Below are 115,343 nucleotides of genomic sequence, written 5' to 3'. Positions count from 1 at the left end.
TGTTCCATTTGTAGGTAATCATCCAAAAGTTTTTTTTCTTCAATTAAGCTGATGAGTTCTTTGCTATCCAAAACATTTCGGGTAAGGCGGGCAAATTTGCTTAGATAACGATTAGCGTTATCAATCTCGTTTTTGTTCATCAGGTTTTGGATTCCAGCCAAGGCATTGAATAAGAAATGTGGATTAAGTTGAGAGCGAACAGAGTTGAGCTGGAGTTGGGCGATTTCTTTTTGTTTGGCTTCTGCTGCAACTTTTTTCTTGATTTGCTGGTTTTTGAAGTAAACTGCTAAACCGCCTGTTATTGCACCGGCTATTAACGAAAATAATAAACCGGAAGTAATGAGTTGTTTGGTAGAGAAAAATTTCTCTTCTTCAAAAATTATAGAAATCTTATGTTTAGTTATAAATTTTTCTTTTTCCTTCATAGGAAGATTCCACTTAATAAGTGGCTGAATAATTATTTCATATTCTCCCGATTTTTTGAAAACGTCTTTATTTATTTTTACGTACGGAGAAAATTCACCTTCCCCTTCGATAAAGTGGTCATACTCCCAAGCGTTGGAACTAAAAACAATTTTGTTTGTTTGTTTATCGCTGATAGAGGTGTAATAAAGATAATCTTCATCTGATTTGTTTTTTATAACTGTTAATCCTAAATCTTTTTTGCCAAAAATAAAGTTTGTTCTTTCTTTAATATTGGTTTCATAGCCTGACCCGTGTTCAAATTCAACCCTTTTTGAAAAGAATTTCATTTCTGCCTTAGGTATTACTTTACCATAAAATACAGATTTATAGACATCCAAAGGTTTTTCGATACTATAGAGTAATGTTGTGATTACCTTTCCTTTCACAGAAAAAATGCCAAGTCGTGTAAAACTGAAAATTTCCTGATCCCCCGCATCGTAATCTTTTAATTGAGATTTGTCGAAAGATTGATTTACTAATATTGGCTTATTATCAGCTAAAATGGTATATCGATACTGGTCTATATTGTCTGTTTTTTTAAAATAAATCTGGATACTTACCTTATTTACTTCGGGTAAGTAGCTAAAGGATGTGTTGGGTTGATTGGGAAATTTATTATCGTAATAGATATTTCTGGCTGAACTGTCAACACAGATGAGTAATTTTCTGCCGGCACTATACTGGCGGGAAAAGTCAATGCCTTCTTGAGCATTAGCGGTACAAACACCAATTATTAAGTTGAATAGTATGAAGATTATCTTTTTCATAAAATAAATATTTTCATAAACCTCTGCTTAAAACTTGACTTACAAAATGCCAAAATAGTAAATGAAACTAGCAACTTAGTATTTGAATGGTTTGGAGCAGAATTTAGATTCTGTTGGCTAAAGCCGAACGGTAATAAATAGCGAGTGTTTTTAAAACAAATGATTAGTCTTACATAAATGAAAGTATGTGTAGCATTCCATTATTTTCCGTTCGTTTCAACCAAAAAAACACAAGATTTACATTTCAGGCTTTAGCCAAAACCTGCATCCTGGAAAGGCTGTTCATTGTAGTATCTCAACCAACTAAACCCGATGGCAGCGAAAATACTTTTTGTTTGCAGCAACCCTGAATATCATGTCATGCTGAGGCACGAAGCATCTGCAAGCGATGAAACACCTGCTTCGTGCCTCAGCATGACAGAATAGCAAAAAGATTGCAGCAAATCAGCGGGGCCGAACTTACCCCAAGAACCACTTCAGCACCTTTCCAAAATCTATTCAGTGAAATCTCCTCATCTGTAATTAACCCGAAGGAAATACCTCAGTAAATATCGAAGATAATACCTTGCTTTATAGGCAAAAAACTTAAATTTGCGACAACAAAAATCAAAATATAATGAGTTTCAGAATAGAACACGATACCATGGGCGAGGTGCAAGTGCCTGCCGACAAATACTGGGGTGCACAAACCGAACGCTCACGCAATAACTTTAAAATCGGGCCTGAAGGTTCAATGCCTAAAGAAATTATTCATGCTTTCGGCTATTTAAAAAAAGCTGCAGCTTTAGCAAATACAGAGCTTGGGGTACTTTCTGCCGAGAAAGCCGAACTCATTGCAAAGGCTTGTGATGAAATTATTGCCGGTGATTTAGACGATCAATTTCCATTGGTAATTTGGCAAACTGGTTCTGGTACGCAGAGTAACATGAACGGAAACGAAGTGATTGCAAACCGTGCTCACGTAATTAATGGTGGTGCATTGGCCGATGATAAGAAAGTGCTTCACCCGAATGATGATGTGAACAAATCGCAATCATCTAACGATACTTACCCAACTGCAATGCATATTGCGGCCTATAAATTAACGGTAGAAAATACCATTCCCGGTTTAGAGAAATTGCGCAATGCTTTGGCTACGAAAGTGGAAGAGTTTAGCAACATCGTTAAAACTGGCCGTACGCACTTTATGGATGCTACGCCTTTAACTTTAGGTCAAGAGTTTTCAGGTTATGTTCAGCAAATCGATAACAGCATCAGGGCAATTAAAAATGCTTTGGTTATGGTTGCTGAATTGGCTTTGGGTGGAACGGCTGTAGGTACAGGTTTAAATACGCCAAAAGGTTACGATGTTTTAGTCGCTCAAAAAATTGCTGAACTAACCGGTTTGCCTTTTGTTACGGCACCAAATAAATTCGAAGCTTTGGCGGCGCATGATGCAATGGTTGAACTTTCCGGTGCTTTAAAACGTACCGCTGTTGCTTTGATGAAAGTGGCTAATGATGTGCGTATGTTAAGTTCTGGTCCTCGTTGCGGCATCGGTGAAATTGTTATTCCTGATAACGAGCCGGGTTCTTCAATTATGCCAGGTAAAGTTAACCCAACCCAGCCAGAAGCGTTGACTATGGTTTGCGCTCAGGTGATTGGTAACGACGTGGCCGTTTCAGTTGGTGGCATGTCTGGTCATTTTGAATTGAATGTTTTCAAACCTTTAATCGCTGCAAACGTTTTACAATCTGCTCGTTTAATTGGCGATGCTTGCGTTTCGTTTACTGTTAAATGTGCAGAGGGAATTACAGCAAACCTACCAGAAATTGAGAAACATTTACAAAACTCATTGATGTTGGTTACTGCTTTAAACCCGCATGTAGGTTATGAGAACGCAGCTAAAATTGCAAAGAAAGCACATAAAGAAAATAAAACATTGAAAGCAGCAGCAGTTGAACTGGGATTGTTAACCAACGAACAATTTGATGAGTGGGTTCGTCCGGAAGATATGGTTGGAAGTTTGAAATAATAAGCCCCACCTAGTCTCCCCAGTGGGGAGAAACTTCTTTCTATAGTTCAGGTGACGGAAAGTAATGGCCCCTTTAGGGGTTTGGGGTTTTTAGAAAAGCAGGGCATTCATTCTTCGGATTCGATAGCCCCGCTTTTGCTACAAGTTTTCAAACCTATAAGGTCTTAAAGACCTTATGGTTTAATCAAAAGGTTTCCGCTTCAATCGCTTGCCTGCCGTAGGCAAGGGTTTATTTAATTAAATACAGCAATTAAAAACTCAGTTTGCATGGTGCAAATTGGAATTCAAAATATAAAAACATGGGGGAATCAATTTTGACATCATTATTCGGCTTTGTTTCCATTATCTCGCCATTAATAATCTTCATTGCTTGTTTTTATTATATTTCGAAACAAGTAAAGGCCGATTCTATATTATTGCTTATCGGTTCGGGGTTATCGTTAGTGTTAACTGGATTTTACAGCCTTTTGATGCCTTACCTTATGCGATCAGGAAGTTTTTCGATGACCCAAACCACAAGTTACTATACCATCGGTGGGGTAATCAGTTTTTTCTCCGGGATGTGTTTTGCTGTCGGTTTGTTTATCTTAATTAGCAACACGGTTAACGCGAAAAAAAGCTTTCCAAGTCAATTCCCTCCGAATGAGTTTAAATAGTATGCTTTCTAATATTATGTTTAATCCAATGGGAAAAATTAAAGGGTTTATTCAATTGAAGCATCTCTATTTTCTACCTTTTGCCTTCTACCTTTTGAGTATTTTAAGCTCCTGCTCTCGTTTGCCTAACATTCAAGGCAAAGGCGAAGATTTTATGCAGGGTGTTTGGAATCAGGATTCTGTTGCCTACAGCAATAAATTGAGTAACTACACCAAACATCATTTTAAATTTAGCTGTGATTCAGTTTACATCGACTTTGAAACCCATAGCAAAGTTAACTTTTACGAAGATTCCTGCTATAATAATGGCATTTGGAAAGAATACGCAAAGGGAATTTATGCTGTTAAAGGAGATACGCTGATTGTTGGAGCAACCTTCACACATGCCAATTACAAACAAAAAATTTCGGGCTGTTATCGCATCGGCAGGTACGAACGAAACTTCCTGATTAAAAGAAAATCTCCCGATAGCTTGATTCTGGAAAGTATGAGCGATCAGCGGGAAATCTTATTATCACTAAAAGAAAAAGTTACCTGCGTACAAAAAGAATTATAAAATGAAATTCAAATCAATTAAAAGAAAGTTAATTATTGCCGCAGCTGTTGGATTGTTGGCTTATTTACCAACTCAAGTTAATGCATGGGGAATGATTGGGCATAGAGTTGTAGGTGAAATTGCCGATAGTTATTTAAAGGCTAAAACCCGCAAAGCGATTCAAGCCATTTTAGGTTCAGAAACCTTGGCCATGTCTGCAAATTGGGGCGATTTTATTAAGTCGGATTCTACCTTTAATTATCTATACAACTGGCATTTCGTAAACTTGCCAGGCGGACAAAACAAAGAAGGGATTTTCAATTTCTTGGAAACGGAGAAATCTCCCAACCTGTACAACAAAATAATTGAATTAACTGCAGTTTTAAAAAAACCGGGCAGCACAGCTGATGAAAAAAAATTAGCATTGCGGATGTTGGTGCATATGGCAGGCGATTTATGTCAACCCATGCATGTTGCCCGAAAGGAAGATTTGGGAGGAAACCGCGTTTCTGTTTTGTGGTTTAACGAAAAATCGAACTTGCACCGCGTTTGGGATGAACAGTTAATTGAATACCAACAACTGAGCTATACAGAGTATGCAAAAGCAATTAACCATCCTTCTGCAGTTCAATTGTACAACTGGCAAAATACCAGTTTGAAAGAAAATGTTTATGAATCTTACCTGGTTTGTAATAAAATTTACGAAACCACTAAGCCAGATTCCAAACTAAGTTACCGCTACAATTTTGATTGGGTAGAAACCTTAAATCAGCAGCTGCTTAAAGGTGGTGTTCGCCTGGCAAAAATGCTGAATGATATTTACGGATAAGAATTCCAATAAACAAAAAATGCGCTGAAGTTATCAGCGCATTTTTTGTTTATAGTATTTTGTAATTGTAATGGATTACGTCTACAAATCAGTTTTGATTTTCAATTCTTTTAATTGTTTATCGTCTATAGTGCTCGGACTGTCAATCATCACATCTCTTCCTGAATTGTTTTTAGGGAAAGCAATCACATCACGAATCGAATCCAAACCAGCAAAAATCGAAGTCAAACGATCGAAACCAAAAGCGATACCACCGTGTGGAGGTGCGCCAAATTCAAATGCATCCATTAAGAAACCAAATTGTTTTTGAGCTTCCTCTGCACTGAAACCTAAATGTTTAAACATTAAAGCCTGCAATCCTCTATCATGAATACGGATAGAACCGCCGCCAATTTCAGTTCCGTTGATCACCATATCATAAGCATTCGCACGAACGTTTTTCGGATCGGTATCTAACAAAGCAATATCTTCCGGCTTCGGGGAAGTAAATGGATGGTGCATGGCGTGGTAACGTTCCGTTTCTTCATCCCACTCCAATAACGGGAAATCCAATACCCAAAGGGCAGAAAATGTGTTTTTGTCACGTAAGCCTAAACGATTACCCATTTCTAAACGAAGTTCGTTTAATTGTTTGCGTACTTTATCTGTCGAACCTGCTAAAATTAAAAGCAAATCGCCCTTTTCTGTCGCGAAAGCTTCGCTCCACTGTTTTAAATCTTCTTCGTTGAAGAATTTATCAACCGAAGATTTTATAGTTCCATCATCATTATGACGGGCATAAATCAATCCTGTGGCACCAATTTGAGGTTTTTTAATAAAATCAGTTAACTCGTCTAACTGTTTACGGGTATAACTTGCAGCACCTTTAGCATTGATACCAACTACCAATTCAGCGTTATCAAAAACAGGAAAACCTTTACCTTTAACTAAGTCGTTCATCTCTACAAACTGCATGTCGAAACGCGTATCTGGTTTGTCAGACCCATATAAACGCATCGCATCTGCATATTGCATACGTGGAACTTCAGGTAAATCGTAGTTGCGAACTTCTTTAAATAGCGTACGAATTAAGCCTTCAAAAGTGTTCAAGATATCTTCCTGTTCGATGAACGACATTTCACAGTCAATCTGGGTAAACTCTGGCTGGCGATCGGCTCTTAAATCTTCATCTCTGAAACATTTAACAATCTGGAAATACCTATCAAAACCAGAAACCATTAACAATTGTTTAAATGTTTGTGGCGATTGAGGCAGTGCATAAAACTCGCCCTCGTTCATGCGGCTTGGCACTACGAAATCTCTTGCTCCTTCTGGCGTAGATTTAATTAAAACAGGTGTTTCTACTTCAATAAAATCTAAACCATCTAAATAACGGCGAACAGATTGTGCCATTTTGTGGCGTAAAACCAGATTATTACGAACCGGGTTACGACGTAAATCCAAATAACGGTATTTCATGCGCAGTTCATCACCACCATCAGTTTCATCATCAATCATGAATGGTGGTAATTTTGCAGCGTTTAAAATTTCTAATGCAGAAACTTTAATCTCTACATCACCTGTTGACATTTTTGGATTTTTGTTGCTGCGTTCTACAACGGTACCGGTAGTTTTAATTACAAACTCACGACCTAGCGAACGTGCTGCTTCGCAGAGTTCACGGTTATCATCCATGTTAAAAACCAGTTGTGTAATACCATAACGGTCGCGGATATCGATAAAAGTCATGCCGCCCAAATCTCTCGATTTTTGTACCCAACCACACAGGGTAACACTTTCTCCTAAGTTATTGAGGGTAAGTGCACCACAAGTTACTGTTCTTAACATATATTGTAATCTAAATTAAGCGGCAAAAATACCGAATTTGTTTTAAAGTTTTTTAAAGAAGATTTAAGGATTTTTTTGCAACAAATACCATTATGCTGGCAGAAATATGTCTGCTGGCAAATGAAAATAGCGAACCAGTTTTTGAGCCATTTTTAAGGTTAATTCTCTTCTACCCGATAAAATAGAAGAAACATGTCCTTTTGAACCAATGATAGACTCAAGATCTTTAGATTTTAACCCTTGTTCTTCCATTTTAAGCTTTATAAGCTCGATAGGGTTAAGTTCTGGAAGTTTAACATTTCTATTCTCATAGTCACTAACCAAAAGTAAAAGCAATTCCAATTCATCAGCCTCTGGAGTGCCTTCTTCTGCATGAAAGATCTCAATGGTGCGGCTTAACGCTGTTGTGTAATCTAACTCTGTTTTTAAAACTTTTACTGTATTCATCCTATTTTTTCTTAAGGGCTAAATTAATGTCGAAGGCTATGATTGAAACATCTATTTTATCATATTGAGAATGCGTACCGAACCATATAATATAAGCAGCTTTTCTTTTAAAATTCATGGAAATAACTAATTGATAGTCGTTCCCCTTTATATTAAAAACTATCCTATTATTTGCAACTAAGCTAGCGTTTTTGTAAACCTCCTTTAATTGATTAAAATTATCAAAAGTATATTTTTCAAAATCATGTAGCCAAGCTAAAATTGAATGCTCCGCTAATGGATATTTTGCGATATAATGCAATAAAGTACCTTTAGCAATAACGTTCATTTACAAATATATGTTTTCTTTTTGAAAACCTTAGCTAAATCTATTAATACTTTTCTTCCAAAACTACCTCAACGGCAATCACCTTCCATTCGCCGCCTAAATTTCTCCATTGGTAAATTTCTTCCGTTTGTATGGTTTGCTTTTTCGAAAAAACCAATAAGTTAGGTTTAAAAATTACCGACTTCCGGGCAATTTTCTCCGTAAAAATTTCATTTTCTATAGATGATTTAATGCGGTAATGGCTCGTTTCTATGCTTTTTGCTCGCCTAAAAAAACCTTGGATCTCAGCCTTATAATCACGAAGATTTAAAGTTTTATAATCCGATCCGGTAAATTGAAAAGAAGGATCAAATACTTGGAAATAAGTATCGCCATCTTTTAACTGCATGGCCTGATCTGCTTTTTTATGTAAGGCATCAATTGCTGAAATAATTAAATCCGTTTCCATGGCATGAAGTTAAAGGTTTGCTTTTTGTTTTCAAACATTAGATGAAAACATAAAAGGCATTCCACAAAAAAAGCCACCAATATGTTGGTGGCTTAATCATCTCAAATTAATTTTTCATCCGGCCTTGTTCGGCTTCCAAACCTGTACTTCTATTACGGGCAGGTTTTATCTCGTTTTTACCAAATCGGTAGGTAAACGTTAAACTTACCGATTGTCTATCATTCAGTCCATAAAGAGTGTAATAAAGTCCAGGAAATGCACTTCTGATATTATTAATCTGCGTATTGAAAATATCGTTAGCAGCTAGCTTTAAACTTGCCTTTTTCGCTAAAAATGTTTTGCTTATCCCCGCATCAAAGCCGTAACGTGTTCTAATTTCCATCACCCCAAAAGTAACCGGACTATCGTAGCTGAAATTAAGTTCGGCTGCTAAGCCTGGCTGAATTTTAAAGCTATGTTGCGATTTAAACTGGAAAGAGGTACTCTTATTATCTAACGATTGCCCGGCAATGTCGGGCGTTTTAAACCTGATGTGAAACATGTTTAAATTATTATTGCTACTCCACCATTTAGTAAAATTTACAGGAGCATTTAATACCAATGAATATGCGTTTTGAGTGGCGATATTTTGATTGGTTTGGTACAGCGCCTGCTTTTCGTTATCCGGAAGAATTACCTCTGTAATCACATCGGTAGTTTTACTATAATTCAATGTGGCCGAATACTTTTTCTTAAGCAAATAAGTGAATTCAAAATTATTGGTGTACTGCGGATTCAAAAATGGGTTGCCCTGGCTGTAAGTATATTGGTCTAAAAAGTAAACAAAAGGATTCAAAGCATCGTAACTTGGTCGGTCGATTCTGCGACTGTAGGAAAGACTGATATCATTATTCTTGTTCAATGTTTGGTTAATAAAAACACTTGGAAAAAAATCAAGATATTCTCGTTCTATAATTTTATTGGTCGTAATTGAATTGCCTTTCGAGCTGGTTTGTTCTGCCCTCAACCCCAGCTGAATACTGGTTGTTTTAAACTGTTTATTAAAATTAACATAAGCTGCATTTACATTTTCATCATATACAAATTGGTTGCTAAGCAAAGCATTGTTTTGCCAATTGTTGTTCAAAAATTGCTCAGCAATTAAATTGTTATCGGTAGTTACCCAACTGCTTTTTAAACCCGCTTCTAACTTCATTTGTTTTTTCAAAGGCAATGCGTAATCAACCTTGAAAGCCTTGATATTAATAACCGATGGTGTGATGTTTCTGGTAACTACTGTTGGCCTGATCAGGCTACCGTTATTAAAAAAGTAGTCGCTTACATAATCTGCATCATCATTTCCTTTATATCTTCCATAATCCAAATCAATGGTAATTTCCTGCCCTGCGGTATCAAGAACAGATTTGTAATTTAAATTGTAAGATAGGTTGTTGTACTTATTTCTAATCACATTATTGGCCAAAACCGAAGAATCTTGTTGGGTAAACGAACCACCAATTCGGGTTGCATTAACCGAGTTTTCGATATTACTTCCTTCGTAACCTGTTACCAAAACACCAAGCGTATTATTTTTATTGATGAAATAATCTGCGCCAACTTTAAAATTCTGTCCATGATTTTTTTTGCTAAAATCACTGCGTTGAGAGAAGTAACGGTTGCTAGGCGAAACATTTGCAATCCTGTCTATCTCCATAAAAGTCTCTCGGTCTCTCTGGTAATAGTTATAGTTTCCAAACAGATTTAATGATTTCGTACGATGGTTTAAGCTGCCGCCTGCACTAGATCTAAATTTTTTCCCCCTGCCCAAAGCCCCGGTTAAACTTCCGTTTGTTCCACCCCCTTTATTTTTTTTGGTTTTAATGTTGATAATTCCAGAGTTGCCGGCGGCATCATATTTAGCTGATGGATTCGTAATCAATTCGATAGTTTCTATTTCCGAACTTTGCATTCCTCTCAACAAATTAGCTACGTCGCCGCTACTCATGTAAGTCTGTTTCCCATCTATTTGAATCAGTACGCCTTGTTTACCTTGCATCGAAATGTTGTCGTTCTGATCTACATTTACCCCAGGCGCTTTCTGTAATAACTCGAGTGCGGTAGAACCAGAAGCGATAGAACTGCTGGCCACATTCATTACCGTTCTATCCATTTTGCGTTCTACTAATGGAACGTTTGCGGCAACAGTTACTTCTTTTAAATTTTGAGTGGTAGATACCAGTTGAACGGTACCAAAATCAATTTGTTGATCATCGCCCAATGTTTCTACTTTACTTTTGTAAACTTTATAACCCATATTACTGGCTTTGTAAAAGTAATTTCCTTTGCCTGAAACTGAAAAACCGAAACTGCCATTTTGATCTGTCAGGGCAGTTTTTACAATGCTCGAATCAGTTGCTTTGTAAAGAACAACAGTTACGAAGTCAGCGGGCTTTTTTGTTTCATCAACAATTTTTCCTGTAATATTAAATTTCGTATCGGTTTGTGCATTAACAGATAACGCTGAAAACGCAGCGAAAATGAGGAATGATATTTTGTAAAAAAGTTTCATTTTTATGGTATTAGTTTTTAAAAAATCAGGACAAAGAAATTCCACGCGACTGGTTAGACGCCCTTTTATTTTGCCTTATTATTTAAAGTTTAGCTTGGGAAACGAACGGTTTCCATTGTTTAGTTATCAGTAAGACGATGGTTTTTAAAAAAGGTTACAGGAGGAAGAAAAAAAGTAAGAATGAAGTATTTCTGTTGACCATTTAATGTTAGAAAGTCAAAGGCAGAATTAGGTGGCAACAGTAGCCCTACCATCCACTACAATCTTTTAAATTGATTGTTTACTGTAAACGAAAGCATAATTAATTTAAAAGGATTTTCGTTTCTGTCAGGCTTAATGAACGAAGAGCGTTGCATAAAAAAACCGCAGATGAACAGAAAAATCTGCAAATCTGCGGCGTCAACTTTAAAAATGAATTTTTATTTTACACCCAACACATCTACACCCTGTTCAAAAACAACATCAACAGGAATGTTTTTTCTGGTTAAGCGATCTAAATCTTTTTGCAATTGTGAGGAAATTACAGCTTTTTCCTTTTGCGCTTTTTCAACAGCAACTTTATCTCCATTACCCTGCAAAGTGATGATGAATGCGCTCAATTCATTCATTGCGGTGGCAAACTTTTCGTAGTTAACTTTATAGGTTCCTTTATCGGTACGCTCAAAAGCACCTTTTTGTTGGAAGTAATTGAAACATTGCATATTGGCTTTTCCATGTGCTTCAGATACGCCAAACCTTACTGATCTTAAAATCCCAGCCATGAAGGTGGTGTAATAATCTTTAATATCGCCAGATAACTCACCTTTTTTTAGTAAACCTGTTACCATATATAAACCTAAAACATCGGCTTTGCCTTCTTCAAGCCAGCTGTATTGTTCTTTCAGCGCTTCACGAACAAAGCCTTTTCCAGTAACCGTTTTTTTAATGCCTAAACCATGAGCTACCTCGTGAAACATGACGTTGGCGAAAAAAGCATCAAACTTGATATATTTTTGCTGGTCAGCATCAATTAATTCTTTAGAGATAGGAACAAGGATCTTATCAAATTTAGCTTGCATCGCATTTTTCAATTGTGATCTGCGTGTGCCTTTTTCCTGCTGAATTTTTTCATCATTGGGCAGATTTACAGCAATGGTTTTCGAACCGGCATTACAATCTCCTGCGTAATAAACGACATCATATGCATTCAATTCTGACTCTGTTCCCGGCGTTTCTGTTTTATACTTGGCTGCAACTGGTAAGTTTTTTTGCAGTTCAGGAAGAATTTTTACATACTTAGCTAAGCGCTTACTCCATTCTTTGTCTTTAATTAAAACATAAGCTTCATAGCTGGTGCGGGCATTAAAAAGTTTATCCTCATAATTCTCAATCGGGCCAATAATGATGTCAAGTCCGTTGGTTTTCATATCCAACCAGGCATAATCGCTAGCGGTAAAATTATCAGTGACTAAAGCATCAGCCCTTAAATTCAAATACTTTTTTAAGCCTGCATCTTCGGCAATTAAAGCAGCTTGTTTTAAAAGCGAACTTGCTTTTTGCAATTCGGCAGCAAATAAAACATGATAAGGAACAGTGGTTAATTTACCTGCAGTATCTTTTTGAATCACCGAATATGCGCCATATTTATCTTTCAAGTCAGATTTTTCAATTTCTTCTTTCGTGATCCCGTAAGGATAAAAAGAAGCACCTTCTGGCTTGGTGCCAACACCAGCAACAAAAGGTTTTTCATTGTTCAGCCTATCCCACGGACCATAATTTATGTTTACAAATTCCCTGGTTTTTTCGTCCTTAATTGTGGCCATCAAACTGTCGCGTTGCGGATAGGCTTGTTTCCAGTACAAGTCGTCCATAATTTCTGCCGCCTGAATAAGCAAAGGCAAAATTTTTCGATCGTTAACGCTTAAATCGTTAATGTTACTTGTTAGCTTAACGCGTTCGTAAATTGGAAGTCTTTGCGCTACATATTCATTTAAGCTATCTCTTTCTACTACGATACCATTATCGGTATTACTTTTGGTGTTACCAGTGCAACCTGACAGGAACAATGTTCCAGTAATTGCGAGCGAAAAGTATATAGTAGATTTGTATAATTTGTTCATATTTAATAGATATGGGTGCTAAATTAGTAAAATTTAAAAGCATTGTATAAAGTTTGATGCATTGGAAATAGTTTCCCATAACTTTGTAACTTCAACAATCAACAAAATCAAAACATGTCATCATTTAACTTCCCTAAATATTCTCCAGTTTTAGTTACGGCACTTATAGTTTTCCTTTCTTCGTGTGGATCTAATAAATATACAGCAACTGAAAAAGTTTATAAAACGAAAGCCAAAGATTTCTCGAAAATTATCAGCAGCACTCCACCCGCAGGGCAGCTTTACGATTCTTTAAGTGCAGCAAATCAAACCTGGGTTGGTTCTGTAAACTTTGGCATACGCAAACCCAACTTTGTAGTTATCCATCACACGGCTCAAGATAGTTTAAACCAAACCATCAAAACCTTCCACTCTACCAGGGCAGGAACAAGCGCTCACTATGTAATCAGTAGAGATGGGAAAGTTGTACACATGGTTAATGATTATCTTCGTGCAAACCATGCAGGCGTAAGCAAATGGGGTAAGGATACGGATTTGAATTCTTCATCCATCGGTATTGAATTAGATAATAATGGTATTGGCGATGTTTGGCAAGATGCACAAATTAACAGCTTGCTTAAATTACTTGCGACCTTGAAGAAAACCTATAATATTCCAACAGCGAACTTCATTGGCCATGCCGATATTGCACCTGGTCGTAAAAATGATCCAAGAAATTTCCCCTGGAAAAAGCTAGCGGATAAAGGATTTGGCTTTTGGTATGATGATGTGCTGAAGAATCCACCGGCAGATTTCGATACAGAAAAAGCGCTAAAATACATTGGTTACAGTACTGCAAACTTACCTGCAGCAATCGAAGCCTTTAAAATCCATTTCATTCAAACTGATATTACTAAGACTTTAACACCAGTTGATATTTTGGTGCTGTACAATGTTTATACAAAGTATTAAGACATTCGCAAAAATACAAGTTGCTCGTGTCGGCAGCCTTATTTCATTTAAACTTTGCAAAGGAGTGGATACACTTTTATTCTGCGTTTCCTTTGAAATTTTCAATTGCAATAAGCATTAAAAAAACACGGATGAATCTGTGCTCATCCGTGTTGATTTGTGGTTAAAAAAGCGTTGATTAATTGGGCTTCTTAAAAGTATCCTTTAGTGTCACCGTTCTATTGAAAACCAATTGATCTGCGGTTGAATCTTTATCCAGACAAAAATATCCTTTACGAATAAACTGATAACGGCTCTCTAAATCTGCATCAGCAAGGGCTGGCTCGATATATGCAGTCGGTAAAACCGTTAAACTTTCCGGGTTTAAATAGTCCTTAAAATCACCTTCTTCAGCATCTGGGGTTTCGGATGTAAACAAACGGTCGTACAAACGAATTTCTGCTGTTTTTGCATGTTGTGCACTCACCCAATGGATGGTTCCTTTTACGTTTATCCCGCTGGTATCATTTCCACTTTTCGATTCAGGAATATAAGTACAATGGATTTCTGTAACGTTTCCCTTTTCATCTTTCACAAAATCTTCGCACTTCACAATGTAAGCGAACTTTAAACGAACCATTGCCCCAGGTGCCAAACGGAACCATTTCTTCGCTGGAACTTCCATAAAATCTTCACGCTCAATCCAAAGCTCATTGCTAAACGGAATCACACGAGTACCACCGTGATCTTCAGCTTCTGGATTGTTTTCGCCAATTAAATCTTCAGTACCTTTTTCATAATTGGTAATGATTAATTTAATGGGATCTAAAACCGCCATCACTCGGTTAGCAGTTTTATTTAAATCCTCACGGATACAAAACTCCAACAAGCTTAGTTCAATTAAATTCTCACGTTTCGCAATACCAATACGTTCGCAAAATTCACGTACACTTTTTGGCGTAAAGCCTCTTCTGCGTAAACCCGAAATAGTAGGCATGCGTGGGTCGTCCCATCCGCTAACCAAATTTTCATTAACCAGTTGCAGCAGCTTGCGTTTACTCATTACTGTGGAAGTAAGGTTTAAACGGGCAAATTCATATTGCTTAGATGGGAATATTTCTAACTGTTCTATAAACCAATCGTATAGTTCACGGTGCGAAACATACTCCAAGGTACAAATTGAATGGGTAATATTTTCTATACTATCACTCTGTCCATGCGCAAAATCATACATGGGGTAAATGCACCATTTGTTGCCCGTGCGGTGATGTTCTGCATGTTTAATGCGGTAAACAATTGGGTCACGCATTAACATATTCGGACTAGCCATATCGATCTTCGCCCGCAAGGTGTAAGCGCCATCCGGAAATTCGCCGCTTTTCATTCTTCCGAAGATATCAAGATTTTCCGCTATGCTTCTATTGCGATAAGGGCTATCTTGGCCAGGTTCTGTAGGTGTGCCTTTTAAAGCTGCAATCGCATCTGCCGTACTTTCATCAACGTAAGCTAAACCTTTTTCGATAAGCTTAACTGCAAATGCGTATAATTGATCAAAATAATCTGAAGCGTATAATTCATTTTTCCAATTAAAACCCAGCCATTTGATGTCTTCCTGCTGACTGTTTACGTATTCTGTTTTTTCCGTAACCGGATTGGTATCATCAAAACGAAGGTTGGTGTAACCGCCGTATTTTTGTGTTAGTCCGAAGTTTAAGCATATCGCTTTGGCATGGCCAATGTGTAAGTATCCATTCGGTTCTGGCGGAAAACGCGTAACCAATGTTTTATACTTGCCACTATTCAGATCGTTCTCAACAATTTCTTCAATAAAGTTCAATGACTTCTCTTCACTCATAAAAACCTGTAAATTAGGAATGCAAATGTAAAAAGATTGAGCGGAATTAGGTAATGATTAAAAAATAGATTAGGGGACTGGAGAATAGTGAATTGGAAATCGGTTGGGCGCTTGTTTCTATTTCTTATTTGATTCAATCGAGGTTGAAATTGGAAATAGGTGGCCTTGTGCCTCTCACCTACTTCCCGTTTCCAATTCCCATTTCCGCACCTCCATTTCCCTAAACCCTATTTCCATAAAAGAAAATTCGATACATTTACCTCAACTTAATATTCAGTATGAGCAAAGTATTAAACCGACCGATACGCGTTCTGGTTGCCAAAGTAGGCCTTGATGGTCATGACAGAGGGGCTAAAGTGATCGCCACTTCACTTCGTGATGCAGGAATGGAAGTGATTTATACCGGCCTGCGCCAGACACCAGAAATGGTGGTAAATACGGCTTTGCAGGAAGATGTTGATGCCATTGGAATTTCCATATTATCTGGAGCCCACATGACGGTTTTTCCAAAAATTATTCACTTTATGAAAGAAAAACAACTTGATGATGTATTATTAACTGGTGGAGGAATTATCCCGGAAGGTGATCGAAAAAAACTCTCTGAGTTGGGTGTTGGAGAATTATTTCCTCCTGGAACAACTATGGCAAGCATTGTAGAGTATATTAAAAATTGGGTTTTAGAAAATAGAAATTTTTAAGTTATGGCATATCAGAATGTAATATCAGAAATAAAAGAGAACATCTTATACGTTACCATCAACAGGGAAAAGGCTTTAAATGCATTGAATAAAGATACTTTGGATGAATTAGCCGAGGTGATAAAATTTGCGGGAGAAACTGATGAGGTAAAAGGGGTAATTTTAACTGGTTCTGGCGAAAAAGCTTTCGTTGCCGGAGCAGATATTAAAGAGTTTTCAGATTATAGCAGTAAACAAGGTGAGGAGTTAGCACGAACAGGTCAGCAAAATGTTTTTAATGCGATTGAAAATTCGTCGAAACCATTTATTGCAGCCATTAATGGTTTTGCTTTAGGCGGCGGATTGGAACTGGCAATGGCTTGCCATATGCGTGTTGCGGCGGATACGGCTAAACTAGGCTTGCCAGAAGTTACTTTAGGCCTGATTCCGGGTTACGGGGGGTCACAGCGTTTAACGCAATTGGTTGGTAAAGGCAAAGCTATTGAATTAATTACCACGGCCAACTTAATCAACGCTGTTGATGCGGAAAAAATTGGGCTTGTTAATTACGCTGTGCCGTTGTCTGATCTCATTAGCAAATCGACAGAAATTTTGAACCTGATAAAACAACGTGCGCCTCTGGCCATTGCTGCGGCAATTAAATCAGTAAATGCATCCCTTACCGGGAGTAATGGTTACAATGTTGAAATCGAAGAGTTTGGAAAATGTTTTGAGACTTCCGATTTCAAAGAAGGCGTTTCCGCTTTTCTAGAAAAGCGGAAAGCTAACTTCCTCGGGAACTAGTAAAATTGCATGATTAATTCGATAGTGCATTAAAATAAGTGTAGAAAATATTTCCCAAATCAATTTATTTTGAGTAATTGTGTAATACTATTCTACGCTCCTTAAATACATTCTTTCTCCCGATTATTATAGAGCTTTAGATAGTGTAAAAACAGATGATGCTAACGAAAAAAAGATTCTGATAGTTGATGATGAAGTAAACATTGGTTTATTATTATCTAAGTTTCTTACAAGGACTGGGGTTTAGGTTGGCAAACGCCATTAGCAGCGGTTCTGCGTTAGATATAATGACGAATGAAGAGTTTGAACTGGTTTTATGCGATTACCGCCTGGACGATACAGACGGAAGGGGATTTTAATAAAATAAAGGAGAATTACCCAATTCCGGCGTGATTATCATTATCGGATACTCAGATATCAAATTAACAGTCGAGCTCATTAAATTAGTGGCCTACGATTATATGACAAAACCGCTATATCCTGATGAGATTTTAAATACCAGCAATAAAGCTCTTGAGACAGAAAGAGCCCTCAACGAAAACAAAGGCAGACCCGGAAAAAAACATGAAACAAAATCTGATTATGTAAATTACACCGAATATATTAATGGTCAAAGCGAGGTTTCGGCCCACTTTCCTAAACAAATCCAGTTAATTGCGACAACATACTATGACATTATTTTAACAGGTAAAAGTGGTACTGGGAAAGAGTGTGTAGCCAAAACTATCCATTTAAATAGTTTGAGAATAAATAAGCCCTTTGTAGCGATGGACTGCGGTTCGTTAACTAGAGAATTTGCCGAGAGTGGGTTTTTTGGTCATGAGAAAGCCTCATTTACCGGTGCGCTCTACACTAAAATTGGGCACTTTGAGCAGGCAATGGAGGTACGTTATTCTTAGTTGAAATAGGTAACTTATCTTACGAAATTCAAGCCACCTTGCTCAAAACGGTACAAGAAAGAAAAGTTAAACGTATTGGCAGTACTAAAGAAATTGAATTAGATGTCCGAATTATTGTGTCTACAAACTAAAATTTGGCTGATAACCTTGGTAAGGGGACGTTCAGAGAGGAATTATACCATCGCTTTAATAAATTTTCTATCCATCTCCCTTCCTTAAAAAAACAAAGAAATGATATCCTAATCTTTGCCGATAAGTTTTTAGCAGTGGCAAATCAAGTACTTAATAAAAACATTATGGGTTTTAGTGAAGGCGTTAAAAATTGTTTTCTCAATTACAGCTGGCCAGGAAATGTAAGGGAACTTAAAATTGTAATCCGCGGGGTTTCATTGTTAACCGATGGAAATGAAATTCAGGTTGATGTATTGCTTTTGGAGCTTTCAAACTAGGCCGGGGATTTCGATCGCGAAAAGGTTTTCAAACAAATTAAATCAAAGCATAGCGATAAGCCCAAGGACTTGAAAAATGCTGCGCAAGAAGCAGAGTATGACACTATTCTTAGCGTTTTAAAAAGAAACAAATTTCAATAAAACAAAAGCAGCCCAAATCTTAAACATCGATAGAAAACGCTATACAATAAAATCAAGGCGATAAAGATTGAAGATCAGGAATAATCTTTTCATAGGCTAAAACAAAACCCAACTTTTTGCTATTAAGAGAATACCAAACATCACTTTATGTCGGTATTTTCATTTAAGCAACGCAATAACATCAACCTCGTTATTATTATAGCGCTTGGACTTTTAATTGCGTATTCCTTACAAGCAATTTTTAGTGCAATTCTGAGTACTTTAGTACTATACACCATCATGCGGCCAGCTTATATTCACCTCGCTGAAGTGAAAAGATGGAATAAAAGGTTAGTAGCTATTTTTCTAATCGTGATCAGTATTTTACTGATTGTGCTACCATTTTATGCGTTAAGCAGCATGGTAATTAGTAAAATATCAGAGCTTAGAAACAACGAAATATTTTTCAAAAATATATTAGTTAAACTTCAGCATTTAGTTCCCTTTAATATCAATCAAGATGTGATTCAAGATGGATTAAATCGGCTGGGAAATTGGGCAACAGAGTTATTTCCTTCCTTAATTTCAAGTGCTGTAAATATTATACTAAGCCTTTTAGTGATGTACTTTTTACTATACTTCATGCTCATCGAACGCCAAACTTTTGAGCGTTCTTTAATTAAATACGCACCTCTTAGAGAACAAAATGCACTGCGTTTTGGCGATGAAATGCGAAATACAACTTATGCAAACGTATTGGGGCAGGGTTTAATTTGTCTGGTACAGGGTTCGTTGGTAAGTTTATCTTTTTACATTTTGGGTTACAAAGATCCCATATTCTGGGGGGTAATTACCACTTTCATATCTTTCGTCCCCATTCTGGGGCCGCCTGTAGTTTTTGTGCCAGCGGCTATCCTGCAAATTGCAAACGGAAATAACTTCGCTGGGTGGGCAATGCTAATTTTCGGCTTTGTTGTTATCATTAACATCGATAATGTACTTCGATTCATCATTGCAAAAAAAGTTGGCAACATTCACCCCATAATCACAGTAATTGGCGTAATTATTGGTATCCCATTATTTGGAATTTTAGGACTCGTTTTTGGTCCGCTATTATTATCTTATTTTATTTTGCTTGTTAAGATTTACGAAACCAGTACACTCGCATCAGAAAGATTGGAAAGAATTAAAACAAATAATGAGCTTAATGAGTTATAATTTATAGCTTAACAATAATGTGATATAGTATTTCTTATATTGTGAATGTTAAACCCTTAAAATAATTAATTATGAATGATAACTCAAAAGTAGTAGTTGCTCTTTTAGCTGGATTAGCTGCTGGTGCCGCTTTAGGTATCTTATTTGCACCAGATAAAGGTGACGAAACCCGTGACAAATTAAGCCAATCGTTAAAAGATCTTGGAGATTCTATTAAAGATAAGGCTGCGGATGAGATTAATAACTTATCAAGTTTAAAGGATAAAGTTGTTAGTTCAATTAAAACAAAATTAAGAAGCGTTGAAGACGAGTACAGTGACGACGTTGAACACGCATAATAATAATAAATAATTGGGCGCTTCGGGCGCCCATTTAAATTCCATCTAAAACTATGCAAGAAAATAAAGAAAAAAGTATTGAAGACCTTGTTGAAGACGCCAAAGGCTTTTTGGAAGCAAGAGTTGAATATACAAGACTTTACCTTGTAGAAAAGGTATCAAAAATATTTGCCGATTTAGTTACAAATACTGCTGTAATTGTATGTTTTATATTAGCATTTTTATTTGGCAGTGTAACTCTGGCTCTTTTCTTATCAGATGTTTTGGGAAGTTATACACGAGGATTTGGTTGTGTATCGGGGATATATCTTTTGTTAGCGATTATCGTTTATTTAACTAAAGACAAATACATTGAAAAAGCTATTATTAATGTAGCCATTACAAAATATTTCGACAAACTTGCAGATAAGGAGGAAGAAGATGAGAAAGTATAACATCAGAACTTTAGAGGATTTGCAAGCAGCTAAGTTGGAGCTGAAAGTGGAATATACACTTAAACAAAACATGCTCAAAAACGATGGTAAGATCTTTTTAAAACAGTTTACACTCGGTGCACTCATCAAGAAGTTTGCAACACCAAGCAATTTGTTTAAGGCTGATGAGAAGTTGAACATCAGTGGCACAGCAATGTCGCTCCTGTTGCCAATGTTTATGAACAAAACAATTTTCCGAAGTGCTGGCTTTTTAACTAAAGCTGCTGTTGGTTTAGTGTCAGGAAAAGTAGGAAAATCATTAGATGCTGAGCATTTATCAGCGATCTTTAACTCTGTTAAAGGTTGGTTTGGAAAAAAGAAGGAACAGAAATCAAAGAAATTTATAGATTATGGCATACCGCCAGATAGTGAAACCTATTAATATTGAGCCTCATATTTGAAATATGAGGCTTTATTTTTTTAAAAAATTCATACTTTTAGGTGTAGCGTAATGATGCTATCAATCGTTACCAATGAAACAAAATTTATGAAAAAATTAATACTCTTGCTCGCCATCTGCTTAACACTTTCTTGCAAAAAGGATTTGTATAAGAAACTTTCCAGTAAAAATTGGCGTGTTGAATCGGTTACGGTAAGCCCGGCAATGACATCCGGAAACAAAACCAGTACAAACTATTTAGAGCTTATGGGGCCTCAAAGTTGTGCTGCGACCACTATACTAACATTTTCTGACAAAGGCATATTTACATCAGGTTCGAATGGTGCGTTATGCGATTTATTTTATGATCCGAATAGTAAACCAGTAACTTGGACCAGGGAAGGCGAGCAAATCATCATTTCCTCTTCACCACAATCGCCATTCACATTAAAGGGTAATAAATTAACCCGAACGACAACTACCACATCAGCCGGTGGCACCGTTTATACTTTTGAATATGTCTACAAAGCCCAATAATTTACAAATTTTGATGGTATGCCTGGGGAATATTTGCCGATCTCCTTTGGCTGAGGGCATTATGAAACACCTTGCAAAGCAAAAAGGTCTAAATTGGGAAATTGCATCGGCGGGAACTGGCGATTGGCATATAGGAAAAGCGCCAGATAATAGAAGCGTGGCTGCTGCTAAATTTTTGGGTTATGATATTAGCCGTCAAAGAGCGCAACAGTTTAACCACAATATGTTTATCCAATATGATTTGATCTTGGTTATGGATCGCAATAATTTAGCAGATGTAAAGCGTTTAGCTAGAACAGATGATGAGCGCCAAAAGGTTAAACTTTTCTTAGCAGAGGATGAGGTAACAGATCCGTATTGGGATAACGACCTTTTCGGGCCGGTTTGTAATCAAGTTGAAGAAAGATGTAAAGAAATTATCAAACAACTTTCTTAATTTTACAACTGAAACGACCCTAACCAAACCCATTGCTATGAAGAAGATTATTCCTTTTTGCGTATTAGTTACCTTAATATTTCTCACTCAAAGTTTCTCCATCGATAAAAAGACAGAAAGAGTTTTAGTTTTCTCGAAAACAAAAGGCTTTAGGCACAACTCCATAAGTGATGGGAAAACTGCAATTACAAAACTTGGCAATCAGCACCATTTTTTAGTTGACACCACCGAAAATGCAGCACAGTTTACTGAAAATAATCTTAAAAAATACGCGGCCGTAATTTTCTTAAATACCACTGGCGATGTTTTGGATGATCAGCAACAGGTTGCATTTGAGCATTATATTCAGGCTGGCGGCGGCTATGTAGGAATCCATGCCGCAACAGATACAGAATACGATTGGCCTTGGTATGGCAAGTTGGCTGGAGCTTACTTTATTAGTCACCCAGCGGTTCAGGAAGCTAGATTTATTGTTAAAGACCGTAAACATGCAGCAACCCGTTTTCTTCAGGATTCGGTTTGGATGCACAAGGACGAACTTTACAACTTTAAAGATATCAACCCGGATATCAACGTCTTGTTAACCATTGATGAAAATTCATATAATGGCGGTAAAAACGGAAAGTTTCATCCATTTAGTTGGTATCATGATTACGATGGGGGTAAATCTTTTTATACTTCAATGGGGCATACCAAAGAAACCTGGACAGATTATATGTTTTTAAAACATCTATACGGTGGAATTTTATATGCTATGGGTAGAAAAAGCTAATAGATTAATAAATACAGCCGCACATTCGCAATTGATTTAATTCATATTACGAATCTGCGGCTTGAATATTTAGATTGTAAAACCTTAATAAAACAACTGCGATAATACATTTGTTGCTGATGGTGCTGAAGGTTTTAATGCGATAAACTTCGATAACTGTGCTACCGTCAAAATCGTTCCTAAATTAGATTTTAAACCAGAAACCAGTTTGCCAACTTTTGTTTTTGCTGCAGTAGGGTTGGTTTTTTGAGTAGCTAAGGCTGTTGCTTTTTGCACTAAAAAATCTTTAACTAGTGAGGTAACTGTTGGTTTTTGTGCAGGCGTTAAGCTTTACGCAGGAGTAAGTTTTCCTAATATCCCAGATGTTAAACTGTTAATATCTAAACCAGAAGCCGCGGCAGCCGAACCAACTTTACTGAATATACTTTGTGCATTCGATGCAACATTCAGGCTAAACATCAGCGTAGCCAAAATCAATAATTTCTTCATTTATAACATTATGTTTAGTGTAAAGCGAAGATATACTTTTTACACCTTCAAAGAATATTATTATTAGGTCTGGGATCTTTTACGTTAACTAAATAGATGTATTTGAGCATACAAAACGCTGCTACTGCTCCAAAGCTGTGCCATAGAAAGTGAGTGCCGATTTGTAATATTTCCCATTTGTCGGCTATCCGAAATGTAAGTGCAAAAATAAATGCCAATAAAGCAAAACCCACCCATTTTCCGTTTCTCCAACCTGTTTTTAACAAGTAGCCAAAAACTGGAAATAATACTAACGCAGCCATTAAAGCATAGTTAATATTGATAAAAATCTGGAAATCGCCATCAGCAAATATTTTTCGTACATAAAACTGGAAAAAGGCATATAGCAATATGATAAGTACAGCGAAATACCATTTAGTTAATTTGGCTAAAAAATATACGCCAGCAGAAAGGCAGAGCAGCATTATCGGCATCCAATCCATCATGATAAAAATTGGCCACCGCCTAAAAGAATGATAAGTGGTGCCTCCAATTCCTCCGATGTAAAGCAAAACTAAAGCAAGACTGAGAAAAGTATGTTGTTTAAATTTACCCCAAACTTTGAAAGTCCAAAATATAGCGATGCATAAAAAGAAACAGCTTGTAATAGCATTAAGTGGTTCGGGAAACAAGTTGTTCAAATTGGTTTCCGTATAGATGGTGCCACCATCAATGGGATTTTGAAAAATAGCCATCATCGTGTTAAGTTTAATATGCAATTTGCAGTTATAAAATCAAATACTCCTATGTTTTGTGATTAGTGTTTCAGTAAAAAATTGCAACTAAAGTTTAATCGTTTGAAATTCCAAAACAGATTTAATGCTGTTTTTTGAAAAATGACAAACTTTTTCTTTTGAGCCATGTTGAAATTATAACATCAAATCAATAAAAACATGAAAACTACAACAGCAACCGCAGAGGTATTGAACGACCTAATTGAAATTAATAACGACCGTATCGAAGGTTATGAAAAAGCCCGTACAGAACTGAAAGATAGCGATGCAGATTTGAAATCATTATTTTTAAGTATGATTGAGGAGAGCCAGAGATATAAAATGGCTTTGGCAACAGAAGTAGCTGCATTTGGTGAAGACATTGAAACGGGAACAACTAATTCTGGAAAAATTTACAGAGCATGGATGGATGTTAAAGCCTTATTTACAGGTCACGATCGCAAAACGGTGCTAAACAATTGTGAGTTTGGAGAAGATGCAGCTCAGAATGCATATAAAATGGCTCTGGAAGAAGAAGACCTTCCGGCAAATATCAGGGAATTGATTTCGGATCAGAAAGCGGCTTTAAGAGTTTCACACGATGAAATCAAAAGATTACGCGATTCCCAAGCGTAAGTTAGCTTTAGTCAAATGAGAAAAACCACCCGATAATTTATCAGGTGGTTTTATTTTTTATATCTGGTTACGCTTCCAATTCCCTGTCTAAATGTTCGGTAACCCGTTGAATAGTATTATCAATCGTGTTACTTAAAATGGTTAAGTAAGAACCTTTCTTTGCATTATCAATCGCTATTTGTAAACACTCTGTGCTTTTGTTATTGATGATTATCTCTTTATTTGGATCAACTTCTTGAATTCCTTTCACTAACAAATCAACCAATTCCTGCTGCAGTCTTCCTCGTAGATATTTCTCCTGGCAGATGTAGATTTTATCAAACATTTGTGCTGAGATACGAGCTGTTTCGATGATGTCCTCATCTCTTCTGTCGCCAGTTCCAGAAATAATACCTACATGCTCTGTTGATTCTACGCTTTGTAAATAAGCCTTCACGCCGTTAAATCCATCAGGATTGTGGGCAAAATCTACCAAAACTTTAAAGTCTTTGAATCTGAAAACATTCATTCTTCCAGGGGTATGTGCCGCCGACGGAATGAAGGTTTCTAATGATAAACGAATATCTTCAGGTTTGTAGCCCCATAAGTAGGCCGCAAGGGTTGCTGCCAAAACATTTTGGATCATAAAGTTAACCGATCCGCCGAATGTTAAAGGAATATGCGTGGCTTTATCAACTCTTAGTTTCCAATCACCCGTTTTAATGGTGATGAATCCGTTTTCGTAAATAGCTGCAATTCCACCTTTTTTGCAATGATCTTTAATAACTGGATTGTTTTCATCCATACTAAAGTAAGCCACATTACAACGGGCGTCTCTGGCAATTTTTACACAATAACCATTATCAGCATTTAATACTGCCCAACCTTTTCGGCGAACGGCTCCGATAACTACCGCTTTTACACGGGTTAAATCATCCAGGTTATGAATATCGGAAATACCCAAATGATCTTCCTGAATATTAGTAACAACGCCAATGTCGCAAGCATTAAACCCTAATCCGGCTCTCAAGATACCGCCACGGGCAGTTTCTAAAACAGCAAATTCAACAGTCGGGTCTTTTAAAATAAATTCTGCACTTATTGGTCCAGTTGTGTCACCTTTCATCAACATCGTGTTGTGAACGTAAACTCCATCGCTGGTAGTAAAACCAACCCGCTTACCATTACTTCTAATAATGTGAGCTATCAAACGAGTGGTGGTGGTCTTTCCGTTCGTGCCGGTTACAGCGATGATAGGGATTTGCGATAATCTGCCCTGTGGATAAAGCATGTCAACCACTGAAGCAGCTACATTTCGCGGCAATCCTTCACTTGGAGCCAGGTGCATCCGGAAGCCCGGTGCCGCATTCACTTCCAATACAACCCCACCATTTTCCGTAAGTGGTTGTGTCAGGTTTTGCGCCATGATATCAATTCCACAGATATCTAAGCCAATCACCCTCGAAATTCTTTCGCAAATGAAAATATTTTGAGGATGAACAATATCGGTCACATCAATCGATGTTCCTCCTGTGCTTAAGTTTGCAGTCGATTTTAAGTAAACCACCTCGCCTTTTTCTGGAATGGTTTCCAGTGTGTATTCTTTTTTAGCAAGTAAATCTAGGGTGTCACGATCTACAGAAATTTCTGTTAATACGTTTTCATGGCCATAGCCACGACGAGGATCTTCATTTTCCTTATCAATTAATTCTTGAATGGTATGAATCCCGTTACCTTTTACATGGGCAGGATCGCGTTGTGCTGCGGCAACTACTTTATGATCAATTACCAAAACACGAAAATCATAGCCGGTGATGAATTTCTCAATAATTACACGGCGAGAATAAGTTTTGGCATACTCGAAAGCAGCTTTAGCGGCCTCCATTGTCTTTACATTTATGGTTGCGCCTTTGCCATGATTTCCATCGAGTGGTTTAAAAACCAAAGGAAAACCAACCTTATTTACTGAAGCTTCCAGCTCATCAGGATTAGCGATTGTAACGCCTGATGCCACTGGAATGGCTGCCTCAGTTAATAAACGTTTAGTTTCTTCTTTATTGCTGGCTATATCCACAGCGATGCTGCTGGTTTTTTCGGTCATGGTAGCTCTAAAACGAACCTGATTTTTACCGTAACCCAATTGCACCAGCGAACTTTTATTTAAACGGATCCATGGAATATTTCTGCTTACCGCCTCCTGAACAATTGACCCAGTACTTGGACCTAAAGCTTCAAGCTCACGGATTTCTTTCATCCTTCTGATGTCATGTTCCAGATCATACTCTTCATTGTTAATTAGCGCTTCAGCAATTCTAACTGCCGCTTCTGCTGCATAAACGCCGACTTTCTCTTCCAGATAACTGAATACGACATTGTAAATTCCTTCGGTTTTAGTTTGGCGTGTACGCCCAAATCCTGTTTCCATGCCGGCAATGGTTTGAATTTCCAATGCAATATGTTCAATAACATGGCCCATCCAAGTGCCTTCTTTTACTCTGGAGAAAAAACCACCTTCCACACCTTTGGAGCATCGATGTGTAAACATACTCGGCAATAGTTTTTCAATGCGCTCACTGAAACCTTCAATTGTATTAGTTGGCCGTTGTTCCAGCTCCTCTAAATCCAGGCGCATTTGGATAAGTTTTTTTCTGCTAATAGACCAGATATTTGGCCCTCTTAATACTTGTATGTTCGATATCTTCATGTAATATTTTGTCGTTTTTTTAGTTAATCTAGCGTTGGGATGGCCTTTTTAAATCAATTTTAAGGAATAAAATTGATGATTGTAAATTATACATTTATTTTGGAAATTGACACCACAAATAGCTAAATCAAAATAAAACGCTATTTGTTTTATTTCAGCGAAAAGAATAGCCAATTTATTAAGATTTATTTCAACTAATGTTAACAATTAAGTAATTATTGACAAAAAAAGTCGTGTTTTTTATCTTAAGCTGATATATTTGGGCTTTTTGATACATTACTAATACACAAAGAATGGTTCCAAGAGGCAAACTTATCATCATTGGTGGAGCAATAAACACGGGCAGCTTTGCAGAAACGCAATTCGGTTTACCAGAGAACATGAATTTTTTTGAGCGTGGGATTTTAAAGAGAATCACTACCGAATCAGTTAAAGATATTGAATCACGCTTCGAAATTATTACTACTGCTTCTTTAATGCCTGAGAAAGTTGGCGAAGAATATATCAAAGCTTATGCGCAATTAGATGTTCATAATGTTGGTGTCTTAAATATTACCAATCGTGAGGAAGCAAACTCTGATGAAAATTATGCAAGAATTGCAGCTGCTGAGGTTATTATTTTTACTGGTGGCGATCAATTAAGACTTTCATCAATATTCGGAGGAACAAAAATTCATCAAATTCTCTTAGAGAAATATAAAAACGAAGCAGTTGTAATTGCAGGCACGTCTGCAGGAGCGGCAGCAAGTTCAAAAAACATGATTTACCAGGGAAGTAGCAAGGATGCGTTATTAAAAGGTGAAGTTAAAATTACTGGTGGTTTAGGTTTTATTGATGATGTAATTGTGGATACGCATTTTGTTCAACGCGGAAGGATTGGACGTTTATTATACGCTGCAGCCAGTAATCCAGGTATCTTGGGTATAGGTTTGGGCGAAGATACGGGTCTTTTTATTTCAGATGGACATGTAATGGAAGCTATAGGATCTGGGATGGTAATTTTGGTAGATGGCCGCCAAATGGCCGATACCAATTTAACAGACGTAGAAATGGGGCAGCCTGTATCGATAAAAAATATGGTTGTACATGTAATGTGCGATGGTGATGTGTACGACTTAACTGACCATAGTTTGGTGATCCATCATCCAAAAGTGATCCCGGTAGGTTAAATAAGTATTTAGTTGAGCGTTTTCATTCTCGATGCTGAATAAAAAAATCTTGATACCAATAAAATGAAACTAATTATACACGGTGGCTTTTTTAGTGAGTCATCAACCAATCAAGAAACAAAGAAAGCAAAGCAAGATGCCTTAGCAGAAATTGTTACGCTTGGTTATCAATATTTAAAAACCCATACCGCTTTAGAAACTGTAGTTTATACCGTGGCATTATTGGAAGATAATGAACTGTTTAATGCTGGCATTGGTTCGCAGATCCAAAGCGATGGGAAGGTTAGGTTGAGTGCATCTTTAATGGATGGAAAAACTGAAAAGTTTAGTGGCGTGATCAATGTGGAAGATGTAAAGAATCCTATTTACATTGCTAAAGATCTCTTGAATTATGATGACCGTGTTTTGAGTGGCAGTGGCGCCCAAAACTTTGCCCGAAAAAATGGTCATGAATTTTTCAGTCCAATCACTAAACAACGCCAAGCAGAATACGAAGAAAAGCTAAATCAACAAAATAATTTAGGCACGGTGGGCTGTGTAGCGCTAGATGATGATGGCAATCTTGCTGTCGGTACTTCAACTGGTGGTAAAGGCTTTGAAATTCCTTGCCGGGTAAGCGATTCGGCTACAGTAGCAGGGAATTACGCCAATCAATATGCGGGCATTTCTTGCACTGGAATAGGTGAGGATATTGTAAGCAATGCAACCGCTTCAAAAATTGTTACCCGGGTAACGGATGGCTTTAGCTTAAAAGAGGCCTGTGATAAAACTTTCCTGGAACTCAAAGTATATGATGGTTTCGCTGGGGTAATTGGCATCACATCTTCAGGCGAAATCTACCATTGCGATTCACATCCCTATATGGTTTGGGCATCTTTCGATGTTAATTTACAGGTATTTAGCTAATATTGAATATAAAGTATTATTTTTGTTGCATGTCCAAATATTTATTCGCTTTATTTAGCCTGTTCGCGTCATTTCAACTACAAGCTCAAAATATAGATAAAGCTGATATGCAGGAGCCAAATGCAGGAAGTGCAATCACTATTGCAGTATCTAAGTTCGATTTAGAAGATGGAAATTCTTTTTATGATGATGCTGAAGATTTAGAAAAAAAGGGTGATTTTAATGAAGCATTAACACTATTTGGCAAAGCTGCTTTCGAATATAATGCCGTTAAAAACTTTACCAAGTATGGTCAGGCCATCATCAAGATGAGTAATATGCACTACCAATTGGGACGTTTCGGCGATGCAGAACAGATTCTTTTAAATGTTGCGCTCAAAAATTATTCGAAGATGGGTAGCAGAAGCGGTTTAATGAATACCTATCAGCTTTTAGGAAAAGTTTATCTTGCCAACAGTAAATACACACAATCGATGTGGTTTTATACCCAGCAAGGTATTTTAGCCAAACAACTTAAAAGCAATAATTCTTACATCGAATCGGTTTTAGGAATTGTACAGGTTAAAATAAAGAAAAAGGATTTTACCCTTGCCTTAAGAGATCTGAAAACAGCCGAATGGTTAGCTAGCTCAATCAAAACCAATCAATATAAAGGTCAGATTAGCGATGCCCGTGAAACCATCGCAAATAAAACGGCTCAAAAGAAATCGTAGTTTCCTCAAAACTATTTTGCATTCACCTCATACTTGGGTTACAAGGTAGTTCAATTGTAAATTTCTATTCCAGAATTACTTACCAGCCTAATGGCAAAACAATTACCTCCATTTTTCGTTAAAATTTAATAATTGTTAAATAAAAAGCTTTTAGCTAGATTTGATAGCCTTTTAACAAGAGACAGTAATAATGCTGTCTCTTTTTTGTTTTTTCGTTAAAATGGTATCATATTGGCTATATAATATTGAAATGGATTTTAAATCGTTTAAAGAGATGTTGAAGAGAATATTTTTTGTAATTTTTACTGCGGCGGTACTGGCTTGCCATGCTGACCCAAAGCCACAGCCGATTGTGGAAGGCGTTACTAATGTAATCCCCGATGAGCAACAGAAGCTCGTAATAAAGGAAGTTGTAAATCTTATCGAGAGTTATAATTATAAAAAAATCCAGATTAACGATTCTATCTCATCCTTAATTTTAGATAGATATATAAAGGCCCTAGATCAGGGAAAAAATTATTTTCTTGCTTCTGATATCAAAGAATTTGAGAAATACAGAACTACTTTAGACGACGATTTCAAGAATGGCGATTTAAGCGGTCCATTTTATATTTACAATGTATATGCGAAACGTTTAAACGAATATTTCAAATACTCGTTAGCGCAAATAAAAACCAAGTACGATTTTAATCAAAACGATACATATGTGTACGACCGTGAAAAACTTCCATGGGCAGTTTCTTCAACTGCTTTAAATGAAACCTGGAAAAAAAGAGTGAAATATGAGTTAATCAATCTTAACTTGGCAGGCACTGCACAGGAGAAAAACGTAGAAACACTTACAAAACGTTATCAAAACCTTCAATCTCAAACTTCGAAAACTAATAATCAGGATGTATTCCAAATTTTGATGGATGCATTTACCGAATCAGTTGATCCACACACTAACTATTTTGTACCCGCCAGAGCAACTGAATTTAACGAAGAAATGTCTCGTTCTTTTGAAGGTATCGGGGCCAGGTTACAGCTCGAAAATGAAGTTGTTAAAATTTCGGAGATTATTCCAGGAGGACCTGCATTTAAAGGAAAACAACTTACCGCTGGGGATAGAATTATTGCAGTTGCGCAAGGCGATGGAGAATTTGTTGATGTAGTAGGTTGGAGATTGGATGTCACTGTTACGAAAATTAAAGGTCCAAAAGGTACAAAAGTTCGGTTAAAAGTTATTCCTGTCGGAAAAGAGATGTCTTCTAAGCCTGTGATTATCGAATTGGTTAGGGAAAAAATTATCCTTGAAGATCAATCAGCTAAGAAGAAAGTAAAAACCATCAATTCAAATGGCAAAAATTATAAAATTGGTATTATTTCTTTGCCAGCCTTTTACGCAGATTTTAAAGCCGCAAACTCTGGCGATAAAAACTATAAAAGCACTACCCGTGATGTGAGAAAATTAGTTGATTCACTAAAAAACATCGATAAAGTGGATGCCATTGTGATGGATTTGCGTGGAAATGGCGGCGGTTCTCTTGTAGAAGCGATTTCATTAACAGGTTTATTTATCGATAAGGGCCCGGTTGTTCAGGTTAAAGATTTAAGAGGTAAAATTGAAGTAGATGAAGATGAAACATTTGGCGTAGCATGGGATGGTCCTTTCGGAGTAATGATTGATCGTTTAAGTGCATCGGCATCAGAAATTTTTGCAGGAGCTATTCAAGATTACGGCAGAGGAATCATTATGGGTAGCCAGAGTTATGGAAAAGGTACCGTTCAATCGTCAATTGATTTAAATAAATTAGTTAACCCAGGGATGCTTCAGAAAATCGCGGGTTTAGTTACCAGAGATAAAACTATTGGTACTTCTCCAACCGGAGCAAATCCAGCTGATATTAATCTAGGTCAGATCAACCTAACCATGGCGAAGTTTTATCGCGTAGCAGGTAGCAGCACACAACATAAGGGTGTAACACCGGATGTTGTTTTTCCATCGCTTTATCCAATGGATAAAATCGGAGAAGATACAGAGCCATCTGCATTACCTTGGGATGTAATTCCGAGTTCGAACTTTAAGGCGGTTGCTAATTTATCAGCAGTTAAAGCTGGTTTAATAAAAAACAGCGAACAGCGTATAGCAAACTCGTTAGATTTTAAATTTATTAAACAAGATATAGCTGACCTGAAAAAACGTGATGCGGAAGTATCGGTAACGTTGAATGAGAATAAATTAAAGGCTGAGCGTGATGCTCAGGAGGCAAAATCTTTAGCCCGACAAAATGAATTAAGAGCGTTGAGAGGCTTGCCAGCTATTAAGAAGGGTGAAAAAGTGACGAAGCAAGATACCTTTGATTTTATTGAAGATGAATCTTTAAAAGTGATGGGTGATTTTATGCAGCAATCTGGTAATTATGTGATGAATTTGGGAATTGCAACAGCACCAAAACTATAAATCAAAAGCAAAACAAAGAAGCCCGATTAGAATTATCTATTCGGGCTTCTTTCGTTAATATAAAAAATTTAAGAAGGCTTAATCGGGTTTTGGCTCAATTGCATAGCCATCATTTCCTTCATTGTTTTGTTCATGCCCTCGGTGCTACCATCTAAGAAAATGATATTGCCTTCGCCGTACTCTGCAAATTGTTTAATGGCTTCCGTCCACATGGTGAAGAGAATTACCGATGTGTCTAGGTTCGCTTGCTGCATTTCATGTGCCGCATTGGTCATCCCTTTTGCTACCTCTTCTCTAAACAAAGCAATACCTTGTCCACGAAGTTGAGCAGCCTCACGTTCTGCAGTTGCGGCAATTTTAATGGCGTTACCATCCGCTTCTGCACCTTTTGTTTTGGTAATTAGCAAAGCCTGACCTTCATTTTCCGCAGCAGCCTTTAAGTTATTGGATGCCACCACTCGACTCATTGAACGCATGATCTCTTCATCAAAAGTGATATCATTTAATTGAAGATCTTGTAAATGGTAACCCCATCCATCTAATACCTGGTCAATTTGTTCCTTTACATGCAGTACAATCTCATTACGCTGAGCCAATACGTTTGCTTGTTTTTGCGTAGCTACGTAAGCACGAATGGAACCTTCAATAGTTCTGATTAATGCCTGCATTAAATTCGTTGCATCAACAAATTTAAAGGCTACGTTTTTTATTGTTTCCTCATCCTGATTAACTACAGAATATAGAAGCATGGCTTTAAAGTAAACGTTCGCCTGATCTTGCGTTACTGCCTGGAATGATAATTCTACGGAACGGTTTTGAATAGAAATACGAGAGTAAATCTGTTCAATTAACGGTATTTTAAAGTTCAAACCAGGGCGAAGCTGCCTTCGATATTTTCCGAAAACCGTTACTACAGCTATTGTTCCTTGTTTAACGGTAACAAAGGAGCTTAACAAGATAATAATGGCGATGAAACCGAGAATGTAGATCGTGTATTGCATAATAAGTTTTTTTTATGAAGTTATAAAAATTCATAGAAACTACATGGTTGTTTTGTAGCTTTAGTATTTATGCAACTAAATTAATATATACATGAAAAATAAATTATTATTGCCAGCCGCGGCACTGTTGCTACTCGCCGCCTGTCAAAACGATAAAAGCCATCAAACAACCAGTAGCACAGATACACGAACAGTGTTTTTTGACACTGCTGGGATGGACACTACCGTAAAACCTGGTGATAATTTTTTTCTATATGCAAATGGAAAATGGATGAAAAATGCCCAGATTCCTAAAACGGAAACCGGGTGGGGATCTTTCTATACCTTATATAACGATAACTTAAAAAACTTAAGGGATATACTCGAAAAATCCGCTAAAAGCAATGCAGTTAAAGGAACTGCCGAACAAAAGGTAGGCGATTTCTATGCTAGTGGAATGGATTCTTTAACCATTGAAAAATTAGGGACGACGCCAATAAAGCCCTTGTTATCCAAAATCGATAATATAAAAAATGCAAACGAATTAATCAATTTTATTGCAGAAGGGTTTAGGAATGGAGAAGGTGATTTGTTTGCTTTCGGAGTGGAGCCAGATGATAAAAGCAGTCAAAAAAATGCTTTGATCTTCTATCAATCAGGCATCAATTTACCAGAGCGAAGTTATTACCTTGATCAGGAGGGAAAAGCTAAAAAAATAAGAGAACAATATTTGGCGTACATTTCTAAAATATTTGCCCTTTCTGGCGATTCAGTAAATGGCGTGAAATATGCCAATGATATACTTAAACTCGAAACGGCTTTAGCACAAAGCCATTTTACACCGGTTGAGCAACGCGATCCTCAAAAAAATTATAACAAGTTTGCTGTTTCCGATTTTCAAAAACAGCTTCCAGATCTCAGTGTCAAGTCTGTTTTAACCAAATTAGGCGCTAACGTAGACACCATTATTGTTCGACAACCGAAATATTATCAAACATTATCAAACTTAATTAAAACACAGCCAATCCAAATTTGGAAGGAGAAATTAAAGTTCGATGCCCTAAACGAAAAAGCCTATTCATTAACACAAAAATTTAGAGACGCCAGATTTGAGTTTTTTGATAAAACGCTTACAGGCCGTCAGTTACCTACGGAAAGATGGAAATCAATGGTTAATAATACCGATCTTAACCTAGGGGACCTTTTAGGGCAATTATATACAGAAGAGTATTTTAAACCAGAAGCTAAAAAGAGAATGGTAGAATTGGTTGATAATCTTCAAAAGGTGTATGAAGAACGTATTAAAAAAGTAGATTGGATGACAACCGAAACCAAAAAGAAAGCACTTGAGAAGTTAAATGCCTTCGTAAAAAAAATCGGTTACACCGATAAATGGAAGAAATACGATGATGTAGAGATCTCTAAAACCACCTTTTTTGCAAATCTCCAATCAGCGAAAAAACACGCTTACAAGGAGATGATGGATAAGCTTGGTAAGCCGGTAGATAAAACAGAATGGGGAATGACACCTCCAACAGTCAATGCTTATTATAATCCTTCATTTAATGAGATTGTTTTCCCTGCAGGCATTCTTCAGTTTCCATTTTTTGCCTTTAATGCCGATGATGCAATTAATTACGGAGCTATCGGCGCCGTGATTGGGCATGAAATGACTCATGGTTTCGACGACCAGGGAAGACAATATGATGCAGCCGGAAACTTGAAAGAGTGGTGGACAAAGGAGGATGCCGCCAAATTCAAAACGAAAGCAGATAAGGTTGCCGCGTTTTATGATAAATTTACACTTTTAGATAACCAACATGTAAACGGTGCGCTTACATTAGGTGAGAACCTCGCAGATATAGGTGGTTTAAATATCGCTTATGATGCATTTAAATTAACCAAGCAAGGAAAAGGTATGGACAAGATTGATGGTTTTACCCCCGATCAACGTTTCTTTTTAGGCTTTGCCCAGGTTTGGAGAATGAAAAATCGCGATGAAAGCATGCGGGTGCGCTTAAAAACAGACCCGCACAGTCCGGAAATGTTTAGAGTAAACGGACCAGTTTATAACATGGAAGCATTTTATAAGGCCTTTAATATTCCTACAACTGCAAAAATGTATGTTGCGCCAGCAAATAGGTTAGGCGTTTGGTAGGTACGGGTTAGTTCAACCAGATCATTAATCTTAAACCACAGATTATTAGCTCTAAACGCTGAAAATCTGTGGCTTTATTTTTTTTATCCGTTTGGCATAAGTAACGAATAAAACAAAAACCGCTTTATATTGTATTTACTCTGATAATTTTAAAACTATGAATATTAAACGCACTTTCGGAACTATATTGACCATTTTAGGCATCATCGGATTAATTTATGCTGGATATGGATTTGTACAACACAGTCAGCAAACCAGAGGATTGTTGGTTTACGGTATAATTGGATTGATCTTCTTCGTTTCCGGAATTGGTTTGGTGAAGAATACGAAAGACGAAGCGTAGAAGTTATTTCTGCTTCTTGCTTTTTATAATCTGATATTGGCTAAAAGCAACCAGGCATCCGGCTAAAATGATAATTCCTGCCGATAATAAATTTTTTGGATTTTGATTGATGTAGTAGGCTGCAGCTAAAACTAAAATCGCTGCGGCTATACCAATAATATAGTGGAGAAGTAATCCTTTTTTCATGATTTGAGATTGAGATTGAAACTGAGGTTGATACTAAGGTTGAGGTTGAGTGTCAACAGATAAATTTTCTTTCATTACTATTTTATTGTCCTCAAATTTTAATTGATGTCCAATAAAATCCATATCAGTTAGTTCCTTTATTCGCTTAAATGCCCTGTGGTTATTATCTATAGTTAGCCTGTTAACTTTATCCTGCTGTATCGAGGTTACATCAGCATAAAGGAAATCACCTTTACTATTTATCTTTAGCTGTAATAAGGGTGCGATTCCATTGTTGCCTTTCAGGCTAAACATTCCATAAGTGCAAAAATTCCCTAGGCTGTAAGCGATGAATTTATTCTTATAAACTTCTACTGCCCGGGTTACATGCGGTCCATGCCCAAGCACAACGTCAGCGCCAGCATCAATTACGGCACGGGCAAACTTGTAAACATTACCTCGATTTTCCCTATAAAATATTTCGTTTTTTCGTGGAACGTGTTCAAATCTGGCGCCTTCGCCACCACCGTGAAAAGACACGATAACAATATCTACCTGCTTTTTCAAGCGGGCAACCAATGCTTTAGCACTATCGATTTTATTGATAGAAACTGTATTTTCATTAGGTGAAAAAGCACAGAAGCCATATTTAACGCTGTCCTTTTCAAAAATTTCGAAAGGTTTATTTACCTGTCCGGCATAGTGGATTTTTAAAGAGTCTAAAACTTTTGCAGTATTTTTTCTTCCTCTGGTATCAAAGTCACCAACATGGTTATTGGCAATACTCAATACATTAAAGCCAGCCTTTTTATAAATACCGGCATAACGTTCTGGCATTCTAAACGCATAACAACTATTGGGGTTAACACCATTACACTTATTTGAATTACCCGAATCTAAGAAACACCCTTCTAAATTTCCGAAAACGATGTCGCCTTTCAATAAACTATCAACCGCCTGAAAACTGTTCAGGGCATCATCTGGTGGTAGGTTAATTTTTGAAGGAAAAGCCGAGCCCAGCATGATATCGCCAACAGCAGTAATTGAAATGGTATCTTTTAATTTCCTGATGATGGTATCTTGTTTTGTATCAGCTGCAACCACCTGTGCTTTGTTATTGGTACAACTTAAAACAATGAATATGACAAAAAATGATAAAATTAAGCTGCTCGAGAATTTCATTAATCAATTTATAAGGTATAAAAAAATCCTCCAAAATTGCTTCAGGAGGATGGTATGTGTTCAATCTAAAAACTTAAATTTAAGATTGTAATTTGCTTTATTCTACTGTGAATTCCTTTTTAAACGATTCTAAAATCCGTCCGCCTTTGTAAAAATAGCGGCTGTAATAGGGTTCGTTTAAGTTACTGATTACCACCCCACGAGAACTTGATGCATGTGCAAAGCGATTATCTCCTAAATAAATACCGATGTGTGAAATACTTCTGCTTTTAATTTTGAAGAAAACTAAATCGCCTTCTTTTAAATCATCTTTAGATAATGGATCTACCATGCTAAAAATATCGCGTGAATTTCTTCTGATGGTAGTGTTGAAAACTTTGTCGTAAATCGCTTTAGTGAATGCCGAACAATCGATGCCTCTTTTGGTGTTGCCACCATAGCTATATGGCGTTCCGATCCATTCGTAAACAAACTTGTATAATTTTAAGTTTGAAGTCGCATCTACAGCAACACCCATTACCTGCGAGAAATATTGTGATGCTAAGTTGTCGGGATCATTTAATTCTCTACCAGATTCTTTTGTTTTTGTTTGCGCAAATGCGGCTGAGAACGTGCAAATAGCGATTAGGGATGAAAACAAAAATTTTTTAATCATGTTATACAGTTATGTTTGGGTATTCACTTACACATTAACGTAAACCACATGGGCTTATTGTTGGTTGCCAAAAGTATTAATTATACAAATGTTATCCAAATGTAACTTGTTAAAAAGTGAAAGTTATTAACATTTCAACCTTTTCGGCTTGTTAGGAAACGGATATAAGACACCAAAAATTGTTTTGAAAAGCAAGTTTTTTTCTTCATCGATTCCGGAAGCCCTGCTATCCCTACAATCTTTTATTGCAAAGCTACTAACTTTAAATAACCAGTACATAATAGAGTTAGTAACTTTCAAAAGCAAAAAAAGTATTTTCGTTCTATCAGGTTTGAACCTTGATGGGTTCATTTGTTCTTGATAAAATACAATTTTCCAAAACAAGCACCCCTTGCCCCTCCTAAATTAGGAGAGTTTCAATTGATTAACAGTATTTTGTTCGAAGATGTTAGGTTGGTGCATCAAACCCTATTTTATAACAGCATATTAAATTCTTAGCATAAACCTACTCCCCTCCTTATTTTCAAGGAGGGGTTGGGGGTGGTTTAAAACCTTTAATCACATGCACAAAGCCAGGCCAACTTAAGCCCGACAGCAGCGATTATCCTTTTTTGTTGTAGATTCTTTCCTTTGATCATAAAAAATGACAAAAAAAGATAATGCGCATGGCGGGGCTACTTTTACCTAAAGGCATATGTATTTGCCTTTCAAATAAAAATTAATAAATTAGGGCTTAATAGGATTTTGCAAAATTAAATTTTACTATTATTTGAAAGCGATAGCTTGATAAACTGTGATTTTGAATTCCGTAAAATCGATGATTTGAGCGAAATAGGCGGTATCAAAAACTTTTAATAAGAAAACAACTGTTAAATGTACGATTGTATGAAAGTGTATGATGTTTTTACACTTAAAAGTGCCAAAAATTACAATAAAAAAATTAGATTTGCTCTCGCAAAAAAACAAATATCCTAAAATGAGTGCAGTAGAAATAAATAAAGATACTTGGTTAAAATGGTTTGAATCGATGTTGCTTATGCGCAAATTCGAAGAAAAAACAGGCCAATTATACGGACAACAAAAAATTCGTGGCTTTTGTCATTTATACATTGGACAAGAGGCTGTAGTTGCAGGCGCAATATCTGCAATGCAAAAAGGCGATTCGATGATTACTACTTACCGTGATCACGCTCATGCTTTGGCTTTAGGTGTTAGTGCCGATAGCATTATGGCAGAAATGTATGGTAAAGCTACTGGATGCTCTAAAGGTAAAGGTGGTTCTATGCACATGTTTAGCAAAGAACATAATTTTTATGGTGGCCATGCCATTGTTGGAGGTCAGATTCCACTAGGTGCTGGTGTTGCTTTTGCAGAAAAATATAAAGGAACAGATAACGTTAATATTTGTTATATGGGCGATGGTGCGGTGCGCCAGGGTGCACTAAACGAAACTTTTAACATGGCTATGTTGTGGAAATTGCCTGTAATTTTTGTTTGCGAAAACAATGGTTACGCAATGGGTACTTCGGTACAACGTACCACCAACATGACTGATATTTATAAAATTGGTTTAGGTTTTGATATGCCATGTGCTCCGGTTGATGGTATGGACCCAGTTGCGGTACATAACGCGATGGATGAAGCAATTCAACGTGCCCGTAAAGGTGAAGGACCTACTTTCTTAGAAATGAGAACTTACCGTTACCGTGGTCACTCAATGTCTGATCCTGCAAAATACCGTACTAAAGAAGAATTAGAAGATTATAAAGCAAAAGATCCGGTTGAATTGGCAAGAGAAACTATTTTGAAAGAAAAGTATGCTGACCAAGCTTGGATTGAAGAAGTAGAAGCTAAAGTTAAAGCTACGGTAGATCAGGCGGTTAAATTCGCTGAAGAATCTCCTTGGCCGGAAGCATCTGAATTATACAAAGATGTGTATATGACGGAGAACTACCCTTACGTAATGGACTAATTTTAAAAAGATTTCAATTAATTAGATATAATGGCTGATGTAATTAAAATGCCCAAAATGAGCGACACCATGACCGAAGGGGTTTTGGCGAAGTGGCATAAAAAAGTGGGCGATAAAGTGAAAAGCGGCGATGTTTTGGCAGAAGTAGAAACTGACAAAGCAACAATGGACATGGAATCTTATTGGGATGGTACACTTTTATACGTTGGTGTAAAAGAAGGTGAAGCTGTTCCTGTTGATGCAGTTATGGCCGTTATTGGTAAAGAAGGTGAAGATTTTCAGGCAGCGTTAGATGCTGAAAAAGGCGGCGAAGCTCCGAAAGCTGAAAGCGCTGAAGCACCAAAGGCTGAAGAGAAAAAAGAAGAAGCTGCCCCTGCTCAAGGTGGTGGTTTAAGCGAAGAAGAATTAGCAGCAAAAGGCGTTACCGTAATTCGTATGCCTTTGCTAAGCGATACCATGACTGAAGGCGTTATTGCTGAATGGCATAAAAAAGTTGGCGACCAGGTTAAGGATGATGATGTTTTAGCGGATGTAGAAACCGATAAGGCAACTATGGAAGTGATGGGTTATGCAACTGGTACTTTATTACACATTGGTGTAGAAAAAGGTGAGGCGGCTAAAGTAAACGGCATTATCGCCATTGTTGGTCCGGAAGGAACTGATGTAAGTGGTATTTTAGCAGGCGGTTCTGCTCCAGCTGCAAAAGCTGAAAGCAAAGAAGAAGCTCCGAAAGAAGAAAAACAAGCAACAACTGCTGAAGCAAGTTCACCTGCTCCAGTGGCAGAAAGTTCTTCTGATAGTCGCGTAAAAGCATCGCCATTGGCTAAGAAAATTGCTAAAGATAAAGGAATCGATTTATCACAAGTTGCTGGTAGTGCAGAAGGTGGCCGTATCATTAAAAAAGATATCGAAAACTATAAACCTGCTGCTGCACCGGCGAAATCAGAATCAGCTCCGGCTGCTGCTGAAAAAGCTACTGCTGCTGCGCCAGTGATCCCAACTTTTGTTGGCGAGGTGAAATATACAGAACAACCTGTTTCGCAAATGCGTAAAGTAATTGCAAAACGTTTAACTGAAAGTTTATTTACAGCACCACATTTTTACTTAACCGTAAGTATTGATATGGATAACGCGATGTCTGCCCGTACGGCAATTAATGCTGTTGCTCCTGTTAAAGTTTCCTTCAACGATATCGTAATTAAAGCAGTTGCTGTTGCCTTGAAAAAACATCCAGCCGTCAATTCATCATGGGGTGGCGATAAAATCCGTTTCAACGAACATACTAACATTGGTGTTGCTATGGCTGTTGAAGATGGTTTATTAGTACCTGTAGTTCGTTTTGCTGATGGTAAATCTTTATCGCACATTTCTGCTGAAGTAAAAGATTTTGGTGGTAAAGCAAAAGCTAAGAAATTACAGCCTGCAGATTGGGAAGGATCGACTTTTACAGTTTCCAACTTAGGTATGTTTGGTATTGATGAGTTTACATCGATCATTAACTCTCCTGATGGTGCTATTTTATCTGTTGGTGCTATTCAACAAGTTCCTGTTGTTAAAAACGGTGCTGTTGTTCCAGGTAATGTAATGAAGTTGACTTTAGGTTGCGATCACCGTGTGGTTGATGGTGCAACTGGAGCACAATTCTTACAAACGCTAAAAGGTTTATTAGAAGAGCCGATTAGATTGTTAGCGTAAGTAGTTTACCGTTTATCATTTTCAGTTTTCGAACTGAGCAATATATTAGAGCCATTCCTTTACAGGAGTGGCTTTTTTTTTCACTTATCGTCATTGCGAATCTGATTTTTCTTAAGCTGTGGCAATCTCATTTTAATAAGATCAGATATTAATGATATGCAATTGACAACGTGGTCCAAAAATTAAATAATTGGCCCACGTTATCTTTATGTGGACAAAAATGGCATAAATTAGCCTACGTAACTGCTGTACCTTTCTATAATTATAGGAACGAAAATGAATTTAAAGAAAATTGGATAATGCTTTTGAAGTAATCCTAAACCCTTTCTTCTTTATTTTGTTAATTAACGAAAACCTACAATCATGGACAAAGAAAAATTAATACAAGAGGCCTATCTCGTATCACATACAATAGAAGAAAATGGAAACTTTCCTAACAATGCCAAATTACCTCTAATGATATATAAGGGCGCATTTTTGATTCATCCAGATGATACAGAAGAAGTAATTAAAAAAGTTTTTGCGCAAAATGGCTATACCAATGCCTGGGTTGATGGTATTTTCGATCATCAACATTATCATAGCAATACCCACGAGGTAATGGGTGTTTTTTGCGGTAAAGCAGAAGTGCAGTTTGGAGGCGATCATGGTGTTTGCATCGAACTGGATAAAGGCGATGTTGTCGTTATTCCGGCTGGAGTTGCACACATGAAATTGAATTCAAGTGAAGATTTTACAGTAGTTGGTGCCTACCCAAATGGGCTTGAATATAACATAAAATATGGTAAGCCTGAAGAACGACCAGAGGCAGATGAAGACATTGCAAAAGTGAAAAATCCAGATAACGATCCTGTTTATGGTAGCAAGGGTCATTTATTTGAGTGCTGGTATAACCAGAATTGCGCAAATGTTTAAAACTCTTTCTATTTAACCGTCTAAAATTCTTTAATTTTCGGGTTTTAAATACACTATCCTTAATATTAATGAATTTTAGATATTTCTGTTCAGCTTTAGCGCTCTCTGTTACCCTATTTACTGCCTGCAACACCAAAAAATCGGAAGATAAAAAAGCTGCCGATGCGAAAATCCGTGTAAAGGAAGATGATAAAGCAGATAGCCTTCTAATCGCCTACGACCCTGCCCAAGGTGATAAGTGGATCGCCGATTTTGTACAAAACCTACATAAAAAGTACGGCTTCAATGGGAATATGCTCATTGCTAAAGATGGCAAAATTCTGTACGAAAAAGCGATAGGTTGGGCCGATTACTTGCATCGCGATAGTTTAAAAATTTCTTCTGAATTCGAGCTTGCTTCCATTACCAAAACCTTCACTGGAACCGCTATTATGCAACTGGTTGAGGCCGGAAAACTTTCGTTAAATGATAACGTAAAAAAGTTCTTCCCAAATTTTCCTTATGATGGAATTACAGTAAAACTATTGCTTACACATAGAAGTGGAATGATGAATTATGTCTATTTCATTGATGACATTTGGCGTAAGGAAAAACGCAATATGAAAAAAGGGGTGAGTAACCAAGAAGTAATGAATGTTATTGCAGAACGCAAGCCAAATCGTTACGTGAAACCTGATGATCGCTTTCACTATAACAACTCCAATTTTATGGTATTAGGGGCAATTATTGAGAAAGTGACAGGTCAACGTTTCTCTCAATACATGATGGAGCATATTTTCAAACCTGCAGGGATGAAGAATACCCACGTTTACAGCACTACCGAATATGAAAAAATTCCTGTTGATGTAGTCGGGCATGATCGCAATAGCTTTAGATATTCTGTTGCCCAAAACTTTTTAGATGGACCAGTCGGAGACAAAGGAATTTACAGCACTGTTCATGATCTGGTGCTTTATGATAAGTATCTAAAAAATGGAAGATTACTTAGCAAAAAAAGTACTGACTCATCTTATGTTGGCCGAAATAAACCTGTTAACGGGCACTTTAATTATGGTTATGGTTGGCGGATGTTTGATGGGGAAAAGATGGACAAGGTAGTTTATCATACAGGCTGGTGGCACGGTTTCAGACATATCTACGTTCGCGATCTTGACAAAAATATTATTGTAATTTTTCTGGGGAATTTGACCAACGGAAGTTTAATGCATCTTGATGATTTATACAAACACTTAGGCATGCCGATCATTAGAAAAGGTGCTTATCATGGCAACGGCAGCTTGCCGGGAAGCGATGAGGATTAAATAATCCAGACCTCGCAGGTTTTAAAAACCTGCGAGGTTTTTTTATAATAGCGTTCGAAAACAATTTTAGGTAAATTTAACTTATTATTAAAAACAACAAATCATGTTCGATAAATTATTAGCAGCGCAACAAAAAGCGGAAGAAATTAAAAAGCGTTTAGATACTATTTCTGTTTTTGGAGAGGTGGAGAACGGCGCCATAAAGATTACAGCAACCGCAAACAAATCAATAATAGGCGTTTCAATCAATGAAACATTTTTGGAAAATGCAGATAAAGAAGAGTTAGAAGAATTGTTATTAACGGCAATTAACAAAGCTCTGGCTAACGCCGAAGAAGTGAGCGCGACAGAAATGCAAGCCTCAGCCAAAGATATGTTAGGTGGTTTGGGCGGAATGTTTGGTCAATAGATTAAGTTTTTTACTACTTCTAAATTTATATTCACCTTCGATAAACGTTATGACATATACTTATTACGGCCAATCTTGCTTCCTTTTAGAGGCAGATGGCAAAAAAATTCTTTTTGATCCTTTTATCAAATCAAACCCTTTAGCGAAAGATATTGACACCTCTAAAATTGAGGCTGACTATATTTTAGTTAGTCATGGGCACGGTGATCACGTTGCAGATTTAGTTGAGCTGGCCAACCAAACCGGCGCAGAGGTGATTGCAATGGTTGAAGTTGCCAAATGGATTAAAGAACAAGGAATCGAAAAGGTAACTGATATCAATTTTGGTGTTCAGAAGCTTTCTTTTGGTAAACTGCGTACAGTTTGGGCGGTGCATAGCAGTTCAAATCCCGATGGTAGTTACGGTGGCAATCCCGCTGGCTTCGTATTGGAGTTAGGCGGAAAACAAATCTATTTCGCCGGCGATACAGCACTAACTATTGAGATGAAACTCTTGGCGGACTTGTACAAGTTGGATTATGCCATTTTGCCTATTGGTGGTCATTATACCATGGATGTTGATGATGCGATCATTGCAGCAAAGTACATTAACTGCGATCAAATCATAGGCGTTCATTACAATACTTTTCCCCCAATCAGCATTGATGAGGAAGAGGCTGTATCAAAATTCAAGAGAGAAAGCAAAACCTTATTGTTGCCAAAAATTGGAGAGACAATCGCGTTGTAAAAATAGTAGGCCACAGCTTTGCAGATCTTTTATTAACTGGAAATCTGTGGCTTATTTAAATTTTGATAAAATAAAAAAGGGTTCCGATTTTACATCAGGAACCCTTTCAAATTATAAAACTAAATCTAATTCTTTTTAGCGGCAGCTTTGTTTGCTTTGTAACGCATGTCAGCTGTTCCATCTTTTTTTGTTGGACCAACTACTTTCGTTACAGCCTTTGTTTTATTTTCTTTGAAGCGCATATCTGGTGTTCCATCAGCTTTAACTTTTGCAGCGGTAGTTGTCGTTTTAGTTTCTACCTTTTTAGCTTCCGATTTTACACTTGCTTTTACAGGTGCAACAGTAGTTTTAACTTCTTTTTTAACAACTGTTTTAGCTTTTGCTGGCGTTGCTGCTGGCGTTTGTGCAAATGCTGTAGTTAAACCAAATGCTGCGATTGCGATTAAACTCAATAATTTTTTCATGTCTTTAATTTTTTGTTTTACTCGTTTATTTGTTGATATAAAATTGATTAATCGGGATGAAGTTTTAATGAAGATAGGAATAAAATTTCCTAATGTGCAGCAAGCCAATTATCTCCTTCACCAATTTCAACAACGATTGGAACCGTCAATTTTATCGCATTTGCCATTTTATCTTGAATGATTGCTTTCATCACCTCCTTTTCAGATTTCAATACATCAAACACCAACTCATCATGTACTTGCATGGTCATCATTGATTGTAGGTTTTGCGCTTTCATTTCTTTGTGAATATTGATCATCGCAATCTTAATCATATCGGCGGCAGAACCTTGAATAGGTGCGTTAATGGCATTTCGTTCTGCAAAGCCACGCACCGTTTGATTTGCAGAATTAATGTCTCGTAAATACCGCCTTCTGCCCATTATGGTTTCTACAAAACCATTTTCACGGGCGAAGTTCATCGTGTCGCTCATGTAGCGCTTAATGCCAGGATATTGAGTGAAATATTGTTCGATAATGTCAGAAGCCTCTTTCCGGGGAATACCTAAGTTCTGCGAAAGTCCGAATGCAGATTGGCCATAGATTATTCCAAAGTTTACAGCCTTGGCATTTCTACGTTGCGTACTGTCAACCTGTTCAATGCCAATTCCATATACTTTTGCGGCGGTAGCGGTGTGGATATCAATATTTCTGCTGAATGCATCAAGCATGTTCTCCTCTTTGCTAATTTCTGCAATAATTCTCAACTCAATCTGCGAATAATCTGCAGAAAGCAGAATGTGGTTTTCATCACGGGCAATAAATGCCTTCCTTACTTCGCGACCGCGTTCGGTACGAATAGGGATATTTTGTAAATTCGGATTGTTAGAACTCAACCTTCCCGTGGCGGCAACAGCCTGATTGTATGAGGTATGTACCCTTCCGGTCTTTGGGTTTACCATTAAAGGCAAGGCGTCTACATAAGTCGATTTCAATTTTTGCAACTGGCGAAAATCCAAAATATCTTTTACGATGTCGCTTTTGCTTGCTAAGGCGGTAAGCACATCTTCGCCGGTTTGGTACTGACCTGTTTTAGTTTTTTTCGCTTTAGGGTCTAATTGAAGCTTATCGAATAAAACTTCTCCCAATTGTTTCGGTGAGGCTAAATTGAATTTTATCCCTGCTTTATCATAAACATTTTGTTCAAATTTAATGATATCGGTTTCCAGCTCTTTTGAGTAGGCAATAAGGGTGTCAATATCAATCCTTACACCTTCTTTTTCAATGTCAGCAAGAACATAAACCAATGGATTTTCAATTTCCTCCGCTAATTTCGCCGCATTCAGCTCTTTTAATTTTGGTTCGAAAATATGGGCCAGCTGCAGCGTTACGTCGGCATCTTCAGCGGCATAATCCACCACATCAATTACAGGAACATCACGCATGGTTAATTGATTTTTACCTTTTGCACCGATTAATTTGGTAATGGAAATTGGCGAATAACCTAAATAGTTCTCAGAAAGTACATCCATCCCATGTCGCGTATCCGGATCAATGAGGTAATGGGCAAGCATGGTATCAAAAAGTTTTCCTTTCACTTCTACACCATACCATTTCAATACCAGAATATCATATTTAGTATTTTGCCCAATTTTTTCTATTTGCTCATTTTCGAGCACCACCCTAAACTCATCAACTACCGCCTGCGCTTCTTCTCTTATTGCTGAAACGGGAATATAATAACCAGAGCCTGGTTTCATGGAGAACGATAATCCAACCAGCTCAGCCATGTTTGCGTCGGTGCCAGTCGTTTCCGTATCAAAAGAAATCCTTTTTTCAGCCAGCAAAAGCTTAATTAAATCTGCTCTTTGTGCTGCCGTTTCTACTAAAACATAATCATGTTCGGTATTTTCAATCGTTTTGGCCGGTAGTTTCTCCGCCGATTCTTCTTCAATGGTATCGGTATATTGAATCGCTTCTCCAGATCGATTTCCAAAAAGATCAGTTTGTGTTCCTTCCTGAAACCTCGCTGTAGTTACCGAAAATTCATCTCCAAAAACCCGTCTGCCAAGTGTTCTAAACTCCAGTTCGGTAAACAGTGGTTCCAATAAATCGCGACTAGGGTCGCAAAGTTCTAGGCTGGCTTCATCTAACTCAACAGGTACATCAAGCTGGATAGTGGCTAATTTTTTTGAAATTAATCCTTGCTCCGCAAAATTCTCCACATTTTCTCGCTGCTTACCTTTGAGTTCATGTGAATGCGCAATAATATTTTCCATCGAACCATATTGTTTGATGAGCGCTCTCGCGGTTTTTTCACCAATACCAGGTATTCCTGGAATATTATCAACGGCATCTCCCCATAATCCTAAAATATCGATAACCTGCAGCACGTTTTCTATTTCCCATTTGGCTAAAATCTCTTTGACGCCCAAAATTTCCATTCCATTTCCCATACGGGCAGGTTTGTAGATGAAAATATTTTCTGATACCAGTTGTGCAAAGTCCTTATCAGGCGTCATACAATACACCTGGTAACCTTTTTGTTCTGCTTTTTTGGCCAATGTTCCGATAATATCATCGGCCTCATAACCATCGGAAGTAATTACTGGGATATTAAAGCCGGTGATTAGTTTGATTACAAAAGGCATTGCGGCTGCCAAATCTTCAGGCATAGCCTGCCGATGAGCCTTATAAGCTTCGAAAGAGGTATGTCTTTCTGTAGGCGCTTCGGTGTCGAAAACCACTGCAATATGTGTTGGTTTTTCTTTCTTTAATACATCAAGCAAAGTATTGGTAAAGCCCATAACGGCCGATGTATTTATTCCTGTTGAGGTAAAACGGGGATTTTTACTCAACGCAAAATGTGCCCGGTACATCAGCGCCATCCCATCTAAAAGAAAGAGTTTTTTATTCATATGATAAAAGTAACCAAAGTTCCCCATAACCGTAAACCGGTTTTTCAACAAAAAACAAATTCTTTTATTGAATTAACGTATTTTCAACATCATCAATGAAAAACGCTTTATGAAAACATTTCCTACACTAATTTTTTGTCTTACTATAGGCTTTGCAAAGGCTCAGCTCCCTTCCGATTCGCTAATTACTTACATCACTTTTGAAAATTCAAAAGGCTATAGCAAAGGTTATGGAACGTCGGTAGAAAGGCCTATCGCCACTGGTGCATTTACTAATCTTGCAGATAGATCTTTATTGAAATTGCGCATGGCCAAATTGGAAAGTTCGTTTAGGTGGCCAAACGGTACTGCAATTGATTTTACAAGTAGATCGAGCACCGCTGGTAAGTCTGGAATTGTAGACCGTTATGTCTTAACTAATCCTTCTACCAAAGAGCAGGTGGTGCTGTATGTTGATCCCTACCATACTGATTCCCTTTACTACATTCCTGAAGGATTGGTGTTGGTAACGAAAGAGATGTTAGCACGGGAAATTGCACCACATTTACTTAAAATTGAAACAATAACTAAAACAGCTGATGTCTTTGTAGATTCGAAGCAGTTGATAAATGAAGAAATGCAGTACCTCAATATGAAGGTAGGAATTGCTTCTTTTGTTGACCGAGAGAATTTAATTAAAGTATTTTCGGATACGCAGGCAGATAATGATTTGAAAAATTTTCTCTTTAATACTTACGTGCTTAATAAATTTTATGCCCTGGGTAAAAATTTCTCGAATGCTAAAGGTTATGCTTATGGTAAGATGAAAGATGCGTTTTTAAACTTCCGGCAAAAACACAGCGATATAAATGCTGGTAACATTAAAATTAACTTGAATTAATACATTTCAGTAATTTGTAGCGTTATTTGTGAGAAGCATAGTCACGATGAAAATTTTATTAAGCATTCTTTTATTTCTCTCTGTCAGTACAGGTTCCTTTGCTCAGGATTTCATTGTTAAAAATAATGATGAGGTGATCCGTGGTACTATAAAAGGCACCGATTATTTCTCCGTATTGATTAGTGCAAATGACGAAGCTGATGTTATACTTCCAGCGAAGGATGTAAAGAATTTTTTCTGGAATGGCGATAGCTACCTAAGTAGGGGCTTTGCTAATGGCCGTAATTTTGAATATCGTTTTGTGAAAGTGATTGAATTGGGAGCCGTTAACCTTTATGCTTTTGGAGGAGGAACGTTGATGCCACCGACAAAAGATAAAAAAGTAAGATTTAGGCCTTCAGTGGGTATTGGAACTGGAACAGGAGGCTTTGGAGGTATGGGAATGGGTGGAGGAATCAGTATTGGTGGAGGAAGAAGTGCAGCGCCAGAGCGACCAGCCGGAGCCCCTGCTGTGCGTTATTTTATTGAAAAGCCAGGCGCCGGGCCGTTACAGGAAGTACCCATGAAAGCCATTACCGATGAAGATAAAAAGGCAAGCGTGAAAACGATTTTGCTGCAAAAATTGGGAGATAATGAAAGTATGAGAGCTAAAGTGGAGAATAGTGTATCGTTTGATAGTCGCGAGGTAATTGAGTTGATTAAAGCGTACAACTCGACAAAAAAGTAGCAGCTCTTATCTGGCGCAACAGTTTGATAAATGATCATTGACCATTCCGGTGGCTTGCATAAAAGCATAACATATTGTGGTTCCAAAGAATTTGAAGCCACGCTTTTTCATGTCTTTGCTAATGGCATCAGATAACTCTGTTCTTGCTGGAACATCACTCATCCTTTCTACATTATTTTCGATTGGTTTTCCATCAGGAATAAAGCCCCACATATATTTAGAGAAACTCCCAAATTCCTTTTGAATTTCGATGAATAATTTAGCGTTCGTAATCGCACCATTTACTTTTAACTTATTTCTGATGATGCCCGGATCGTTCAATAGCCGTTCTACATCTTGATCATCAAAAGCCGCTACTTTTTCTACTTCAAAGTTTGCAAATGCCTTACTGTAACTTTCTCTTCTTTTCAGAATGGTAATCCAGCTTAAGCCGGCCTGTGCTCCCTCCAAAAGTAAAAACTCAAATAATATTTTATCATCATAAACAGGCTTTCCCCATTCTTCATCATGGTATTTTATGTAGAGCGGGTCGGAAGTTGCCCATGAGCAGCGTGTTTGCAATTCCTTAGTCTTCAGTCTAGAGTCGTGAGTCATATTACGCGAATTTAGCGCGATTGTTAATCATGAAGTTCAGCAATTTACTAATTTCTTCGCATTGCGAATCTAATGCAGTAAATGTTTCAATAGTTATATATCTGCAGGCCAATGCAACATCAAGCCAAACTTGTGTTTCACCATTCTCCATGTCAGCATCTGTTAATTTGCTAATGAAATGATTGGGATATCTTTTCTTTTTATATGCTTCTCCAACACTACTACAAACAGATCTTGATGATCTTCTGATTTGATCAACTAAACTATATTGTTCAGTTTTTGGAAAGTCATTTGTTTACAAGAAAGGATTTCCATTAACAATGAAAATCCTTTCTTGTAAACGATTAGTTCTCTAAATTTTCCCATGCTATCTTTTTATCTAATATAGCATTTCGAAAAGAGACTAAGGACTATAGACTTAAGACTTCGGACTAAGCGAAAGTTCATCCCAATACTCTACCGCTCTTCTATAATGTGGAATAACGATACTGCCACCTACTAAATTAGCGATCATAAAGATTTCATTCATTTCATCGCTGTTTACGCCTGCATCATGGCATTTCCCTAGGTGATATTTAATGCAGTCATCGCAACGCAAAACCATTGAAGCCACCAAACCTAACATTTCTTTTGTTTTGACGTCGAGGGCGCCTTCGGCATAAGAAGTGGTATCCAAAGCGAAGAAACGTTTGATGTTTGTATTGGCAGTTTCCATTATTCTATCGTTCATTTTTTCACGATAGCCGTTAAATTCTTCTACTAACTTTCCCATAATAATTATTGAATGATTAAACTTTGATGATTGATAATTGGAATTTGAAAACTGAGAATTGAAAACTGAAAACTGAAATTGGCTACTCCTCCAAATCCATCGGATTCCAAAATACCTTTTTAAAGTTCACTACCTTATCATTTTTTACTTCCACACCTTCTTTCAACAACAATTCCTCCATCAGTTCTGGTGGATCGAAATGAAATTTCCCCGTAAGCAAACCGTTACTGTTTACCACCCGGTGTGCGGGTACTTTCGGGTGTGCTGTACCAGCGTAACTCATGGCATGACCAACCATTCGCGATGATTTTGCTGCTCCTAAACTCTTCGCGATAGCGCCATAAGAAGTCACTCTCCCTTTCGGAATTAAGCGGGCAATCTCATACACCATTTCGTAAAAGTTGGTATCCATTATTCAAATGAAAACTGAATGTAATTAATATTTTTATCGTGAAGCAAATACTTCTTTTCGTAATAAGTTTTAATAGATAACACGTTATCTGCTAAATCAGATGTGTACAAATGATCAGTATTTTTATGTACAACCAAGTTTAGTTCCTCCACTTTTTCACAAGTGTAGGCATAAAGCTGGTCGTTATCCGTTTTTAGATTTACTTTACCCCCTGGCTTTAAAACTGTTTTGTAGCGATTTAAAAACACAGGGAAAGTTAAGCGTTTTTTCTCTCTGCTGTCTTGTGGTTGAGGGTCGGGAAAAGTAATCCAGATTTCGTCGATTTCTCCCTCAGCAAAATAATCCAACAAATTCTCGATTTGAATTCTTAAAAACGCAACATTGTCAATTCCTTCTTCAATGGCGGTTTTTGCGCCACGCCAGATGCGGTTGCCTTTATAATCTACACCGATAAAATTTTTTTCAGGAAATAATGTTGCCAAATTTACCGTGTATTCGCCTTTGCCACAAGCCAGCTCCAGTACGACGGGATTATCATTTTTGAAATGTTCAGCAGCCCATTGGCCTTTAAGCGCTTTCCCTTCCTCTAATTGATATACGTTTGCAAAAGTTTCTATCTCAGCAAAACGTCTAAGTTTATCTTTACCCAAAAGTTTTTTTTTGGCAAATTTACAATTAAAACATTATCCAGAGTTGTTTTTCCTGCCATAATGATTCCTTTTCAGTTTATCAATTGTATTTTTGCAGATTATTTAAAAGCAACACATTGGAAAAGAGCGCTAAAATATACATTGCTGGCCACCGCGGTATGGTTGGTTCGGCAATTCTCCGTAAGCTGGAAGCAGAAGGTTTCGATAATTTAATCACCAGAACTTCTGCTGAATTAGATTTAAGAAATCAACATGCCGTAACCGAGTTTTTTGAGGCGGAAAAACCAGATTATGTATTTCTTGCTGCGGCCAAAGTAGGCGGTATTGTAGCCAACAATACTTACCGGGCAGACTTCCTGTATGAAAATTTAGCCATCCAAAATAATGTGATTCATAATGCTTTTTTATGTGGTGTTAAGAAATTGATGTTTCTAGGCTCAAGCTGTATTTATCCAAAATTGGCACCACAGCCATTAAAAGAAGATTACCTATTAACCGGCACATTGGAGCACACCAATGAACCATATGCCATTGCTAAAATTGCAGGGATTAAAATGTGCGATGCGTATCGTGATCAATATGGCTGTAATTTTATCTCGGTAATGCCAACCAATCTCTACGGTTATAACGACAATTACCACCCTGAAAATTCACATGTTTTGCCTGCGCTAATTAGGAAAATCCACGAGGCAAAAATAAATGATCATAAAAGCGTTACGGTTTGGGGTTCGGGTACCCCGATGAGAGAGTTTTTATTTGCTGATGATTTAGCTGACGCCTGTTTCTATCTGATGCAAAATTATAGTGAGCCTAACCTGATCAACATTGGTACTGGCCATGATCTTACCATAAAAGACTTAGCGTTGCTGATAAAAGGGGTTTTACAGTTTGAAGGTGAGCTTGTATTTGATTCCTCAAAACCTGATGGTACCCCGCGTAAATTAATGGATGTAACTAAATTGCATAATTTAGGATGGAAGCATAAAATAGAATTAAGAGAGGGGATTGAATTGGCCTACCAGGATTTTCAAAGCAGGTATTAAATCAAGCTATATTTTTTGATAGTTAAAATTGATATATTTGAGCAAATTAATAAATTTTAACTATAATGACTTTAGTTCAGCTTGAATACATCGTTGCCGTAGATACTTACAGGAGTTTTGTTATTGCTGCAGAGAAATGTTTTGTAACGCAACCAACATTAAGCATGCAAGTGCAAAAGTTGGAGGAATTGCTAAGCGTTAAAATCTTTGATAGAAGCAAACAGCCAGTATCTCCAACTGAAATCGGTGCGCAAATAATTGCACAAGCCAGGATCATTTTACAGGAAAGTGGAAAGGTAAAAGAGCTCATCAATAGCCAGCAACAAGATGTACTTGGCGAATTGCGCATTGGAGTTATACCTACCGTGGCCCCATATCTACTGCCTCAGGTGATTTCAGCAATGCTGGAAAAATACCCTGAACTAAAACTCCTCATTTGGGAATATACTACCGAAGATATTATTCATCATTTAAAAACAGGTGTACTGGATTGTGGTATTTTGGCCACGCCTTTAACAGATGCTAACATTATCGAATCGCCATTGTATTACGAAAGCTTTGTAAGTTACATTAGCAAGAACAGTAAGCTTTACAAAAAGAAAGCTGTAGATGCTGAAGACCTTAACGATGAAAACATATGGTTATTAAATGAAGGACATTGTATGAGAAACCAGGTGCTGAACATTTGCCGATCAACAAAAAACAACAGATTACAGGGTTTGGAATATAATACCGGCAGTGTAGAAACCTTGGTGAGGATGGTAGATTTGAACGGTGGTGCAACATTGCTGCCCGAATTGGCCATTGCAGAATTAAATGCCAAACAAACCAATAAAATCCGTCATTTTAAATCTCCAGAACCGGTAAGGGAAATTAGTTTGGTTACACACAAAAACTTCATTAAGATGAGAATGTTGAATGCCTTGAAAGAAGAGATTTTAGCCATTATCCCAAAAACAATGAAGCAAAAAAAGAAAAAAGACATTGTAGGAATTTAAGCATAGCTTGTTTTTTGATTTAGAATATCCATCTTCTTTCTATAAATAGCCGTTAGCGGCTGACTCAAGAGAAGAGTTACATAATGCTCACTTCCAAATTTTTGATTCAAAACCATTAATCATCTGCATAGCCTGCTCTACAACCTATTGTATTAAATTAATTACTTGGTTTGGTTTTTGTTTTATTCGCTTATTACTTATTAATTTAGCCGTCACAACAAAACAACGTGAAAAAGAATATATTCCTAATTGTAATATTATGCATAGCTGCATATTCAGCTCATGCGCAAAAGCCTACTTATCTAGAGATGTTAGCCAATCAGCCCAAATGGGTTGATTCTGTTTTTAAAAAACTTAATCGTAGAGAAAAAATTGCCCAAATGTTTTTCGTTCGGGCGCACACCAATCTAGGTCAGAAATATACCGATTCGGTAGGTTTGGTAGTTAAAAAAGAGCAGTTGGGAGGGGTGATATTTTTCCAGGGCGGACCAGTAAGGCAAGCCCGTGCTACAAATGCCTACCAAAAAGTAAGTCGTCTACCTTTAATCGTGGCAAATGATGGCGAGTGGGGTTTGGGTATGCGTTTGGATAGTACCATTTCGTTCCCCTACCAAATGACGCTTGGAGCTATCCAGAACACGGATTTGATTTATAGAATGGGCCAGGAAGTGGCCAAAGATTTTAAGCGAATGGGTATGCAGATGAATCTTGCACCTGATGCCGATATCAATAATAACCCAAAAAATCCAGTAATCAATTATCGCTCGTTCGGTGAGAATAAATACAATGTAGCAACCAAAACCGGCGCTTACATGAAAGGGATGCAAGATGGCGGCTTGCTAACCACATTAAAACATTTCCCTGGCCATGGCGATACGGATGTGGATTCGCATTACGATCTTCCTCAACTTACCTTTACAGCGGCCCGATTGGATAGTTTGGAGATGTATCCTTTCAGAGAACTAATTAAGCAAGGTGCTTCAGGTGTGATGATTGCTCACATGAATATTCCGTCTTTAGATAACACCCCAAATCTACCATCAACACTGTCAAAACCAATCGTTACGGGGATTTTGAAGCAACGTTTAGGATTTAAAGGCTTAATTATTTCTGATGCCATGGATATGAAAGGCGTGGTAAAATATTTCAAAAATGGTGAGTCGGATTTGTTGGGCATTATTGCAGGAAATGACATTTTAGAGCTTTCGGAAAACAGCGATAGAGCCATAACTTTAGTACGAAAAGCGGTAAGGCAAGGCCGAATCGATATGAAAGCTATTGATGAAAGTGTGAGGAAAATATTAACTGCCAAATATTGGGCAGGTTTGGGCAGGAGAGATACCGTAGTTACCCAAGGAATTGTTGCTGGTGTAAATAGAGGTACAAGCACTGCCCTGGTGCAGGAATTGGCCAATGCCTCGGTTACCTTACTTAAAGGAAAAGACTACATTAAAAATATGGTGCCAATTAGAAGGACAGCCATTATCAGTATTGGTGTTCCATCGGTTACCAGATTCCAAAAAGAGATCTCAAAAGGATTTTACAACTCTGTTTATTACGTTTTGGATAAGGATGCAACGTCAACTCAAATATCTAATGTAGCTAGAGAAATTGGCGCCTTTGATCAGGTAATTGTAGGGATTCACGATAGTAGAGCCAGACCAGGAAATAATATTCCATTAAACGCAGGCGTAAAAAATTTTATTAAGGAACTTTCAACAAAGAATACTGTATTTTCTCTTTTTGCAAATCCATATAATTTATCGGCTCTACCAGGCCTGGAAAACAGTAAAGGTTTAATAGTGGCTTACCAAAAAGAAGACTATATGCAAGTTTCGGCAGCTGCGGTAATTAATAACCGTTTGGTGCCAAAAGGGAAGTTGCCAGTAAGCATTTTGCCTAATTATAAGTTTGGTGATGGATTGTAGGTTGATATAAATGCGGATTGAAAAAATTGCTATTTCCTAATCGAGCTTAAGTTTTGTAAATAGGGTTAGTTATCAGATGATTATCTGCATCACGCCGATATTCATCTGTTAACTAATATCTGCTAAATTTATTCAGCATTTTCTTTCATTGATTTTCCTGTCAGCAAGTATAATTTTTATCTTTGTTTTGAGAAAATTTGCAATCAAATGTCAGAAAATTACATCGCCGAACAAACCTTTAATAAACAGGATTTTACTTTACGTTCATTATCAAAAGCAGAATACGAAAACTGTAAATTCAATGGTTGTAATTTTTCCAGCTCCGATTTAAGTGGTGTAAAATTTCTCGATTGCGAATTTATTTCTTGTAACCTAAGCTTAGCTGATTTAACCAAAACAACATTTAATGAAGTAAGCTTTAACGATTGTAAAATGCTCGGTTTGCGCTTCGAAAGTTGCAATGATTTTGGTTTAGCTTTCTATTTTAATAATTGTAAAATCGATCATTCTTCCTTTTATAAACTCAAAATAAAAAAGACCGAATTTAGAAATTCACAACTCCACGAAGTTGATTTTTCTGAATGCGATTTGTCTAATTCCATCTTCGATAATTGCGATTTATTGAGCGCAACGTTTGATAAAACGATTCTAGAAAAAGCCGATTTTAAAACGGCTTATAGTTATTCTATCAATCCGGATAATAATCGGATAAAAAAAGCTAAATTTTCCCAATCCGGGTTAGCTGGCCTTCTTACTAAATATGATATTTTAATCAGCCAATAGATAAAGATAAAAGCTTCCAAAAATTAAGGAATAATTCTTCGCTAAAATGTTACACTTCTTTTGATGTAACCTGAAAATATTGTAAGTTTAAAGTTTTTTAAGCGAGGTAGCTTAGAAAAATTTTATCCCAATCAATGTTACGCGTCGATAGTTCTAAACCTTGTAAAGTGGTGTACTCTTTGTGCAAACATGAGTATTTAGGCTATTTAATTGAGCCTCATATTGTTCAATTAAATCCACAAGGTGATTTTTCATTTACCTATCAACGAATTTTTACCCATACCGCAGAAGAATTTGCAGCTTGCTTAACTGAAATCGACTATAAGCTAATTAAGATTTTGGATGATATAGAGCAAGATTCTGTAATCAAAAAATACTATAAAAAGTTAATCAGACCTACCGAGTTTTTTACCAAAATCTTCGATGTTAAATTCTATGATAGTGTTCGCCCTAAAATAGAAAAAAAACTTGCCGAAGCACTCGAGATATTGAAGGTTAAAAATGAACTTTACGTCATGGATAAAGACGGGTGGCCAGTTGAGCGCAAAATCGAATTGGCTGCCGAACCTGCTTCAATCCTTTTCCACTTCCGTAGAAATGAAACCGAAACTAGGTATTTCCCTACCATTAAATATCAAAACCTGCGCATCGAATTCATGTTTAAGGAGGCGCAGATTATTAGTAACAAACCTGCCTGGTTATTATTAAATGATGTACTTTACTTTTTTGATCAGGATATAGAAGGAAAAAAACTGCAGCCATTTCTGGCGAAACGATACATTGCTATTCCGAAAGCTACCGAGGCAACATACTTTGAAAAGTTTGTTGCTCCACTTATTGAAAAGCACCATGTTTACGCCGAGGGTTTTGAGATCAGAACAGAACAGTTTGAGGCAATCCCAATTATAAAGGTTTTATATGTTGATGGTGGCTTATCGCAAATTCAGTTATATTTTAAGTATGGCGAATATACCTTCCCTGTCGAAAACGCACACAAAGTAACCGTTCGTTTAGAGAAAACTGATGACAATTATATTTTCCATCGTATAAAACGTTCGGCAGATTGGGAGAAAAAACAATATAACTTACTTTTGTCCCTGGGGTTAAAAAAAACAAGTTCGCTTTTTAGTAATTTAGAGGTTGCTGTAGAAGAAGAAAGCCCGAGTTATGCAGCAATTAACTGGGTGAATGAGCACATAGAAATTTTGCTTGCCGCAGGTTTTGAAATTGAACAAGCCACAGGGCAAAAGCGTTTTGTTTTCGGAGCCAATAAAATTGATTTAGAGGTAAAGGAAGGCAACGATTGGTTCGATATCAATGCGGTAGTTTGGTTCGGTAAATACCAGATTCCTTTCCTTTCATTAAAACAGCATATTTTACACAAACGAAGGGAATTTTTGCTTCCCGATGGAGAAGTAGCCATCATCCCTGAAAAATGGTTCACCCAATATGGAAGTCTGTTTAGCCTTGCGGAAACTACCGGTGGAATAAAGTTAAAAAAGCATCATATCGGTTTAATAAATGATTTGGCTGAAGACAGTTTGGCGAATGTAACCTTAGAACGCAAGCTGCAACGATTGGTAGATTTTGAGGATATCGCCGATACACAGATGCCAGTTAATTTTAAGGGCAGTTTACGCGACTATCAAAAAGCTGGTTACAATTGGTTTAGCTTTTTGAGGGAATATAACTTTGGCGGTTGTTTGGCCGATGATATGGGTTTGGGTAAAACTATCCAAACGCTGGCTATGTTGCAAAAAGTAAAAGAGGATGATCAAGCTGGTGGATTACAATCTACTTCCTTAATTATTATGCCTACTTCGTTAATTTATAACTGGCTTACCGAGGCAAAGAAATTTACCCCAAAGCTGAAAATCTATGCCCATACGGGTGGTAATCGAAATAAAGATGTAGCGAAGTTTGCCAGCTACGATATTATTATTACCACTTACGGTGTGACCAGGGTAGACATAGAAGAGCTAAAAAACTTTTACTTCAATTATGTTATTTTGGATGAAAGCCAAAATATCAAAAACCCATCTTCTAAATCATTCAAATCCGTTCGGAGTTTGAAATCTAAACACCGACTTATTCTAAGTGGTACGCCAGTAGAAAATTCAGTAGGTGATTTGTGGTCGCAGCTTACCTTTTTAAACCCTGGATTACTGGGTACGCAAGCTTTTTTTTATGATGAATATGTACAGGCGATCGAAAAAAAGAAGGATGAAGAAAAAGCACGAAAACTCCAGTCTTTAATAAAACCTTTTGTACTTCGCCGAACCAAGGAACAGGTGGCCGCAGAATTACCTCCAAAAACCGAGCAGGTCATTTATTGCGATATGAGCGAAGATCAAGCCGCTTATTACGAAAAAATCAAATCTGCTTATCGCAACGATTTATTGGAAAGTATGGATAACGGCACTTTTGCGCAAAAACAGGTTCAACTTTTGCAGGGCTTAACCGCACTGCGACAATTAGCTAACCATCCGGTTATGATCGATGGAACCTACGATTCTGATTCAGGTAAGTTTGAGAATGTAATCCATACACTTGATAATGTATTAAAGGGTGGACATAAGGTGTTGGTGTTTTCTCAATTTGTAAAACATCTGGATATCTTTAAAAAACACTTCGATGCAGAACACATTCCTTTTGCGTATTTAGATGGAGCAACCAGAAATAGAGGCGAAACTGTTTCGGAATTTCAACAGAATGAAAATTTAAAAGTGTTTTTGATTTCTATCAAAGCTGGTGGTGTAGGTTTAAATCTTACTCAGGCAGATTATGTTTTCATCTTGGATCCATGGTGGAACCCTGCGGTAGAACAGCAGGCCATTGATAGAACACACCGGATTGGTCAAGATAAAAAGGTTTTTATCTACAAATTTATTGCGAAAGATACTGTTGAGGAAAAGATTCTTGCGCTGCAAAATCGCAAAAGGTCTTTGGCCAATTCATTAATTACCACCGAAGAGAGTTTCTTTAAATCGCTTAGTAAAGATGATATTAAAGATTTATTAAGGTAATACTAAAACTCTATCAAAATGAATTTGTTATATCCTAGAATTTAAAATCTACGATCATGACAAATGAAAATTTAAATACAGCCTTGAATAATGTTAAAGAGGCTTGGAAGTACCCTGAATTATTTCAAAACACCTCACGTTCTGAGCGCATATTATCTGGAGTGGTGGGTTCCTACCTTTTGTTTAAAGGTTTAACCAGCATTTTTTCTCATCCGGTAATTGGGGCTACAGGCGCAGTAGTTGGTGCCGGATTGTTATACCGCGGCATTACAGGTTATTGCCCGGCCCGCGATTTGGCAGAACAGCAGCAAGATTTAGATTTAGAATCGGATGATATTGTGATTAAAGAAACTATCATTTCTACAGAGTTGTAGTAATAAATTCAATACGAAACTTTCATTTCTTAATAAACTGGTTAACTTTAAATGTTAATCAATAACTATGAGCAAATACGCATTATTTATTATTCCAACTTTACTAGGCATGTCAGCAATTGCACAGGAAAAGAAGATTGATCCAGCCAAAGATCCTAAAACGACAGAGGTTTGGGAACCCGTTCCTAAAGTTATTTCACCAGGTCAACTCCCTCAAAATGCACCTTCGGATGCCATCATATTATTTGATGGTAGAAACCTGGATGCATGGCATTCGGTAAAAGACCCTACAAAACCTGCCGCCTGGACAATAGACGACGGTTTTTTTACCGTTAAAAAAGGTACAGGAAATATCGAAACGAATAAAAAGTTTACCGATTATCAATTGCACATGGAATGGAAAATTCCTGCAAATATTACGGGTGAAGGACAAGCGAGAGGGAATAGCGGAGTGTTTTTAGCGTCGACTGGCGGAGGAGATGACGGTTATGAAATTCAGATTATGGATGCTTATAACAACAAAACCTATGTAAACGGTCAAACTGGAAGTGTTTACAAACAAAGTACTCCTTTAGCCAACGCAAATAAAAAACCAGGAGAATGGCAATACTATGATATCATCTGGAATGCGCCACGTTTTAACGATGATGGTGCGGTTGAAAAACCGGCTATCGTAACGGTATTATTAAATGGTGTACTCTTGCAAAACAGCTTTGTACTAAAAGGAGAAACCAGGTACATTGGTGCGCCAGAATATAAGAAGCATGGTCCATCATCAATTAAATTGCAAGATCATGGCGATCCTAGTCCTCCTATTAGCTTTAGAAATATTTGGGTTAGAGAATTGTAAACCTAAAATTGAAACCTGCAAATGTGAAGTTGCAGGTTTTTTTATTTCCTTTGTTTTGACGATGCTTAGTTTAACAAGTTAATATTGCTATTTCGATGGAAGGTTTCTTTTTTCTTGCAATATGTCGAGATAATCTTTCATATCAATCATTTCTGCACCCAAACTCAAAAGATGATCGTTCGGCATTTGACAATCAATTAATTCAACATTCAATTTGCTTAAATAAATTAAGGCAACTTTCGAAGCGTTACTGACATGGCTAAACATACTTTCGCCACAAAAAACACGATTAATTTTTAAGCCATATAATCCGCCAACCAGAGTTTCTTTTAACCAAACTTCAATACTGTGGGCAAAACCTTGTTCATGTAAATTGATATAAGCTTTTTGCATTTCATCGGTAATCCATGTGCCATCTTGGCCCTGCCGTGGTGTATTGGCGCAATTTATAATTACATCAGTAAATGCTTTATCAAAAGTAACGGCGAAAGTTTCAGCAGCTAAAACTTTTTTCATGCTTTTACTAATCTTTATTTTTTCTGGAAAAATTACACATCGCTCATGAGGGGCGTACCATAAGATAGGATCACCTTCGCTAAACCATGGAAATATCCCATTTGAATAGGCGTTGAGTAATCTATCTATACTTAAATCACCACCAATCGCCAATAAACCATCAGGTTCAGCTAACTTCGGATCGGGAAAACTATGGTTCTCTTCAAGCAGTTGAAAAAACATGTGCGAAAATAAGAAAGAAAACAAACATTAAACCCTGACGTTTAATTTATGTCATACTGTTAAATTGTCCATTATGAGCGCAAAAGATAATTTCATCAAAGTAAAGCATCTTTACAACCGTGCAGGCTTCGGCATTTCTTATCCTGATTTAAATAAACTAAGCAAAAAGAACATCAACAAAGTTGTTGATGGGTTACTTCAAGAACCCAACAAGGGCGGTGCCATCACTTTGGCAAACGATTTCGAATCGAGAAGGCAAATGCTGGTTCAAGCCGGCTTGTACGCGAAAAAAGATCCAACTGATGATGAAAAGAAAATGCGTAGGGAAATTGTCCAAATGCAGAACGCGGTAAGTCGCGATTTGAATATTGCCTGGGTTAGTAAGATGATCAATACCGATAGCCCATTGCAAGAGAAGATGACCCTATTTTGGCATGGGCATTTTGCTTGCCGGAACAGTAACCCCATGTATGCACAACAACTCAACAACATACAACGCCAGCATGGTTTAGGAAGCTTCAGAATGCTGTTACTTGAAGTATCAAAATCTCCCGCTATGTTGCAGTATCTCAATAATCAGCAGAACAAAAAAGGTAAACCTAATGAAAACTTTGCCCGTGAACTGATGGAGTTATTTACTTTAGGTAGAGGTAATTATACAGAAAATGATATTAAAGAGTCGGCCAGGGCATTTACCGGTTGGACTTACGATAAAGATGGGACTTTCTTTTTTAGGAAGAACCAACATGATGATGGTACCAAAACCTTTTTCGGTAAAATTGGAAATTTCGAAGGCGAAAATATCATCGATATTATTTTGGATAAACCCGAAACTGCCACCTTCATCAGCAGAAAAATTTATAAGTTTTTTGTAAATGATACTCCTAATGAAGAACACGTTAAAGAATTGGCAAACCATTTTTATAACGCTAAATACGATATATCCGAAATGATGCGGAAATTGTTTACCGCTGATTGGTTTTACAGCCCGGAAAATGTAGGTGCTAAAATAAAATCGCCCGCTGAGTTTTTGATTGGTTTAAGTCGCGAATTTTTCGTTACCTACAATAAGCCGCAAGTACTCATTCAACTCCAAAGTAGCTTAGGGCAATACCTATTTAATCCACCAAACGTGGCAGGTTGGCCAGGCGGGCAAAGCTGGATTGATAGCTCATCGCTGATGCTCAGAATGCGGATCCCCTCGTTGGTTTTAAACGATGGCGAAATCGATTTTAGCGGTAAAGCCGATCCGGAAGACGAAGCTGTAATTGCTATGAGCAGAACCGCCACAACCATGGCTAATAATACCAAGAAGCCAAAAACGTACGTAAATGCCCAAGCCGACTGGCCAAAATTTTTAGATACTTTACCCAAAGAATTAACTCCTGTGGAGCTCACGGAATTCTTGTTGCAGCCTAAATTGAATGATAAAATAACCAGAATGGTTGCTGATAATAAGGGTTTAAGAAGCACAGCTATAGAAATTACAAGCATGCCCGAATATCAGCTTTGCTAAATCATCAATCAAAAAAAATAAGAAGATGAACAGAAGAAATTTTTTAAGAAATACAGGTTTTGTAGCAGCAGGTTCGTTGTTCGTGCCAGCATTTATGAAACCAGTTGAGGCGATGGCACTTGATGAGCTAAGTTTATATAAAAATTTGGTGGTGGTCCAGCTTTCTGGTGGTAATGATGGCTTAAACACTGTTGTTCCGTTTGGGAACGATATTTACTATCAGAAACGTAAGGGCATTGCTATCAAACCAGAAGAAGTGATTAAGCTGAACGATATGCAAGGTTTGAATCCGAATATGCAGGCACTGCAAGAAATTTACGATCACGGCTGGATGACGATTATCAACGATGTTGGGTATCCAAACCCAGATCGTTCACATTTCCGTTCGATGGATATTTGGCAAACAGGAAGTGATAGCAACCAGTTTTTATCTACCGGTTGGATAGGAAGATACCTCGATAGCAATTGCCAAACCTGTAAATTTCCCTACACTGCCATAGAGGTTGATGACTCACTTTCTTTGGCCATGAAAGGACAAACCAAGAAAGGAATGGCCGTGAAAGACCCGGCGGCTTTATATCGCAATACTAACGAACCTTTTTTTAAGGCTGTGCTTAAGAGTGATAAGGAGCATTTGGATGAAGATAATTTAGGTTATTTGTACAAGACCATGATCGAAACGCAATCATCGGCAAGTTACATTCAAAATACGTCTAAAATTTACCAATCAAAATCCACCTATCCTCAAAGTGGTTTTGCAAATCAATTGAAAACGGTATCCAAATTTATCTCATCTGGATTGAAAACCAGGGTATATTACGTTTCCCTGAGCGGTTTCGATACACACGTTAACCAAATAAACCAACAGGGAAATTTGCTGAAACAATACAGCGAAGGCATGGCTGCGTTTTTGAAAGACTTAAAATCGAACAATAAACTGGAAGATACTTTAGTGGTTACTTTTTCAGAATTTGGCCGTCGCGTAGAGCAGAATGCGAGTAACGGTACCGATCACGGCACCGCAAATAATATGTTCGTTTTTGGCGGAAGGTTAAAAAAACAGGGCATATTTAACAGCGCTCCGAATTTAAGCGATTTAGATACTGGTGATTTGAAATATCAGCTGGATTTTAGACAGGTTTACGGCACCATTTTAGATAAATGGCTGGATGTAAATAATGCCGATATTTTAAATAAGAAGTTTAATACCCTAGATTTTATTTAAAATTTAAAAAAGTTCAGAAGAAATTTTTAGACCTAATCCATAAGCACAGCAAAAATTTCGGTCACGTTAACAAAAAGAGCTATTCCTAAAATGAATCGCTCTTTTTGCTTAAAGTATGGAGACTTCAAATGACCTGAAACCCTTAGATTTTTGGTGTTTTATTTTCTTTTGAGTACATACACGGGCCTGCTACTGTCGGCTCCAGTTTGTTCGGAAAAGACTTGAAACAGCTCGTATCCATAAGATTTAACTTTATTCAAAAAATCCATCGCAGATTTAAATTCCATCCTTTTTCCATCATCATCCTTAATAAAACTGTCTTCTACATATTGTACATTTTGCCCATAATCTACAGCGATAAATACTTTCTCGGAGAATGTTCTGGAAATAGGTTTAAACTGAATGTAATCCGTTTTTAATTCGCTCAGCCTGAGGCCGCTTACAGTTTGGGCTTTTGCAATACTTGTTGCGAAGCAGGCGGCAAGTGCGGCCGCAATTAATAGGTTTTTCATAATTTGTTTTCCTTTGTGTGTGAGTGTAAATTAATAAGAATCAATCAATGAAAAAACAGAAATCAATTTTCGTAGTGTAACATTTTAGGCCAATATATATCTTAACCTAAAAAATTGAATGAACTTCTTAGGCAATATCATCTGGATTATTTTTGGCGGAATTTTTATATTTTTCGAATATATTATTGGTGGTTTAATTTTATGCTTAACCATTGTAGGTATTCCTTTCGGCATCCAGTGTTTTAAGTTTGCCATTGTTGGGTTAGCTCCGTTTGGCGTTAAAATCACCGATACTTCATCCAATACAGGTTGTCTATCTACCATCATGAATATCCTTTGGCTGGTTTGTGGCGGTTTTTGGATTGCGCTAACGCATTTGTTATTTGGCATTTTATTCTGCATTACCATTATCGGGATTCCTTTTGGCAGGCAGCATTTCAAATTGATGAATTTGGCTTTCACGCCATTTGGAAAGTCAATTTCGTAAAAGGCTGCAGGTTTTGTTTACTAGCCCCGATTGTAATGGAATGCCCGTAGCGTAGCGAGGCATGAAATGAAAAGCGGGAACAAATTACCCGATGAAAACGAAAAATTGCGCTCCAAAAACTATTGTATTAAGCCAATTTTTTTAGAGTGCTCAATGGCCTCATTACTATTTTTAAATAAGCAGGCACAAACATTTTTTGCCTCTACTTTCTGAAGTAGTTCACGGGTTTCATTTTCTTTTTCAGGACGAATATTACGGATGTAAACCGCTTCGATATTTTTTGGATATTTTTCTACAATGGAGGCATATATAAATGGATCCTGCTGTGAATTATCACCAAAAAAAATAAACTTTTGGTTCGGAAACGCATCCAAAATACGCATTACCCGGAGTAATTTGCCTTCATGACCAGTTTTTCCTGTTTTAATTAAGTCGCTCCAGCGTTTTAACGTGTTTAGCAAAAAAGCACCATCTGGCAATTTGTTAAAGTGAAATGTTTCTACCAAATAATCGTAAAGGTTCCATTCGCTACTGCTTACATAAAAGAAGGGGTTCGGCTGGTTCTTTTCGGTATGGGATAACGCTAGCTGCTGGTAATGACTGGCGGCATCTGGAAATGTTTTTCTGGTGTGTGGATTTTTGATAAAAAGTTCTCTCAACCTTCTTCCAATAGTAGCCGAGTGTGAAATCATTACCGTATCGTCAATATCAGAAATGAAAGCATATTGTGTAATGTGCGGTACATAAACTTTGCCCTCGTTAGCAGCTAAAACCTGGTTATTTTCATCTAAAGCTTCAACTTTTACAAAATGCCAGCCCGCTTCTACATCATGTAGCGCTTCCCATTCAAATTTAAAAAAACCATCTTTTTCGGTTTTATTGTAAATGGTTTGATCGAAAAACTGCAACCTAATATTGACTAAAGGATAGGGTTTTAAGATGAAAAGTTTCAGTAAATGAATAATATTTACTAAAATATTGTTGCTGTAAATTTGAGATGTTTTAGCCCTTCGTTTAAAAACATGGCCATAAACTACCAGGTTATGTTTGTGGCCATAGCCGTGGTAAATTTTTACGCTTACAGATTTATTCATCGAAGTTAAAACAGAGTGAATTAAAAGTTGTTTGTGAAGTAACGCATTTAAGGCTAAAACATGAAATTGCTATTTATCATTAATCCAGGTTCTGGAAGTCACGATATTAATTTAAAAGAAGTAATTTCTACTCACTTCAAAGGAGGAGATGTGAACATCGAACTTTTTGAAGTGCCTGATGATTGTTCGTTAGATAAAATAAAAGCTAAAATCGAACAGTCGCAACCCGACCGTGTGGTTGCCGTTGGCGGCGACGGAACGTTGAAACTGGTGGCCGAGTGTTTGTTAAATAAAGAAATTCCAATTGGGATTATCCCCGCAGGATCTGCAAACGGGATGGCTAAGGAGCTGGGAATACCTCAAGAAATTACCGAAGCACTTGATTTACTGAAAATTGGAAGAACCCAAAAGATCCACGTGGTTAAAATAAATGATGAAATATGCATTCATCTATCTGATCTGGGATTTAATGCTTACCTGGTAAAGAAGTTTGATACTTTGCCCGAGCGTGGAATGTGGGGATATGCTAAAGCGACATGGCATGCCTTGTGGAATCATAAACGCATGGATGTTGAACTGAATATTAAGGGTGAAACTATTAAATCCAAAGCAGCTATGGTAGCCATCGCAAATGCGACAATGTATGGCTCGGGTTTAAAAATTAATCCTGATGGAAAGTTGGACGATGAACTTTTTGAAATCGTTTTGGTTAAAGATTATTCATACCTGGAGATATTGAAAGTTTGGATTACACGCCTTCCATTTAACCCTAAAAAAGTAGAGATTTTTCAAACATCGGCAATTAAAATTTCGTCTAAACATAAGGCGCATTTTCAGGTTGATGGTGAATATATAGGGAAAATAAACACAGTTGAAGCCCATATATTACCGGCTGCGATAACGGTTGTGGTGTAAAATAGATTAAGAAATTTAATTTGATACTTTTGTGGTTCTTTATTTTTTTAGGTTATTCTGGATCCAATTCCTGATATCTTCAAAACGAAATTCCCCCATACTTGCAGAAATTACCAGATCATATTTTAGCTGCTGGCTAGCTGTAATATCTAATCCATTTTCTAATAGGATGAGTCGCATCAAAGTATATGCAGTTCTTTTATTGCCATCTACGAAAGGATGATTTATCAATTTCTAAAATAGCAGAAGCTTTCTCTATTGGTGTTGGATATAAATCTTCATCGTTGAATGTTGCGAAAGGTCTAGCTAAAGCAGATTCAATTAAACCAAAATCGCGAACTCCTTTACTTCCTCCAAACTTATCAATTAATATGTTGTGTATAATTTCGGTTTCCTTGATTGAAATCATTGAGCAAATTTATGAAGTACCTCACTATCTTCGGATAGAATTTTTTTAAAGTTTGAAATCAAAGTTGAATTAGAAGTTCTTTCTAGTTGAACTTCTTAATTAAATCCAAAATATCAACAAGAAGCTTTTCTGGAACTTGATCCAAAGCCTTGTTTATCTCTTTTTTGATTTCTACTGCTGTCATAATCAAATTTAATAGTTTTATTTATTCAAAACATCATATTAGCGTATTTTATGATAGGCTATTATTCCGATAGATTTGAATGGTAAAGTAGAGTCTGAAAAACTCAGCAATAAAACAAATCTTAAATAGTATATCGAACCATCGTTCGCCTAAATTTAAAATTTCTGGCAAAAAGGTTATAAAGCCAATGGAAAATATCCAAACGATTAACCTGAATGGGAATTGAATAAAGTAGGTCATAAAACCAATTTTTTTGAAAAGGAATAAGCCAATTGCAGATAGAAATAACGACAAAAACATGGGCAGTGTTAAAACGACCCTTATTTGCGATAACAGTTGATCCGGAATTTCATTTATATGGGTAATAATTGCCCAAAATTGTTTAGCAAGGAGCAAAATGCTAATGATATCTAGCAGGGCAAAAAACTTAGTGGCAGTTCTCATTTACTTACAGTATTTGGAAAGATACTGATCTGCTAAACTACTACCCATATTTTTAACAAACAAAAAATCTTCGCAGGCGCCTTGTTTATCACCTTGTTTAATTTTTTTTAAGCCGTTGTCAATTCGCTCATTTAAATAATCGTCATCAATACCCAATTGATTCTTAATAGCGATAATCTGTGCTTCTTGTCCCGGTTTTGCCTGATCAATGTTTTTATAAAAATTAATTACAGAATTTGTCAAACCTTCTTCTGCCTGGTAACTGCGAATGGCATCTTGCATATCTCTACTCGATTTGCCTTCGCAATTAAAACCAGAAAGCTTAAAATTAACGGGTACTATAACTGCTGTTGTGGTATCATAACCGACAGGAACTTTCCATTTACCACTGCTTAGCCTCACCAACCGCAACGCCTCTTCATCCAATTCGCTTAAAATGCTTTTGGTTACTCTTGAGGAATAAACATTTCCTTTTTCATCTAGTTTAAAACTGATGTTTACGGTACCCTGTATACAGTTGTTTTTTGAAAATGAGGGGTAAATGGTTTTTTCTCTTAAGAAACTCGTAAAACCATCTTTGCCTGTTTTAAATTGCAACTGCGCCATTGCAGCGGTACCACAAAATATCAAAAAGATAGTGACTAGCCTTTTCATAGTTACTAATTTACGGTTTTAGTCGCACTACAGATATGCTTTCGTGGAATATAAACCTCACAATTGTAAAAAGATAACAACGGTAAGGTTGACAATGTTTAAATTCGCTCCCCCAGATTATTTTGAACATTTTTATTGTTGCCTGTTAAACGTAAAATTTAAGATGACGTTTGGATCTGGGCAATTTTCCAGGTATTGGTTTCTTTTGCTAAACTTACAAACGCCAGGATAATCGCCTTCATAGCTTTCAATATTTTTTATCAGTTGAAAATGAAGGTGAGGTGGCCAGTTACCATTTTCTTCTTTGGTGCCGAGTTCAGCAATTTTTTCTCCGGCTAAAATCATTTTGCCTACTTCTAATTGGTTAAGTGATGATAAACTCAGGTGGCCATAAAGCGCATGGAATTTAAAACCTTCGATATTGTAGCTTAAGATAACTGTGGCACCATAATCGCCGAAAGCATTGTTGTTGGCAAAACTGTGGATCTCGGCATCGTAAAAATTGTAAATTGAAGTTCCAGCTTCACCCCAAATATCTACCCCCAAATGTAACCGCCGAGGTTCTTCTGCACTACTAAAATGAGCACTTCGCGAATAAATCGTACGATGCTCATTATAACCGCCGATACCATAGCGAGCCTTAGCGGTGCTGAGTTTTTGGTTTATCCACTCAGAAAAAGAATCTGTATCGTTTAAAATAGCATCAGTCAATTCTAAATTCGAGGCAGTAAAATCGAGAGGTAAAAGTTGATCTTGTTTAAGATCAAAGTCGACAATTTTTTGAATGGCAGACGCATTTTCGTTAATAATTTGTTCAAAGGTTTTCATTAAAGCTGGTCAAAAATATAAACGTAATTATAAATGTAATGTGACAACGCACCGCCAATAACAAAAATATGCCATAACTCATGGCTGTGCATCCAACGAAACATTTGTTTATCATTGGCGTAATAATACGTGCCACCGATGTAGAAGATGCCGCCGAATAATAACCAGAAAATGGCACCAATAGGCAATGTGCCTAGCATTTTCTGTAATAATGGAACAATTAAACAACCCATTAAAATATAAATGGAGAGGGATATAGTAGTGCTTTTAAGTTTGTTAAAAATTTTTAAAAGGCAACCAATTATTGCAATTAACCATACAATAGCGAATAAACTCCAGCGTAACCAACCATCAAAAACTAGTAGGGCAGTGGGGGTGTATGATCCTGCAATCATTAAATAAATGCAGCAATGATCAAATTTTTGCCAAAAGCGAATGCCATAGTCACTTGCTGGGAAACCGTGGTAAGTGGCACTTACTCCAAACAAAATAAATGTGGCAATGCTGTAAATCCAGGCTGCTGTAAATTCAATTGGTATATCGCATTTTTGAAGCAAAAAATAACCCGCAGGTATCGCTACCAATGCGGGTATAAAATGAGTAAAGAAGTTTACCGGTTCTCTTAATTTTCTCACGATAACTATTCTTCGCCTTCTTCTTTTTGTCTCGGTTCTTTAGCAATTTTATCAAACAAGTGATCCATGCGCTCTACGTATTCGTTTGTGTCATCTACAAAAAAAGTAAGCTCTGGCACCACTCTAACCTGATGGCGAATTCTGGCTCCCAGTTTATATCTAATTTCACCAGCATGTGCATTTACCGTATTAATTGATAAAGTGGTATTAGTGGTATTAAAAAAACTTAAATATACTTTCGCTACTGCCAAATCTGGCGATACCCGAACACGTGTAATGGTTACCAACGTATTTGGTAAAAATGCTCCACCTTCACGCTGAAAAACTTGTGCTAACTCTTCTTGTAGTACTCCTGCAAATTTCTGCTGACGTTTACTTTCCATAAGTTTTATTTTTCATCATTGCGAAGTACGAAGCAATCTTACTCGCAAATTAGATTGCTTCGTGCCTCGCAATGACGGTTTGATTTAATTAATATAACAAATTACTATCATAAGGATACCTCGCTACATGAGCCGCTTTTACCTTATCATATAACAATGTTTTAAACTCTTCAATGTTTTCTTTTTCTGTAGCCGATATAAATAACACGGGCACCTTTCCATGGCTCATCCAGCTTTTCTTGAATTCATCAATGCTTAATTTACCATCATCGTCCTCATCTTCCACTTCGGGCGAAACGTAGGCATCAATTTTATTAAACACCAAAATCATATCCTTATCAATGGCGCCGATATCCTTTAGTGTTTCGTTAACAGTATTAATCTGATCTTCGAAATTTGGATGTGAAACGTCTACAACATGAATCAATAAATCAGCTTCGCGAACTTCATCGAGGGTCGATTTAAAGCACTCTACCAAATGATGGGGCAGTTTTCTGATAAACCCAACAGTATCTGAGAGTAAGAATGGTAAGTTTTCAATTACCACTTTTCTAACCGTAGTATCTAGTGTAGCAAAAAGCTTATTTTCGGCAAACACTTCCGATTTGGAAAGCATGTTCATGATAGTAGACTTGCCTACATTAGTATATCCAACTAAAGCTACTCGAATCAGCTGACCACGATTTTTGCGTTGAGTTTCGTTTTGTCTATCTATATTTCTTAACCGCTCCTTAAGTAGCGAAATTTTATTTAAAATAATACGTCTATCACTCTCAATCTGCGTTTCTCCAGGTCCACGCATACCGATACCACCCTTTTGGCGCTCTAAGTGAGTCCACATACCGGTTAATCGTGGCAATACATATTGAAGCTGTGCTAATTCTACCTGGGTTTTTGCTTGTGCCGTTTGGGCTCTGCTGGCAAAAATGTCGAGGATCAGGTTGCTTCGATCTAAAACTTTTACACCCAACTCACGATCAATATTCCGTAACTGCGATGGTGAAAGTTCATCATCAAAAACAACGGTATCAATCTCTTCCGATTTTACATAAGCTTTAATCTCCTCTAGCTTTCCTGTACCCACAAATGTTGCCCGCTCGGGCTTCAGCATCTTCTGAGTAAATACTTTCTCTACTTGTCCTCCTGCTGTATCAACAAGAAAAGCCAATTCATCTAAATATTCTTTTGTTTGCTCCTCCTTTTCTCCTGGAGTAACAACGCCAACCAAAACGGCTCGTTCCTGCTTAATCGCAGTATCATAAAATTTTTGTTTTCCCATGTAATATGTACAAAGATACAAATTTTGCAAATTGAAAATTGGCTAAGCCTACACAGCTAGCGACAACTTACATTCAAACAATAAGTCTGGTAAAAAGCAATAGCTTAAGCCCGTTTGCCTTTTAATTGAATTATAATCTCGAAATTGATTAAGGATTCGGTTAGAACTTATCGGTTAATTAGTTTGAACAACATTTGGTTTTCAATTTTTGTTTACCTTCAGTATATAACTACAATATTATGTTCTAATTTAGATTGAAACTTATCTTATTAGAGGATGGATTTTTTTAATACCAAAAGCATCTTTTTTACAGTCCTTAATTACCCGATGAGCTATCTCGAATTTTTTGCAGTGGTTACAGGGGTTATTTCGGTTATTTTATCTGCAAGGGCAAACATCTGGAGTTGGCCGGCAGGTATTGTCAATGTGTTTTTATCCGCTTTTTTTTATTACCAGATACAGCTTTATCCTGATATGTTTTTAATGGGTTTCTTTTTCATTACCAACATTCTTGGCTGGTGGCGATGGGCCAATCCGAAACCGGAAGAAGAAGACAAAAAGAAACAGTTGAAGATAAGCTTTATGCCCAGAAAGCAGTTTCTGATCTTTTTGGCTGTCGGTGTAATTGGAACAGTATTAATCGGTACACTGGCCGGACAGTTACATCACTTGTTCCCATTTGTTTTTAACCTGCCAAGCGCCTATCCCTTTGTCGATTCATTTATTTTAGTGATGAGTGTAATTACTACATTTTTAATGATTCAAAAGCGAATAGAATGTTGGATTATTTGGCTAATGATTGATGTTGTAGCGACCTATTTATACTTTTTGAAAGGGGCCATGTTTTTTGGTGTCGAATACATTCTTTTCACCATCATTGCAGGCTTCGCTTTATGGAATTGGATTAAAGAATATAAAAGCTACAAAACAGCGAAGTAGGAACATTTCGTAGAACTAAGATAGCAACAATCAATAAAAAGGTCTTGAGTTTAACGCTTCCGCAGAGCGAAAAATGCAAAAAAGAGATTTCAAAAACCAAAAAAATTAAAACATAATGAGTGATGGTCGGTTAATATAATGGCGCTCGGAATAAATGTTTAACTTAAAATTTATTGCCATGAAAAATGTAAATACACCTAAGAACAATCCAACAACCCAAGGAAGTTCAATTGCCGACAGAGCAAATCACGATGTAAAAGTTGACAAGAAAATGCAGGGAATAACAAATGGTGGAGGTCAGCGTTCCGATCAAACATCGAATAAAGATAATCAACGTAAAGTTGATAATAAGAAATAGCGTAAAATTCAAAACGGAAGATTGTTACGGGTTAAGAGCCCAACACTATCTTCCGTTTTACCTCATTAATTTTCGATTTCAAGAAAATTCTTTACCCAGCTTAATAATATCTTTTCCTTCCAATATTCTTCTTTCGCTTTGATAATATAATGTATTAATCATCGCATCTCCGAGTTCGGTCATCTTACAAAAACCATTAGGGAAAAATTTTCTTCCAATAGGAAACATCCAGTTGATATACTTATAAAAATTGTGGGCAAATTTTTGCTTTCTAATTGGTTTGATAAAACCCGGACGGAAGTGATAAACCTGCTTAAAAGGTAATTTGGTTAATTCGTTTTCTGTTTTACCTTTTACCTTCTGCCAGTTTAATCTTCCATTTATATCTGTTCCACTGCCAGAAACATAACAAAAAGTCATATTATCATTTAACTTAACCAAAGTATCTGCAACATGCATTGTAAGTGAATAAGTCATGCGATAATAAGTCTCGTTATCAACCCCAACTGATGAAATACCAAGACAGAAAAAGCAGGCATTATAGCCTTTCAGTTCATCTTCGATAGCTTTGAAATCGAAAAAATCCTGGTGAACAATTTCCTTAAGTTTAGCATGAACATAACCGCATGGTTTCCGGTTAATCACCAAAATTGAATCTATTTCGGGGTTATTTAGGCACTGGATTAATACACCTTCACCAACCATGCCTGTGCTTCCGGTAATAATAACGTTGTTAAGTGATCTCGTTTTTCCCATTTAAATTGATGTTTAATAATTAACTTTTAAAGTTAATCTTTGTTTGGCTTAATAAAATCTACGTAGCTACGCTTCACATACATCAGTATTTCATAATCATTCATTTTTCTAATTTCGGCAGCAGAAGGACGATATTTTTCAATAAAATTATTTAATGAATCATCTTCCAGTTTAGTGATAGAACTTATTTTTTCTGGTGAGAAACGATTATTGATATAATTTGTTTCCTCATCTTTTAACTGCACTTTCTTTAATTTTGAAAGTGAATTTTTATTCTTGGTGAGCAGACCAATTGTTCTTAAAATATCCAAACTTAAAATTGAGGAAGTGGAGTTGGATACCAGGTTTGATCCCTGGGTTTTATAGCGCAAACCTTTTTTAACCAGTACATCTTTAATGGTAGGGTCTTTATAAGCGAAAACCTTTGCGAAATCTTCCCGTATCTGCAACGAGTCTTTAAGGTAATCTCTTTTAGAATAAATGGTAACATCATTTAAATTGATAGCAACCGAACGCAAAAGGACGATCACATCTTTAAAGTTATTAATTAGGCTTAATTCCTTTTCTTCATAGCCTAACTTATTAATTTTTAAAATTTGGATAGACGGATTTTTAAGAAATGAAAATTTTCCGGTACTCGAGGTTATGCTTACTTCATTTCCGTATTTGACTACAGCATTTTCGATCGGAATTCTGGAAATATCATCCAACACTTGTCCGCTAATTTGTTGGGAAAATAAGCGATTGGAGATAATGATTAGCACAAAGAAGAAGAAATATTTCATTGTTAGCTAATGTAAAGGATAATTAACTGTCTATTAAAATTTTAACATAGATTAACCTTGTTTGGAAATACAAAAGGGTTTCGATACTATCAAACCCTTTTGTATGTGTTTACTTAATCACTGTGCCAACCATTTTATAGTCTTTGGGCGGTTCAGCTCCTAACAAATGCTGTACAAAATAATCCCATCTTCTTCTCATCATATAAGCAGAATACGGACCATAACCATGGGCACTGTTCGGGAAAATCACTAAATCAAAACTTTTATTAGCCTTTTGTAAAGCTTCCACAACTAATAAAGTATTGTAAGGTGGTACGTTGTCATCCATCATTCCATGAACCAACATGAGCTTTCCTTTTAAATTTTTGGCATAAGTTTGATTGGCTTGCGCTGCATAATCTACGTTTTCTGCCAATCCATTGTAGCGTTCGCCCCAATCATCCTCATAATTTCTATTGTCGTGGTTTCCTGATTCTGATATTCCAACCTTAAAGAAATCCGGATAACGGAACATCGCAGCAGCTGTTGCGAACCCACCGCCAGAATGGCCCCAGATACCAACTTTGGCCGTATCGATTGGGTATTTGGTAGCTAGTTGTTTGATCGCGGTAATTTGATCAGGTAATGTGTTTTCGGCCATATTGCCATAATTCATATCGTGGTAGCTTTTAGATCGACCTGGGTTACTTGTTCCTTCAAGTACCACGACAATAAAACCTAGTTCTGCCAAAGCTTGGTTATCGCCACGCGATGCTGAAAAGAACCAGCTGCCCACACTTCCACCTTGTGGCCCTGGATAAATGTAATCGATTACCGGATATTTTTTAGTTGCATCCATTTTTGATGGCGTAAATACCAAGCCGTAAATGTCAGTCTTGCCGTCATTAGCTTTTACAGTAACTGGTGTAGGCGCTTTCCAGCCGATTGCAGTTAATCTCGAAACGTCCGTTTGAGCCAGTTCGCTAACTACCTTACCATTTATTTCCTTTAAAACAACATTCGCTGGAACGTTAGGTTGAGAATAATTATCGATGAAAAATTTTCCGGAAGGAGAGAAGGTAACCATGTGGTTACCTGGTTCTGGGGTTAAATCTTTCAAGTTTTTACCATCGAAACCAATCGTAAAAAAGTGGCCAAAATATGGATTCAGTTTATCTCGACCATTGGCGATAAAATAAAGCGTACGCGTTTTTTCATCCACTTTAAGCAGCCTTGTAACTACCCAATCTCCTTTAGTTATTTGATTTTTTACTTTGCCGGTAGTGGCGTCATAAAGATATAAATGACCCCAATTATCTCGTTCAGAATACCAAATAATTTCTTTGCTTGCTGGTAAATATCTCCAATTAATGGTGCCTTGACCCGATTCGAACTGTGTTTTTACGGTTTCTTCAAAGACTTCCCGAACAGCACCTGTGCTTGCATTTGCGATGCGAAATTTCTCATTTTTGTGATCTCTCGAGGTAGATACAAAAGCAACTTCCGATCCATCAGCCTTCCAATCAATATCATCAAAAGTTCCACTGCTCGAAATGTCATCACTCAAAGTACCACGGTGCGGGTCAGGAGGAATGTTTAAAGAAATTACCTTTGGGTTTTCAATATCGATAACTACGCGTCTGATGGTAGGGATTTCTTTATCTCCCGGCAATGGATATTTCCAGGCTTCCAGTTTTGGAGCACCAACATTGGTGGTTACCAAATACATCTCTTTCGAATTTCTTTGGTCCTGTTGGAAGGTCGTAATTTTCTTCGAATCTGGCGACCAGCGTAGGATGGGCGCATCGCTATGTTTCCACCCGGCATTGTCAGTTGCGTAACCATAATCTTTCACGCCATCAGTAGTTAACTGAGTGAGTTTGCCTGATGCCACATCTTTCACATATAAATTAAAATCTTTAATTAGAATGGCTTTTTTCCCATCAGGAGAAAGTACTTCGTCGCCGCCGCCCCTTCTTCTTGCAGTAGGAGGAGGTGAGGCCAAACCTTTTCCATATTCTGTAGTTAAGGTTTTCGTTTTCTTGTCAGGATTTACCAAAAAGGTTTGCGTACCGTTAGCATTTTTAATAGTAAACCAAAAGTTATCCCCTTCAAGCCAATTGGGTGTAACACCTACATTATCAATGTATTTAGAAGTGTTGTAAGCCATAAAGCTTTCCGCATGTTCATAATCTTTTTCGGTTAAAACTTTCTGTTGGGCATTCGCCGAAGTCATTATGGACAGGGCAATTGCGGTTAGCCAATATTTATTCATAATAGTTAGTTGGTTAATCTTTGGGATAAAATTAAAAGTGTTTCGTGAGATCAGATTAATTTAGCAAGAATAATACAAATTAACGTTTGTAAAATAAGCTTAAGCTACGTTACCCTAACAGCTTAAATAAAAAATGCCATCTTAAAAAAGATAGCATTTTGCGGAGAGAGCGGGATTCGAACCCGCGGTACCGTTAAGTACACACGCTTTCCAAGCGTGCTCGATCGACCACTCTGACACCTCTCCGGATTGTTGATGCAAATATGGCTGCGGATGCAAAAGTAATTTTTTTATTCAAAAAAAATGCTTCCAATTTTACAGGAAGCATTTTTATTTGATGAGTTGTTAAATTAATCAACAACTGTAATTTTTAACATATTGGTTTTTCCTTTCGCTTCTATTGGAATTGCAGCAGTATTAATTAAAATATCGCCTTGCTTAACCAATTTTTTGCTTTTTAAGAATTCGTTTACCTCAATAATGGTGTTGTCTGTACTTTCCCATTTATCATAGTAAAAACCTCTAACGCCCCATAATAAGCTAACTGCATTTAAAAGTGCTCTATTACTCGTGAAGATGAAGGTTAAAGCCTCCGGTCTGTGGCTAGAGATTTCAAAAGCAGTATAACCACTTAAAGTCATTGATACAATACCAACAGCATTGGTTTGCTTAGCTAAGAAACAAGCAGAATCACAAATCGCATCGCTCAAGAAAGAGGCAGATTTTGGTTTTAAAAACTTATCAGGATTAAATGGATAATTGTTTTGCTCAATGTTTTGAATGATTTTCTGCATCGTTTCAATAACGATCAAAGGAAATTCTCCAACTGAAGTTTCACCACTTAACATTACCGCATCTGCACCATCCAAAACTGAATTGGCTACGTCATTCACCTCTGCACGAGTTGGGCGAGGCGTAGTGATCATACTTTCCAACATTTGAGTGGCTACAATTACAGGTTTTGAAGCTGCTCTACATTTAGCAACAATCATTTTTTGTAATAAAGGAACTTCTTCCATTGGGCATTCAACACCCAAATCACCCCGGGCAACCATAATACCATCAGTAACAGCGATAATTTCATCGATATTGGCAATAGCTTCTGGTTTTTCAATTTTTGCAATTACACGGGCAGTTTTACCACGCTCTGCAATAATTTTTTTCAGTTCGATAATATCTTCAGCTTTACGAACGAAAGATAAACCGATCCATTCTACATCATTTTCTAATACGAATTCTAGGTTTTCTCTATCTTCTGGAGTTAAAGATGGGATAGAAACCTTTGTGTTTGGAAGGTTTACTCCTTTTCTTGAAGTTAAGATCCCGCCGTGAACAATTTCACAAAGCACCTCATCTTTAAGATTGGTAGAAATAACTTTCATTTGCAGTTTTCCATCATCCAAAAGGATGATTTCACCTGCCTGAACATCTTGAGGAAAGTTCTGGTACGTTATATAAATACGTTCTTCGTTACCAATGCATTCTTGTGTAGTGATAACGGTGGTTTTACCATTAATTAAGTTAATCCCGCCTTCTTTTACTAAACCGATACGGATTTTTGGGCCTTGTAAATCTGCAAGGATACCTACATTATAATCGTATTTCTTATTTAAATCGCGGATGGTATCTAAAACGGCCTGATGATCTGCTTGAGAACCATGCGAAAAATTTAGACGACAAACATCCAAACCTGCGTTAAACATACTATATAATACTTCTGGTTTTGCTGATGCTGGCCCAAGCGTAGCAACAATTTTAGTTCTTGAATGAAAAGGTTTCATTTAATTATTTGATTTTAGCAATGCAGTTTCAGAAAACGCTAATTAATTATCTAAAATAATTAAACTGCATTAAATTTTATATATTTTGTTTTTTGTTCGTTGTTTATAACCGTCAAATATAGTGTATTTAATACACCAAGTATATAATTTTTATATTACCAAATTCTCTTTACTCTTTAATTTGGTAGGATCTATTTTTGCAGCAACTTGAATATCAGGGAGTTTGTTTAATCCGTTAATTAAATAATTAAGATCTTCCTTGTCGATAAATTCCTTAATTATAATAAAAAAATCTACATTTCCCATTTCCGGAACCAGCAAACCATCACTACTTCTGTTACTTATAAGGTAATATTCTATCTCACCTTGCTCTACAAAAAAATAATACTTAGAGAAAGACCACGCCGGTTCATCAATGTTAAAAAATATTTCATGGTCTTCAATTTTTTCAAATTCGGTGTTCAACCTCGTATTAATTTTGTGGCATAGGACATAGTCTTTTAGGGGTGCTGTGATCGCAATTAGTATAAAATCAAGGTCTAACGTTAATTTCAGGTAAGTTCTATTCAAGTCGAAATAAATTATTTACAGAACGAAATTAAAAAACTAATTCTATATTCGCTTGTTATTTGAGAGCCAAATTTAGGTGTCGAAATAAAAACATTTGAAAATTGTAAGAATTTATTTTTCTTTGCACAGAATTATTTAACCATTAAATTATAAAATTATGTCTGATATTGCTTCAAGAGTTAAGGCTATTATCGTAGAAAAACTAGGTGTTGACGAAAGCGAAGTTACGCCAGAGGCTTCATTCACCAACGATTTGGGTGCAGATTCTTTAGATACTGTAGAATTGATTATGGAATTTGAAAAAGAATTTAATGTAGCTATCCCTGACGATCAGGCTGAAACCATCGGTACAGTTGGTCAAGCGATTGCTTATTTGGAAAAAAACGTTAAATAGAATTACGCTTTTTCAGTATAAATGGAATTAAAAAGAGTAGTAGTAACAGGGTTGGGTGCGCTCACTCCTATAGGCAATAATGTTCCTGATTTTTGGGAAGGATTGACTAACGGGGTGAGTGGCGCTGCTCCTATTGTGGGTTTTAATACTGAAAAGTTTAAAACCAAATTCGCATGTGAGGTAAAAAACTTTAATCCGGAAGATTTTCTGGAGAAAAAGGAAGCCCGCAAGCTAGATCCGTTTGTACAATATGCTTTAGTAGCAACAGATGAAGCTGTAAAAGATGGTGGTTTTGATTTCGAGAAATTAGATACCAACAGAATCGGTGTTATTTGGGGCGCTGGCATAGGTGGATTGAAAACCTTTCTTGATGAAATTTCGAATTTCGCCAAGGGAGATGGTACGCCAAGATACAATCCATTTTTTATTCCTAAGATGATTATTGATATCGCTCCAGGGCATATCTCTATCAAATATGGCTTACGTGGGCCAAATTTTGCAACTGTTTCGGCATGTGCTTCCTCTACCAATGCAATGATTGATGCATTCAACTATATCCGTTTGGGTATGGCAGATGTGATCATCAGTGGTGGTTCAGAAGCCATTATTAATGAAGCAGGAATGGGTGGTTTTAACGCCATGCATGCGTTATCTACACGCAATGATGATCCTCAAACCGCTTCGCGTCCTTTTGATAAAGACCGTGATGGCTTTGTGGCTGGTGAAGGCGCAGGAACTATTATTCTAGAAGAACTTGAACATGCCAAAGCAAGGGGTGCAAAAATCTATGCAGAACTTGTGGGTGGAGGGATGAGTGCTGATGCAAATCACATCACTGCTCCACACCCTGAGGGTTTAGGTGCCAGAATGGTAATGACTAACGCTTTGACAGATGCAGGTTTAACTACTGCAGATATCGATTACATCAATGTTCATGGAACTTCTACGCCACTTGGCGATATTAGTGAAACTAAGGCCATTGCTGATCTTTTTGGAGAAGATGCCTACCGCTTAAACATCAGTTCAACAAAATCAATGACGGGCCACTTATTAGGTGCCGCCGGAGCTATTGAAGCGATTGCCGCAATTCTGTCTGTTCAAAATGATATTGTACCTCCTACAATTAATCACTTCACAGATGACCCTGCCTTTGATCCTAAATTGAATTTTACTTTCAACAAAGCTCAAAAACGTGAAGTTAGAGCTGCTTTAAGTAATACTTTCGGTTTCGGTGGTCACAATGCTTCGGTAATTTTCAAGAAATACGAAGAATAATTTATTCAGCTTTGCTATATAATTTTGTATGCTAATTAAAAATAGATAACTTAGTTAAATATGCTTATTAGCCGCTAATTGTGTTATTTATTTAATGCCGATATTAAAATTATATAAACTTTATCTTTCTCCTGAAAAGGAGTTTGTTAAAAAGCTGAAAAATATTTTAGGCTTTGTTCCGGGCAATGTTACGCTTTATAGAATGGCTTTCAGGCACCGGTCTGTAGCTAAAGTTTTAAAAAATGGTAGCAGGAGCAGTAATGAACGATTAGAATTTCTTGGCGATGCAGTTTTAGGTTCGGTTATAGCCGAACTTCTTTTTAAGCACTATCCTTATAAGGAAGAAGGTTTCTTAACTGAAATGCGTTCTAAAATTGTTAATCGAGCTAATCTAAACCAATTGGCAAAAAAGATAGGTTTTGATAAGTTAATCCAGTTCGATCAGCGTTCAGTTAGTATCCAAACCAAACACAATTCTATGTTGGGCGATGCTTTCGAAGCCATCGTCGGCGCCATTTATATGGATAAGGGTTACAATTTTACTAAGGAGTTTCTGCTTAGAAGGATAGTTAAGCCTCATATCGATATTCATACACTAGAACTTACGGAAACCAATTTCAAGAGTAAACTCATTGAGTGGTGTCAACGCCATGGTAAGGATGTTACTTTTGAGCTTGCTCAGAACGGTGAAGGCGAAAGCGCAAAACTATTTACCATCAGTGCCATTGTAGATGGTGAAAAGCATGGTACCGGTAGAGATTACAATAAGAAAAATGCAGAGAAACTTGCTGCAGAAAAAGCCTGCGAAGCATTATCTATTTAAGGTAAAATGATTGGTCATTAATTTTGTAATCGCCAACTACGAACTGCAAACTGGCAACTGATAACTACTTCCCTTTCCCCAACGTATCGGTAAAGTTCTTTGATGATTCTTTAATGTATTTGATATAATCGTAGCTGTTCCAATATTGAGCTTTATCAAAAGCGGGTCTGCAATCCAGCATATAGCGTTCCAGCGTATCACCTCTCAATTCTGTATTATTCTTGATGATAGATTGGTTAAAATAAACATCTATTTGCGATTGTTTAATTTCATTATCTGCATAGCGTCCAAACCTTCGGGCATTTTTGGGATCCTTGCCAAATAAATTATAAATCGCATTTAAAGGATTTGATAACACAGATAATAAAGGTGTCTTCCCCCCTTTATAGACCCCCTTGTTCTGAAATTCTCTCTTAATTTCTGCTAAATCTTGCTTTTTGGTGTTGCCGACAATGGTCACTTCGTTCAGCATGGTGCTTTCTCTCACTAAATAAATCAAAATATCTTGAGTACCTTTTATAATGATTCTTTGGTCTGTTAAATTTCTTTTAGTGATGAGTAAAGTGTCGCCGACTTTAGCTTTTAGCTGAAAATAACCCAAATCATTACTTCCTACACCCAAATTGGTTCGTAGGTTGGTAATTTCTGCTAGAGCAACCCGGATATTCGCTCCTTTTTCAAAAACAACACCCTTAACAATAAAGTCTTGTGCTTTAAGATTAAAGCTGATAAGCAATAAAAAAAATGGAATGATCGCGGTTTTAAAAAATTTCATCAGCAATTAATTTATCAAATATCTATAGATGAGTCGAAAGTTGCGTTTCATCTGCAGTTGTTTCTAAACAATGGCAATATCACTAATGTTCTATTATTTGTTTACAAACAGATTTCCTACGTGAGATATTTTTTGTAAAATTAACATTTGTTAACCTTTTATTTGTTAAATAAACGTTAATGCGAAAACCATAAGACCAAATAATTTCAGCTATGAACAGAGCTTAACTTAGATTTTAAAACTGGTTTACACTAGCTGATAAATTTGATTTGAATTCTTACTGATGGATTATTACTAACTAAAAATCCATAAGATTTTTAGTTTTTTGTTCTTTCAACGCCGAGGCAGTCATGTCTATATGATAGTAATCGACTGTAATTAATAGGGTTTTGTTAATCTTTGCGACTATTGTTCCTAATAGCTTGTTTTTCCAAGTATCACTAATTTCCGTATATCCACCCATGATTGCAGTCACCTCATACCCATCGCCAAGGCTGTAGGGTGTTTTGAAATCTCTAATAGGATCTGATTCATCATATTTTTCATTGATATCTGCTACTAGCGATTCATATTCATCAAATGCTTTCGGTTCTGCGTTAGGTATTAAAATTACTAATCCGTGAAAAAATTTCCCTTTATAAAAATAGAAGGCAACTGATGGATCCTTATAATGCCATATTTTACATTTTTAAATGTTAAATATTCAGATTTTGAAGATATCGAAACATATCCTTTAGCTTTCATAAGAGTTAAGCATTCGAACTTTGTTTTTCCAAATGGTATACCAATCATTCCCAATATGTTTGGTAGATCTTTTCCTCCTGGAAATCCTAAATTTTGGGCAAATCCGTAAAATGGTAAGAGTATCAGTATGAGAGCAATTTTTTTCATAGAGTTTCGATTGAGAATTTCAAAAGTAGTTAAAAATTTACATTACGAAAATCCGAACTTACCGTACTTCTGATTCTCTTGTATATTGGATTATATCTTTATAATTACCTACCTTTGCGCATGATAAAATCCATGACAGGATACGGCTTAGCAACAGCCGATTATGCAAATGCAAAATACAGTGTCGAAATCAAATCGCTCAACAGTAAATTTCTTGAGCTTAACTTAAAATATCCTAAAGCGTTTTCTGATAAAGAATTAATACTGCGCAATGTTTGCAGTAAAGATATCGAACGTGGCAAAGTGAGTTTGAGTATTAATGTAGAACGTGCCAACGGTGAAGTGACTGGTGCCACTATTAATACTGCATTACTTACGCATTACTACAATCAACTTACTTCCGTTAATGCCGAATTAGGCGCCAACAGTACCAATCTACTTCAAACTGCTTTAACCTTTCCGGATGTAATTTCATATAAAGAGGAGAGTGTGAGTGAGGATGAATGGAACCATTTATATCAAATCTTCAGTCAGGCCTTGGCTAATTTCAATAAATTTAGGGAAGATGAAGGAGCAGTTTTGAAGGCCGATTTAGAGCTTAGGATTAAAAATATTCTTTCTTATTTCAAATCTGTTGAAGAACTTGAACCAAAGAGAATTGCAGCTATCCGTGATAAATTCTCACAGTTTTTAGACGATGCAGTTGGAAAGGTAAACATCGATCAAAATCGTTTTGAACAGGAATTGATCTACTATATTGATAAAATTGATATCACCGAAGAGAAAACGCGTTTAAAAAGTCATTGCGATTATTTCTTGCAAACTTTAGCAAGTAAAGAAGCAAATGGAAAAAAAATGGGTTTCATTTCACAAGAGATCGGAAGAGAAATAAACACAATGGGTGCGAAAGCAAACGATGCTCAAATGCAGCAATATGTTGTGGGTATGAAGGAAGAGCTAGAGAAAATTAAAGAACAGTTATTAAACGTATTATAAGGAGAAAGACTAAAGACTAAAGCGTAAAGCAGCTTTGGTGTTTCAGCTTTTTGCTTTCAGCTTACAACATGAAACAAGGCAAATTAATCATATTTTCAGCGCCATCTGGAGCCGGCAAAACCACTATCGTACACCATTTATTAAGCAAGTTTCCAGAGTTAAGCTTTTCAATTTCTGCGACAACACGCGAGTTGAGGGGTGCTGAAACCCATGAAAACGACTACTACTTCATATCGAAAGAAGAGTTTTTGCATAAAGTGGCACGCCAGGAATTCGTGGAGTTTGAGGAAGTTTATAATGGCACTTTCTATGGAACCTTGCGCTCAGAAATTGAGCGCATCTGGAATGATGGGAAGCACGTTATCTTTGATATTGATGTAGAAGGCGGTATTCGTTTAAAGCGCAAATATGAGGAAGATGCATTGGCTATTTTTGTTCAACCACCATCGTTAGAAGTATTGAAAGAACGTTTAAGCGGAAGAGGAACGGATAGCCATGAAAAGCTGCAAGAGCGTTTTATCAAAGCAGAAAAAGAATTAACCTACGCTGATAAGTTCGATGTGATACTTAAAAATTACGATTTAGCTACAGCATGTGCTGAGGCTGAGAAACTGGTGGGCGATTTTATAAGGAGTTAATACTCTATCTTCGGTCGTCATTGCGAGGCAGAAGCAATCTCTTTTGACGGCCTAAATTTAAATGCTCGGGTAAGATTGCTTCGTGCCTCTCAATGTCGATTTGATAAACCCTCTAACTGAAAACTGCAAATTGAAAACTGGTCTATTTTTCGGTTCTTATAATCCCATTCATACGGGGCATCTGATCATTGCCAATTATATGGCTAATCATTCAGGTCTTGATGAGGTATGGCTAGTAGTTTCTCCACATAATCCTTTGAAAGATAAAAAAGGCTTAACCAACATGTATGATCGTTTGGAAATGGCACAATTAGCTACTGAAAATACAGATCACATTCGCGTTAGCGATATCGAGTTTTCCTTACCGCAACCCTCATATACCATAGATACGTTAACCTATTTGCATGAACGTTATCCAACAAAAGAATTTGTGTTGATTATGGGAGCTGATAATCTGGTTTCTTTTAAGAAATGGAAAAATTACGAAGTACTGTTGGATAACTACCAGATTTACGTTTACCCGCGTCCGGGGGCTGATGTTACCGACTGGATTAATCATCCTTCGATCACTTTCACAGATACACCTTTAATGGAGATCTCTTCAACATTTATCAGAAAAGCACTTAAAGAAGGAAAGAACGTTCAGTTCTTTTTGCCAGATAAGGTGATTGATTTTATTGATGGAAAAGGAATGTATCGTTGATTTACGATTTTAGATTTACGAATTACGATTGATAGGCAATTGCTTAACCTTTTCGCTTTTCGGAAACCTTTGATTTAAGATTTTGGGTTTAAGAATTACGATTGTTGCAGACTTCTAAAATCTAAATTCGTAACTCTTAAACCCAGAATTAATCGGTTATTTCCAACCGCCACCTAATGCTCTGTATAAATTAACTACAGATTGAAGTTTTTGTAACCTATCGTTTATTCCACTTAACTGGGCAGTTAACAAACTCTGTTCTGAAGTCAAAACATCAGTATAATTTGTTGCTGAACTGTAGCGCAATAACTCTTTAGTAAAATCAACTGCTTTTGTTAACGAAGCAATCTGTTTTGCTCTTGTTTCCTCTTTTTCAGCAGCAGTCTGGTAAGCGTATAAAGCGTTTGAAACCTCTTGTCCGCCGGTTAAAAGTGCTTGTTGAAAAGCATAAAATGCTATTTGTTGATTTGCCTGTGCAGTTGTTAAGCGGGCTTTATTGGCACCTTTAGCAAAAATGGGTTGGGTTAATCCTCCAACTAAATTATAGAATATAGAATTATCGAAAAAATTGCTCAGCTGTAAACTCGTTAAGCCACCTGTAGCTGTCAATGTTAAAGCTGGGTAGAAATAAGTTTTAGCTACGTTGGTATTTTCAAATGCAGATCTAAATCCGAATTCTGCTGCAATAACGTCTGGACGGTTCTGTAATAGTTGCGCAGAAACACCAGTTTGCAAATTGGCATAAGGAATTTGCTGATCTAAATTGGTGCGATTAATCGTTCCGGGTGCTTGTGCTAAAATAATGCTCAAAGCGTTTTCGGCTTCTTTAATGCTTCTTTTTAAATCAGGGAGTGTTACCTGAGCGGCATATAGATTGGCCTCACTTTGAACTACAGCCGCACCATTTACAACAGCGCCTTCTTTTAGCGCTTTCATGGTTTCTACATCCTGCGTTCTGATTTTAATCGTTTGCTCCGTAATCGCCAATTGTTTATCTAAAGCCAATAAAGTATAATAGTTATTCGCGATAGTGGCTATTAACTGCGTTTGAACGGCACGTTTTGCCGCATCGCTTTGCAATAAAGTTGCAAAGGCAGCACGTTTGGCGCTACTTAGTTTGCCCCAAATATCAGCTTCCCAGGCCGTGCTTAAAGCAGCTCTGTATGTTTGGGTTTCTAAGTTAATGTTAATTCCCGCTGGAAAGTTTAGCGCCGCTTGAGACTGTTTTGCATCGGTAACGGAAACATCAGCTTGTAAGCTTGGTAGAAACGCTGCACGACTTTGACGTAAAGTAGCTTCAGAAATTTTGATCCGTTCAATCGCTTGTTTAAGATCCAGATTTTGATTGATTCCCTGTTGAATCAACGACTGTAAAGTCGTATCAGAAAAGAGGCTTTTCCATGGCAAATCTGCCATGGTTATTGTATCTGTTGTATTATTATCCCGGTATAAATCTTCATTCTTAACCTGAGGGCGTTCGTATTTTTGCGTCACGCAGGCACTTAAGGTAAGTATGGAAATACCAATTAAAAAGGAATACTTATGTGTGAATTTCATGTTCGGATTAAATTAATGTTTGCTGCTAGCGGTTGCTAATTCGTACTCTTCGGGAGTTTGCTCTTTTTCAATCCCTTCGTCAAAAGGAGATTTATTGCTTACCCTTTCTTGTAATGACTGGAAGACAATGAACAATGCCGGAATTACGAAAATACCGAAAATGGTACCGATTAACATACCACCAACGGCACCTGTTCCAATTGATTTATTTCCTGATGCACCAACACCTGATGAAAGCATTAGTGGGAGTAATCCGAGGATAAATGCAAATGAAGTCATCAAAATTGGACGTAAACGTGCGGTTGCGCCATCAATTGCCGCATTCACAATGCTCATGCCTTTTCGTCTTCTATCCACCGCATATTCTACAATCAAAATTGCATTTTTCGCTAACAAACCAACGAGCATAATGAGCGTAATTTGAGTATAGATGTTATTATCGATGCCGAAAATTTTATCGAAAATAAAGGTTCCCGCCAAACCGATTGGGAGTGATATTAATACTGCCAACGGTAAAATATAACTTTCATATTGGGCTGCCAGTAAGAAATAAACGAAAATTACGCACAGTAAGAAGATGAATATGGTCTGGCTACCGCTGCTCATCTCTTCACGAGATAACCCCGAAAACTCATATCCATATCCTGCAGGTAAATGTTTCGCAGCTTCTTCTTGAACGGCTGCAAGCGCATCGCCGGAACTATAACCTGCATTTGGATTCCCTGTAACTGCAATTGATGTAAACAAATTGAAACGGGAAATTGCTTGTGGACCGTAAACTTTTGTAAGGGTAATAAACTCCGAAATTGGTGCCATTTGGCCAGAAGGATTTCGAACAAAAATACGCGTTAACGTTTGTTCATTTGAACGATACGCCGCTTCCGCCTGATACATTACCCTAAATTGTTTACCAAATTTATTAAAATTTGATGCATAAACCCCACCATAGTAACCTTGCATTACGCCCAAAACATCACTTACGTTTAATCCTGCTTGTTTTACTTTTGCCACGTTAACATCGATTTGATATTGCGGGAAATTCGGGTTAAAAGAGGTAGAAGCATATTGAATTTCCGGACGCTGACTTAAAGCCGCTAAAAATCCGTTACCAACTTCATTAAACTTCTTAATATCGCCTCCAGTTTTATCTTGCAATTGAAACTCAAAACCTCCACTGGTACCAAAACCCTGAATAGTTGGCGGTGCAAAGAAAATAATTTTAGCACCTTTAATCGTAGCTGTTTTAGCAAATAATTCGCCAATGATGGTTTTAACATCACGCCCTTTACGTTCATCCCAAGGGGTTAATCGAGAAATTACCATCCCGTACGAACTTCCAGAACCACTAATCATGCTTCGACCAACTACTCTCAAAGTGTTTTTGATCTCTGGGATTTTATGTGCGATGCTATCAATTTTTGCAATCACAATATTGGTTTCCTCTTGAGAAGTTCCCGCAGGCAATGAAATATCAGACATGATCGTTCCTAAATCCTCATTCGGCACAAAACCTTTTGGTGTAGTATTCATTGTCCATATTAAAAGACCCGTGAAAAATAAAATCCCGACGCCAACCAGCCATTTTGTTCTCGATAGAAAGCTAACCGATTTTTTATATTTTCCCGTAACGGCATCAAAAGAAGTATTAAATGCAGCATAAAAACGCTCTAAAAAGTTTTTCTTTTTCCCATGATCGTCTTTGTGTGGCTTTAAAAACAAAGCACATAATGCCGGACTCAGTGTTAACGCATTTACAGCTGATAAAATAATCGAAATGGCCAGTGTTAAACCAAACTGTTTGTAAAATACTCCTGATGAGCCTTGGATAAAACTTACCGGGATAAATACTGCAGCCATTACCAATGTGATGGAAATGATGGCACCACTAATATCATCCATGGCATCTACCGTGGCTTTTTTTGCATCCGTGTAACCTTCATCAAGCTTGGCGTGGACGGCCTCCACTACCACAATTGCATCATCCACTACAATACCGATGGCGAGTACAAGTGCAAATAGGGTAAGTAAGTTAATGGTAAAACCGAACAAACTTAAAAAGAAGAACGTTCCAATAATCGCTACAGGAACACTTATCGCCGGAATTAAAGTAGAACGGAAATCTTGTAAGAAGATAAATACCACCAAGAATACCAGGATAAAAGCTTCAATCAACGTGTGGATTACTTTTTCAATCGAGGCATCCAGGAAATCATTTACGTTAACCAAAGTTGAGTAATGAACCCCTTTTGGAAAGGATTTTTGAGCTTCATCCAAAGTTTTAATGGAGTTCTCAATTACTTCTTTCGCATTCGATCCTGCTGTTTGGTTAATGGCAATACCTAAAGCTTGCTTTCCATTAAATTTTACAGAACTGGCATAACTTTGAGCACCTAATTCAATTCTTGCAATATCTTTTAAGCGAAGAATTTGTCCGCTGGCAGTCGATTTAATAATGATGTTGCCAAATTGTGCTTCATCTTTTAAACGGCCTGTATATTTTAGTGTGTATTGAAAAGCCTGATCGCCTTGTTCACCAAATTGCCCTGGAGCGGCTTCCACGTTTTGATCGGCCAAAGCCGTATTTACGTCACTTGGAACCAACCCGTAAGTGGCCATAATATCTGGTTTCAGCCAGATACGCATGGTATAATCCAACGTTCCGAAAGCGCTGGCATCACCAACACCATTAATACGCTTAATTTGCGGAATGATGTTGATATTGGCGTAATTCTGTAAAAACTTTTGATCATAAGATGGATCATCACTGTACAAACCAAAAATCAAAACGTTACTCGCTTGCCTTTTTGCTGTAATTACACCTGACCTGGTTACCTCTGCAGGTAATAAACTGGTTGCCCTTGCCACCCTGTTTTGAACGTTTACTGCTGCCAAATCGGGGTTTGTGCCCAATTTAAAGTTAACCGTGATGGTTGCAGTACCATCGTTACTGGCGCTAGAAGTCATGTACGTCATGTCTTCCACACCATTAATTTGCTCTTCAAGCGGAACAACAACGCTATTCATTACCACATCTGCATTGGCACCTTGGTACGAAGTGGAAACCTGTACTGTAGGCGGTGCTATCTCTGGATATTGCGAAACCGGTAAAGTAGCTAAACCTAAAACACCGAGAATAACGATGATAATGGATATAACCGTAGATAGTACCGGTCTTTCTATAAATTTCTTAAACATATTTAATATTGATTACACTGATATTATGACTGCAGTGATGATATCTTTATTTTTTTATATCAGCATAAACTGAATCGGCACTTTGTTCTTCTGGTTTAATTTTAGCTCCATCTTTTAAAGATTGAAACCCTTCCAGAACGATTTTATCGCCAGCTTTTAAACCTTTGGTTACCACATAAAATTTATCTTTAGCTAAGTCCATAATCTGGATTTCGGTACTGATAATTTTTGAGGAATCGCCTAACACGTAAACAAATTTCTTTCCCTGTAAATCGATTGTTGATTTTTGAGGAACAAGAATTGCATTTTCAACTTTCTGCGGCACTCGAACCGAAGCACTTGCACCATTTTTTAATAAAGAAACTGGATTAGGGAATGTAGCTCTTAAACTAGCAGAACCTGTAGCGGTATTAATTTGGCCATTGATGGATTCAATTTTACCATTTTGAGCATAAACAGTTCCATCAGCCAATACCAAACTAACTGCCGGAATGTTTTTCATCTGCTGTGCCAATGTGCTTCCTTTATATGTTTTAGAAAAATCTAATAATTGTTTTTCATTAAGTGAGAAGTAGGCATAAACTTTAGATGTGTTCGAAACCGTGGTAAGAGGTTCGGTACTGGAACTGCTCACTAAACTTCCGGTTCTGAAAGGAAGGCTACCAACCACGCCATCAACAGGGCTTGTGATAGAAGTATAACCCAAATTTACCTGAGCATTTGCTAACGCAGCTCTGGCTTGCGCTAACGCTGCTTTTCTACTTTGCAAGGTTAGCTGCGCTGCATCTAAGTCGTATTTGCTGATGATGTCTTTTTCCACTAGAGGGCGAGTTTTATTTACCTGAAGTTGTGCTGCATTTACATCAGCCTCTGCACTGCTAATCGCAGCTCTCGCCGTTCTAACTTCTTGCTCATATTGTGGTGCCATTATCGTGAAAAGTAATTGCCCTTTTTTAACAACTGCACCTTCATCTACCAATATTTTTTGAATGAAACCATCAACTTTAGGGCGGATATCGATATTTTGAATCCCTTCGATGGTTGCTGGATAATCTGAATTCAGTTCTGTGGTTTGTGCGTTAACCGTAAAAACAGGGTAGGCTTGTGGACCAGCCGCTGCTGCTGCGGCGGCTTTCTTCTGTTCATCATTATTTCCGCATGATGCTAAAACAATAGCGATGCTCATGCCAAAAACGAGAGTTGTTACTTTTCTCATGGACTATTTTTGTGTGTATTTAAATTTTAATTTCCGGATCTGAAAGCGTAGTGAATGGTGGTTTTCAACTTGCCGATTTCTGCCCAAAAATAAAGCCTAAAAGAAATTAAGTCTGTCCAAATTCTGTCATTTAATCAATCGATTGATTTATTTTTTATCTCTAAAGGGCTATTTTTGGTATTAAATGCTTGTTTTCGAGGGTGATATCGCTGATTTGTTCCCGAAATTATTGTGTAAATATCTTGAGACAGATGTTAATCGATGTTAAATAAGCCTCTTCTCTTAGCAGAATTGTTAAAGATTTTGTTTAGAAAAACAGTCATTATTTCATTTCCTTAGTGTGAAATCTACACTTTAGAGAAATCGGGTTACTGTAATGAGAGTAGATTTGTGTTTGCAAGGTTATTATCAATCGATTAGCATTAACCAACTTCTCCTTTAAAAACCAATTTTGCCGGCCCGCATAAAAATACGTTTGTAAATGCATTTCCATCGTAATCAAAGTCGATTTTGATATCTCCACCCAAAACTTTTATATTGGTTTTGATATGGCCGGTTTGACTTTTGTATTTCGCCATAGCCATTGCAACAGCAGTTACGCCGGTACCGCAGGCATAAGTTTCATCTTCTACGCCACGTTCGTAAGTTCGCACAAATAAATGGTCGCCTTTATCTTCAACGAAATTTACATTGATGCCTTTTTCGCTATAAACTTCATTGTATCTAATGTTTTTTCCCTGTGTAAAAACATCGAAATTTTTTAAATCACTTTGTAAAGCAACGTAATGTGGAGAGCCGGTATTTAAAACAAATGCTTCACCATCATTGGTAATGCTGTCAACATCAATCATTTGTAGCTCCACCCAATCTCCTGATTCTGAAATTCTGGCATAATGCGGTCCGTCTACTGCCAAAAAGTTCGTTTCATTTTGAATAATACCGAGTTGTTTGGCAAATGCCACAATGCACCTGCCACCATTACCGCACATGCTACCTAACTTACCATCCGCATTGAAATAATGCATTTCAAAATCATAATAATCATGTTGCGTTAAAAACATTAATCCATCTGCGCCAATGCCGAATCTTCTATCACATAGTTGTTCAATTAACTCATTATCAATGTCTTCTAATTGTTTCATGGTATGATCTATTAGAATGAAATCATTGCCCGCTCCCTGGTATTTAAAGAAATTAATTTTCATGAAACCTTCATTTTTTTATGCAATATTTGAGATGCAATTAGCAATCGCAAAGCCTGGGTTAAAGGTTTTAACATTTTTTAACATGCCTTGTGGTGCTTAACTGATACAAATATCGTTTATATGGTATTAAATTTGAATAAACTTGTTAAAGAAAATTTGAGCAGATAAAAACTGCTGGGGCAATCTGCTTAAAACAAAGTGAATTTTGCTCTTGCAATCATTACAAATAACAACGAATGTTATAAGCAAACAATTAGCTAGCATTAATGCTTGTAATAATCAGGGGATTTAAAAAACAATATACAAACACATGAAACCATCAAAAGCTAAACGAATAAAAAAAGTAATCAATTGCTTTTGATCGCTTCATGACCATTAAAAAACAATATACAAACACATGAAAAAAATATTAGGTATTACGGTGTTGGCTGCTTTTATAGGTGGGGCAGCAGCAATTGGAGGTTACAAATTATTTGAACGCAATCAGACTGGCAGTACGATTTCTGAAAAGCAGAATTTATATTTCGCCAATAATCCACTTAAAGTATCATCGGCTGGCACAGCTGATTTTACCCAGGCTGCAGCCGCGGTTGCACCAGGAGTGGTACACATTAAAACAACTTATGAAGCCAAAAGTGGTGGTGGATCAAGAAACTCATCGCCATTTGATATGTTCGATGATTTCTTTGGAGGCGGCGGTCGCCAGATGCAACGCCAACCGCGAGCAGCATCAGGTTCTGGTGTAATTATTAGTCAGGATGGTTATATCGTTACCAATAATCACGTGGTAGAAAATGCATCGAAGGTTGAGGTCGTATTGACTGACCGACGTAAAGTAGAAGCAAAAGTGATTGGCCGCGATCCTAACACAGATTTGGCTTTAATTAAAGTTAATGCTACTGGTTTACCTGTTGTGAAAATGGGTAACTCTGATAATGTTCAGGTAGGAGAATGGGTATTGGCAGTAGGGTTCCCTCTCGATTTACAGACAACAGTTACGGCAGGTATCGTGAGTGCAAAAAATAGAAGTATTGGCATTATCGGTCGTGAGCAACAAGGTAACGAGATTACAGAAGAAGAATACCGCGAATATCAGCGTACGGGTAAAAGACCACAGGCTCCTGCAAACACCAGTATCGAATCCTTTATTCAAACAGATGCGGCCATTAACCCAGGTAACAGTGGAGGAGCGTTAGTAAATGCAAATGGAGAATTAGTAGGCATTAACTCTGCAATTGCTTCACAAAGTGGATACAATCAAGGTTATGGCTTTGCTATTCCTGTAAATTTAGCCCGTAAAATCGTTGATGATTTTATGAAATATGGAATGGTAAAACGTGGATACATTGGTGTTAATTTTTACCCTTTAAGTGGTGATGAGAAACCAGAAGGAATTACAACATCAGAAGTAAGCGGATTGTATGTAAGTGATGTGGTAGCTGGTGGCGGTGGCGCTGCCGCGGGAATTAAAAAAGGCGATATCATTAAAAAAGTAGATGGTGTTGTTATTAATGATTCTCCTGATTTGCAGGAAAGAATTGGCCGTATGAATCCTGGAGACAAAGTGAAGCTAAGTGTTTTAAGAGATGGTTCTTTGAAAGATATAACGGTTACTTTAAAAGGTGAATCTAGCATCGGTTTAACAGCCAATAATGCAGCTACTAAAAATATAGAGGTTTCTAAGTTAGGTGCAACATTTGCTCCGGCAACTCAAGCTCAAAAAACCAAGTTTGGAATTAATAGTGGGGTAGTGGTAACATCGGTTGTTACCGGTAAAGCATTTGATAATATCGGAGTAGAAAAAGGTTTAATCATTACGAAAGTGAATGGTCAGCCAGTAAATTCGGTTGCCGATGTTCAAAAGGCGCTACCTCAGGGCAGAAATAATATGATTAGTATTTCTGGTGTGGGCGAACAAGGAACTTATAATTTTAGTTTCCCAGCTCAATAATTCAGACAGAACGAAACAAAAAAAAATGTCCCGATTTAATCAGAGGGCACTGAAAAAGTCCTTTAATTAAAAAGGATATATAGGAGTGGAAAACTAGTTTTTCTGCTCCTTTTTTTGTATTTTAAAGGTATATTATTACTGCTTTTAAGATGCTTCTTCAACAACAAAAAATCCAGTTTAGCGAGTTTCCAGGCTTTATGAACTGATTGTTCACAAAGAGAACCTGCTGCGCAAGATTAACGAGCTTATAGATTTTGGTTTTATATATAATAAGCTTTTGGATAGATACTGCACGGACAACGGGCGTAATGCTGAGAGTCCGGTACGCATGTTTAAATACCTGCTTTTGAAAACCATATTCTCCGTTTCAGATGTTGATGTCGTAGAGCGTTCCCGTATGATATGTCCTTCAAATATTTCCTGGAGATGTCCCCAGAAGAAGATGTGATCAATTCAAGCTTATTGACCAAGTTCAGAAAGCTCCGCCTTAAGGATATGGATCTTTTAAACCTTCTAATTGGCAAAACCGTTTCCCTGGCCTTGGAAAAAGGCATTATTAAATCCAGGTCCATCATTGTCGATGCGACGCATTCACTTTCCAGATCCAAATCCATATTCCCCTATTGAAGTACTCAGGCAACGCTCGAAACTGCTTCGAAAGGCAGTGTATCTAATGGATGATCTCAAGGGTCAGATGCCTGAGAAGAATGATTCAAATGATATCCTTAAAGAAATAGCATACTGGAAGTTACAAAAACTTATCAAGTCTGATGAAGCATTAAGTGAGATTCCTGCTGTGAAAGAGAAGCTAAACCTCTTAAAGGAAACAGTGGAAAATAGCCGGGAGAACTATGCAATATCCAAAGATATGGATGCCAATGTTGGCCACAAAACAGCTGACAGCAGTTTTTTTTGGTTACAAAGCTCATTTGGCAATGACAGAGGAACGTATCATAACGGCCGTTGTTGTCACCTCAGCTGAGAAAAGCGATGGTCCTGAACTGCCAAAATTATTGGACCAGACGCAGTCAAACGGAATGGAGGTTGATACTATCATAGGTGATGCAGCTTATGCCGGCAAGAAAAACCTCAAGCTTAAGGATTTGAACGGAAATAAGATTAAGATCGTTGCCAGGATGAACCCTGCCATTACCCATGGCAACAGGAAAGAGGAAGAAAAGTTCGATTATAATAAATACGCTGATATGTTTGTATGTCCTGCTGGGCACCTGGCTATATACAAACGTGTGCAGGGCAAAAAGGTAGACAGGAAAAATCAGGCAATGACCTATTATTTCGATATCGACAAATGCAAAGTATGCCCGCTAAAGGATGGCTGTTACAAAGCAGAAGCCAAAAGCAGAACGTACTCGGTTGTAATAAAACCAGATGAGCACAAAGAGCAGGAAATATTCAACAGTGCGATTACTTCAGGGAAAAGTCAAAACACAGATACAAAATTGAGGCGAAAAATAGTGAATTGAAAAATGTTCATGGATATGACAGAGCAAATTCCTATGGCCTTGAAAGTATGAAAGTGCAAGGCGCATTAGCAATATTCGTAGTAAATCTAAAAAGAATACTAAAATTCTAAAGCGGGATCATTATTAACAAAAAAAACATTCCAAAAGGGGTCATAAAACACTGAAATTGGTCGAGAGAACTTGATGAATTGGAATTAGTAAAAAATATAAAAATACTCAAAAAGGAAATAGCGGATGGAGATCTTATAATCTACTCATCCGCTAATTTTTCTTAGACCATTTTAAGTCTACTTTTTCAGTGCCCTCTTTAATCATCGGGACATTTTTTTGGGATTAATCTTGCTCAATAGGTTGGTGGTTAGCATGACAGGCATCGGCACATTCTTCGCAGGCAACCGCACATTGTCTGCAATGTTCATGATCATGGTTACTACATTCTTCTGCGCATAAACGACAAATTTCTTCACATAACAAAAGGTATTGTCTTCCGATAACTGAATCGCGTTGCAGCAATCTTGCTGCCTGAGTACAAATGTCTGCACAATCTCTATTCAATTTAATACAATCTACCATCATTGCAATATCTTGCTCTTCCTTCAGGCTTGAAGAACCGCAATGTTCGCATGCCATAGCGCAATCTAATAAGGCCTGAATTAATGCGTGGTTGTTTCTCGTTTCCATATTTTTTTGGTTAGCTATTATTGTATGTAATTAACCCCTGATGATATAAAGAGTTTTAATAAAAATTGGGATTAGCAGAACGGGATGTCTATTCGCTCCTGCAGTGATGAAAGTGCCAATCTGTAATTTACATTTTTTGTTTCTGGCATTGTTTTATGTTTTCTAAACCTGACAATAGCGAACACGAACCCGTTTTTTCGGGTGAGTAAAGCGGATGGCAGAACTATCCTTACCGAAAGGCATAGAAACCTGCTTTCGAATTTTTATTTTTATAATTGAAGCGAATAGTAACGATTATTCGTTTTAGCTAATGACAGTTCATTTTAAATTCATTTTTGCTATTTAATTTCGCTTGTACCGATCACTAAGGATTCTTTGTAGCAACCAGATTTTTATGATTTCACATTTGACCAGAATTAAAACCGAATAATTATGGCTTTGGCTTATATCAACATTAGTGCTAAACAGTATTTTAATTTTATGTGCCGATCGGATTTCGAACGACGAATTTTTCATGATACCTATAAGGAATTTCAAGAAAAATCTAAACCATATACTTCTGGCGAGCGGTTAAATACGTTTTCTCAAATGATCTTGGCTAATAAAAAAGCCAAAGATTTGCATCAGAAGCTCCATTATTCGGTCATGGAGGTTATTGAAAAATTAGGACATCAAATCCCAATTTTAAAGGACGAAAATGGAAATGCAATCAAATTTGAATGGGCTGAACTTGAAATAATAGATTCAGATTTGTTAAACAAGGCTGCTCACGTGGTTTCATTAACCTATACTAGCCCAAAAATGTTATTGCATGAGATTGATAAGGAACTATTGGTTTTGAGTGAGGAAACTGGAGGCAAATCCAATTCTATATTTAAGATCAAAATGACTGAAAAGGTAAGGATTGATTACATCCAAAAGCATGAACTGGTATACAGTTAACACAAACTATTTGATTATTTGAAAGGCTATTTTAGTTGACATGGATGTTGAAAATGGAAAATTTCAGAGATGATTGAATTGCCTAATGCATCTAAATAGGGGTTTAAATAGCAATGAATCAATATAATTAGCTTCATTTGAATAAATAAAAATAAAAAATTGATTTATAGGTAATTAACATTATCTTTGAAACAAATTAAAATACAATATAATGCAACAAGGAACAGTAAAATTTTTTAATGAAACTAAAGGTTTCGGATTTATCACTCCATCTAATGGCGATGCCGAAATTTTTGTTCATGCTTCAGGCTTAATTGACAACATTCGTGAGAATGATACCGTAAACTACGATGTAGAAGAAGGTAGAAAAGGCCTAAACGCGGTAAATGTAAAAGTAGCTTAAGAAAACTCGAACACATAAATCGTAAAAAGTCCTGATGAAAATCAGGACTTTTTTTGTGCAAAATAATTTGCCTTAAGGTAGGTTGATCTTTGAGGATTAATTGTTTTCTTATTGTTTTTATATCGAATCGACCAACTCATTAGGCTGATAAAATCTTGATGGATTGATCTTATGGTAGATTGCAATTGGTTAATCATCGCTGAGCGTGTGTGTAAATCATCAGCTCCGTAAAGCCCACCATCCCCAAACAGCAATTTTTCTTCATCGATATCTACGCCCCCATTAAACTCGAACTTTAGCCAGCGGTTTTTAATACTATTAATCAAAGTCACGTTACCGCTTGAGCTGAATTGCTTTTCATTGAGCATCTTCCATACAAAATCCGGGTAATCGGTATTCTTTTCTCCATCCCGCCAAATGGTTCTTAAAAGGTTGTGTCCATGGTAAAATCGCACCTTTTTCCCTTTGGGGTTAATTGTCATTTCACCAAGACCAGCGCTAACCAAGCCACCACCTATGCCCACAATAGTTTGCGTATTATTCTTTGCTACTGCACTTACAACCGTAGTGAGGGCACCTATAACCACCGAACCGACGGTGAGCTGCCGATTTCGTTTGCTATTTAGTCCATTCAGATAGTCTGCTGCCATATCAGATCGTTCCCCTTCACAATCAAATTCTGCAGTAACCGCCGTTAGTTGCGCTTGCGCTAAACCAACACGGCTATTTATTTTTTGTTTTAACCTTAAATAACCGGTATTATTTGTCCCTTCTTTTTTCAGGCGTGAAAGCGCATTTATCTCATTACTTAAGCCAAGCAAATGACACAGCAATTGATCGTGTTTAGAAAGTGCATCTATAGCAGATAGATCAGTGCCGTTTTTTCCTTGAAAAATCCAGTGGAATTAATGTACGGACGCGTAGGAGTACAATAATTGTATTTAAATGCCTGAGGATTCGTTGTTTACTTCCTAATGCTTCCGCATGAAAATAGAATCAAAGAAATTGGAGCTAACAAGATGGCGTTACGTTTCATAAAAAAAACATTTTATGAATGAATATAAGAATCTAGCTGTAAAAAATGATTCTCGATGGAAAATCATTAACGTTTCTTTTAAATGATGATCTGATTAGTTCCTGTAGATTTTGTTAAATTACAAGATGGATTAATTTTGCTTATCAGATAATGAAGTGAGGATAGTTGTTATTGAATTTCTGTAGAAAAATCTATAATGCTTTTAGAATGTTTCTAAATAAATGTTTTATCGGCGTTTTGTCATAATCGTTTATAAATTAAACTCATAATTAGATACTTTTGCAAGAAATTTAGATATAAATCCTAATCAAATGAGTGGTTTCGGAAATGCGCTTTCTTCATCAATAGGAAGAAAATACGTTATGGGTGTTACAGGAATATTCCTGATACTCTTTTTAATTGTACATGCTGGTATTAATTCGTTGATATTTCTTGACGATAATGGTTTGACTTTCAATATTGGAGCCCATTTTATGGCAACAAACTGGATTATCAGAGCTGGGGAGTACATATTGTTTATAGGTTTACTGGTTCACATTTACCAGGCGGTAAACTTGACTATTCAAAACAGAAAAGCAAGACCAGAAAACTATGCTGTTTACAATGGAAGCGCCAACAGTAAATGGTATAGTCGCTCTATGGGCTTGCTAGGTACTTTGTTGTTGATTTTCCTTGTAATTCACCTTAAAGATTTCTGGGTGGTTTCTCGCTTTACTGGTATCCCAACGGTAGATGCTAACGGTCACGAAGATCTTTATGCGGTAATGAGAGAGAAATTTCAGGATCCTGTACGTGTAGTTGCCTATGTTTTGTTAATGATTTCATTGTGCTATCACCTACTTCATGGTTTTGCTTCGGCATTTCAAACTATGGGATGGAATCATTCAAAATACAATGGCATTATTAAAAGCACAAGTGTTTGGTATTCGATTATTATATCGCTTGTTTTCGCTTTGATGCCGATTGCCGTATATACTCATTTAATTGATTAAGTTTTTAGCACAAAAGAGATATGTCAGATATTAACTCAAATATTCCAGAAGGCGAATTAACCTCCAAATGGACCAAGTATAAGTCTTCTGTGCCTTTGGTTAACCCATCGAACAAAAGAACTATTGAAGTAATTATTGTAGGTTCTGGTTTAGCGGGTGCTTCGGCAGCTGCAACTTTAGCTGAAATGGGTTACAAGGTAAAGTGTTTTTGCTTTCAGGATTCACCACGCAGAGCGCACTCTATTGCTGCTCAAGGTGGTATTAACGCAGCAAAAAATTACCAGAATGATGGCGATAGTACTTATCGTTTATTTTATGATACAATTAAAGGTGGCGATTACAGAGCCCGCGAAGCGAATGTGCATCGCCTGGCTGAGGTAAGTGCTAACATTATAGATCAATGTGTGGCTCAGGGTGTTCCCTTAGCTCGCGAATATGGTGGGTTGTTAGATAACCGTTCATTCGGTGGTACGCAAGTTCAACGTACATTTTATGCAGCCGGTCAAACGGGTCAGCAATTATTATTAGGTGCTTATTCTGCTTTAGAACGCCAGATTGGTATGGGCAAAGTAGAAATGTATACCCGCCATGAAATGCTTGAAGTGGTTAAAATTGATGGCAAGGCTCGTGGTATTATCGCCCGTAACCTAATCACTGGCGAAATTGAGCGTCACTTTGGTCATGCGGTTGTTTTAGGAACAGGTGGTTACGGTAACGTATTTTACCTTTCTACAAACGCAATGGGCAGTAACGTTACGGCAGCATGGAAAGCACATAAACAAGGTGCTTACTTCGCCAATCCGTGTTACACTCAAATTCACCCAACTTGTATTCCAGTTTCTGGTGATCACCAATCTAAATTAACTCTGATGTCTGAATCATTACGTAATGATGGACGTATCTGGGTTCCTAAGAAGAAAGATGATAACCGTAAAGCTTCAGAAATTCCTGAAGATGAAAGAGATTATTATTTAGAGCGTCGTTACCCTGCTTTTGGTAACCTTGTGCCTCGTGATGTAGCCTCTAGGGCAGCAAAAGAGCGTTGTGATGCAGGTTACGGTGTAGGTGCTTCAAAATTGGCGGTTTATTTAGATTTTAAAGCTAATACAGAACGCTACGGTAGAATAGAAGCTTCTAAATCAGGTATTCATAATCCTGATAAAGAAACCTGTATGCGTTTGGGAACAGCAGTTATCAAAGAGAAATACGGAAACTTATTTGATATGTATGCTCAGATTACCGGTGAGAATCCTTACGAAACGCCAATGCGTATCTATCCAGCGGTTCACTACACAATGGGCGGACTTTGGGTTGATTATAACTTAATGACTTCTGTACCTGGTTTATATTGTACTGGTGAAGCTAACTTCTCCGATCATGGTGCGAACCGTTTAGGTGCTTCTGCTTTAATGCAAGGTTTGGCTGATGGATATTTCGTGCTTCCATACACTATTGGTGCTTATTTATCCAAAGAGATTTCTGTAAAGGCTATCCCGACAGATCACCCGGCATTCGTAGAGGCAGAAGAGAGAGCGAAAGGGATTCTTAACAAGCTTATCAACATTAAAGGAACTAAATCTGTAGATCATTTCCACAAACGTTTGGGCCATATCATGTGGGAAAAATGCGGTATGGCTCGTAATGAAAAAGGCCTTAAAGAAGCTATTGAGGAAATCAGAGCTTTACGTGCTGAATTCTGGAGTAATGTTCGTGTACCTGGTTTGGCAGAAGAATTAAATCCGGAGTTGGAGAAAGCAGGCCGTGTTGCTGATTTCATCGAATTGGGCGAACTAATGTGTATTGATGCTTTAAACCGTAACGAAAGTTGTGGTGGTCACTTCCGTGAAGAGTACCAAACAGAAGAGGGCGAGGCTTTACGTGACGATGAAAACTTTGCTTACGTAGCAGCCTGGGAATTTAAAGAAGGTGTAAACTTTGAACTTCATAAAGAAGAATTAAAGTTTGAAAATATTAAAGTAGCACAAAGAAGTTATAAATAGTATTTAGAAATTAGTATTTAGTACTTAGATAACTTCCTTCTAAATACTAACTACTAAGTACTAACTACCTAAAATCTCAATATCATGAGTACAGGAAATATGAACTTAACGCTAAAAGTTTGGCGTCAAAAAAATAACAAAACCAAAGGTGCTTTGGTCGATTATAAATTGTCTGGTATTTCTCCGGATATGTCTTTCTTGGAGATGTTCGATGTGTTAAACGAAGATCTGATTACTAAAGGTGAAGAGCCGGTGGTATTCGACCATGATTGCCGTGAGGGTATCTGCGGAATGTGTTCGATGTTCATCAACGGTCGTCCGCATGGTCCGAAAGACTTGGTTACCACCTGTCAATTGCACATGCGTTCATTCAAAGATGGTGATACTATCGTTGTGGAGCCTTGGAGAGCAGCAGCTTTTCCAGTGGTAAAAGATTTGACTGTAGATCGCTCTGCATTTGATAGAGTGATTGCAGCTGGTGGCTTTATTTCTGTAAACACAGGAAACGCACAAGATGCTAACAACTTACCAATTCCAAAAATGAAAGCAGATGCTGCTTTCGAAGCGGCAGCTTGTATAGGTTGCGGCGCTTGTGTGGCTACATGTAAAAATGCTTCGGCAATGTTGTTCGTTTCTGCAAAAATTTCTCAGCTGGCGTTATTACCACAAGGCCAGCCAGAGCGTTATCGTCGTGTGCAAAGCATGGTAGCGCAAATGGATGCTGAAGGTTTCGGTAATTGTACCAATACAGGTGCATGTGAAGCGGAATGCCCTAAAGGAATCTCTTTAGAAAATATTGCTTTGATGAACCGTGATTTTGCATCTGCAAAGTTTGTTTCAGAAGAAACGGTTTAAAATTATACTGTGCGTTCGGTTTAGTTACCGGATTCTTAAGCCTCCATATTTATGGGGGCTTTTTATTTTGTAAATCTTGCCAAGATAGAACTTGATCAGATTCGATTATTTTTGGTGTGCTGCGGTGCAGAAGTAAAAAAATTGAACAGGTGAGTTCTTAAACTTGATGTGATCATCAAAATAAAAGTTTGCGAAAGTTGCAAATATTCTATGTTAGCATATTAAAAAAATATCTAATTAGAAATTTTATTTTGTATTATTTGTATATACATTAAATATTTTATAAATTTAGTGTTCCGAGACAGGAGAGAAAACATAAAACCCCGACTATTATTAGCTGGGGTTTTGTGGTTAACTATAGTACTTAAATGGGCGAAAAGTTAACCTTGATATTGTATTTCACCCTAACTGGTTTACCATCTTGTATTCCTGGATTCCATTTTGGCGATTTGCTTACCACTCTTATCGCTTCATCGTCAATATCTTTCCTCACGCCGCTAACTACCATTACTTCCGTTAAATCTCCACTTCTCTCAACAACAAATGATAGCGTTACAGCTCCACCTATTCTATCTTTCCAAGCTTGCTTTGGGTATTTAGTATTTCTGCCTAAATATTGATAGAACTTTTGTAATCCTCCGGGGTATTCTGGTGGCTTTTCTATAGAATAAAAATCGAAATTTTTGATCGAGTCTACCGGAATCATCACTTTTTGTGCCTTGATCTTACTTTCTAAGGCAAACAGTAGCGCTATTGACAAAATACTAAATTTAAAGAGCTGACTTATCATTCTCAAATATACAATGCGCTTTGAATTGTACAATGAAATCGCAAAATCTTATGTTGAAATTAAGACTTTGCGATGTTGACGGCGTTACAAAATGTTAAGACAACGTGAAATTCACCGTCATGCGGTATTTAGTTTTTACAGGATGGCCATCTGTGCCAATTGCCGGATTCCACCTTGGTGCAGCTTTCATTACCCTCATAGCTTCTGCATCAGTTTCTTTGGATAGCCCTCTGGTTACAACAATATCTGTTAAGGTTCCATTTTTTTCTACATTAAATTCAAGAAAAACTTTTCCTTGGACATTATTTTTCTGTGCTTCTTTTGGGTATTTAATGTTTTTAGCCAAATAGCTATAAAGCTTCTCTGTTCCCCCAGGAAATTCAGGTGTTAACCCTGGTTTATTGCTTGTTTTTTGACTGGTTTTATCTCCAGAAAAATTGAAGTTAACAGCAATGTTATACTTCACTCTTACTGGCATTCCGTCAAGTACACCAGGATTCCAGTTCGGAGAATTTTTAATTACTCTTACGGCCTCTGCATCCGTTTCTTTTGATAGGCTTCTAACAACAATCACATCAGTTAGCTTGCCATTTTTTTCCACTATAAAGCTTAAAAACACCTTTCCCTGTATTTTATTATTCTTCGCTACTTCAGGATATTTAATTTCGTTTTTCATGTACTGATAGAATTTAACAATTCCACCAGGGTAAGCTGGCTGCTTTTCCACTGATACAAAATCGTAAATTTTTTGTGCTTTTACCGAATTGGTAAGCATGGCAATGCCCGTTAGGGCTAAAATCATTAGCTTTCTCATGGTTAAATAGTATTAAAGTTTTTTATTTAGTTTTTCTTTTGAGATTCTTTTTTAGGAACTTTTGTAGTAATAATAACTACTCCATTTGCGCCTGATTCACCATACTGTGATTTTCCAGCAGCATCTTTCAGCACATTAATTGATTCAATTGTATTTGGATCAAGCGTTTCTATATTATCTACTTGCTTGCCATCAACTACATAAATTGGATTAGCTTTTGGATCGGAATCTTTTTGCAGAAGATTTCTGATAATCACTTTTTGGTCAGAATCTTTTCTCTTGTAATTCCTGATCACACCTGTAGCATTTGGGCGAACACTAAGTCCGGTAATTTTTCCACGAAGGCCGATACTATTTGAATCTATGTTCTTATTATAAATTCCTGCTAAACCGTTTTTAGTTTTGATTTCAATAACACCCGCAAATCCGTCAGGGCCATATTTAGTGGTTGATGCAGCATCTTTCAAAATGTTTATCGATTCGATATTATTTGGATCCACACCAGCCATAGACGCCGTTCCTCGTTGATATTGCTTATTTCCGTCAATTACGATAAGGGGCTCCGTAACAGATGTAGCTGTACCGCGTAAAGTAATGCTCGGCGTTTTGGTACTATCTGTTTTCGTTTGTGCTTTTACACTATAGGCCATACCTAGTGCTATAACAATCGTTAATATTCTTTTCATATTCGTTGATCTTAATTATCTTATTTTGAGAATCGGTGTGTTGGTATCTAACCTAAGTTCCGTGTCACTTGCTTTTCTAAAATCGTTATTTTTTGTGGTAATGATGAGTACGCCGTTTTTTCCCTTATCTCCGTATAAACTTGTTGCTGCAGCATCTTTTAGTACCGAAACTGATTGAATATCGCGACTATCAATTTTTGTAAAATCGAAGCCACTTTGGCTTACCTTTCCATTTAGCACAACAACACCATCAAATTTCGAGTTGTTAAAAACGTCGCTCGTAGAAAGGCCTTTAATCCGAGTTGCTTTCTTCACCTCATCATCAACATTTAGTGTGAAATTCACGTTGATGTTGTATTTTACCCTAACGGGTTTACCATCCGTTATCCCAGGATTCCATCTTGGCGAACTTTTTATTACCCTTAAGGCTTCCTCATCTAACCCACTGCCCAGGCCGCGGGTTATCAAAGCATCGCTAAGCGAACCATCTTTCTCGACGATGAAGGATAGAAAAACTTTTCCCTGCACATTATTTTCTTGTGCTGGTTTTGGATACTTTATGGTCTTGCTTAAATACTCATAAAACTTAGATATCCCTCCGGGAAACTCCGGCTGTTTCTCTATTGAAACGAAGTCAAAAACTTTGTCTAACTTATCCTCCTCACTGCCACTTTCTACAGGCGAAGAATAACCAATAATATTAATATCAGAAAGTTTTTGGTAAGTAGCCAGTTTAATCGTCTCCTTATTTTTAAGCGGGGCGGCCTTATTTCCGGAAAGTGTGAAACCTACTTTCAACGTGTATTTACCATTAGGCAGATTTTCAAATTTTCTGTACGACAATATGGCTTTCCTCACTTCCTCATCGCAGCCGTCGCCCAAATTCACAACACTGCTTACGTTTGTTACCTTATTGTTTTGAAGGGTGAATTTTATCTGAGTATTGCCCTGAAGGTTGTTTTTCTGAGCTTCGGATGGATATTTTATAGATCTGGCCATGAAAGCATAAAAGTTGTTCCAATTTCCGGCTACTTTTTCTGCTGTAGGAATGATCTCAGTGGTAGATGACTTTTCTGGAGCAAATCCTGGCTCAGGAATAATAATTTCCTGAACCATTTCAATAGGTTTATCCAGTGGTATTTGATTGGTAATCGAAATCAGCTTTTCATTTTTTCTTACCGTTGCTGAGGAGAAAATAATGAGAACTGCAAAAAGCGGAATAAAGAAGCCATACTTCAAAATGGCTATTTTCTTTGATCTTTCTTTTTGCAACATAAAGATCCGTTTCTTGATGAGTGATTTATCAAAGAAACCATTGGTTAGGCGATTAGGGGAAATTCCAAACGACTGACTCAAGATGAGCATAGCATATTCAGCTTTGTCACCTTGAAATGCTGCAGCATGCTCATCTGCTAAAAATTCGTGAATATTTTTAATGGATTTTTTGTAGAAGTAAATGATTGGATTTATCCAGGTAAAAACTCCAATAATCTCAAAAAACAAAATATCTGCAGTATGCCATTGTTTAATATGGGCTTCTTCATGTACATCAATCACCGCCATTAGTGGCAAATCCTGATCGACGACTTTTTTACTAAAAAAAGAAAACGCAGAACCCGATTTCGCATTTTTTATCAGCTTATGTACTGAGAGTAAATTATAAGCAAGCTTGCCTAAGCAGAAGATTATGCCTGCAAAATAGATATACACAAACGCATTACCCCAATTAAGGCCATGGCTATTATCGCTTACAATAGTAGCTTTTTCTAATACGGCTTCCCAATTTACCGATGTATAAACCTGCTGTGCAGCCTTTTGCTCAGTGAGCCATTCCAGTCGGATAAATGGAATAAATAATGATAATACACCAGCACTTACCAGGTAAACGCGGTTGAGTAAAAAGTAGGTTTCCTTATCTAAAAGTAATTTATAAAAGCCATAAAAAACAATTAAATATAAGTTTACCTGAAGTAGGTAATGGGCAAAACTCATTTTGGCTTATGTTTAATTTTATCAATCATTTTTAAAATTTCATCCACATCACTTAAATCTAACTTCTCTTCTTTCACGAAGAAAGAAAACATACTTTCTACTGAATTCTCGAAATAGTTGCCGAGTAACTTTTCGGTGGCGTGGCGTTTATATTCTTCTTTGCTGATAAGCGGGAAATACTGATGGGCTTTTCCAAAGGCCTCATGGCCAATAAAACCTTTTGTCTCTAAAATTCTGATAATCGTTGAAACTGTATTATAAGCGGGTTTTGGCAAGGGAAGTTCATCGATAACATCTTTTACAAATGCTTTTTCCAACTGCCACAATACCTGCATAAGCTGTTCTTCTGCTTTGGTTAGATCTTTAATTTCCATAATATTTAATAAATAGAGATAAGCTTTAGGCAATGCCTTAACTAAAGTTAAAACTAATTATTTAGTTATGCAAATTATTTATCAAGTTTTTAATAGGTAAAGATTTTCAGCGGTGCTGATTATATGGTAATTAGGTTATTCTTGATCGCATAAACCACCAATCCTGTACGAGATCGGATATTGAGTTTGGCAAATAATGATTCCCTGTAATTGTCAACAGTTCGCGGGCTTACATTCATCATGTCGGCAATTTCTTTGTAGGTATGTTCGGTACTGCAATGCTGCAAAAATGCAAGTTCCCTTGTACTGAAGATTGGGCCTGAATCGCCATTTTTTAAAGCAATCAAAAGCCTGCCCGATACCAGGTCGTTTATGTAAAACCCTTTTTCAACAACAGCTTTAATGGCCAAGAGAAGGTCGTTAGGTGTAGACTCTTTAAGCATATATCCGCTTGCGCCAGCCCTTAGCATTCCAATAATGGCTTTTTCATCTTCAAGCATGCTCAATGCTAATACATTTACATTGGTATGGTGCTCCTTTACCCACTTAGTAGCTGCAAATCCATCCATTACTGGCATATTAATATCCATTAATAAGAGTTGAACATCTGGATGATTCACAATCTTATGTTGTAAATCCTGGCCATTTTTGCCTTCAAATACCACCTTAATTTCGTCAAATTCGTCTAATAAGCTGGCTAATCCAGAACGGAATAAGGTATGATCATCAACTATGGCAATAGATATGGGTTGAGGTAACATGATTTAGGGATATGGGATTTCGATTAGGATGTTAGTGCCTTTATTTGGAGTCGAATTTAAAGCCATTTTACCATTTATCATTTCAATGCGCTTTGAAATGGAACTTAATCCCAAACCTGCTTTATTTGCTTTAGCCTTTTCGTAATTGAAACCTACTCCATTTTCTTCAACATTTAAATATAATTTTTTATCCTCGTAGTATGCATTAAAACTGATTGAAGTAGCGTTTGCATGTTTGATGATGTTGTTGATGATTTCCTGTAGCAAGCGTAAAATAATTAAGTCTTTATCTGGGGAGTTTTCCTGCAGATTATGAAGTTGATTGGTAACCTCCAATTCATAACTGCCTGTTTTTTCCAGCCAGTTAATTTCTTGTTGTAACGCATTGCCTAATCCATTTTCTACTATTTGCTCACCATGTAAAAGTTTGGCAAGTTCTCTTAACTCTTTGATAGATTTGTTGACCAGCGATAAGGAATTTTCTATTTTGATAGTGGCTTTGTCGCTATGATCAAGATTAATTGAATTTAGTGTTAAAGTAGTTAAACTTAAAAGTTGCCCTACATTATCATGCAGTTCTGTTGCAATAGCTTGCATGGTATTATCTTGCACTTCAACTCTGGCTTGAAGCATCTCTGCCTCAAACTGCTGTTGCATGTGTTGTTTCTCTAAGATGTGGTTTTTTTTATGCCGGTTATACGAACGGATGTACATAATCAAAAAAACAGGCATTAGTAAGAAAATCAAAGTTGCAATAACAACTAAGATTGCAATTTTTGTTGTTTCGCTCTGCATAAGTAAGAATAGGTCCAAACGCTATATAAAATAAAATTCAATGCTATGGTAATAGCGTACCTGAGGGTGAAACTTTTGCCGAAACGAACATCAAATACATCACTTAACAAGTTACAAACCGTTCCACCAAAATAATAAAACAATACACCCGTTATCCACCAAAATTCTGGATGATATTTGATTTCAATAAATTTTTCGTCATTTAACAAGAGATAATAATAATAAAGACAGTAGAGGCTAAAAACCACCGACATTACTGTTACAGCAGTAGAGTTAAAAACCATAATCGAATCTTTAGCAATAAAGCCAAAATAAATCGAATAAACGATCCCTAAACCTACATATATAATGGGCTTAGGGATTAAATAATTTTTCAGGCAATGCCAGATGCCAATAAAAATGAAGCTAATTTCGAAAAATACAAAGGAGTTAAATAACCAAAGATTGTTTTCTCTTTTAGAGGACATATAACTTCCTGCAGCCTCCGTTAATAACGCCAAAAGAAGATAGGCAATATTTAGTTTCCAGAAAATGCTTTTATTATTTCTTAGAAATATAATTGCACCTATAAGGCACATTATTTCGGCTATAACTATCGGTGATGTGAAATTCATTCTTTAAAGTCCGGTTCCCTGGCATACGCTAGGACAAAGTTCCCCTCTGTTTTCAATGTCTTCCAAATCATCTTCATGTTCTTCGGTCAATTCGCCAAGTGGGTTGCTGTAGCCGGCAGCAAAGGTTGGCACTAGTAATACCGTATTTCTTCCTTCGTATTCTTTTGGCAATCCTTCTATGGAGTTGGCTGTGTACTGAGCATTATAAATTCGCAAACCATCGTGTTTTCCATCTGCAATTGTTTTGGCCATTTCTAAAATTTGTGCTGCAGGAAACCAGATTGCTTTGGTGTAAGATTTTGGATCTTTGCTAGCCTGTTCGGCATACGATTTAACCATTTCTTGTGCAACCTTCTTATCAATAGGTTGAAAATTCGAATTTTTGCTCATTATTATAGTATGTTTGATTTTGGTCTTCTAAAGTCGTGATTTAGATAGTTTCTGGCAATAGCCACTATGAATTTTAATACCGTAAAAACACCTTTTTATTTAGGGTAAAACATACTACTCATATATAGGTACGTCGACATACTTTTGAAATGCAATAAGGAATGAGAATTTAGTGTTGCACATCCCAAAGTTGTCTATCCCATAATAAAAAGATCCCGAATTTTTGCTGGGTAACCGGGAGTCTTCTTAGTGATGAATTAATGATCACCTTACAATTTAATTTACAATGACAAACAACGTCCATCTTCAAGAAAACAGTAATTTGATAACGGAAAGAGAAATTGAAATAGTAAGGCTATTATCAAAAGGTTACAACAGCAAAGAAATAGGCGATATGCTTTTTATTAGCGAGCATACCGTAAATACACACAGGCGGAACATGGTTAGAAAGCTAGATTTACGAAACTCGTATCAGCTTATTGTGTGGGCATTTAAGCAGCGGATATTATCTTACTAAAGATTAAAATATACATATTTAACGCACCCTCTCTCTAAAAAGCAAAGCCTGCCGTTTGACTTTATGGTCAAATTAGCAGGCTTTTGCATTTTTAATTAATTATGGTCTTGCGGCTTGTGTTGCTGGTAGTTCTTTTCTTGGAATTTGTGCATCACGTTGGGAAGTATTGTAAACGAAAGAAGCGACAATAGTTGCCGATTGTTTCAAATCATCTTCCACCAATCTATCATAAGTATCCATGTTGCTGTGGTGCGTACGGGTATTGTAATCGGCGGGGTCTTGTATAAATTGGAAGCCCGGAATGCCTACTGCATCAAAGGCCTGGTGATCGGTTCCGCCAGTGTTGTTAATCGTTACAGTTGTAGCTCCAAGATCATTAAATGGGCTTAGCCAACTTTGGAATATAGGGCCGGCTGCTGCGTTTCCTTGTAAATAAATACCGCGAATTTTGCCCGTACCGTTATCTAAATTATAATATGCTGAAATTTTCTTTTGATCTGGTGTTAAAACCATCGTTTTTGGATCGCCAAAATGTTTGGCTACATACCCTCTTGAACCAAATAGTCCTTGCTCTTCAGAACTCCAAAGTGCGATGCGGATGGTGCGCTTAGGTTTAAAATCAATGGCTTTTAAAATGCGCATGGCTTCCATCATTACGGCAGAACCTGCTGCATTATCGGTAGCGCCAGTTGCAGCATGCCACGAATCGAAGTGGCCTCCAATCATAATTACTTCATCCTTTAATTTTTTATCGGTTCCCGGAATTTCAGCTATTACGTTGTAGCCCTGAGGATCTTGAGCATAAAATGAAGTTTTGATATCAGCTTCTACCTCTACCGGTCTGCCAGCACGAAGCAAACGTAAAATATGTAAGAAATCTTCAGCAGCAACTTCAAGTTCAGGAGAAACTGGTTTAGCATCTAAGGCATAAGAGGCGCCATTGCTGGTGAAGAATGTTCCTTGTCCGCCGCGGGCATAAGTTAAAATCAGAGCCACTTTTTCTTCGACTAACATGGCGCTCATGGCGGCACGCACTTCACGCATTTTCATCATTTGCGCGATACGATCGGCCATTGGCCCGGTGGCAGTACGTTGACGAGGAGCGCCAGCTGCAGGTTTTGCCGCTGCCATCTGTGCCAGTGTAGAATCAGCATAGCGTGAAAAATCTGGCTTCAATCCGCTCGCAAGTGGAGTGCCTTGATCCATCATTACAATTTTGCCAGCGAGTTTACCTTTATATTTCGCTAAATCGGCAACACTATCTGCTTTGATTAAAACTACTTCTGATATTATTGGCCCATTGGTTCCTGGTGTCCATGCTTTTGGAGAAGCAATAATCGGGTGATAAAATGGAGCGGTGGTTGCAGCGTAATATTTATCTACTTGCCAGCCTTTGCCAAATGTTCCCCAGGCTTCGAGATGTGCATTTTTCAAACCCCACTCTGTAAGTTGTTTTACCGCCCAGTCTTGCGCTCGTTTTAAACCAGGAGAATTAGACAAACGAGGACCGGAAACATCAGTTAAGTTGAAGGCAATATCCATCACTTTTGAATTATCCAGGCCAGCCTTGCGTATCTTTTGTACTATCGCGGCATCTGGTGCATCTTGCGCAAACGCAGAAAAGCAAAGGCTAAAAGCCATTGCTGTGATTGTAAATCTTTTGATCATTTTAAGAAGTAGGTTGGTTTAAGTGCTAAATTACATTTTAGCTTTTCTAGAATTAGAATCTCCTGATATTTTTACAAAGCGTTTTTGCCGCAGAACAGTTGCCAAACTTGATAGTAAAAGCCTAAATTATCTAAACCTTATTGAAACGAAAAGCCCGTATTCCAATTGAGAACAAATAGAGGTTTCGATGCATATGCTTTACCTAAGCACAAAACTTTTGAAGCGGACTTGTAGTGTAAAGAAGGACTAACATTAAGATGAAATGCAGCTATTGCTTTTCAAAAAATCATTTGATACTTTTTCTGGTTACAATAAAGTAACCTGCTATAAATAATACCCCTGCATAAATTAGACTTACCCAGATTTCTCTAGCGAAAATTTCAAAATCTAATGGATCTTTTCCTTTTTTTACCTGTGTAATTTGCAAAGCCAATGCAGGCAGACTGTATGGAATAAGATAGGCGTATGTCCAGTTAACCATGCCTGCTACAATGCCCATAATAGTGCCTACGAAACCGATGCCGATTGGTTTAAGAAAATCGCCCCAGATTAAGCTAAAAATAAATTGAAGAGACAAAATGCCCAGGGATGATAAAAATAACTTGCTGTAAGAGTTAATGAGGAAGTTGGATGGGTTGTATTGACTAAACGTATATTTTGGAACCAAAACTTGCAATAGATGGCCGAAACCATAGGTTAGCGTAGCAAAAAGAAACAGACAAATGAATATCAGCGTAACAGCAAATAGGTATTTAGCTGTATAGATAGAGAATTTATTTAACGGTTGGGCGAAAAGGCTTTTCCATGTATCGTTTTTGTGCTCAATATTATTAACAGAGAAAGCCATAAACATTACATAAAAAGGCATCACCAATATGCCCATAACGTTCAGGGTAGCACCAGCATATTTTATCCAAAGCATCATACCGGGTGCGTTTAATTTCAGAATTTTATCAGCACCTGAATAAAAACCAAAACTTACCAAGCTGCATATTACAACCGGAAGTAAAATTGCGGCCCAAAAGGCAAGGGTTTTCCTGGATTTATAAAACTCGGAAACTAATGAAATGTAGATGGAGCGCATTTTAGTTGTTTTTGGTAATATCAAGAAAAAGGTTTTCCAAATCCTTGCGCTGTTTGGAAAGGCTGCTTACTGTGAATCCATTTTGGATGAGTAGTGTATTCAGCTTTCCGCTATCAGCAGATGAAGAAAAAGGAACGGTTATTTTGCTGTCTGTTTTGGAAGCGATTTCATAGCCTGCGGTAACCAAAAAAGCGCTTGCATTTTCAATTTGATCTACTTCTATTTCGACCATCGGTTTGCTTAGCAAATGAAGTTCATCAATGGTGCCTTGAAATAATAATTGGCCTTTGTTAATGATGCCTACATGAGTAGCAGTTCTTTCAATCTCAGCCAATAAATGGCTAGATACTAAAATAGTTTTGTTGTGTTTGGTGGCTAATTCTATCATCAGGTTTCTGATTTCGATAATCCCGTTAGGATCTAAGCCATTAGTTGGTTCGTCAAGCAGTAGTAATTCTGGATCGGAAACCAGGGCCAAGGCAATGCCCAAACGTTGTTTCATTCCTAGAGAATATTTACCAGCTTTTTTATCTCCTGCATCGGTTAAGCCTACTAAAGC

116 protein-coding genes, 1 tRNA gene and 2 pseudogenes (2 of these 119 cut by a window edge) are annotated in these 115,343 nt (G+C 37.2%); 60 read left to right on the top strand and 59 right to left on the bottom strand.

The genetic code is table 11. From position 1 onward, the window contains the following. A protein-coding gene (locus AC3ITD_RS16835) for a sensor histidine kinase (RefSeq protein ID WP_489361450.1) crosses the window boundary here: on the bottom strand, positions 1 to 1,232 show its 5' portion. The gene continues 367 nt to the left of window position 1, outside the view; the window shows 1,232 of its 1,599 coding nt (coding positions 1–1,232); it begins with the start codon at positions 1,230 to 1,232; its stop codon lies beyond the left edge, outside the window. Positions 1,233 to 1,848: 616 nt separating this feature from the next. On the opposite strand from AC3ITD_RS16835, the gene fumC reads away from it, so the two are divergent. From fumC to AC3ITD_RS16815, 4 genes are all read left to right on the top strand, one after another. After that, the gene (gene fumC / locus AC3ITD_RS16830; RefSeq protein ID WP_265798624.1) at positions 1,849 to 3,246 is read left to right on the top strand and encodes a class II fumarate hydratase; all 1,398 of its coding nucleotides are present in this window, start codon (positions 1,849 to 1,851) and stop codon (positions 3,244 to 3,246) included. A gap of 299 nt (positions 3,247 to 3,545) precedes the next feature. Further along, positions 3,546 to 3,902: a hypothetical protein gene (locus tag AC3ITD_RS16825; RefSeq protein WP_489361447.1), complete on the top strand. Its 357-nt coding sequence runs from the start codon at positions 3,546 to 3,548 to the stop codon at positions 3,900 to 3,902. Next, positions 3,889 to 4,458: a fumarate hydratase gene (locus AC3ITD_RS16820; RefSeq protein WP_489361445.1), complete on the top strand. Its 570-nt coding sequence runs from the start codon at positions 3,889 to 3,891 to the stop codon at positions 4,456 to 4,458. The genes AC3ITD_RS16825 and AC3ITD_RS16820 overlap by 14 nt, the downstream gene beginning before the upstream one ends. 1 nt (position 4,459) lies before the next feature. Then, a complete protein-coding gene (locus AC3ITD_RS16815) occupies positions 4,460 to 5,266 on the top strand; it encodes a S1/P1 nuclease (RefSeq protein ID WP_265798621.1) in 807 nt (268 codons plus the stop codon). An 81-nt stretch (positions 5,267 to 5,347) separates the two neighbouring features. On the opposite strand, the gene aspS is transcribed toward AC3ITD_RS16815, so the two are convergent. The 6 genes from aspS to AC3ITD_RS16785 form a co-directional block, all read right to left on the bottom strand. After that, complete coding sequence (gene aspS, locus AC3ITD_RS16810) at positions 5,348 to 7,093, bottom strand: aspartate--tRNA ligase (protein ID WP_489361443.1); 1,746 nt, start codon at positions 7,091 to 7,093, stop codon at positions 5,348 to 5,350. Between the two features lie 90 nt (positions 7,094 to 7,183). Further along, positions 7,184 to 7,540: a helix-turn-helix domain-containing protein gene (locus AC3ITD_RS16805; RefSeq protein ID WP_265798619.1), complete on the bottom strand. Its 357-nt coding sequence runs from the start codon at positions 7,538 to 7,540 to the stop codon at positions 7,184 to 7,186. 1 nt (position 7,541) lies between these two features. Then, the gene (locus AC3ITD_RS16800) at positions 7,542 to 7,868 is read right to left on the bottom strand and encodes a type II toxin-antitoxin system HigB family toxin (RefSeq protein WP_489361440.1); all 327 of its coding nucleotides are present in this window, start codon (positions 7,866 to 7,868) and stop codon (positions 7,542 to 7,544) included. Positions 7,869 to 7,911: 43 nt separating this feature from the next. Continuing rightward, the gene (locus tag AC3ITD_RS16795) at positions 7,912 to 8,316 is read right to left on the bottom strand and encodes a hypothetical protein (protein WP_265798617.1); all 405 of its coding nucleotides are present in this window, start codon (positions 8,314 to 8,316) and stop codon (positions 7,912 to 7,914) included. A 106-nt stretch (positions 8,317 to 8,422) separates the two neighbouring features. Next, complete coding sequence (locus AC3ITD_RS16790) at positions 8,423 to 10,864, bottom strand: TonB-dependent receptor (RefSeq protein ID WP_489361437.1); 2,442 nt, start codon at positions 10,862 to 10,864, stop codon at positions 8,423 to 8,425. A gap of 419 nt (positions 10,865 to 11,283) precedes the next feature. Next, positions 11,284 to 12,963: a dipeptidyl-peptidase 3 family protein gene (locus AC3ITD_RS16785; RefSeq protein ID WP_489361435.1), complete on the bottom strand. Its 1,680-nt coding sequence runs from the start codon at positions 12,961 to 12,963 to the stop codon at positions 11,284 to 11,286. 114 nt (positions 12,964 to 13,077) lie between these two features. Between AC3ITD_RS16785 and AC3ITD_RS16780 the strand changes: the two genes are divergently transcribed. Next, a complete protein-coding gene (locus AC3ITD_RS16780) occupies positions 13,078 to 13,914 on the top strand; it encodes an N-acetylmuramoyl-L-alanine amidase (protein ID WP_489361433.1) in 837 nt (278 codons plus the stop codon). A gap of 178 nt (positions 13,915 to 14,092) precedes the next feature. Here the strand turns inward: AC3ITD_RS16780 and AC3ITD_RS16775 are convergent, their stop codons facing one another. Beyond that, positions 14,093 to 15,748, bottom strand: a complete 1,656-nt coding sequence (locus AC3ITD_RS16775) for a glutamine--tRNA ligase/YqeY domain fusion protein (protein WP_489361431.1) — start codon at positions 15,746 to 15,748, stop codon at positions 14,093 to 14,095. A 278-nt stretch (positions 15,749 to 16,026) separates the two neighbouring features. On the opposite strand from AC3ITD_RS16775, the gene AC3ITD_RS16770 reads away from it, so the two are divergent. The 11 genes and pseudogenes from AC3ITD_RS16770 to AC3ITD_RS16720 all read left to right on the top strand — a co-directional run bounded on the left by AC3ITD_RS16770 (position 16,027) and on the right by AC3ITD_RS16720 (position 22,850). Next, entirely contained in the window at positions 16,027 to 16,446 is a 420-nt protein-coding gene (locus AC3ITD_RS16770; RefSeq protein WP_265798612.1) for a cobalamin B12-binding domain-containing protein, read from the top strand. Positions 16,447 to 16,449: 3 nt separating this feature from the next. Next, the gene (locus tag AC3ITD_RS16765) at positions 16,450 to 17,229 is read left to right on the top strand and encodes an enoyl-CoA hydratase/isomerase family protein (RefSeq protein WP_489361428.1); all 780 of its coding nucleotides are present in this window, start codon (positions 16,450 to 16,452) and stop codon (positions 17,227 to 17,229) included. Between the two features lie 461 nt (positions 17,230 to 17,690). Further along, a pseudogene (locus AC3ITD_RS16760) lies at positions 17,691 to 18,259 on the top strand (sigma-54-dependent transcriptional regulator). 3 nt (positions 18,260 to 18,262) lie between these two features. After that, positions 18,263 to 18,577, top strand: a complete 315-nt coding sequence (locus AC3ITD_RS16755) for an AAA-type ATPase lid domain-containing protein (protein WP_489361426.1) — start codon at positions 18,263 to 18,265, stop codon at positions 18,575 to 18,577. Positions 18,578 to 18,865: 288 nt separating this feature from the next. Beyond that, a complete protein-coding gene (locus AC3ITD_RS16750) occupies positions 18,866 to 19,915 on the top strand; it encodes an AI-2E family transporter (protein ID WP_265798608.1) in 1,050 nt (349 codons plus the stop codon). Positions 19,916 to 19,986: 71 nt separating this feature from the next. Then, on the top strand, positions 19,987 to 20,253 hold the full coding sequence (locus AC3ITD_RS16745) for a YtxH domain-containing protein (RefSeq protein WP_056848231.1): 267 nt from the start codon (positions 19,987 to 19,989) through the stop codon (positions 20,251 to 20,253). A gap of 53 nt (positions 20,254 to 20,306) precedes the next feature. Next, a complete protein-coding gene (locus tag AC3ITD_RS16740) occupies positions 20,307 to 20,687 on the top strand; it encodes a phage holin family protein (protein WP_489361423.1) in 381 nt (126 codons plus the stop codon). Next, a complete protein-coding gene (locus tag AC3ITD_RS16735; RefSeq protein WP_265798607.1) occupies positions 20,674 to 21,108 on the top strand; it encodes a hypothetical protein in 435 nt (144 codons plus the stop codon). The genes AC3ITD_RS16740 and AC3ITD_RS16735 overlap by 14 nt, the downstream gene beginning before the upstream one ends. A gap of 105 nt (positions 21,109 to 21,213) precedes the next feature. Next, positions 21,214 to 21,642 carry a hypothetical protein gene (locus tag AC3ITD_RS16730; RefSeq protein ID WP_489361421.1) on the top strand — a complete coding sequence of 143 codons (429 nt, stop codon included), beginning with the start codon at positions 21,214 to 21,216 and terminating at the stop codon, positions 21,640 to 21,642. Beyond that, positions 21,623 to 22,078 (top strand): low molecular weight protein-tyrosine-phosphatase, encoded by a 456-nt coding sequence (locus tag AC3ITD_RS16725; RefSeq protein WP_265798605.1) that lies wholly within the window; start codon positions 21,623 to 21,625, stop codon positions 22,076 to 22,078. Before AC3ITD_RS16730 ends, AC3ITD_RS16725 begins: the two co-directional genes overlap by 20 nt. A 37-nt stretch (positions 22,079 to 22,115) precedes the next feature. Beyond that, positions 22,116 to 22,850, top strand: a complete 735-nt coding sequence (locus AC3ITD_RS16720; RefSeq protein WP_489361418.1) for a ThuA domain-containing protein — start codon at positions 22,116 to 22,118, stop codon at positions 22,848 to 22,850. Between the two features lie 84 nt (positions 22,851 to 22,934). Here the strand turns inward: AC3ITD_RS16720 and AC3ITD_RS16715 are convergent, their stop codons facing one another. The 3 genes from AC3ITD_RS16715 to AC3ITD_RS16705 are packed head-to-tail and all read right to left on the bottom strand — an operon-like array spanning position 22,935 to position 24,076. Continuing rightward, positions 22,935 to 23,126 carry a hypothetical protein gene (locus AC3ITD_RS16715; protein WP_489361416.1) on the bottom strand — a complete coding sequence of 64 codons (192 nt, stop codon included), beginning with the start codon at positions 23,124 to 23,126 and terminating at the stop codon, positions 22,935 to 22,937. Positions 23,127 to 23,180: 54 nt separating this feature from the next. Next, positions 23,181 to 23,339 carry a hypothetical protein gene (locus tag AC3ITD_RS16710; RefSeq protein ID WP_489361414.1) on the bottom strand — a complete coding sequence of 53 codons (159 nt, stop codon included), beginning with the start codon at positions 23,337 to 23,339 and terminating at the stop codon, positions 23,181 to 23,183. A 47-nt stretch (positions 23,340 to 23,386) separates the two neighbouring features. Continuing rightward, a complete protein-coding gene (locus AC3ITD_RS16705) occupies positions 23,387 to 24,076 on the bottom strand; it encodes a hypothetical protein (RefSeq protein WP_489361412.1) in 690 nt (229 codons plus the stop codon). A 195-nt stretch (positions 24,077 to 24,271) separates the two neighbouring features. On the opposite strand from AC3ITD_RS16705, the gene AC3ITD_RS16700 reads away from it, so the two are divergent. Beyond that, a complete protein-coding gene (locus AC3ITD_RS16700; RefSeq protein ID WP_489361410.1) occupies positions 24,272 to 24,727 on the top strand; it encodes a PA2169 family four-helix-bundle protein in 456 nt (151 codons plus the stop codon). 67 nt (positions 24,728 to 24,794) lie between these two features. Here AC3ITD_RS16700 and cphA read toward each other — a convergent pair whose 3' ends face one another. Continuing rightward, a complete protein-coding gene (gene cphA / locus AC3ITD_RS16695) occupies positions 24,795 to 27,410 on the bottom strand; it encodes a cyanophycin synthetase (protein ID WP_489361408.1) in 2,616 nt (871 codons plus the stop codon). A gap of 293 nt (positions 27,411 to 27,703) precedes the next feature. Here cphA and AC3ITD_RS16690 point away from each other — a divergent pair, with 293 nt between their 5' ends. The 4 genes from AC3ITD_RS16690 to AC3ITD_RS16675 all read left to right on the top strand — a co-directional run bounded on the left by AC3ITD_RS16690 (position 27,704) and on the right by AC3ITD_RS16675 (position 32,641). After that, positions 27,704 to 28,579 carry a cyanophycinase gene (locus AC3ITD_RS16690; protein ID WP_265798599.1) on the top strand — a complete coding sequence of 292 codons (876 nt, stop codon included), beginning with the start codon at positions 27,704 to 27,706 and terminating at the stop codon, positions 28,577 to 28,579. A 63-nt stretch (positions 28,580 to 28,642) separates the two neighbouring features. Then, positions 28,643 to 29,485 (top strand): isoaspartyl peptidase/L-asparaginase, encoded by an 843-nt coding sequence (locus tag AC3ITD_RS16685; RefSeq protein ID WP_265798598.1) that lies wholly within the window; start codon positions 28,643 to 28,645, stop codon positions 29,483 to 29,485. A gap of 29 nt (positions 29,486 to 29,514) precedes the next feature. Then, positions 29,515 to 30,198 (top strand): tetratricopeptide repeat protein, encoded by a 684-nt coding sequence (locus AC3ITD_RS16680; protein WP_265798597.1) that lies wholly within the window; start codon positions 29,515 to 29,517, stop codon positions 30,196 to 30,198. A gap of 274 nt (positions 30,199 to 30,472) precedes the next feature. After that, a complete protein-coding gene (locus AC3ITD_RS16675) occupies positions 30,473 to 32,641 on the top strand; it encodes a carboxy terminal-processing peptidase (protein WP_489361405.1) in 2,169 nt (722 codons plus the stop codon). A gap of 68 nt (positions 32,642 to 32,709) precedes the next feature. Here the strand turns inward: AC3ITD_RS16675 and AC3ITD_RS16670 are convergent, their stop codons facing one another. Then, positions 32,710 to 33,642: an SPFH domain-containing protein gene (locus tag AC3ITD_RS16670; RefSeq protein WP_489361403.1), complete on the bottom strand. Its 933-nt coding sequence runs from the start codon at positions 33,640 to 33,642 to the stop codon at positions 32,710 to 32,712. 91 nt (positions 33,643 to 33,733) lie between these two features. Between AC3ITD_RS16670 and AC3ITD_RS16665 the strand changes: the two genes are divergently transcribed. Beyond that, positions 33,734 to 35,779, top strand: a complete 2,046-nt coding sequence (locus tag AC3ITD_RS16665; protein WP_489361401.1) for a M13 family metallopeptidase — start codon at positions 33,734 to 33,736, stop codon at positions 35,777 to 35,779. A gap of 157 nt (positions 35,780 to 35,936) precedes the next feature. Further along, positions 35,937 to 36,122 (top strand): hypothetical protein, encoded by a 186-nt coding sequence (locus AC3ITD_RS16660; protein WP_265798593.1) that lies wholly within the window; start codon positions 35,937 to 35,939, stop codon positions 36,120 to 36,122. A gap of 3 nt (positions 36,123 to 36,125) precedes the next feature. On the opposite strand, the gene AC3ITD_RS16655 is transcribed toward AC3ITD_RS16660, so the two are convergent. The 3 genes from AC3ITD_RS16655 to AC3ITD_RS16645 form a co-directional block, all read right to left on the bottom strand. Continuing rightward, positions 36,126 to 36,308, bottom strand: a complete 183-nt coding sequence (locus AC3ITD_RS16655; protein WP_265798592.1) for a hypothetical protein — start codon at positions 36,306 to 36,308, stop codon at positions 36,126 to 36,128. Between the two features lie 33 nt (positions 36,309 to 36,341). Continuing rightward, positions 36,342 to 37,469, bottom strand: coding sequence for a CapA family protein (locus AC3ITD_RS16650; RefSeq protein ID WP_489361398.1), 1,128 nt, complete (start codon positions 37,467 to 37,469; stop codon positions 36,342 to 36,344). Positions 37,470 to 37,566: 97 nt separating this feature from the next. After that, a complete protein-coding gene (locus AC3ITD_RS16645) occupies positions 37,567 to 38,124 on the bottom strand; it encodes a C40 family peptidase (protein ID WP_489361396.1) in 558 nt (185 codons plus the stop codon). A gap of 976 nt (positions 38,125 to 39,100) precedes the next feature. Here AC3ITD_RS16645 and pdhA point away from each other — a divergent pair. The 6 genes from pdhA (at position 39,101) to AC3ITD_RS16615 (ending at position 45,143) form a co-directional block, all read left to right on the top strand. Continuing rightward, on the top strand, positions 39,101 to 40,096 hold the full coding sequence (gene pdhA, locus AC3ITD_RS16640) for a pyruvate dehydrogenase (acetyl-transferring) E1 component subunit alpha (RefSeq protein WP_056849234.1): 996 nt from the start codon (positions 39,101 to 39,103) through the stop codon (positions 40,094 to 40,096). A 30-nt stretch (positions 40,097 to 40,126) separates the two neighbouring features. Then, complete coding sequence (locus tag AC3ITD_RS16635) at positions 40,127 to 41,791, top strand: dihydrolipoyl dehydrogenase family protein (RefSeq protein ID WP_489361393.1); 1,665 nt, start codon at positions 40,127 to 40,129, stop codon at positions 41,789 to 41,791. Between the two features lie 363 nt (positions 41,792 to 42,154). Continuing rightward, positions 42,155 to 42,706 (top strand): cupin domain-containing protein, encoded by a 552-nt coding sequence (locus tag AC3ITD_RS16630; RefSeq protein WP_489361391.1) that lies wholly within the window; start codon positions 42,155 to 42,157, stop codon positions 42,704 to 42,706. A 68-nt stretch (positions 42,707 to 42,774) separates the two neighbouring features. Next, positions 42,775 to 44,007, top strand: a complete 1,233-nt coding sequence (locus AC3ITD_RS16625; RefSeq protein ID WP_489361389.1) for a serine hydrolase domain-containing protein — start codon at positions 42,775 to 42,777, stop codon at positions 44,005 to 44,007. A 103-nt stretch (positions 44,008 to 44,110) separates the two neighbouring features. Continuing rightward, complete coding sequence (locus tag AC3ITD_RS16620) at positions 44,111 to 44,416, top strand: YbaB/EbfC family nucleoid-associated protein (RefSeq protein ID WP_489361387.1); 306 nt, start codon at positions 44,111 to 44,113, stop codon at positions 44,414 to 44,416. Between the two features lie 49 nt (positions 44,417 to 44,465). After that, complete coding sequence (locus AC3ITD_RS16615) at positions 44,466 to 45,143, top strand: metal-dependent hydrolase (RefSeq protein WP_489361385.1); 678 nt, start codon at positions 44,466 to 44,468, stop codon at positions 45,141 to 45,143. Positions 45,144 to 45,268: 125 nt separating this feature from the next. On the opposite strand, the gene AC3ITD_RS16610 is transcribed toward AC3ITD_RS16615, so the two are convergent. Both AC3ITD_RS16610 and polA read right to left on the bottom strand, forming a co-directional pair. Further along, a complete protein-coding gene (locus AC3ITD_RS16610; RefSeq protein ID WP_489361383.1) occupies positions 45,269 to 45,607 on the bottom strand; it encodes a hypothetical protein in 339 nt (112 codons plus the stop codon). 89 nt (positions 45,608 to 45,696) lie between these two features. After that, the gene (gene polA, locus AC3ITD_RS16605) at positions 45,697 to 48,504 is read right to left on the bottom strand and encodes a DNA polymerase I (protein WP_489361381.1); all 2,808 of its coding nucleotides are present in this window, start codon (positions 48,502 to 48,504) and stop codon (positions 45,697 to 45,699) included. A gap of 109 nt (positions 48,505 to 48,613) precedes the next feature. Between polA and AC3ITD_RS16600 the strand changes: the two genes are divergently transcribed. Together AC3ITD_RS16600 and AC3ITD_RS16595 are read left to right on the top strand one after the other, a co-directional pair. Beyond that, the gene (locus AC3ITD_RS16600) at positions 48,614 to 49,384 is read left to right on the top strand and encodes a hypothetical protein (protein WP_489361379.1); all 771 of its coding nucleotides are present in this window, start codon (positions 48,614 to 48,616) and stop codon (positions 49,382 to 49,384) included. A 46-nt stretch (positions 49,385 to 49,430) separates the two neighbouring features. After that, positions 49,431 to 50,111, top strand: coding sequence for a hypothetical protein (locus tag AC3ITD_RS16595; protein ID WP_489361378.1), 681 nt, complete (start codon positions 49,431 to 49,433; stop codon positions 50,109 to 50,111). A gap of 6 nt (positions 50,112 to 50,117) precedes the next feature. Here AC3ITD_RS16595 and AC3ITD_RS16590 read toward each other — a convergent pair whose 3' ends face one another. The 5 genes from AC3ITD_RS16590 to trmB all read right to left on the bottom strand — a co-directional run bounded on the left by AC3ITD_RS16590 (position 50,118) and on the right by trmB (position 52,539). Then, positions 50,118 to 50,705, bottom strand: coding sequence for a DNA-3-methyladenine glycosylase I (locus AC3ITD_RS16590; protein WP_489361376.1), 588 nt, complete (start codon positions 50,703 to 50,705; stop codon positions 50,118 to 50,120). 1 nt (position 50,706) lies between these two features. After that, positions 50,707 to 50,955 carry a four helix bundle protein gene (locus AC3ITD_RS16585; RefSeq protein WP_489366696.1) on the bottom strand — a complete coding sequence of 83 codons (249 nt, stop codon included), beginning with the start codon at positions 50,953 to 50,955 and terminating at the stop codon, positions 50,707 to 50,709. Between the two features lie 168 nt (positions 50,956 to 51,123). Then, the gene (locus AC3ITD_RS16580) at positions 51,124 to 51,477 is read right to left on the bottom strand and encodes a carboxymuconolactone decarboxylase family protein (protein ID WP_489361374.1); all 354 of its coding nucleotides are present in this window, start codon (positions 51,475 to 51,477) and stop codon (positions 51,124 to 51,126) included. Between the two features lie 82 nt (positions 51,478 to 51,559). Beyond that, on the bottom strand, positions 51,560 to 51,889 hold the full coding sequence (locus AC3ITD_RS16575) for an MGMT family protein (RefSeq protein ID WP_265798578.1): 330 nt from the start codon (positions 51,887 to 51,889) through the stop codon (positions 51,560 to 51,562). Then, on the bottom strand, positions 51,889 to 52,539 hold the full coding sequence (trmB, locus tag AC3ITD_RS16570) for a tRNA (guanosine(46)-N7)-methyltransferase TrmB (protein WP_265798577.1): 651 nt from the start codon (positions 52,537 to 52,539) through the stop codon (positions 51,889 to 51,891). Before trmB ends, AC3ITD_RS16575 begins: the two co-directional genes overlap by 1 nt. Before the next feature lie 116 nt (positions 52,540 to 52,655). Between trmB and fcl the strand changes: the two genes are divergently transcribed. From fcl to AC3ITD_RS16535, 7 genes are all read left to right on the top strand, one after another. Then, positions 52,656 to 53,582 carry a GDP-L-fucose synthase gene (gene fcl, locus AC3ITD_RS16565; RefSeq protein WP_265798576.1) on the top strand — a complete coding sequence of 309 codons (927 nt, stop codon included), beginning with the start codon at positions 52,656 to 52,658 and terminating at the stop codon, positions 53,580 to 53,582. Positions 53,583 to 53,647: 65 nt separating this feature from the next. After that, positions 53,648 to 54,580, top strand: coding sequence for a hydrogen peroxide-inducible genes activator (locus tag AC3ITD_RS16560; RefSeq protein ID WP_265798575.1), 933 nt, complete (start codon positions 53,648 to 53,650; stop codon positions 54,578 to 54,580). Between the two features lie 227 nt (positions 54,581 to 54,807). After that, complete coding sequence (locus AC3ITD_RS16555) at positions 54,808 to 56,508, top strand: glycoside hydrolase family 3 protein (RefSeq protein WP_489361370.1); 1,701 nt, start codon at positions 54,808 to 54,810, stop codon at positions 56,506 to 56,508. A 207-nt stretch (positions 56,509 to 56,715) separates the two neighbouring features. Beyond that, positions 56,716 to 57,291: a pentapeptide repeat-containing protein gene (locus AC3ITD_RS16550; RefSeq protein WP_265798573.1), complete on the top strand. Its 576-nt coding sequence runs from the start codon at positions 56,716 to 56,718 to the stop codon at positions 57,289 to 57,291. A gap of 134 nt (positions 57,292 to 57,425) precedes the next feature. Beyond that, positions 57,426 to 60,317: a DEAD/DEAH box helicase gene (locus tag AC3ITD_RS16545; RefSeq protein WP_489361367.1), complete on the top strand. Its 2,892-nt coding sequence runs from the start codon at positions 57,426 to 57,428 to the stop codon at positions 60,315 to 60,317. 56 nt (positions 60,318 to 60,373) lie between these two features. After that, a complete protein-coding gene (locus AC3ITD_RS16540) occupies positions 60,374 to 60,691 on the top strand; it encodes a YgaP family membrane protein (protein ID WP_489361365.1) in 318 nt (105 codons plus the stop codon). Between the two features lie 67 nt (positions 60,692 to 60,758). Beyond that, a complete protein-coding gene (locus AC3ITD_RS16535; protein ID WP_489361363.1) occupies positions 60,759 to 61,541 on the top strand; it encodes a 3-keto-disaccharide hydrolase in 783 nt (260 codons plus the stop codon). An 87-nt stretch (positions 61,542 to 61,628) separates the two neighbouring features. Here AC3ITD_RS16535 and aat read toward each other — a convergent pair whose 3' ends face one another. Continuing rightward, positions 61,629 to 62,279 carry a leucyl/phenylalanyl-tRNA--protein transferase gene (gene aat, locus AC3ITD_RS16530; RefSeq protein WP_489361361.1) on the bottom strand — a complete coding sequence of 217 codons (651 nt, stop codon included), beginning with the start codon at positions 62,277 to 62,279 and terminating at the stop codon, positions 61,629 to 61,631. A gap of 73 nt (positions 62,280 to 62,352) precedes the next feature. On the opposite strand from aat, the gene AC3ITD_RS16525 reads away from it, so the two are divergent. Both AC3ITD_RS16525 and AC3ITD_RS16520 read left to right on the top strand, forming a co-directional pair. Beyond that, entirely contained in the window at positions 62,353 to 63,795 is a 1,443-nt protein-coding gene (locus AC3ITD_RS16525) for a DUF1800 domain-containing protein (RefSeq protein WP_489361359.1), read from the top strand. Positions 63,796 to 63,820: 25 nt separating this feature from the next. Beyond that, positions 63,821 to 65,020, top strand: a complete 1,200-nt coding sequence (locus tag AC3ITD_RS16520) for a DUF1501 domain-containing protein (RefSeq protein WP_489361357.1) — start codon at positions 63,821 to 63,823, stop codon at positions 65,018 to 65,020. Between the two features lie 158 nt (positions 65,021 to 65,178). Here AC3ITD_RS16520 and AC3ITD_RS16515 read toward each other — a convergent pair whose 3' ends face one another. Next, positions 65,179 to 65,532 (bottom strand): hypothetical protein, encoded by a 354-nt coding sequence (locus tag AC3ITD_RS16515; RefSeq protein ID WP_489361355.1) that lies wholly within the window; start codon positions 65,530 to 65,532, stop codon positions 65,179 to 65,181. 118 nt (positions 65,533 to 65,650) lie between these two features. Between AC3ITD_RS16515 and AC3ITD_RS16510 the strand changes: the two genes are divergently transcribed. Then, the gene (locus AC3ITD_RS16510; RefSeq protein ID WP_265798565.1) at positions 65,651 to 66,019 is read left to right on the top strand and encodes a YccF domain-containing protein; all 369 of its coding nucleotides are present in this window, start codon (positions 65,651 to 65,653) and stop codon (positions 66,017 to 66,019) included. Between the two features lie 119 nt (positions 66,020 to 66,138). Here AC3ITD_RS16510 and AC3ITD_RS16505 read toward each other — a convergent pair whose 3' ends face one another. Next, a complete protein-coding gene (locus AC3ITD_RS16505) occupies positions 66,139 to 67,113 on the bottom strand; it encodes an App1 family protein phosphatidate phosphatase (RefSeq protein ID WP_265798564.1) in 975 nt (324 codons plus the stop codon). A 60-nt stretch (positions 67,114 to 67,173) separates the two neighbouring features. On the opposite strand from AC3ITD_RS16505, the gene AC3ITD_RS16500 reads away from it, so the two are divergent. After that, a complete protein-coding gene (locus tag AC3ITD_RS16500) occupies positions 67,174 to 68,028 on the top strand; it encodes a diacylglycerol/lipid kinase family protein (RefSeq protein ID WP_489361352.1) in 855 nt (284 codons plus the stop codon). 39 nt (positions 68,029 to 68,067) lie between these two features. Here AC3ITD_RS16500 and AC3ITD_RS16495 read toward each other — a convergent pair whose 3' ends face one another. The 7 genes from AC3ITD_RS16495 to hflX all read right to left on the bottom strand — a co-directional run bounded on the left by AC3ITD_RS16495 (position 68,068) and on the right by hflX (position 72,844). After that, entirely contained in the window at positions 68,068 to 68,259 is a 192-nt protein-coding gene (locus AC3ITD_RS16495; protein ID WP_416338746.1) for a type II toxin-antitoxin system death-on-curing family toxin, read from the bottom strand. Further along, a complete protein-coding gene (locus AC3ITD_RS16490; protein WP_489361349.1) occupies positions 68,228 to 68,437 on the bottom strand; it encodes a hypothetical protein in 210 nt (69 codons plus the stop codon). The genes AC3ITD_RS16495 and AC3ITD_RS16490 overlap by 32 nt, the downstream gene beginning before the upstream one ends. Before the next feature lie 628 nt (positions 68,438 to 69,065). Further along, entirely contained in the window at positions 69,066 to 69,719 is a 654-nt protein-coding gene (locus AC3ITD_RS16485; RefSeq protein ID WP_265798560.1) for an energy transducer TonB, read from the bottom strand. A 132-nt stretch (positions 69,720 to 69,851) separates the two neighbouring features. After that, entirely contained in the window at positions 69,852 to 70,547 is a 696-nt protein-coding gene (locus tag AC3ITD_RS16480; protein WP_489361346.1) for a peptidoglycan DD-metalloendopeptidase family protein, read from the bottom strand. Then, entirely contained in the window at positions 70,547 to 71,182 is a 636-nt protein-coding gene (gene trhA, locus AC3ITD_RS16475) for a PAQR family membrane homeostasis protein TrhA (protein WP_489361344.1), read from the bottom strand. The genes AC3ITD_RS16480 and trhA overlap by 1 nt, the downstream gene beginning before the upstream one ends. Positions 71,183 to 71,187: 5 nt before the next feature. After that, positions 71,188 to 71,565 carry a 30S ribosome-binding factor RbfA gene (rbfA, locus tag AC3ITD_RS16470; RefSeq protein ID WP_056848286.1) on the bottom strand — a complete coding sequence of 126 codons (378 nt, stop codon included), beginning with the start codon at positions 71,563 to 71,565 and terminating at the stop codon, positions 71,188 to 71,190. 88 nt (positions 71,566 to 71,653) lie between these two features. Further along, complete coding sequence (gene hflX, locus AC3ITD_RS16465; protein WP_056848287.1) at positions 71,654 to 72,844, bottom strand: GTPase HflX; 1,191 nt, start codon at positions 72,842 to 72,844, stop codon at positions 71,654 to 71,656. A 327-nt stretch (positions 72,845 to 73,171) separates the two neighbouring features. On the opposite strand from hflX, the gene pnuC reads away from it, so the two are divergent. Next, entirely contained in the window at positions 73,172 to 73,783 is a 612-nt protein-coding gene (pnuC, locus tag AC3ITD_RS16460; protein ID WP_489361341.1) for a nicotinamide riboside transporter PnuC, read from the top strand. Positions 73,784 to 73,937: 154 nt separating this feature from the next. Next, positions 73,938 to 74,141, top strand: a complete 204-nt coding sequence (locus AC3ITD_RS16455) for a hypothetical protein (protein ID WP_489361339.1) — start codon at positions 73,938 to 73,940, stop codon at positions 74,139 to 74,141. A 78-nt stretch (positions 74,142 to 74,219) separates the two neighbouring features. On the opposite strand, the gene AC3ITD_RS16450 is transcribed toward AC3ITD_RS16455, so the two are convergent. From AC3ITD_RS16450 to AC3ITD_RS16425, 6 genes are all read right to left on the bottom strand, one after another. Then, positions 74,220 to 74,897 (bottom strand): NAD-dependent epimerase/dehydratase family protein, encoded by a 678-nt coding sequence (locus AC3ITD_RS16450; protein WP_265798554.1) that lies wholly within the window; start codon positions 74,895 to 74,897, stop codon positions 74,220 to 74,222. 32 nt (positions 74,898 to 74,929) lie between these two features. Further along, the gene (locus AC3ITD_RS16445) at positions 74,930 to 75,682 is read right to left on the bottom strand and encodes a peptidase associated/transthyretin-like domain-containing protein (protein WP_489361337.1); all 753 of its coding nucleotides are present in this window, start codon (positions 75,680 to 75,682) and stop codon (positions 74,930 to 74,932) included. 109 nt (positions 75,683 to 75,791) lie between these two features. Next, entirely contained in the window at positions 75,792 to 77,936 is a 2,145-nt protein-coding gene (locus AC3ITD_RS16440) for a S9 family peptidase (protein WP_489361335.1), read from the bottom strand. Between the two features lie 161 nt (positions 77,937 to 78,097). Next, positions 78,098 to 78,182 (bottom strand) — tRNA-Ser (locus AC3ITD_RS16435). Between the two features lie 104 nt (positions 78,183 to 78,286). Further along, positions 78,287 to 79,717 carry a pyruvate kinase gene (pyk, locus tag AC3ITD_RS16430; RefSeq protein ID WP_265798551.1) on the bottom strand — a complete coding sequence of 477 codons (1,431 nt, stop codon included), beginning with the start codon at positions 79,715 to 79,717 and terminating at the stop codon, positions 78,287 to 78,289. A gap of 150 nt (positions 79,718 to 79,867) precedes the next feature. Beyond that, positions 79,868 to 80,287: an IPExxxVDY family protein gene (locus AC3ITD_RS16425; RefSeq protein WP_056848295.1), complete on the bottom strand. Its 420-nt coding sequence runs from the start codon at positions 80,285 to 80,287 to the stop codon at positions 79,868 to 79,870. Positions 80,288 to 80,444: 157 nt separating this feature from the next. On the opposite strand from AC3ITD_RS16425, the gene AC3ITD_RS16420 reads away from it, so the two are divergent. The 3 genes from AC3ITD_RS16420 (at position 80,445) to rnc (ending at position 82,779) form a co-directional block, all read left to right on the top strand. Next, positions 80,445 to 80,681, top strand: coding sequence for an acyl carrier protein (locus AC3ITD_RS16420; RefSeq protein ID WP_008508386.1), 237 nt, complete (start codon positions 80,445 to 80,447; stop codon positions 80,679 to 80,681). 21 nt (positions 80,682 to 80,702) lie between these two features. Beyond that, on the top strand, positions 80,703 to 81,956 hold the full coding sequence (fabF, locus tag AC3ITD_RS16415) for a beta-ketoacyl-ACP synthase II (protein ID WP_489361331.1): 1,254 nt from the start codon (positions 80,703 to 80,705) through the stop codon (positions 81,954 to 81,956). Positions 81,957 to 82,050: 94 nt separating this feature from the next. Beyond that, positions 82,051 to 82,779, top strand: a complete 729-nt coding sequence (rnc, locus tag AC3ITD_RS16410; protein ID WP_265798549.1) for a ribonuclease III — start codon at positions 82,051 to 82,053, stop codon at positions 82,777 to 82,779. 64 nt (positions 82,780 to 82,843) lie between these two features. On the opposite strand, the gene AC3ITD_RS16405 is transcribed toward rnc, so the two are convergent. Continuing rightward, positions 82,844 to 83,554, bottom strand: a complete 711-nt coding sequence (locus AC3ITD_RS16405) for a hypothetical protein (RefSeq protein WP_489361329.1) — start codon at positions 83,552 to 83,554, stop codon at positions 82,844 to 82,846. 612 nt (positions 83,555 to 84,166) lie between these two features. Further along, positions 84,167 to 84,445 carry a hypothetical protein gene (locus AC3ITD_RS16400; RefSeq protein WP_489361327.1) on the bottom strand — a complete coding sequence of 93 codons (279 nt, stop codon included), beginning with the start codon at positions 84,443 to 84,445 and terminating at the stop codon, positions 84,167 to 84,169. A 132-nt stretch (positions 84,446 to 84,577) separates the two neighbouring features. Between AC3ITD_RS16400 and AC3ITD_RS16395 the strand changes: the two genes are divergently transcribed. The 3 genes from AC3ITD_RS16395 (at position 84,578) to nadD (ending at position 86,782) form a co-directional block, all read left to right on the top strand. After that, entirely contained in the window at positions 84,578 to 85,441 is an 864-nt protein-coding gene (locus AC3ITD_RS16395; RefSeq protein ID WP_265798546.1) for a YicC/YloC family endoribonuclease, read from the top strand. A gap of 68 nt (positions 85,442 to 85,509) precedes the next feature. Then, a complete protein-coding gene (gmk, locus tag AC3ITD_RS16390) occupies positions 85,510 to 86,079 on the top strand; it encodes a guanylate kinase (protein WP_056848300.1) in 570 nt (189 codons plus the stop codon). 130 nt (positions 86,080 to 86,209) lie between these two features. Next, positions 86,210 to 86,782, top strand: coding sequence for a nicotinate (nicotinamide) nucleotide adenylyltransferase (gene nadD / locus AC3ITD_RS16385; protein ID WP_489361324.1), 573 nt, complete (start codon positions 86,210 to 86,212; stop codon positions 86,780 to 86,782). Between the two features lie 156 nt (positions 86,783 to 86,938). Here the strand turns inward: nadD and AC3ITD_RS16380 are convergent, their stop codons facing one another. From AC3ITD_RS16380 to dapF, 4 genes are all read right to left on the bottom strand, one after another. Beyond that, positions 86,939 to 88,339 (bottom strand): efflux transporter outer membrane subunit, encoded by a 1,401-nt coding sequence (locus tag AC3ITD_RS16380; protein WP_265798544.1) that lies wholly within the window; start codon positions 88,337 to 88,339, stop codon positions 86,939 to 86,941. A 12-nt stretch (positions 88,340 to 88,351) separates the two neighbouring features. Then, entirely contained in the window at positions 88,352 to 91,534 is a 3,183-nt protein-coding gene (locus AC3ITD_RS16375; protein ID WP_265798543.1) for an efflux RND transporter permease subunit, read from the bottom strand. 46 nt (positions 91,535 to 91,580) lie between these two features. Then, positions 91,581 to 92,750 (bottom strand): efflux RND transporter periplasmic adaptor subunit, encoded by a 1,170-nt coding sequence (locus AC3ITD_RS16370; RefSeq protein WP_056848304.1) that lies wholly within the window; start codon positions 92,748 to 92,750, stop codon positions 91,581 to 91,583. Positions 92,751 to 93,172: 422 nt separating this feature from the next. After that, positions 93,173 to 93,955: a diaminopimelate epimerase gene (gene dapF / locus AC3ITD_RS16365; RefSeq protein ID WP_489361320.1), complete on the bottom strand. Its 783-nt coding sequence runs from the start codon at positions 93,953 to 93,955 to the stop codon at positions 93,173 to 93,175. 397 nt (positions 93,956 to 94,352) lie between these two features. Here dapF and AC3ITD_RS16360 point away from each other — a divergent pair, with 397 nt between their 5' ends. The 4 genes and pseudogenes from AC3ITD_RS16360 (at position 94,353) to AC3ITD_RS16345 (ending at position 97,500) form a co-directional block, all read left to right on the top strand. Further along, the gene (locus AC3ITD_RS16360; RefSeq protein WP_489361318.1) at positions 94,353 to 95,906 is read left to right on the top strand and encodes a trypsin-like peptidase domain-containing protein; all 1,554 of its coding nucleotides are present in this window, start codon (positions 94,353 to 94,355) and stop codon (positions 95,904 to 95,906) included. Positions 95,907 to 96,108: 202 nt separating this feature from the next. Continuing rightward, on the top strand, positions 96,109 to 96,354 hold the full coding sequence (locus AC3ITD_RS16355; RefSeq protein ID WP_489366694.1) for a transposase: 246 nt from the start codon (positions 96,109 to 96,111) through the stop codon (positions 96,352 to 96,354). A 69-nt stretch (positions 96,355 to 96,423) separates the two neighbouring features. After that, complete coding sequence (locus AC3ITD_RS16350; RefSeq protein ID WP_489361316.1) at positions 96,424 to 96,888, top strand: hypothetical protein; 465 nt, start codon at positions 96,424 to 96,426, stop codon at positions 96,886 to 96,888. After that, positions 96,779 to 97,500: pseudogene (locus tag AC3ITD_RS16345) on the top strand (transposase). The gene AC3ITD_RS16350 and the pseudogene AC3ITD_RS16345 overlap by 110 nt, the downstream one beginning before the upstream one ends. 223 nt (positions 97,501 to 97,723) lie before the next feature. On the opposite strand, the gene AC3ITD_RS16340 reads toward AC3ITD_RS16345, so the two are convergent. Next, on the bottom strand, positions 97,724 to 98,071 hold the full coding sequence (locus AC3ITD_RS16340; protein ID WP_056848307.1) for a four-helix bundle copper-binding protein: 348 nt from the start codon (positions 98,069 to 98,071) through the stop codon (positions 97,724 to 97,726). A 432-nt stretch (positions 98,072 to 98,503) separates the two neighbouring features. Here AC3ITD_RS16340 and AC3ITD_RS16335 point away from each other — a divergent pair, with 432 nt between their 5' ends. After that, positions 98,504 to 99,013, top strand: coding sequence for a hypothetical protein (locus AC3ITD_RS16335; protein WP_489361313.1), 510 nt, complete (start codon positions 98,504 to 98,506; stop codon positions 99,011 to 99,013). 211 nt (positions 99,014 to 99,224) lie between these two features. Then, a complete protein-coding gene (locus AC3ITD_RS16330; protein WP_010599638.1) occupies positions 99,225 to 99,416 on the top strand; it encodes a cold-shock protein in 192 nt (63 codons plus the stop codon). A 41-nt stretch (positions 99,417 to 99,457) separates the two neighbouring features. On the opposite strand, the gene AC3ITD_RS16325 is transcribed toward AC3ITD_RS16330, so the two are convergent. After that, positions 99,458 to 100,249, bottom strand: coding sequence for a hypothetical protein (locus AC3ITD_RS16325; protein ID WP_489361310.1), 792 nt, complete (start codon positions 100,247 to 100,249; stop codon positions 99,458 to 99,460). 514 nt (positions 100,250 to 100,763) lie between these two features. Between AC3ITD_RS16325 and AC3ITD_RS16320 the strand changes: the two genes are divergently transcribed. The 3 genes from AC3ITD_RS16320 to AC3ITD_RS16310 all read left to right on the top strand — a co-directional run bounded on the left by AC3ITD_RS16320 (position 100,764) and on the right by AC3ITD_RS16310 (position 104,299). Continuing rightward, the gene (locus tag AC3ITD_RS16320; protein ID WP_056848309.1) at positions 100,764 to 101,444 is read left to right on the top strand and encodes a succinate dehydrogenase cytochrome b subunit; all 681 of its coding nucleotides are present in this window, start codon (positions 100,764 to 100,766) and stop codon (positions 101,442 to 101,444) included. A 20-nt stretch (positions 101,445 to 101,464) separates the two neighbouring features. Then, positions 101,465 to 103,444, top strand: a complete 1,980-nt coding sequence (locus tag AC3ITD_RS16315; protein ID WP_265798536.1) for a fumarate reductase/succinate dehydrogenase flavoprotein subunit — start codon at positions 101,465 to 101,467, stop codon at positions 103,442 to 103,444. Positions 103,445 to 103,528: 84 nt separating this feature from the next. Further along, a complete protein-coding gene (locus AC3ITD_RS16310) occupies positions 103,529 to 104,299 on the top strand; it encodes a succinate dehydrogenase/fumarate reductase iron-sulfur subunit (protein WP_056848311.1) in 771 nt (256 codons plus the stop codon). Between the two features lie 364 nt (positions 104,300 to 104,663). Here AC3ITD_RS16310 and AC3ITD_RS16305 read toward each other — a convergent pair whose 3' ends face one another. The 9 genes from AC3ITD_RS16305 to AC3ITD_RS16265 form a co-directional block, all read right to left on the bottom strand. Next, on the bottom strand, positions 104,664 to 105,059 hold the full coding sequence (locus AC3ITD_RS16305; protein ID WP_489361307.1) for an energy transducer TonB: 396 nt from the start codon (positions 105,057 to 105,059) through the stop codon (positions 104,664 to 104,666). Between the two features lie 124 nt (positions 105,060 to 105,183). Beyond that, positions 105,184 to 105,903, bottom strand: coding sequence for an energy transducer TonB (locus tag AC3ITD_RS16300; RefSeq protein ID WP_489361305.1), 720 nt, complete (start codon positions 105,901 to 105,903; stop codon positions 105,184 to 105,186). Between the two features lie 26 nt (positions 105,904 to 105,929). Beyond that, complete coding sequence (locus AC3ITD_RS16295) at positions 105,930 to 106,589, bottom strand: TonB-dependent receptor plug domain-containing protein (protein ID WP_489361303.1); 660 nt, start codon at positions 106,587 to 106,589, stop codon at positions 105,930 to 105,932. Positions 106,590 to 106,604: 15 nt separating this feature from the next. Next, a complete protein-coding gene (locus AC3ITD_RS16290; protein WP_489361301.1) occupies positions 106,605 to 108,581 on the bottom strand; it encodes a TonB family protein in 1,977 nt (658 codons plus the stop codon). Then, a complete protein-coding gene (locus AC3ITD_RS16285) occupies positions 108,578 to 108,955 on the bottom strand; it encodes a BlaI/MecI/CopY family transcriptional regulator (RefSeq protein WP_265798531.1) in 378 nt (125 codons plus the stop codon). Before AC3ITD_RS16285 ends, AC3ITD_RS16290 begins: the two co-directional genes overlap by 4 nt. Before the next feature lie 119 nt (positions 108,956 to 109,074). Beyond that, positions 109,075 to 109,716, bottom strand: a complete 642-nt coding sequence (locus AC3ITD_RS16280) for a response regulator (RefSeq protein ID WP_489361298.1) — start codon at positions 109,714 to 109,716, stop codon at positions 109,075 to 109,077. Between the two features lie 3 nt (positions 109,717 to 109,719). Further along, positions 109,720 to 110,511: a sensor histidine kinase gene (locus tag AC3ITD_RS16275; protein ID WP_489361296.1), complete on the bottom strand. Its 792-nt coding sequence runs from the start codon at positions 110,509 to 110,511 to the stop codon at positions 109,720 to 109,722. Continuing rightward, positions 110,478 to 111,125 carry a hypothetical protein gene (locus AC3ITD_RS16270; RefSeq protein ID WP_265798528.1) on the bottom strand — a complete coding sequence of 216 codons (648 nt, stop codon included), beginning with the start codon at positions 111,123 to 111,125 and terminating at the stop codon, positions 110,478 to 110,480. Before AC3ITD_RS16270 ends, AC3ITD_RS16275 begins: the two co-directional genes overlap by 34 nt. Positions 111,126 to 111,128: 3 nt before the next feature. Beyond that, the gene (locus AC3ITD_RS16265) at positions 111,129 to 111,515 is read right to left on the bottom strand and encodes a hypothetical protein (RefSeq protein WP_265798527.1); all 387 of its coding nucleotides are present in this window, start codon (positions 111,513 to 111,515) and stop codon (positions 111,129 to 111,131) included. Positions 111,516 to 111,801: 286 nt separating this feature from the next. Between AC3ITD_RS16265 and AC3ITD_RS16260 the strand changes: the two genes are divergently transcribed. After that, the gene (locus tag AC3ITD_RS16260) at positions 111,802 to 112,032 is read left to right on the top strand and encodes a response regulator transcription factor (protein ID WP_265798526.1); all 231 of its coding nucleotides are present in this window, start codon (positions 111,802 to 111,804) and stop codon (positions 112,030 to 112,032) included. 99 nt (positions 112,033 to 112,131) lie between these two features. On the opposite strand, the gene AC3ITD_RS16255 is transcribed toward AC3ITD_RS16260, so the two are convergent. From AC3ITD_RS16255 to AC3ITD_RS16245, 3 genes are all read right to left on the bottom strand, one after another. Then, positions 112,132 to 113,700, bottom strand: a complete 1,569-nt coding sequence (locus AC3ITD_RS16255) for a M28 family metallopeptidase (protein ID WP_489361293.1) — start codon at positions 113,698 to 113,700, stop codon at positions 112,132 to 112,134. Positions 113,701 to 113,986: 286 nt separating this feature from the next. Next, complete coding sequence (locus tag AC3ITD_RS16250; protein ID WP_265798524.1) at positions 113,987 to 114,784, bottom strand: ABC transporter permease; 798 nt, start codon at positions 114,782 to 114,784, stop codon at positions 113,987 to 113,989. Between the two features lies 1 nt (position 114,785). Next, on the bottom strand, positions 114,786 to 115,343 hold the 3' portion of the coding sequence (locus AC3ITD_RS16245) for an ABC transporter ATP-binding protein (RefSeq protein WP_489361290.1). The gene runs 351 nt beyond the window's last position; the window shows 558 of its 909 coding nt (coding positions 352–909); its start codon lies beyond the right edge, outside the window; the stop codon is at positions 114,786 to 114,788.

This window comes from Pedobacter sp. KH_004, assembly GCF_057840755.1.
This window is presented reverse-complemented; position numbering and strand designations above follow the sequence as displayed.

Coding starts and splice junctions, on each gene's coding strand:
- fumC (WP_265798624.1), top strand. CDS start 1,849: ATGAGTTTCAGAATAGAACACGATACCATGGGCGAGGTGCAAGTGCCT.
- AC3ITD_RS16825 (WP_489361447.1), top strand. CDS start 3,546: ATGGGGGAATCAATTTTGACATCATTATTCGGCTTTGTTTCCATTATC.
- AC3ITD_RS16820 (WP_489361445.1), top strand. CDS start 3,889: ATGAGTTTAAATAGTATGCTTTCTAATATTATGTTTAATCCAATGGGA.
- AC3ITD_RS16815 (WP_265798621.1), top strand. CDS start 4,460: ATGAAATTCAAATCAATTAAAAGAAAGTTAATTATTGCCGCAGCTGTT.
- aspS (WP_489361443.1), bottom strand. CDS start 7,093: ATGTTAAGAACAGTAACTTGTGGTGCACTTACCCTCAATAACTTAGGA.
- AC3ITD_RS16805 (WP_265798619.1), bottom strand. CDS start 7,540: ATGAATACAGTAAAAGTTTTAAAAACAGAGTTAGATTACACAACAGCG.
- AC3ITD_RS16800 (WP_489361440.1), bottom strand. CDS start 7,868: ATGAACGTTATTGCTAAAGGTACTTTATTGCATTATATCGCAAAATAT.
- AC3ITD_RS16795 (WP_265798617.1), bottom strand. CDS start 8,316: ATGGAAACGGATTTAATTATTTCAGCAATTGATGCCTTACATAAAAAA.
- AC3ITD_RS16790 (WP_489361437.1), bottom strand. CDS start 10,864: ATGAAACTTTTTTACAAAATATCATTCCTCATTTTCGCTGCGTTTTCA.
- AC3ITD_RS16785 (WP_489361435.1), bottom strand. CDS start 12,963: ATGAACAAATTATACAAATCTACTATATACTTTTCGCTCGCAATTACT.
- AC3ITD_RS16780 (WP_489361433.1), top strand. CDS start 13,078: ATGTCATCATTTAACTTCCCTAAATATTCTCCAGTTTTAGTTACGGCA.
- AC3ITD_RS16775 (WP_489361431.1), bottom strand. CDS start 15,748: ATGAGTGAAGAGAAGTCATTGAACTTTATTGAAGAAATTGTTGAGAAC.
- AC3ITD_RS16770 (WP_265798612.1), top strand. CDS start 16,027: ATGAGCAAAGTATTAAACCGACCGATACGCGTTCTGGTTGCCAAAGTA.
- AC3ITD_RS16765 (WP_489361428.1), top strand. CDS start 16,450: ATGGCATATCAGAATGTAATATCAGAAATAAAAGAGAACATCTTATAC.
- AC3ITD_RS16750 (WP_265798608.1), top strand. CDS start 18,866: ATGTCGGTATTTTCATTTAAGCAACGCAATAACATCAACCTCGTTATT.
- AC3ITD_RS16745 (WP_056848231.1), top strand. CDS start 19,987: ATGAATGATAACTCAAAAGTAGTAGTTGCTCTTTTAGCTGGATTAGCT.
- AC3ITD_RS16740 (WP_489361423.1), top strand. CDS start 20,307: ATGCAAGAAAATAAAGAAAAAAGTATTGAAGACCTTGTTGAAGACGCC.
- AC3ITD_RS16735 (WP_265798607.1), top strand. CDS start 20,674: ATGAGAAAGTATAACATCAGAACTTTAGAGGATTTGCAAGCAGCTAAG.
- AC3ITD_RS16730 (WP_489361421.1), top strand. CDS start 21,214: ATGAAAAAATTAATACTCTTGCTCGCCATCTGCTTAACACTTTCTTGC.
- AC3ITD_RS16725 (WP_265798605.1), top strand. CDS start 21,623: ATGTCTACAAAGCCCAATAATTTACAAATTTTGATGGTATGCCTGGGG.
- AC3ITD_RS16720 (WP_489361418.1), top strand. CDS start 22,116: ATGAAGAAGATTATTCCTTTTTGCGTATTAGTTACCTTAATATTTCTC.
- AC3ITD_RS16710 (WP_489361414.1), bottom strand. CDS start 23,339: ATGAAGAAATTATTGATTTTGGCTACGCTGATGTTTAGCCTGAATGTT.
- AC3ITD_RS16705 (WP_489361412.1), bottom strand. CDS start 24,076: ATGATGGCTATTTTTCAAAATCCCATTGATGGTGGCACCATCTATACG.
- AC3ITD_RS16700 (WP_489361410.1), top strand. CDS start 24,272: ATGAAAACTACAACAGCAACCGCAGAGGTATTGAACGACCTAATTGAA.
- cphA (WP_489361408.1), bottom strand. CDS start 27,410: ATGAAGATATCGAACATACAAGTATTAAGAGGGCCAAATATCTGGTCT.
- AC3ITD_RS16690 (WP_265798599.1), top strand. CDS start 27,704: ATGGTTCCAAGAGGCAAACTTATCATCATTGGTGGAGCAATAAACACG.
- AC3ITD_RS16685 (WP_265798598.1), top strand. CDS start 28,643: ATGAAACTAATTATACACGGTGGCTTTTTTAGTGAGTCATCAACCAAT.
- AC3ITD_RS16680 (WP_265798597.1), top strand. CDS start 29,515: ATGTCCAAATATTTATTCGCTTTATTTAGCCTGTTCGCGTCATTTCAA.
- AC3ITD_RS16675 (WP_489361405.1), top strand. CDS start 30,473: ATGTTGAAGAGAATATTTTTTGTAATTTTTACTGCGGCGGTACTGGCT.
- AC3ITD_RS16670 (WP_489361403.1), bottom strand. CDS start 33,642: ATGCAATACACGATCTACATTCTCGGTTTCATCGCCATTATTATCTTG.
- AC3ITD_RS16665 (WP_489361401.1), top strand. CDS start 33,734: ATGAAAAATAAATTATTATTGCCAGCCGCGGCACTGTTGCTACTCGCC.
- AC3ITD_RS16660 (WP_265798593.1), top strand. CDS start 35,937: ATGAATATTAAACGCACTTTCGGAACTATATTGACCATTTTAGGCATC.
- AC3ITD_RS16655 (WP_265798592.1), bottom strand. CDS start 36,308: ATGAAAAAAGGATTACTTCTCCACTATATTATTGGTATAGCCGCAGCG.
- AC3ITD_RS16650 (WP_489361398.1), bottom strand. CDS start 37,469: ATGAAATTCTCGAGCAGCTTAATTTTATCATTTTTTGTCATATTCATT.
- AC3ITD_RS16645 (WP_489361396.1), bottom strand. CDS start 38,124: ATGATTAAAAAATTTTTGTTTTCATCCCTAATCGCTATTTGCACGTTC.
- pdhA (WP_056849234.1), top strand. CDS start 39,101: ATGAGTGCAGTAGAAATAAATAAAGATACTTGGTTAAAATGGTTTGAA.
- AC3ITD_RS16635 (WP_489361393.1), top strand. CDS start 40,127: ATGGCTGATGTAATTAAAATGCCCAAAATGAGCGACACCATGACCGAA.
- AC3ITD_RS16630 (WP_489361391.1), top strand. CDS start 42,155: ATGGACAAAGAAAAATTAATACAAGAGGCCTATCTCGTATCACATACA.
- AC3ITD_RS16625 (WP_489361389.1), top strand. CDS start 42,775: ATGAATTTTAGATATTTCTGTTCAGCTTTAGCGCTCTCTGTTACCCTA.
- AC3ITD_RS16620 (WP_489361387.1), top strand. CDS start 44,111: ATGTTCGATAAATTATTAGCAGCGCAACAAAAAGCGGAAGAAATTAAA.
- AC3ITD_RS16615 (WP_489361385.1), top strand. CDS start 44,466: ATGACATATACTTATTACGGCCAATCTTGCTTCCTTTTAGAGGCAGAT.
- AC3ITD_RS16610 (WP_489361383.1), bottom strand. CDS start 45,607: ATGAAAAAATTATTGAGTTTAATCGCAATCGCAGCATTTGGTTTAACT.
- polA (WP_489361381.1), bottom strand. CDS start 48,504: ATGAATAAAAAACTCTTTCTTTTAGATGGGATGGCGCTGATGTACCGG.
- AC3ITD_RS16600 (WP_489361379.1), top strand. CDS start 48,614: ATGAAAACATTTCCTACACTAATTTTTTGTCTTACTATAGGCTTTGCA.
- AC3ITD_RS16595 (WP_489361378.1), top strand. CDS start 49,431: ATGAAAATTTTATTAAGCATTCTTTTATTTCTCTCTGTCAGTACAGGT.
- AC3ITD_RS16590 (WP_489361376.1), bottom strand. CDS start 50,705: ATGACTCACGACTCTAGACTGAAGACTAAGGAATTGCAAACACGCTGC.
- AC3ITD_RS16580 (WP_489361374.1), bottom strand. CDS start 51,477: ATGGGAAAGTTAGTAGAAGAATTTAACGGCTATCGTGAAAAAATGAAC.
- AC3ITD_RS16575 (WP_265798578.1), bottom strand. CDS start 51,889: ATGGATACCAACTTTTACGAAATGGTGTATGAGATTGCCCGCTTAATT.
- AC3ITD_RS16560 (WP_265798575.1), top strand. CDS start 53,648: ATGACTTTAGTTCAGCTTGAATACATCGTTGCCGTAGATACTTACAGG.
- AC3ITD_RS16550 (WP_265798573.1), top strand. CDS start 56,716: ATGTCAGAAAATTACATCGCCGAACAAACCTTTAATAAACAGGATTTT.
- AC3ITD_RS16545 (WP_489361367.1), top strand. CDS start 57,426: ATGTTACGCGTCGATAGTTCTAAACCTTGTAAAGTGGTGTACTCTTTG.
- AC3ITD_RS16540 (WP_489361365.1), top strand. CDS start 60,374: ATGACAAATGAAAATTTAAATACAGCCTTGAATAATGTTAAAGAGGCT.
- AC3ITD_RS16535 (WP_489361363.1), top strand. CDS start 60,759: ATGAGCAAATACGCATTATTTATTATTCCAACTTTACTAGGCATGTCA.
- aat (WP_489361361.1), bottom strand. CDS start 62,279: ATGTTTTTTCAACTGCTTGAAGAGAACCATAGTTTTCCCGATCCGAAG.
- AC3ITD_RS16525 (WP_489361359.1), top strand. CDS start 62,353: ATGAGCGCAAAAGATAATTTCATCAAAGTAAAGCATCTTTACAACCGT.
- AC3ITD_RS16520 (WP_489361357.1), top strand. CDS start 63,821: ATGAACAGAAGAAATTTTTTAAGAAATACAGGTTTTGTAGCAGCAGGT.
- AC3ITD_RS16515 (WP_489361355.1), bottom strand. CDS start 65,532: ATGAAAAACCTATTAATTGCGGCCGCACTTGCCGCCTGCTTCGCAACA.
- AC3ITD_RS16510 (WP_265798565.1), top strand. CDS start 65,651: ATGAACTTCTTAGGCAATATCATCTGGATTATTTTTGGCGGAATTTTT.
- AC3ITD_RS16505 (WP_265798564.1), bottom strand. CDS start 67,113: ATGAATAAATCTGTAAGCGTAAAAATTTACCACGGCTATGGCCACAAA.
- AC3ITD_RS16500 (WP_489361352.1), top strand. CDS start 67,174: ATGAAATTGCTATTTATCATTAATCCAGGTTCTGGAAGTCACGATATT.
- AC3ITD_RS16490 (WP_489361349.1), bottom strand. CDS start 68,437: ATGATTTCAATCAAGGAAACCGAAATTATACACAACATATTAATTGAT.
- AC3ITD_RS16485 (WP_265798560.1), bottom strand. CDS start 69,719: ATGAAAAGGCTAGTCACTATCTTTTTGATATTTTGTGGTACCGCTGCA.
- AC3ITD_RS16480 (WP_489361346.1), bottom strand. CDS start 70,547: ATGAAAACCTTTGAACAAATTATTAACGAAAATGCGTCTGCCATTCAA.
- rbfA (WP_056848286.1), bottom strand. CDS start 71,565: ATGGAAAGTAAACGTCAGCAGAAATTTGCAGGAGTACTACAAGAAGAG.
- hflX (WP_056848287.1), bottom strand. CDS start 72,844: ATGGGAAAACAAAAATTTTATGATACTGCGATTAAGCAGGAACGAGCC.
- pnuC (WP_489361341.1), top strand. CDS start 73,172: ATGAGCTATCTCGAATTTTTTGCAGTGGTTACAGGGGTTATTTCGGTT.
- AC3ITD_RS16455 (WP_489361339.1), top strand. CDS start 73,938: ATGTTTAACTTAAAATTTATTGCCATGAAAAATGTAAATACACCTAAG.
- AC3ITD_RS16450 (WP_265798554.1), bottom strand. CDS start 74,897: ATGGGAAAAACGAGATCACTTAACAACGTTATTATTACCGGAAGCACA.
- AC3ITD_RS16445 (WP_489361337.1), bottom strand. CDS start 75,682: ATGAAATATTTCTTCTTCTTTGTGCTAATCATTATCTCCAATCGCTTA.
- AC3ITD_RS16440 (WP_489361335.1), bottom strand. CDS start 77,936: ATGAATAAATATTGGCTAACCGCAATTGCCCTGTCCATAATGACTTCG.
- pyk (WP_265798551.1), bottom strand. CDS start 79,717: ATGAAACCTTTTCATTCAAGAACTAAAATTGTTGCTACGCTTGGGCCA.
- AC3ITD_RS16420 (WP_008508386.1), top strand. CDS start 80,445: ATGTCTGATATTGCTTCAAGAGTTAAGGCTATTATCGTAGAAAAACTA.
- fabF (WP_489361331.1), top strand. CDS start 80,703: ATGGAATTAAAAAGAGTAGTAGTAACAGGGTTGGGTGCGCTCACTCCT.
- rnc (WP_265798549.1), top strand. CDS start 82,051: ATGCCGATATTAAAATTATATAAACTTTATCTTTCTCCTGAAAAGGAG.
- AC3ITD_RS16405 (WP_489361329.1), bottom strand. CDS start 83,554: ATGAAATTTTTTAAAACCGCGATCATTCCATTTTTTTTATTGCTTATC.
- AC3ITD_RS16400 (WP_489361327.1), bottom strand. CDS start 84,445: ATGAAAAAAATTGCTCTCATACTGATACTCTTACCATTTTACGGATTT.
- AC3ITD_RS16395 (WP_265798546.1), top strand. CDS start 84,578: ATGACAGGATACGGCTTAGCAACAGCCGATTATGCAAATGCAAAATAC.
- gmk (WP_056848300.1), top strand. CDS start 85,510: ATGAAACAAGGCAAATTAATCATATTTTCAGCGCCATCTGGAGCCGGC.
- AC3ITD_RS16380 (WP_265798544.1), bottom strand. CDS start 88,339: ATGAAATTCACACATAAGTATTCCTTTTTAATTGGTATTTCCATACTT.
- AC3ITD_RS16375 (WP_265798543.1), bottom strand. CDS start 91,534: ATGTTTAAGAAATTTATAGAAAGACCGGTACTATCTACGGTTATATCC.
- AC3ITD_RS16370 (WP_056848304.1), bottom strand. CDS start 92,750: ATGAGAAAAGTAACAACTCTCGTTTTTGGCATGAGCATCGCTATTGTT.
- dapF (WP_489361320.1), bottom strand. CDS start 93,955: ATGAAAATTAATTTCTTTAAATACCAGGGAGCGGGCAATGATTTCATT.
- AC3ITD_RS16360 (WP_489361318.1), top strand. CDS start 94,353: ATGAAAAAAATATTAGGTATTACGGTGTTGGCTGCTTTTATAGGTGGG.
- AC3ITD_RS16340 (WP_056848307.1), bottom strand. CDS start 98,071: ATGGAAACGAGAAACAACCACGCATTAATTCAGGCCTTATTAGATTGC.
- AC3ITD_RS16335 (WP_489361313.1), top strand. CDS start 98,504: ATGGCTTTGGCTTATATCAACATTAGTGCTAAACAGTATTTTAATTTT.
- AC3ITD_RS16330 (WP_010599638.1), top strand. CDS start 99,225: ATGCAACAAGGAACAGTAAAATTTTTTAATGAAACTAAAGGTTTCGGA.
- AC3ITD_RS16320 (WP_056848309.1), top strand. CDS start 100,764: ATGAGTGGTTTCGGAAATGCGCTTTCTTCATCAATAGGAAGAAAATAC.
- AC3ITD_RS16315 (WP_265798536.1), top strand. CDS start 101,465: ATGTCAGATATTAACTCAAATATTCCAGAAGGCGAATTAACCTCCAAA.
- AC3ITD_RS16310 (WP_056848311.1), top strand. CDS start 103,529: ATGAGTACAGGAAATATGAACTTAACGCTAAAAGTTTGGCGTCAAAAA.
- AC3ITD_RS16300 (WP_489361305.1), bottom strand. CDS start 105,903: ATGAGAAAGCTAATGATTTTAGCCCTAACGGGCATTGCCATGCTTACC.
- AC3ITD_RS16295 (WP_489361303.1), bottom strand. CDS start 106,589: ATGAAAAGAATATTAACGATTGTTATAGCACTAGGTATGGCCTATAGT.
- AC3ITD_RS16290 (WP_489361301.1), bottom strand. CDS start 108,581: ATGAGTTTTGCCCATTACCTACTTCAGGTAAACTTATATTTAATTGTT.
- AC3ITD_RS16285 (WP_265798531.1), bottom strand. CDS start 108,955: ATGGAAATTAAAGATCTAACCAAAGCAGAAGAACAGCTTATGCAGGTA.
- AC3ITD_RS16280 (WP_489361298.1), bottom strand. CDS start 109,716: ATGTTACCTCAACCCATATCTATTGCCATAGTTGATGATCATACCTTA.
- AC3ITD_RS16275 (WP_489361296.1), bottom strand. CDS start 110,511: ATGCAGAGCGAAACAACAAAAATTGCAATCTTAGTTGTTATTGCAACT.
- AC3ITD_RS16270 (WP_265798528.1), bottom strand. CDS start 111,125: ATGAATTTCACATCACCGATAGTTATAGCCGAAATAATGTGCCTTATA.
- AC3ITD_RS16265 (WP_265798527.1), bottom strand. CDS start 111,515: ATGAGCAAAAATTCGAATTTTCAACCTATTGATAAGAAGGTTGCACAA.
- AC3ITD_RS16260 (WP_265798526.1), top strand. CDS start 111,802: ATGACAAACAACGTCCATCTTCAAGAAAACAGTAATTTGATAACGGAA.
- AC3ITD_RS16255 (WP_489361293.1), bottom strand. CDS start 113,700: ATGATCAAAAGATTTACAATCACAGCAATGGCTTTTAGCCTTTGCTTT.
- AC3ITD_RS16250 (WP_265798524.1), bottom strand. CDS start 114,784: ATGCGCTCCATCTACATTTCATTAGTTTCCGAGTTTTATAAATCCAGG.